Raw genomic sequence first — 115,343 nt, 5'->3', positions numbered from 1 at the left:
CGTACGTCGCGGCCTCGGCGAGGGACGCCCCCGCGCCCAGCCGGAACGCCAGCGCCGCCGTGAACGCGTCGCCCGCCCCCGTCGTATCGACCGCGTCCACCTTCACCGAAGGCACCCGCGTCACCTCCCGCCCGTCAGCCACCAGTGCCCCCTCCGCGCCCAGGGTGACCACGACCGAGCGCGGGCCCCTGGCGAGCAGCAGCCGGGCCCAGTCCTCGGGGCGCTCGGAGACGCACGCGTCGCCCAGCACGACCTTGGCCTCGTGCTCGTTCACGATCAGCGGGTCGCAGGCCGCCAGCACCTCCGGCGGCAGGGGCCGTGGCGGGGACGGGTTGAGGACGAAACGGCTGTCCGGGGTCAGACCGCGGACGACCTCCTCGACCGTCTCCAGCGGGATCTCCAGCTGCGTCGAGACGACACGCGAGGTCTGGAACAGACAGGCCGCGGCCTGGACGTCTGCCGGCGTGAGCTTCCCGTTCGCCCCCGGCGACACCACGATGCTGTTGTCCCCGGACGGGTCGACGGTGATCAGCGCCACCCCCGTCGGCGCCCCGCCGACCAGTACACCCCCCGTGTCGACGCCGGCGGTCCGCTGCGAGTCGAGCAGCAGCCTGCCGTACGAGTCGTCGCCGACCCGGGCCAGCAGAGCCGTACGGGCACCGAGGCGGGCGGCCGCGACCGCCTGGTTCGCGCCCTTGCCGCCCGGGTGGACGGCCAGGTCGGAACCGAGCACCGTCTCACCGGCGCCCGGCCGCCGCTCGACGCCGATCACCAGATCGGCGTTGGCCGACCCCACGACCAGCAGGTCGTAGTCGTACATCAAAAGGACTCCCCGTCGTACATCGAGCCGTGCTTCGAGACGCACATCGCCTCGCACATCGCGTCGTACATCGCGTCGTACATCGCGTCGTACGTCGACGCGACTCCTCTGAGCGATGACTTGAGGCGGGCGGTTGTCGTCACCATGAGACGACGACCGCCCGCCCGTTCCCGTCGTCAGCCGCTGAAGCCGGACACGTTCTCCTTCGTGACCACCTTCACCGGCACCTTCACCGTCTCCTCGACCGTCTTGCCCTGCAGGGCCTTCAGCGCGTTGTCCACGGCGATCCTGCCCAGCTGCGAGGGCTGTTGTGCCACGGAGGCGTACAGAGTGCCCGATTCGACCGCCTTCAGCCCGTCCGGGGTGCCGTCGAAGCCGACGACCTGGACCGACTTTCCGGCCTTCGAGCCGAGGGCCTTGATCGCGCCGAGGGCCATCTCGTCGTTGGCGGCGATGACGCCCTGGACGTCCGGGTGGGCCTGCAACAGGTTCGACATCACGTCGAGGCCCTTGGTGCGGTCGAAGTCGGCCGGCTGCTGGGCGACGACCTGGATGCCCGGGTAGGCCTTGAGCCCGGCCGCGAAGCCCGCGGCGCGCTCACGGGCCGCGGAGGTGCCCGCCTGGCCCTGAAGGATCACGATCTTGCCCTTGCCGCCCAGCTTCTCGCCGATCGTCCTGGCGGCGAGCTCACCGCCCTTGACGTTGTCGGAGGCCACCAGGGCGTCCACGGTCGCCTTGTTGACGCCGCGGTCGACCGCGATGACCGGGATCCTCGCCTTGTCGGCGGCCTTCACGGAGTTGCTCGCCGCGTCCGAGTCCACCGGGTTGACGATGATCGCGCCGAGGCCGGAACTGGTGAAGTTCTGCAGCTGGTTGGCCTGCTGGGAGGCGTCGTTCTGGGCGTCCGTGACGGTCAGGTCCACGCCCAGCTTCTTCGCCTCGGCCTGGGCGCCCGCCCTGATCTGCACGAAGAAGGGGTTGCCAACTGCTGGCAGCGGAGGGTTGTTGAGTGTGCGTAACCATGAGGGAGTGGTGGCGTTATCAGCATATGAACCTGACGGAGTGGGCGCGGGCGCAGGGGGTGAACCCGCATACGGCATATCGCTGGTTTCATGAGGGCGCCTTGCCGGTGCCCGCGCGCCGGGTGGGGCCGCGCACGATCCTGGTGAACATCGAAGCGAACACCTCACCCTCCGTGACCGGTGGTGTAGGTCTGTATGCCCGCGTCTCCTCGATGCCCGCGTCTCCTCGCACGATCGGAAGCCGGACCTGGAGCGGCAGACCGCTCGCCTGTCGGCATGGGCGGCGGAGGCGGGACAGAAGGTTGTGCGGATCGAGTCCGAGATCGCCTCGGGTATGAACGGCTGCCGCGCGAAGGTGAAGCGGCTGCCGGCCGATCCGGCGGTGACCACGGTCGTGGTCGAGCACAAGGACCGCCTCGGGCGGATGAACGTGGAGCTGATCGAGGCCGCCCTGTCCGCGACCGGCCGCCGACTGGTCGTCCTCGATGACGGCGAAGTCGAAGACGACCTGGTCCGGGACATGGTGGAGGTGCTGACGTCGTTCTGCGCCCGCCTGTACGGCCGTCGGTCGGCGAAGAACCGGGCGAGGAAGGCTCTCGAAGCGGCGGCCGGCGATGAGTGAGCCGAAGAAGAAGCAGCTCCGCACCATCGACGCACCGTTCGTCGCGCCCGGGCCGTCCGGGGTGGCGATACGCGACCGCCTCAAGCACCTCACCGACGTGGACGACAAGGTGTTGCGGCTGGTCGGTGAACACCTCGGACGCCTCGCCTCGCTGGACCTCAAGAACCGCTGCGCCGACGGCCTGGACCACGACAGCGACACGTGGGCCGCCCGCAAGCAGGGCCTGACGGCCGACTCCTCGTCCCGGTGGGCCGGTTCGATCACGAAGGCCACTCACGATCAGTGGGCGCTGTCCCGCCGCTGTCAGCTCGCCCACATCCAAGGGCTTGAGGCCGGTGTGCGGACGCTGATGCACCGACTGGCGCAGCCGATCGGGGAGAAAGGCACCAAGCGGGCACCCGGCGGATACCGCAGTCGGGGCGAGTGGTTCCACAAGTCCCGCCGTCTGACGATCCTGGAACACCGCCTCGATGTCGCCCGCGTGGAGCGTGAGGCCGGTGTCGTGCACGTCGTGCGCGGCGGTCGACGCCTGCTGGGCAACCGCAACAACCTCCAGGATGCGCAGCTCAGCGAGGCCCAGTGGCGCCGGCGCTGGGAAGCCGAACGCTGGTTCCTCGCTGCTGACGGCGAGTCCGGCAAGCGGTACGGGAACGAGACGATCCGCGTCACCCCCGATGGCGAGGTCTCCATCAAGCTGCCCGCACCACTGGCCCATCTGGCCAACGGCAAGTTCGGCCGGTACGTCCTCTCCTGCAGGGTCCAGTTCCAGCACCGGGGCGCGCAGTGGCGCGACCGCGTCGAAGCCAACCGTGCTGTCGCCTACCGCATCCACCTCGATGTGGAGCGCGGGCGCTGGTACATCACCGCCTCGTGGACGAAGCCCGTGGTGAAGACGGTCCCGTTGGAGACAGCCCGCGCCCAGGGCATGGTCGGCGTCGATACGAACGCTGACCACTTCGCCGCCTACCGGCTCGACCGCAACGGCAACCCGGTCGGCGACCCGAAGCGGTTCTTCTACGACCTGTCCGGCACCGCCGACCACCGCGACGCGCAGATCCGGCACGCCATCAGCCGGCTGCTGCACTGGGCCAACCGGTGCGGCGTCAAGGCGATCGGTATCGAGAACCTGGACTTCACCGCCGAGAAGACCCGCGAGAAGCACGGCCGCAAGAAGCGGTTCCGGCAGCTCATCTCCGGCATCCCGACAGGCAAGCTCAAGGCCCGTCTGGTGTCCATGGCCGCCGAGCACGGCCTGTCGATCGTCGCGGTCGACCCGGCGTACACGTCGATGTGGGGCGACCAGCATTGGCGTAAGCCCCTGGCCGGCAAGACTCGCAAGATGTCCCGACACGACGCCGCGAGCGTCGCGATCGGGCGACGCGCCCTCGGGCACCCGATCCGGCGACGGACGGCACCGCCCCCGCAGCACCAGAGCGATGCTGTGGGGCATCGGACCGCCCAGGCCGGACCAGGCGCACGAGGGCATGAGGGAACCCGCCCACCCGTCACGGAGCGTGCACACGATGCACGCAGCCGGACGGGGACACAGCGAACGCGGGAGACCAGCGCATCCAACACCGTTCGGGATGCGCGCAGTTCCAGGAGCTGGCAGCAAATGTCACTCCTGGACACTGTTTAGGAACGGTACGCCTACCTGCTGACCGCGATGAACCACCGTGGCGAGTCCCTGGAGCTCGCCCCCAGCAAGCTCGTCGACGTCGGCGTCCACGCGATCATTCTCGACACCGTGGCGTACGCCGAACTGTGCGCGCGTTTCAATGGCGGACACTTCCTGCACCACGTGCCCAAGGTCGAGATGAAGAACGACGGCTCGGTGATGAAGACGGCCACCGTCATCGCTGCCGACGGCTGGGAAGTCGACCTGTCGCTGTGGGCGGACGCCGCTGAGTGCGGCCCCTGCCACCCCGGCAACGACTCGCACTGATCGGTGGCGCCTCTGGCCCCTGCCGACTTCGGCGCGGGCCCGGGGCGCGCCGGGGTGAGATTTCACAGAACCGGCCCGGAGCCGGGTTCCGGCCATCAACATGGGGCGAGTGACAACCGGATCCTCAGACCTCTGGTACCACTACGGCCGCACCCGCGCCGGACGGGACCGTGCGGTCCCCGGGACTTTCCGCTGGATCTGGAGTCAGGACAGCGGCCCCGGCGCAGAGGTCCTGGGAGACCTCTCCGGGCGAACCGTCGGTGACCTCGGCGCGGGGGCCGCCCGCCACGCCGCCCACCTCGCCGCCCATCATGAGCCGGCCCGGGTCACCGCCATCGATGCCTCTCCAGCGCAGTACGAGTTGGCCATCGACCTGTTCGGTCATCTCGCGCCGCGCCTGCGCATCGAGCCGTCCGACGCCGTCTCGCATCTGAAGGCAGTGGCTGATAGGTACGACGTGCTGTACAGCGTCTTCGGGGCGCTCGACTTCACGGACCCTCGCGAGTTGCTGCCGGAGGCTGCCAACGCCCTCAAGCCAGGCGGACGGCTCGTGTTTTCCACCCTGGCGCACTACTTGAACGGCGCCCCCGCACAGCCGGACGTCGTGGCCGCCGACGTCCCCACCAAGACCGCGGAAGGAGAAGCAGCCACAATGCGCCGCTGGGTGCTCCAGGAACACGTCTGGGAGAAGGTCCTGGACGGAGCCGGATTCACCCAGATCAGCTGTGACGTACTGCCGTCGGCCATCGAGGGACCGCGTACCGCGGACACACTGCTCGTCACCGCGGTTCGGCGGCCGTGAACGAACCGAGCTGCTCCTGCTGAAGGGAGCGTGATCCGGCCGTCCGGAATCGCTGTCGAGGGCAGCCTGTACCGCGTTGGGCATACGGGGCGAGACCGGGCTGTCGGCGGACGTGTCGAGGGCACGGTGGTCGGCAGCGTGCCGCTCGGCTGCCGCCGCGGCACGCGTCTGCACCCCGTCCGACCGCCCAAGTACCTCTCCCGCTGTCACACCCGGCCGGTACCGTCGGATCATGGCTCAACAGGCGGGGAACCCCGCGGGTGAACGGCAGCTCGCCGTGCTCGAAGGCGTGCTGGAGCGCATCACGTACGCCAACGAGGACAACGGCTACACGGTCGCCCGTGTCGACACCGGCAGAGGCGCCGGCGATCTCCTCACGGTCGTCGGCGCGCTGCTCGGCGCCCAGGTGGGCGAGGCCCTGCGGATGGAGGGACGCTGGGGGTCCCACCCGCAGTACGGCAAGCAGTTCACGGTGGAGAACTACACGACCATGCTGCCGGCCACCGTCCAGGGCATCCGCCGCTACCTCGGCTCGGGGCTGGTCAAGGGCATCGGCCCCGTCTTCGCCGACCGCATCACCCAGCACTTCGGCCTGGACACCCTGCAGATCATCGAGGAGGAGCCCAAGCGGCTCATCGAGGTGCCCGGTCTCGGCCCCAAGCGCACCAAGAAGATCGCCGACGCCTGGGAGGAGCAGAAGGCGATCAAGGAGGTCATGCTCTTCCTCCAGACCGTCGAGGTGTCCACCTCCATCGCGGTGCGCATCTACAAGAAGTACGGCGACGCCTCGATCTCGGTCGTCAAGAACCAGCCGTACCGCCTCGCGTCCGACGTCTGGGGCATCGGCTTCCTCACCGCCGACAAGATCGCCCAGTCCGTCGGCATCCCGCACGACAGCCCGGAGCGCGTGAAGGCGGGCCTGCAGTACGCGCTGTCGCAGGCCACCGACCAGGGCAACTGCTATCTGCCCGAGGAACGGTTGATCGCCGACGCGGTGAAGCTGCTGCAGGTCGACACCGGGCTCGTCATCGAGTGCCTCGCCGAGCTGGCGGAGGCGCCCGAGGAGGGCGAGGACCCCGGTGTCGTACGGGAGAAGGTGCCCGGTCCGGACGGCGGCCCACCCGTCACCGCCGTCTACCTCGTGCCCTTCCACCGCGCCGAACTCTCCCTCTCCGCCCAGCTGTTGCGCCTCCTGCGCACGGACGAGGACCGGATGCCCGGCTTCCATGACGTGGCCTGGGACAAGGCGCTGACCTGGCTGAAGGGGCGTACGGGCGCGGACCTCGCGCCCGAGCAGGAGGCCGCGGTCAAGCTCGCGTTGACCAAGAAGGTCGCCGTGCTGACCGGCGGTCCCGGATGCGGCAAGTCGTTCACGGTCCGTTCGATCGTGGAGCTGGCCCGCGCCAGGAAGGCCAGAGTGGTCCTGGCGGCCCCGACGGGCCGCGCGGCCAAGCGCCTGGCCGAGCTCACCGGCGCCGAGGCCTCCACCGTCCACCGTCTGCTGGAGCTGAAGCCCGGCGGCGACGCGGCCTACGACAAGGACCGCCCCCTGGAGGCGGATCTGGTGGTCGTGGACGAGGCCTCCATGCTGGACCTGCTGCTCGCCAACAAGCTGGTGAAGGCGGTCCCGCCGGGCGCCCATCTGCTCTTCGTCGGCGACGTGGACCAGCTGCCCAGCGTCGGCGCGGGGGAGGTGCTCAGGGACCTCCTCGCGGACGGCAGCCCGATCCCCGCCGTGCGCCTGACGCGCGTGTTCCGGCAGGCCCAGCAGTCCGGCGTGGTCACCAACGCGCACCGGATCAACTCCGGGCACCAGCCGGTCACCGACGGCATGAAGGACTTCTTCCTCTTCGTCGAGGACGACACGGAGGAGGCCGGGCGGCTCACCGTGGACGTGGTGGCCCATCGGATTCCGGCCAAGTTCGGCCTCGATCCGCGCCGGGACGTCCAGGTTCTCGCCCCCATGCACCGTGGCCCGGCCGGCGCCGGCAACCTCAACGGCCTGCTCCAGCAGGCCATCACCCCCGGCCGCCCCGATGTGCCCGAGAAGCGGTTCGGCGGCCGGGTCTTCCGTGTGGGCGACAAGGTCACCCAGATTCGCAACAATTACGAGAAGGGCAAGAACGGTGTCTTCAACGGCACCGTCGGCGTCGTCACCTCGCTCGACCCGGTTGACCAGCGCCTGACGGTGCTGACCGACGAGGACGAGGAGGTCGTGTACGAATTCGACGAACTGGACGAACTGGCCCACGCGTACGCGGTGACCATCCACCGCTCGCAGGGAAGTGAATATCCGGCCGTGGTGATCCCGGTCACCACCAGCGCCTGGATGATGCTTCAGCGCAACCTGCTCTACACGGCGGTCACCCGGGCCAAGAAGCTGGTCGTCCTCGTCGGTTCACGCAAGGCGATCGGCCAGGCGGTGCGCACGGTGTCGGCGGGACGACGCTGCACGGCACTCGACTTCCGGCTCTCTCCCAGACCTCTGTGAGGCTTCTCGGGCCTCTGTGAGGCTCTCGGACCGCCGCGAGGCTCTCGCGACCCCCGTGAGGCCCTTTTGAGACAGGCATCACAAAAAATGATCGATCAAATGAGTCGCGAAGGTCACAGAGCACTTCCGGATGGGGAATCAAGGGGGCAGGATGAGCAAGTTGGCGGCACTCAGTGCCGCCAATAGGCCCGATGGTCGACCCCGAGTGCACTCTCCTGAGCCAATTGGGGGATGGTAGAGACAGTCAGGGCAACCTCGAAGATGAGGCACTACGTCGGTGAGGGAAGACGTGAGCGACAACTCTGTAGTACTGCGGTACGGCGACGGCGAGTACACCTACCCGGTGATCAACAGCACCGTCGGCGACAAGGGCTTCGACATCGGGAAGCTCCGCGCCCAGACCGGTCTGGTGACGCTGGACAGCGGTTACGGCAACACCGCCGCCTATAAATCCGCCGTCACCTACCTCGACGGCGAGGCGGGCATCCTCCGGTACCGCGGATACCCCATCGAACAGCTGGCGGAGCGCTCCACCTTCCTGGAGGTCGCCTACCTGCTGATCAACGGCGAGCTTCCGAGCGTCGACGAGCTCTCCGTGTTCAAGAACGACATCACGCAGCACACCCTGCTGCACGAGGACGTCAAGAACTTCTACAAGGGCTTCCCGCGCGACGCCCACCCGATGGCCATGCTGTCGTCGGTCGTCTCGGCGCTGTCCACGTTCTACCAGGACAGCCACAACCCCTTCGACGAGAAGCAGCGCAACCTCTCGACGATCCGCCTGCTCGCGAAGCTTCCGACGATCGCGGCGTACGCGTACAAGAAGTCGATCGGTCACCCGTTCGTCTATCCGCGCAACGACCTCGGTTACGTCGAGAACTTCCTGCGCATGACCTTCTCGGTCCCGGCGCAGGAGTACGACCTCGACCCGGTCGTGGTCGCCGCCCTCGACAAGCTGCTGATCCTGCACGCGGACCACGAGCAGAACTGTTCGACCTCCACGGTCCGTCTGGTCGGCTCCTCGCAGGCGAACATGTTCGCGTCGATCTCGGCCGGCATCAACGCCCTGTGGGGCCCGCTGCACGGCGGCGCCAACCAGTCCGTGCTGGAGATGCTGGAGGGCATCCAGGCCAACGGCGGCGACGTCGACTCCTTCATCCGCAAGGTGAAGAACAAGGAGGACGGCGTCCGCCTGATGGGCTTCGGCCACCGGGTGTACAAGTCCTTCGACCCGCGCGCCAAGATCATCAAGGCGGCGGCGCACGATGTCCTCTCGGCCCTCGGCAAGTCCGACGAGCTGCTGGACATCGCGCTCAAGCTGGAGGAGCACGCGCTCTCCGACGACTACTTCGTCTCGCGCAACCTCTACCCGAACGTGGACTTCTACACCGGCCTGATCTACCGCGCCATGGGCTTCCCGACCGAGATGTTCACGGTCCTGTTCGCCCTCGGCCGCCTCCCGGGCTGGATCGCCCAGTGGCACGAAATGATCAAGGAGCCCGGCTCCCGTATCGGCCGCCCGCGCCAGATCTACACGGGCGTCGTCGAGCGCGACTTCGTTCCGGTCGAGGAGCGCTGACGCCTCCGGTGGTTCGGCCGCGTCTGTCGTGAGCCTGAGTTCAGAGCCCTTCCGTCCCTTGGGCGGGAGGGCTTTGCGCCTCCGGGGGTGGGTGGTTCTCGTCCTGGGCGGGGTGCGGGCTCGTTGTGGTTGACCGCGCAGTTCCCCGCGCCCCTCAGGGGGTGCAGTCACCCGCGTTCGTGGCGTGGACGAAGGCGGACGGGCTCGGGAACACAGAAGAAGAAAGGCGCCCTGGCGGCGGTCCCCCCACGGGCCGACGTCCAGGGCGCCTTCCCATGTCCCGGTGCGGATTCCCCCCACGGGATCCGGCCGGGCGTCTGTGAGAACAGCGCCTGATCGCTGTCGAATACGGCGAGCGTTGAGCAGAATGAGCAAAACTCGCAGTACTCATGGGTGTGCGGTCTGCCGGGACAACGCACGCTCGGGAGGGCCGCTCAAGCTCCCCGGTGTACGTGCCCCGGCAACGCACCTCTGAGGAAGTCCCCCAAGACATCCTCAGATGCCAGGAAACGCCCCCCAAGACGCTGCCTGACATCGTCAACTTAGACCTTCGAACCCCTTCGATGGTTACGTTCACATCACTGTGATCTGCGTCTCTTGCATATGTCCGTTAGATGCGCAAGAGCCCGAATATGCCGATCGGGACCCAAGCGTAAGGATGATGCGCGAGCCTTGTGAAGAGCTTATGTGAGCCTGGCTCCGGACTCCAGGGGTGCTTTCACCTCGACTTCGCCTAACCGGCGGTAACTTCGCCGCGGTTCAGCGGAACGTCCGCAACCGAAGACTGTTCGTCACCACGAACACCGACGAGAAGGCCATCGCGGCCCCGGCGATCATAGGGTTCAGCAGTCCGGCGGCGGCCAGTGGCAGCGCGGCCACGTTGTATCCGAAGGCCCACACGAGGTTGCCCTTGATCGTGGACAGCGTCCTGCGGGAGAGCCGGATCGCGTCCGCGGCCACCCGCAGATCCCCGCGCACCAGCGTCAGATCGCCCGCCTCGATCGCCGCGTCGGTCCCGGTGCCCATCGCCAGCCCCAGATCGGCGGTGGCCAGCGCGGCCGCGTCGTTGACGCCGTCGCCGACCATGGCGACGCTGCGGCCCTCGCGCTGCAGCCGTCGTACGGCTTCGACCTTCTCCTCGGGCAGGACCTCCGCGATCACCTGCTCGATGCCGACGGCGTGTGCCACGGCCTCGGCGACCGCGCGGTTGTCCCCGGTCAGCAGCACCGGCGTGAGCCCCAGCGCGCGCAGCTCGCGCACGGCCTCCGCACTGGTCTGCTTGATCGCGTCGGCGACGGTGACGACACCGCGTGCCACCCCGTCCCAGCCGACCGCGACGGCCGTACGACCGCCCCTCTCGGCCTCGTCCTTCGCGCGGGCCAACTCCTCCGGCAGCCGCTCGAAGAGCCGTCCCACGGCGACCTCACGGCCCTCCACCCGCCCGCGTACGCCACGCCCGGGCACGTTCTCGAACGCCTCGACCTCCGGGAGCCGCCCGACCCGCTCCTCGGCGCCCAGGGCGAGCGCGCGGGCGACGGGATGCTCGGAGGCGTGCTCGACGGCGCCCGCGAGCCGCAGCACCTCCGTCTCGTCGGCGCCGACGGCGACGTACACCTCGTGAAGGGTCATCCGGCCGGTGGTGACCGTTCCGGTCTTGTCGAGTACGACGGTGTCGACGCGGCGCGTGGACTCCAGGACCTCCGGGCCCTTGATGAGGATGCCGAGCTGCGCGCCGCGCCCTGTGCCGACCATCAGCGCGGTCGGCGTGGCCAGGCCCAGCGCGCACGGGCAGGCGATGATCAGGACCGCGACGGCCGCGGTGAACGCGGCGACCGTGTCGCCCGTGACGCCGAGCCACACGCCGAACGTGGCGAGGGCGATCAGCATGACGACGGGCACGAAGACCGCCGAGATCCGGTCGGCGAGCCGCTGCACCTCCGCCTTGCCGTTCTGCGCGTCCTCCACCAGCTTCGCCATCCGCGCCAGCTGGGTGTCGGCGCCCACGCGCGTGGCCTCGACGACGAGCCGGCCCCCGGCGTTGACCGTGGCCCCGGCAACCGCGTCGCCGACGCCCACGTCCACCGGCACCGACTCGCCGGTCAGCATCGAGGCGTCCACGGCGGACGTGCCCTCGACGACGGTGCCGTCGGTCGCGATCTTCTCCCCGGGCCGGACGACGAAGTGGTCCCCGACGGCCAGCCGGGACACGGGGACACGGATCTCACGGCCCCCGCGGAGCACGGACACGTCCTTGGCGCCCAGCTCCATCAGCGCCCTGAGAGCCGCTCCCGCACGCCGCTTGGAGCGGGCCTCCAGATAGCGGCCCAGCAGGATGAAGGCGACGACACCGGCGGCGACCTCCAGATAGATCGTGGAGGCGCCGTCGGTGCGGGTGACGGTGAACCTGAACTCGTCGTGCATGCCGGGCACGCCCGCGTCGCCGAGGAACAGTGCCCACAGCGACCAGCCGAACGCGGCCAGCGTGCCGACCGAGACCAGCGTGTCCATGGTGGCCGCGCCGTGCCGGGCGTTCGTCAGGGCCGCCCGGTGGAAGGGCAGCCCGCCCCACACGACGACCGGAGCGGTGAGGGTGAGCGCCGGCCACTGCCAGTCGTCGAACTGCAGGGCCGGGATCATCGACAGCAGTACGACGGGGAGTGCGAGCAGGGCGGAGACGGTGAAGCGGCGGCGGTAGGAGGCCAGTTCGAGGTCTTCCGGCGTGTCCTGCCCGGCGGGCTCCGGCCGGGGCGGGGGTGGCTCCTCGGCCGTGTAGCCCGTCTTCACCACGGTGGCGATCAGGTCGGCGACCTGGATGTCCGAGGAGTGGGTGATCCTCGCCTTCTCCGTCGCGTAGTTCACCGTGGCCGTGACGCCGTCCATGCGGTTGAGCTTCTTCTCGACGCGCGCCGCGCAGGAGGCGCAGGTCATCCCGCCGATGAGCAGCTCGACCTCACAGGCGTCCGTTGCCGTGCGTATCGGTGCCGGTGTCTCTGTGGCGGTGCTGGTCATCTCGGGTACCCGGCTTCCGGTCAGGCCTGGCCGACGAGTTCGAAGCCCGCCTCGTCCACCGCCGCGCGCACGGCGGCCTCGTCGAGGGGGGCGGTGGAGACGACGGTGACCTCACCGGACGCGGCGACGGCCGTCACCGAGCTGACGCCGGGAAGCTCCAGGATCTCACCAGAGACGGAACCCTCGCAGTGTCCGCAGCTCATCCCGCTTACCTTGTAGACGGCGGTGACGGTACCCGGGGTGTCGGTCTGGGTGGTCATGTCGTTCTCCTCGTCGAGGTGCGTGGGGCTGAAGGGCCCACGGGGGCCTTCCACTCTCCAAGGCTATACCCCTAGGGGGTATTTTTCCATCACGCCCGGGGGTGTGGTGACGTCCGCGTCGCCGACGACGAACACCCCGGCATGGGCGCGCGGAACGGCGGGACCGGCCACGATGTCCCCGTAGCGACGAACGGCGATGGGAGCGCACATGCGGGCAGTGGTGTTCGAGCAGTACGGGGAGCCGGCCGAGGTACGTGACGTGACGGATCCTCGGCCCGCCGGACACGGGGTCGTCGTGAGGGTCGAGGCCACCGGCCTGTGCCGCAGCGACTGGCACGGCTGGCAGGGCCACGACCTGGACATCACCCTCCCGCACGTGCCCGGGCACGAACTCGCCGGTGTGGTGGAGGCGGTCGGCCCCGGCGTGGGCAACTGGCACCCCGGCGACCGTGTGACCGTGCCCTTCGTGTGCGCCTGCGGCAGCTGCGCGGCGTGTGCGGCCGGCGACCAGCAGGTGTGCGAGCGTCAGACGCAGCCCGGCTTCACGCACTGGGGTTCGTTCGCGCAGTACGTGGCGCTGGACCACGCCGACGTGAACCTCGTCGCCGTACCCGAGGAGCTGTCGTTCGCCACCGCCGCGGGGTTGGGCTGCCGGTTCGCCACCGCGTTCCGCGCGGTCGTCCAGCAGGGCCGGTTGGCGGCGGGGGAGTGGGTCGCGGTGCACGGCTGCGGAGGCGTGGGCCTGTCCGCGGTGATGATCGCGGCGGCCTCGGGGGCGCGGGTGATCGCCGTCGACGTATCGCCCGGAGCCCTGGACCTGGCGCGGAAGTTCGGCGCGGCTCAGTGCGTGGACGGGTCGGCCACGACGGACACGGCCGCGGCGGTCCGCGAGCTGACCGGGGGTGGCGCCCAGCTGTCCCTCGACGCCCTGGGCTCGCCCCTCACCTGCGCCGCCTCCGTGAACGGCCTGCGTCGCCGCGGCCGCCACGTCCAGGTGGGCCTGCTCCCCTCACCCACCGGCACGACCCCCGTCCCGATGGCCCGCGCGGTCGCCCTGGAGCTCGAACTCCTCGGCAGCCACGGCATGGCGGCGCACACCTACCCGCCGATGCTGGAGCTGGTGAGGGCCGGCGTGCTGCGCCCCGACCTCCTGGTGACCTCGCACCTCACCCTGGACGCCGCACCGGCGGCACTGGCGGCGATGGGGACGGCGCCGGGAGGCGGCGTGACGGTCATCGAGCCGTGGAGCTGAGGGCGGCCCAGTCACGGTCGAGGATGCCCATGATCACCTCGTCGACCCACTCGCCGTCGCGCAACTCGACGTCTCGCCGGATCCCCTCCACCACGAACCCGGCCTTCTCGTACACGTGCAGGGCCCGGTGGTTGTGGCCGTACGCCTCCAACTGGACCCGGTGCAGGCCGAGTTGTTCGAAGGCGTGGCCGACGACGAGCCGGGTGGCCTCGGTTCCGAGCCCGCGGTCCCGGCCGCGCGGGCCGATCAGGGTGCGGAACGTACAGCTGAGGGCCTGCGGGTCCCATTCGTGCAGGACGACCTCGCCGACGAGTTCGCCGGTGGCGCGGTCGGTGACGCCGAGGTCGAGGCGGTCGGGCTGAGCGGCCCGGGAGCCGTACCAGGACCGTAGGTGCTCCAAGGTGAGTTCACGCGAGGGTCCGCCGGTGAAGCGGAGGACGTCCGGGTCCTCCACGATCTCCCACATGACGTCGGCGTCGGCCTCGGTGAACGGCCGCAGTACGGTCCTGGCACCGCTGAGAACGGGCTTGACGGAGAAACTCATGGAACAACCGTGCCCCACGGGGACGGTGGGGCACAGGTGGTTTTCGAGAGGACGGTGCGGTGGGTCAGTCCTCTCCTCGGCCGCGGTTTCCGGGTCTGGAGGCGACCCATGCCCGGACCGTGTCCGCGTACCAGAAGGGCTTTCCGCCCTCGACGTGGTCGGGCGGCGGCAACAGCCCGTGCTTGCGGTAGGACCGCACGGTGTCCGGCTGCACCTTGATGTGCGCCGCGATCTCCTTGTACGACCAGAGCCTTCGGTCGGTCATGGGTAGCACCTCCCTGCGCGCACCGCGGGGGCGGCCGGGGGCGGCCGTCGAGGGAGCCGGGCGCTGCGCTGGCGATCACAGATCCTGTGCGTCCGTCAACGACGGAACGTGAGGGGAGGGCAGGGCCTGTGGGCGGGTTGTGACGCAAGTCCCGTGTACCCGGGACATGTGTGACACGCAGGGGGTGTTTGTGACACGAGTGCTGCAAAGGCGTGCGCGGGCTCGAAGGCGCGGCGCGTTGACACGGGGAGGTGGGCCGGGCCCTTGCCGGGCTCTCGACTGCGTTCGGGCCCGGGGCTCCCGCGGCGCCGGGCCCGGCCCACCGGTCCCCCGCTGCCCGCCTCACCCCGGAGGGCTACGCCCCGCAGGACCGGAGGAACGCCCGCGTCCGCTGCGCGATGGGCAGCGGAACGTCCGGCTCGCACGGGTACATGTCCTGCTCCACGATCGCGAAGAGATCCACGTCCAGCTTCTGCGCGGCCTCCAGCACCGGACCCAACGCGGGCACCCCGGCGGGCGGTTCACACATCACACCGCGCGCGACAGCCGGCCCGAACGGGGTCTGACTGGCCCGCACGTCCGCCAGGATCTCCGGATCCACCTGCTTGAGGTGCAGATACCCGATCCGCTCCCCGTAGGTCTCGATCAGCTTGACGCTGTCGCCGCCGCAGTACGCGTAGTGCCCCGTGTCCAGGCACAGCGACACCAGGTCGGAGTCCGTCCCGTCCAGGAACCGGACGACGTTCTCCTCGCTGTCGACGTGCGTGTCGGCATGCGGGTGGACGACGATCTGCAGCCCGTACCGCTCCCGCACCTCCCGCCCCAGCCGTTCCGTCAGCGAGGTCAGGTTGCGCCACTGCTCGGGCGTCAGCGTGTCCGGCTCCAGCACCTCGCCGGTCTTGTCGTCCCGCCAGAAGGACGGGATGACCACCAGGTGAGACGCACCCATGGCCTGTGCGAGTACCGCGTTGTCGGCCACGTGGGCCCAGGTCTTCTCCCACACCGCCTCGCCGTGGTGCAGACCCGTGAACACCGTGCCGGCCGACACCTTCAGGCCACGGCGGGCCGTCTCCTCGGCGAGCACGGCGGGGTCGGTCGGCAGGTACCCGTAAGGCCCCAGCTCGATCCACTCGTAGCCGGACTGCGCGACCTCGTCGAGGAAGCGCCGCCAGGGGACCTGCCGCGGGTCGTCCGGGAACCAGACGCCCCAGGAGTCGGGCGCCGATCCGACGCGGATGCGGGACAGTGAGGACTGAGGCGGCAAGGACGTCATGGCGGTCAGCTTCCGGGCGGCAGCAAGCGCTGTCAAGCGGTCGTCCGTATGTCTGGACAAAACATTGACAGGGCTCGGTCTGGGGGTCTAAAAACGCGGGGAGAGCTGTGACGAAGGGAAGTCGATGGCGTACGACCTGATCACCATGGGGCGGATCGGAGTGGACCTGTATCCGCTCCAGACCGGCGTCCCGCTGCCGCAGGTGACGAGCTTCGGCAAGTTCCTCGGCGGCTCGGCGACGAACGTGGCGGTCGCCGCGGCCCGCCTCGGACGCCGTACGGCGGTGATCACACGCACCGGCGACGACCCCTTCGGCACCTACCTCCACGAGGCCCTCCAGGGCTTCGGCGTCGACGACCGCTGGGTGACCCCGGTCCCGGGCCTGCCCACCCCGGTCACCTTCTGCGAGGTCTTCCCGCCGGACGACTTCCCGCTCTACTTCTACCGCCGGCCCAAGGCCCCCGACCTGGAGATCGACGCCCACGAGCTGGACCTCGACGCCATCCACGACGCCCGTGTCTTCTGGGTCACCGGCACCGGCCTGAGCGAGGAGCCCAGCCGTACGGCGACGCTCGCGGCCCTCGCCCACCGCGCCAAGGCCGGCACGACGGTCTTCGACCTCGACTGGCGCCCCATGTTCTGGAAGGACGCGGCGGGGCGCGACCTGGCCGCCTCCGCCCGCCCCTTCTACAAGGAGGCCCTGCGCCATACCACCGTCGCGGTCGGCAACCTCGACGAGGTGGAGGTGGCCACCGGAGTGCGTGAACCGCGGGCCGCCGCCGAGGCGTTGCTGGACGCGGGCGTCGAACTCGCCGTCGTCAAGCAGGGCCCCAAGGGCGTCCTCGCCGTCAACAGCAAGGGCGAGTCGGCCGAGGTCCCGCCGCTGCCGGTCAACGTCCTCAACGGTCTCGGCGCCGGTGACGCCTTCGGCGGCTCCCTCTGCCACGGACTGCTGGAGGGCCACGACCTGGAGACGATCATGCGGCACGCCAACGCGGCCGGCGCGATCGTCGCCTCCCGCCTGGAGTGCTCGTCCGCCATGCCGACCACCGGCGAGATCGAGGCCGCCATCGAGGCCGGAGCGGTGCTGTGAGGGCGGGCCGGGTCAGCGGGGCCGACGACGCGACGGGCGGCACGGGCTGCGAGGGCATGACCGTGACGCCGGCGCCCGCGACGAGAGCGGCCGCGTCCCCGACCGTCGACGTCGCCGGACTCGTCCGCACCCGCGCCCACCACCCCGAGGCGATCGCCGAGGCCGCCGCCCGCCGCATCCGCCGGCCTCTGCTGAACGAGGGCGGCCGGCTGATGATCGTCGCCGCCGACCACCCGGCCCGCGGCGCGCTCGGCGTCGGCGACCGCAGACTCGCCATGGCCAACCGTGCCGACCTGCTCGAACGCCTCTGTCTAGCCCTCTCCCGCCCCGGCGTCGACGGTGTCCTCGCCACCGCCGACATCCTCGACGACCTGCTCCTCCTCGGCGCCCTCGACGGCAAGGTCGTCATGGGCTCGATGAACCGCGGAGGTCTCCAGGGCGCCCGCTTCGAACTCGACGACCGCTTCACCGGCCACCGCCCCGAGGACATCCAGCGCCTCGGCTTCGACGCCGGCAAGCTGCTCCTGCGCATCGACTACGACGACCCCGGCTCCCTCACCACGCTGGAGTCGACCGCCCGCGCCGTCGACGACATGGCGGCGCGCCGCCTTCCCGTCTTCGTGGAGCCGTTCATCAGCCGCCGTACCGACGAGGGCAGGCTGCGGAACGACCTGTCCGCCGAGGCCGTCACCAGGTCCATCGCGATCGCCTCGGGCCTCGGCGGCACCTCCGCCTACACCTGGCTCAAGCTCCCGGTCACCGAGAACCCCGACGACATGGCCGAGGTCATGGCGACGTCGACGCTGCCCGCCGTGCTGCTGGGCGGCGAGGTCGGCGGCTCCATCGAGGAACAAGCCGGCGCGTACGAGAAGTGGCGGGGCGCCCTCCGGCTCCCCACCGTGCGGGGCCTGGTGGTCGGGCGCTCGCTGCTGTACCCGGCGGACGGCGATGTGGCCGCCGCCGTGGACACCGCCGTAGGACTGTTGTGAGGGCCTGATGAACGTGGGCGAGCTGCACGTCGAGCGCGGCACCACCGCGAACGGCAACTATGTGCTGGACATCGACCCCAAAAGGGCCGGCTGGGAGTACAGCAGCCTGCGGGTCGTGGAGCTGGAGCCGGGTGGCACACACACCTTCACCACCGGTGACAGCGAATGGATCGTGCTTCCGCTGCAGGGCGCATGTACCGTGCGGACAGCCGACGACAAGACGGACCAAGAGTTCCAACTCCTGGGCAGGGAAAGCGTGTTCGCGTCGGTCTCCGACTTCGCGTACGTGCCCCTGGACGCCCGGGTCCAGATCGCCTCCGGCGCGGGAGGCCGCTTCGCCCTGGCAGGAGCGAAGTGCGAGCGACGACTCCCCGCCCGCTACGGCCCCGCGCCGGAGGTCCCCGTCGAAGAGCGTGGCAGCGGTGCCCGGTTGCGGTATGTCCGCAACGTCGCCTCGGCCGAGGGTTTCGACTGCGACAGGCTCATCGCCGTCGAGGTGATCACCCCTGGCGGCAACTGGTCCTCGTACCCGCCGCACAAGCACGACGAGCACCGGCCCGGCGTGGAAGCGGAGCTGGAGGAGATCTACTACTTCGAGATCGACGGCCCGAACGGTTTCGGCTATCAGCGCGTATCTCCCTCCCGTGAGGGCGGATCCGACGTCCTCGCCGAGGTCCGCTCCGGCGACGCCGTCCTCGTCCCCGACGGATGGCACGGCCCGTCCATCGCCCAGCCCGGCCACGACATGTACTACCTCAATGTCATGGCGGGGCCGGGTAGGACACGGGAGTGGCGGATCTGCTTCCATCCGCGGCACGTCGAAAGCACGGAGGGTTACCGATGACGTCCTCAACGACGAGGCTCACGGTCGCGCAGGCACTCGTCCGCTTCCTGTCGGCCCAGTACACCGAGCGCGACGGCGTGCGGCAGCGCCTGATCGGTGCGACCTGGGGCATCTTCGGCCACGGCAACGTGGCGGGAATCGGCCAGGCGCTCGTCGAGTACTCCGCCGACATGCCCTACCACCAGGGCCGCAACGAACAGGCCATGGTGCACGCGGCGGTCGGCTACGCCCGCCAGTCGAACCGCCTGTCCACGCACGCCGTGACGACCTCCATCGGCCCCGGCGCCACCAACCTCGTCACGGGCGCCGCCCTCGCCACCGTCAACCACCTGCCCGTTCTGCTCCTGCCCGGCGACGTCTTCGCCACCCGCCCCGCCGACCCGGTCCTCCAGCAGCTCGAAGTCCCGTACGCCGGCGATGTGTCGGTCAACGACAGCCTGCGCCCGGTGTCGAAGTACTTCGACCGGATCACGCGCCCGGAAGCCCTGATCCCGTCCGCCCTCAACGCCGTGCGTGTGCTCACCGACCCCGTCGAGACCGGCGCCGTGACGCTCGCTCTCCCCCAGGACGTCCAGGCCGAGGCGTACGACTGGCCGGACGAGTTCTTCGCCGAGCGCACCTGGGCCGTACGGCGTCCGGGTGCCGATCCGGCCGAACTCGCCGAGGCCGTACGGGTGATCAGGGCCGCGCGCAGGCCGCTCGTCGTCGCGGGCGGTGGCATCCACCACAGCCGCGCCGAGGAGGCTCTCGCCGAGTTCGCGGAGAGCACCGGCATACCGGTCGCCTCCACCCAGGCCGGCAAGGGCTCCCTGCGTTACGACCACCCGCAGGACGTCGGCGGGATCGGCCACACCGGCACGGCGACCGCGAACGAACTCGCCCGCACCGCCGACCTGGTGATCGGCGTCGGCACCCGCTACACCGACTTCACCACCGCCTCCGGCACCCTCTTCGCCGGCCAGGGCGTGCGCTTCCTCAACCTCAACATCGCGCCCTTCGACGGCCACAAGCTCGCCGGTCTGCCGCTGATCGCGGACGCCCGCAGCGGCCTGCAGGAACTGACGGCGGCCCTGGACACGCACGCGTACCGGGTCGCGTCCCCCTATGTCACCGAGTACACCGAGGACAAGGAGCGCTGGGAGCAGCGCGTCGACGCCTGCTACGAGGCCGACGAGCCGGACGTACGGCCGACGCAGCCGCAGGTGCTCGGCGCGCTGGACGCGATCGTCGACGAGACGGACGTGATCATCAACGCGGCCGGCTCCCTCCCCGGCGACCTGCACAAACTGTGGCGGGCGCGCTCGCGGGACCAGTACCACCTGGAGTACGGCTACTCCTGCATGGGCTACGAGATCCCGGCCTCCATCGGCGTGAAGATGGCCGCCCCGGACCGGCCCGTGTGGGCGCTGGTCGGCGACGGCACGTACCTGATGATGCCGACGGAGATCGTGACCGCCGTACAGGAAGGCATCGCGATAAAGGTGCTGCTCGTGCAGAACCACGGGTACGCGTCCATCGGCGGCCTGTCCGAGTCGGTGGGCGGCGAGCGGTTCGGCACGGCGTACCGCCACCGGTCCCCTGCCGACGGTTCCTACACAGGGGCGCCGCTGCCCGTGGATCTCGCCGCGAACGCCGCCAGCCTGGGCATGCGCGTCCTGCGGGCGAAGACCGTGGCCGATCTTCGGGAGGCGCTCGCCGAGGCCCGCGCCGCCGACACGCCCACATGTGTCTACGTCGAGACCGAAACGGCCGACACTGTGTCGGGCCCGCCGCCGGCGCAGGCCTGGTGGGATGTACCTGTGGCCGAGACCGCGACCCGACCGTCGGCGGTGAAGGCCCGAGAGCTGTACGAACGGCACGTCTCCACCCGACGCCGCCATCTGTGAAGGAGAAACCGGGCATGACGAAGATCGTCAACCACTGGATCGGCGGCAAGACCGTCGAAGGCGCCTCGGGTACGTACGGGCCGGTCACCGACCCTGCGACCGGCGCGGTCACCACGAACGTCGCCTTCGCGTCGGTCGACGAGGTCGACGCGGCGGTCGCCGCCGCCAAGGACGCGTATGCCACCTGGGGCCAGTCCTCGCTGGCCAAGCGCACGGAGATCCTCTTCCGGTTCCGGGCGCTGCTGGACGCCAACCGGGACGCGATCGCCGAGCTGATCACCGCCGAGCACGGCAAGGTGCACTCCGACGCGCTCGGGGAGGTGGCCCGCGGTCTGGAGATCGTCGACCTCGCCTGCGGCATCAACGTGCAGCTCAAGGGCGAGCTGTCCACGCAGGTCGCCAGCCGCGTCGACGTCTCCTCCATCCGCCAGCCGCTGGGCGTCGTCGCGGGCATCACGCCGTTCAACTTCCCGGCGATGGTCCCGATGTGGATGTTCCCGATGGCCATCGCGACCGGCAACACCTTCGTCCTGAAGCCGTCCGAGAAGGACCCGTCGGCGTCGATCAAGATCGCCGAACTGCTGGCCGAGGCCGGTCTGCCCGACGGTGTCTTCAACGTCGTGCACGGCGACAAGGTGGCCGTCGACCGTCTGCTGGAGCACCCGGACGTCAAGGCCGTCTCCTTCGTCGGCTCGACCCCGATCGCCCGCTACATCCACACCACCGCCGCCGCGAACCACAAGCGCGTGCAGGCCCTGGGCGGCGCCAAGAACCACATGCTGGTCCTGCCCGACGCCGACCTGGACGCGGCCGCCGACGCCGCCGTCTCGGCCGCCTACGGCTCCGCGGGCGAGCGCTGCATGGCCATCTCCGCGGTCGTGGCGGTCGGCTCCGTCGGCGACGAACTGGTGGAGAAGATCCGCGAGCGCGCCGAGAAGATCAAGATCGGTCCCGGCAACGACCCCACCTCCGAGATGGGCCCGCTCATCACCAGGGTCCACCGCGACAAGGTGGCGTCGTACGTCTCGGGCGCGGCGGCCGAGGGCGCCGAGGTCGTGCTCGACGGCACCGGCTACACGGTCGAGGGCTTCGAGGACGGCCACTGGATCGGCATCTCGCTGCTCGACAAGGTGCCCACGTCCGCGAAGGCCTACCAGGACGAGATCTTCGGCCCGGTGCTGTGCGTGCTGCGCGTGGACACGTACGACGAGGGCGTGGCGCTGATCAACAGCTCGCCGTTCGGCAACGGCACCGCGATCTTCACCCGGGACGGCGGCGCCGCCCGCCGCTTCCAGCTGGAGATCGAGGCCGGCATGGTCGGCGTGAACGTCCCGATCCCGGTCCCCGTCGGCTACCACTCCTTCGGCGGCTGGAAGGACAGCCTCTTCGGCGACCACCACATCTACGGCAACGACGGCACGCACTTCTACACCCGCGGCAAGGTCGTCACCACCCGCTGGCCCGACCCCGCCGACGCCCCCTCCGGCGTCGACCTGGGCTTCCCGCGCAACCACTGAGGCACAGCCACTGAGCCGCAGCCACTGAGGCCGTACGGTGCCCCGCCTCCCGGGGAAATCGGGAGGCGGGGCACCGCCATGCCCGGGCTCAGCACCCTCGACGGGTCCGGATCCCGGACGCCCTTACGTTTTTTCGTCGCGCTCCCTGCGATTCCCGTACGACTCAATGGCACGGAAGAACCTGACCAGAACGCCGTATTCAAGCGTCCAGCAGTCTTTGATCTACGAATTTCGTAGCCAAGTACCCATTGACGCGATGGTTTTCGTCGGGGTTCCATGCAGCACCATCACAGCCGCCGGAGGCATCCGCACGAGTCGATCGGAACCGCTGCATGACCGACACGCTCCGCCCTCTCGACACCGCCGTCCCCGAGGCGACGGACACCGGCCCCACACAGCTCAAGCGCTCCATCGGGGTCGTCGGCGGCACTCTTCTCACCCTCTCCTGCGTGACCCCCGCCTCCACGCTCTTCGTGGTCGTCCCGGACCTGTTCGGCTCGCTCGGCACCGCAACCGCCCTGACGATCGCCATCGGCTCCCTGCTCTGTATCGCCGTGGCGTTCTGCTACTCGGAGCTGGGCACCCTCATCCCCAGCGCGGGCGGCGAGTACGCGATGGTCTCGACGCTGGCCGGACGGCTCGCGGGCTGGCTCGTCTTCGTCCTCTCGCTCCTGGTCGTGATGATCGTGCCGCCGGTGATCGCGATGGGCACGGCGGACTACCTGGCACCGGTCGTGCATCTCGACCCGTCGCTCGCCGGCGCCGGCGTCATGCTGCTCGCCACCCTGGCCGGCCTGCTCGACCTGCGCGCCAACGCCTGGATCACCGGCATCTTCCTGGTCCTGGAGGTCATCGCGGCGGCCGTGGTGGCGGTCCTGGGCTTCGCGCACAGCGAGCGGGGCGCGGGCAGCCTGGTGTCCATGCAGGTGGCCGGTACCGGCGGCCACACGGACACCGTGACGGCGATGCTGGTCGTCTCCGGCCTGGCGATCGCCCTCTTCGTCACCCAGGGCTTCTCGACCGCCGTCTACCTCTCCGAGGAGCTGGAGCACCCGCGCCGCAACGTCGCCCGCACGGTCCTCGCCACCCTCGCCATCTCGACGGTGATCATCCTGGTCCCGGTGGTGGCGATCACCATGGGCGCCTCGGACCTCTCCACGCTGACCGGCGGCGACATCAGCTCCATGGTCACCGCCTGGTCCAACTCGGCGGTCGGCACCTTCGTGAGCCTCTGCGTGGCCCTCGCGATCATCAACGCCGGCATCGTGATGGTCATCCAGAACTCCCGCATCCTGTTCGCCTCGGCGCGCGACAAGGCATGGCCCGATCCGGTCAGCAACGTCTTCGCCAAGCTCGGCCGCTTCGGTTCCCCCTGGGTCGCCACCCTCGCGGTCGGCATCCCCGGCGCGGTGCTCTGCTTCGTGAACCTCGACACCCTGTACGGCGTCACGGGCGTCTCGGTGACCGGCATGTACCTCCTCGTCGCGATCGCCGCCCTCCTCTCCCGCCGCGGCTCCCACAAGCACACCCCGGCCTGGCGCATGCCCCTGTGGCCCACGATGCCGGTCCTGCTGATCGCGGTACTGGCGTACATCCTCAGCCAGCAGGAGACGAGCTACCTGCTCTGGACGGGCGGCATCACGGCAGCGGCCACCTTGTACTGGGCCTTCTACCTCCGCCCCCGCAGGGACACGCGGTGGCTGGTGTCGATCCCGGAGGACGCGCAGGCCTGAAGCCCCGGAGGGGCGAAAGCCTCCAGGGGCGCCGGGCTGTGTCGATTTGCGGCTCCGCCGCGCGGGCGCGACCAGCCACAGCGAACCCGCCCCTTGATCGCCCCGCAGGGGCGCACCAGGGGCGCGGGGAACTGCGCGACAAGCCACGACGCAGCCGCACCCGGCAGATCACAAAAGCGACCGAGCTCGTAGCCGTACAACAACCGCGGTACACGCTGATCGCCCGGTACTCCCCCGGGAGGGCGCCCCCCTCACCCCCGAGGCTGCTCCAACTGTCAGAGACGCCCCGTACCGTTGAGGCATGGATCTTCGAATGCCCCGCCTGCGAGGGCTGCTTCGGAGGCCCCGGCGCCTGCTGGCCGCCGGGGCCGCCGTCGTCGTGCTCGCCGGTGCCGGGACATGGACGGCCGTCGCCTCCGACGACGCACCCGCGGTGCACCGGAGCAACCGGGTCATAGCCGTGGACGGCGTCCGTATCGACACCTCGTTCTTCACGTCCGGCTCCAGCGGCGCCCGCCGCCCCGCCGTTCTCCTGGCCCACGGCTTCGGCGGGAGCAAGGACGACGTACGGCAGCAGGCGCAGGACCTGGCCAAGGACGGCTACGCGGTCCTGACCTGGTCGGCACGCGGATTCGGCAGGTCCACCGGCAAGATCGGACTGAACGACCCCAAGGGCGAGGTCGCCGACGTCTCCCAGCTGATCGACTGGCTGGCGAAGCAGCCCCAGGTCCAGCTCGACAAGCCCGGCGACCCGCGCGTGGGCGTCGCGGGCGCCTCGTACGGCGGCGCGATCTCGCTGCTCGCGGCGGGATACGACCACCGCGTGGACGCCATCGCCCCGGCGATCACGTACTGGAACCTGGCGGACGCCCTCTTCCCGAACGGCGTCTTCAAGAAGCTGTGGGCGGGCATCTTCGTCAACTCCGGCGGCGGATGCGACAAGTTCCGGACCGAGCTGTGCCGGATGTACCAGCGGGTCGCGGAGTCGGGCAGGCCGGACGCGCAGGCGCGTGAGCTGCTGACCGCCCGTTCCCCGTCCGCCGTCGCCGACCGCATCAAGGTGCCCACCCTCCTGCTGCAGGGCCAGACGGACTCCCTGTTCCCGCTCGGCCAGGCGGACGCGGCGGCGAAGGCCGTCCGGGCGAACGGAGCCCCCGTGGACGTCGACTGGATCGCGGGCGGGCACGACGGCGGCGACATGGAGACGAGCCGCGTCCAGACACGCGTGCGTACCTGGTTCGACCGCTACCTCAAGGGCGAGAAGGCCACGGACACGGGCCCGGCCTTCCGCGTCAGCCGCACCGGAGGAGTCGACGCCACGACCGGCTCTGCCCTGCTGCGAGGAGCGAGCGACGACACCTACCCGGGCCTGGAGAGCGGGCAGCGCTCCGTGCCGCTGAGGGGCACGCGGCAGACCTTCGACAACCCGGCCGGCGCCACCCCGCCCGCCGTCTCCGCCCTGCCGGGCCTCGGCGGCTCCGGCGGGCTGGCCCAGCTGTCCTCGCTGGGCGTCGGGGTGTCCCTGGACTTCCCCGGCCAGTACGCGCGGTTCGAGTCGGCGCCGATGTCCGGCCATGTGCGGATCACCGGATCGCCGACGGCCACCGTCCACGTCAAGTCCACCAGCGACGACGCCGTGCTGTTCGGGAAGGTGTACGACGTCTCTCCCGGCGGCGGGACGCCCGTGCTGCCCTCGCAGCTGGTGACCCCCCTCCGCGTCGAGGGCGCGAAGGCGGGCAAGGACGTGACGATCACGCTGCCGGCCGTCGACCACGAGATCGAGCAGGGCCACCGCCTGCGCCTGGTCCTCGCCTCCACCGACCTGGGCTACGCCTCCCCGGCCACCCCGGCGGCGTACACCGTCTTCCTCAAGGGCGACCTGTTGGTGCCGACGGCACCCGGCGTGACCACCGCTGCCGCCCCGCTGCCGTCCTGGGTGTGGTGGCTCCCGCTGGCCGGAGCGGTGATCGCCCTGGCCCTGCTGCTCAGCGGCCGCCGCCGCACGACCGCGGTGCCACCGGACCCGACGCTCACCGAAGTCCCCCTCCAGATCACGGACTTGAGCAAGCGGTACGCCAGGTCGACGGACCGTTACGCGGTACGGGAGCTGTCCTTCCGCGTGGCCAAGGGCCAGGTCCTGGGCCTCCTCGGGCCGAACGGCGCGGGCAAGACCACCACCCTGCGCATGCTGATGGGCCTGATCAAGCCGGACGACGGCGAGATCCGCGTCTTCGGGCACGCCATCCGCCCCGGCGCCCCGGTGCTGTCCCGGGTCGGCGCGTTCGTGGAGGGTGCCGGCTTCCTCCCGCACCTCTCGGGCCGCGAGAACCTGGAGCTGTACTGGCAGGCGACGGGCCGCCCGCCCGAGGACGCCCACCTGGAGGAGGCTTTGGAGATCGCGGGCCTCGGCGACGCGCTCGCCCGGGCCGTGCGCACCTACTCCCAGGGCATGCGCCAGCGCCTCGCCATCGCCCAGGCCATGCTCGGCCTCCCGGACCTGCTCATCCTCGACGAACCGACCAACGGCCTCGACCCGCCGCAGATCCGCGAGATGCGCGAGGTGCTGATCCGGTACGCGGCGGCCGGCCGCACGGTGATCGTCTCCAGCCACCTCCTGGCAGAGGTCGAGCAGTCCTGCACCCACCTGGTCGTCATGGACCGCGGCCGCCTCGTCCAGGCGGGCCCGGTCGGCGAGATCATCGGCGCCGGCGACACCCTGCTCGTCGGCCTGGCGGCGGACATCGCGGACGCGCTGATCGAGAAGGTGGCCGCACTGCCCGACGTCGAGTCGGCGGTACGGACGGACGGCGGCCTCCTGGTACGCCTGGCGCCCCAAAGGGACGCGGGGCCGCATCCATCAGCGGCACCGCCGTGGGGTGCGACCAGCCACGATGGTGCTGCAGACGGACAACGGCACACCGCGGCACTCCCCACGCCGCTCGCCGGTGACGACGCCGAACCGGGCACCCTCGCGACGGCCACCCGCGAGACCGACGGCAAGGAACCGGCCGCAGCCCCTGCTACGGGCTCGGCCGCCCGTCTCCTGGTCGAGCTGGTGCGCCTCGAAGTCCCGGTCACCTCGCTCGGCCCCCACCGCCGCCTGGAAGACGCCTTCCTCACCCTGATCGGAGGTTCCGCATGAGCACGCCGGCCGAGCACACCGAGCCCGTCCAGGCAGCCTCCGGTTACCGGCCCGGCCGCACCTTGCCCGTGCGGGTGGAGCTGGCCCGGCAGTTGAAGCGGCGCCGCACGCTGGTCATGGGCGGCATTCTCGCCGCCCTGCCGTTCGTGCTGCTCATCGCGTTCGCGATCGGCGGCACTCCGGACGGCCGCAACAACACGGTGACGTTGATGGACACGGCCACCGCCTCCGGGGCGAACTTCGCCGCCGTCAACCTCTTCGTCTCCGCGGGCTTCCTGCTCGTCATCCCGGTCGCCCTGTTCTGCGGGGACACGGTCGCCTCGGAGGCCGGCTGGTCCTCCCTGCGCTATCTGCTGGCCGCCCCCGTGCCGAGGGCGCGCCTGCTGTGGTCCAAGCTCGTCGTCGGACTGGGGCTGAGCCTGGCCGCGATGATCCTGCTGCCGGTGGTGGCGCTCGCCGTCGGCACGGCGGCGTACGGCTGGGGCCCGCTGCAGATCCCCACCGGCGGGTCGCTGGACTCGGGGACGGCGGCCCAGCGCCTGCTGGTGGTCGTGGCGTTCATCTTCGTGTCCCAACTGGTCACCGCGGGCCTGGCGTTCTGGCTGTCGACGAAGACCGACGCGCCCCTGGGCGCGGTCGGCGGCGCGGTCGGCCTCACCATCGTCGGCAATGTCCTGGACGCCGTGACCGCCCTCGGACACTGGCGCGACTTCCTGCCCGCGCACTGGCAGTTCGCCTGGGCGGACGCCGTCCGGCCGAACCTCGAATGGTCCGGCATGATCCAGGGCACGGCGATTTCCATAACGTACGCGCTCGTGCTGTTTGCCCTGGCCTTCCGCGGTTTCGCCCGCAAGGACGTGGTGTCCTAGGTCAACGGAGGATCACCCACCGGTCTCGACCGGCCATGATCGTGGCCGTCTTGAGACCCATCCGCAACACCCCGTGCCGCACGTTCCGGCCCCCCGCGCCGTCACAGTCACAGACGTCGACGTCAACGCACCGAGGGGGCACGGAAGATGGAGTGGTACCGAACACCACGGCCGGGCACATCACAGCGCCGCACACGACGGCTGCGCGCCGGCCTTCTCGCACTCACGGCGGCGAGCGGCCTGCTGCTCACGGCCTGCGGCGCGGGCGGCGGCTCCGACAGCAGCAACAAGGCCTCGGACGGCTCAGCCAGGACCGGCTTCCCTGCGCCGGCCGCCCCGACGGCCGGTGAGAACAAGGGCGAGGAGTCGTTCGAGAGCCCGTCCCCGTCCCCCGACCACCTCTCCACCTTCGCCCTCGACGTGGACACGGCCTCGTACGGCTACGCCCGCCGCACCCTCGCCGAGGGTCGGCGCCCCGACCCCTCGACCATCCGCCCCGAGGAGTTCGTCAACAGCTTCCGCCAGGACTACGACCGCCCCGACGGCAACGGCTTCACGGTCACCGTCGACGGCGCCCGCACCGACCGCGAGAACTGGTCGCTGGTCCGCGTCGGCCTGGCGACCCGCCCCGCCCACCAGTCCGGCGAACGCCCGCCCGCCGCCCTCACCTTCGTCATCGACATCTCCGGCTCGATGTCCGAGCCCGGCCGTCTCGACCTCGCCCAGCAGTCCCTCGACACGATGACGGACCGGCTGCGCGACGACGACTCGGTCGCCATCGTCACCTTCAGCGACAAGGCCGAGACGGTCCTGCCGATGACCCGTCTGGGCAGCCACCGGGGCAGGATCCACGACGCGATCGACAGCCTGGAGCCGACCTACTCCACCAACCTCGGCGCGGGCGTCGAGACCGGCTACGCCACCGCCGTCGAGGGCCGCCGCGAGAACGCCACCAACCGTGTCGTCCTCATCTCGGACGCCCTCGCCAACGACGGTGACACGGACCCCGACTCCATCCTCGACCGCATCTCCACGGCCCGCCGCGAGTACGGCATCACCCTCTTCGGCGTCGGCGTCGGCAGCGACTACGGCGACGCCCTGATGGAGCGCCTCGCCGACAAGGGCGACGGCCACACCGTGTACGTGTCGCGGGAGGACGATGCCCGCAAGGTCTTCTGCGACCAGCTCCCGCAGAACATCGACCTGACCGCCCGTGACGCCAAGGCCCAGGTCGCCTTCGATCCCGGGACGGTCGCCGAGTTCCGTCTCGTCGGCTACGACGACCGCCGGGTCGCCGACGACGACTTCCGCAACGACCGCGTCGACGGCGGCGAGATCGGCCCCGGCCACACCGTCACCGCCCTGTACGCCGTGCGCACCAAGCCCGGCGCCGACGGCCACCTCGCCACGGCGACCGTCCGCTGGCTCGACCCCGACACCCGCGACCCGCACGAGCAGTCGGGTGAACTGGAGACCGGAGCCCTCCACGACTCCCTCTGGGGCGCGAGCCCCCGCTTCCAGGTCACCGCCGTGGCCGCCTACTTCGCCGACTCCCTGCGGCAGGGCGACCACCGCTGGCGCCGCCTCCCCGGCGACCCGGGCCTGGGTGAACTCGGCGACCGCGCCCACGAGTTGGCGCGGAAGACCGAGGACAAGGACGTGCGGCAGCTCGCCGACGCGATCGAACAGGCCGACCGCGGCCGGGACTAGAACACCGGTCCCGACATCGCCGGCCCCATTGGCCTTTCCTTGCCTGTGGGTAAGTCGACCTCCCGGCCAGAGCCGGCCGGGGAGCCGGCATGGGCGTGACGCAAGGATCCGCGAAGGGCGAAACGCCGTGCCGACCAGGCCGTTCGCGCCAGTGTCGAAGTCATCAGGGACGAGGTCGGCGTCGTGCGTGAGGCCCGCATGGCGCCCCTCGCCCCACGTCTCACGACCGGCAGCACCACCGACCTCCCGTACACCAACGCGGCCGAGGCTCCCGACGCCGTGGTCCTGCGCCGTACGGGAGCCCCGGGTGCGCGCCGACGTCCAGCGGGCCGTGGACCACGCCAACGGGGCGTTCTCCCGGGCCGGGTCGATCCGCCCCTTCACTCCTCTCGAAGAAGAGTCACGGAGGACAACGGACTGCTCACTCCGTCGTTGAAAATCAAGCGGCATGCGGTGACGACGGCGTACTCGAAGGAGATGGAGGCGCTGTGCGGCGGCGAGCCGCCTGTCCGGAATGATAGATTTAAGTGATATATGACTATATGTCACTTAGTGGAGCTGCGGTGAAGGAGGACGAGTGGCCCCTCATCGCCGCCGTTCCGCCCTCGTGCGACTGGCGCTCGTGACCGCGGGACTCCTCTCGGCGGCCCTGTTCGCCTGCTCGCCGACCCCCTCCCCGGTGGACGACGCACGGCATCCCGACCCGCCGCACCCGCCGCTCGTGCTGCCGACCGCACCGGGCCCCACCCCCTCGCCCCCGGACGGCGGCCCTCCCGCGGGAGCGGACGAACAGCGGGACGCCTTCGGTGCCTTCCTCGACTCCGAACCCGAAGGCCTCGCACTCCTGAAGAGGTTCAGCGGCTGGCTGGACGGCACCGAACTGCGCGTCGGGCACACGTATCTGCCGGGGGACGTGTGGAGCAACATCGAGGGCGGTAACGGCTTCCTCGACAGGTGGGCCGAGTGGCGGCGGGCCGAGAAGGACCGGATGTTCGTGCTCAACGTGCCCCTGATGGAACACAACGAGGCGGAGATCTCCGACACGGCCGTCAGAAGGCTCCTGCGACACGCCGCGGCAGGCGCGTTCGACGAGCACTTCCGGGTGCTGGCGCAGCGACTGGTCGACCTGGGCGCGACGGACACGGTCCTCGTGCTCGGCTGGGAGATGAACGGCACCACGTACACCCACCGCTGCGCCCCCGATCCGGAGGACTGGAAGGAGTACTGGAGGCGCATCGTCACCGTCATGCGCTCGGTCCCGGGCCAGAAGTTCCAGTTCGACTTCGCCCCGAACAGGGGCGCGGACGCGATTCCGTGGCCGGAGTGCTATCCCGGCGACGACGTCGTCGACATCGTCGGCATGGACTCCTACGACCAGCCGCACGGAATGTCGTTCGACGAGGAGGTGTCCGAGCCCTACGGACTGCAGTTCCACGTCGACTTCGCGCAGGCTCACGGCAAGCCGATCTCGTATCCCGAGTGGGGTCTGTTCCGCAACGGCGACAACCCCACGTACATGCTGCGCATGCTCGCCTGGATGGAGCAGCACAAGCCGCTGTACAACACGATCACGGACTACTGCCCGCACGGGGTATGGCAGTGCGCCACCAACCCCCGGTCCTCGGCCCTGTACCGCGAGGTGCTGTCCAGCGCCCCCGTGCCACTGCCGACACCGGAACCGTCGGTCCCGGCCCCGATGCCGATCCCGGCCGCGCCCACGCCGCCCGCCGTGCCGCCACTGCCGCCGAAGCAACCGACGCCGCCGGCCACGCCCGCCCGGCCGCCCGAGTGCACGCCGGCCGGCGCGGCGAACGGGGCGGCGCAACCGGCGGACACTCGCCACGCCGGCTGCGCACACTGAGGGGACCGCTGGACCGCTACCCGTGATCCTGTGCCGCGGCCTTCCTGCGCAGGACCTTCTTGGCCCCGTGCCGGGCCCCGGAGTGGCAGGCGCTGGCCGCCAGCAGCGGCACCGTGCGCCGGCCGGCCAGCAGGAAGCGCTGGTTGTGGACCGTCTCGGGGCACCAGCGGTACTTGTACGGCTCGTCGCCGCGCAGCAGGCTCAGGATGCCGCCCTCACGACCGGCCGCGACCTCGCTGGACGCGCGCAGCAGCATCGTCGCCACGTCCAGCTTGCTCTCCCGCAGCCGCGGGTGGAAACCGTACAGGTACTCGCCGGTCAGCCCTCCCGACAGCAGCAGCAGATTGACCGCGACCACCGTGTCCTCGTACAGGAACTCCGTCACCGCGGCCTGCCCGGAGCGGGCCATCGGGCCCACCGACCGCACCAGGTGCTCCAGAAACCGCGGCCGGATGTGCTCGGGCGTCACCTTCTTGTCCTGCCACTGCAGTTGGTGCAGTTCGAGCATCCGGCGCAGCGCGGTCTCGGTCTCGTCGTGGTTCACGACACGCCACTCGACACCGAGCCGGCCCAGCCTGTTGACCTTGTTGCGCACCCGCTGGGCGCGCGCCGTCGGCAGCCGTTTGACCAGCTCGGTCATGGGCAGCGCGGGCAGCTCCAGGCAGGTCGAGTCGCGCAGCCGGCAGCGCGGCCCCTGCCAGTGCCGGTAGATCTGTTCCACGGCGCTGCCCGGCCGGACGTCCCGGAAGTCGATCAGAGCGGTACGGGCCGCGTCGGACAGCGCGTCCGCCAGGACCAGGCTGCCCTCCTCGGTCACCTCCGCGTCGAGGAGCACGTCACGGAAGTCGGAGATGGCGCCGCCGATGGGCACCAGCTTGGGCAGTGGGCGCCGCACGCGCATCAGCGGTGCGGCGCCCACCAGTTCACCGCCCCGGCGGACCAGGAAGAGCCGCAGTCCGTCGGGCGTGCCGTACGACAGCCACCACGAGTGCAGCCAGGCATGGGTCTGGAACGGTGTCGCCGACGGGCAGGACGCGTGCAGCCGTCCCCACTCCTCGGCCAGCGCGGCGAAGGTCCGCTCGTCGGTGCACAGCTCCACCGCCAGGGCGCGGCCGGGCGCGGTCATCCGAGCGTCCCGTGGGCGTCCGCGGCGTGGGTCGGGGCGGGTACGGTCGCCTGGCCGGGACCGTCGTCGTCCTGTGTCGTCCGCCGCGGCCGTGCCAGCAGCGCGAGGCCGCCCAGCAGCCCGCCGGCGCTCCCGCCCACGAGCGAGGTCAGCTGCCACGACGGGGACGACGGCTCGGTGGGCCGCAGAGCCCGGGACAGCCGCTCCAGCCGGATGCCCGTGCCGGCCTTGGCATGGTCCGCCTGGGTGACCAGCGCGCCGGACACGGCGTTGGCGATGTCGACGGCCTGGGCAGGGCTCGACGAGGTCGCCGAGACCGCGACCATCGGCGCGTCCGGCGAGGTCGCGACCTGCACGCTCTCGCGCAGCCGCGCGACCGGCACGCCCGCCGTCACCTGCGCGTCCCCGAGCACCGCGAGCTGCGGGGCGACCCTCCCGTACGCCTGCGCGAAGCCGAGCGCGTCGGCGCAGTCGACGTCGGACCGGCCGGCCGCCACGGCGACGACGGAGCTGGTCGCCGTGTACTGCGGCGGCTTCACCACTCCGTACGCGCCGCCGGCCACGGCACCGAGCAGCGCGCCGGCCGGCAGCAGCCACCAGGAGGGCAGCCGCCTCACACGTCGGCGCGAACGGCCTGACAGCCGGTCACGCCGAGGGGGGGTGTCGGTCATGGAGAACTCACTTCCAGGGTCGAGCCGTTCAGAGCGGCCGTGTACACATCCATCAACTGCCGGGCGCTGCACGCGATGTCGTAGCGGCGCACGGCTTCCGGGGCGGTCCGCTCACCCGGTCCAGCGGTCCGCAGCCGCAGCAGCTCCCGTACGTACGCCCCGGCGCCGCCGGTGACGCGCAGGGCGCCGGGTGCCGCGTCCGGCGGCAGGTCGTCGACAGCGGGGCAGCTCGCGTACAGCACGGGCAGCCCGGCCGCCAGCGCCTCCACCACGGCCAGCCCGAAGGCCTCCTCCGCCGACGGTGAGACGAGCACGTCCATCGCGGACAGCAGGTCGGCCAGGCCGGGGGCGGCGTCGCCGGGCTCCGGCACGTACGGCCGCTCGCCCGTCAGCACCACCCGGTCCGCGATCCCCAGCCCCCGGACGGTCTGCCGCAGCGCCGCCTCCTCGGGCCCGCCGCCGACCAGCAGCAGCCGTACGTCGCCGGGCAGCCGGGACAGCGCGCGCAGCAGCAGGTCGAAGCGCTTGCCCGGGGCGAGGCGGCCCACCCCTCCGACGACGTACGCGTCCTCCGGCAGCCCGTAGTGGTTCCGGGCCTCCTTGCGGCCCACCTCGTCGAAACGGAAACGGTGCGCGTCGATGCCGTTCGGGATGACGCGGATACGCGGCCCGGGCACCCCCCAGTGCCGCAGCCGCTCGGCCACCGCCGGTGAGACGGCGACGGTGGCACGGCCGAGGCGCTCGCCGGCCAGGTACAGCGCGCGGACGCCCGCGGTCAGCGGCCGCCCCTCCAGCCGGGTCTCACCGATCGAGTGCTCCGTGGCCACGACCGCCCGCACGCCCGCGAGCCGCGCCGCGATCCGGCCGTAGAGACAGGCCCGGTACAGATGGGTGTGTACGACGTCGTAGCCGCCGGCGCCGATCAGCCGGGTCAGACGGGGCAGCGCGCCCAGGTCGCGGTTGCCGCCCATCCCGAGGTGGGTGACCCGGACGCCGTCGGCGGCCAGGCCCTCGGCGACCGGGCCGGGGTTGGTCAGGGCCACCACGTCGCACTGCGCGGGAAGGTGACGCAGCAACAGGCGCAGTTGCTGTTCCGCTCCACCGACGCCGAGGCCGGTGATGACGTGCAGGGCCCTCACGCGGCCCCCACAGCGCGGCCGTAGACCCGGGCCAGTCGTCTCTTCAGCTCAAGGCGGGGCGCGGTGTCGCTCTGCCCGACGTGGATGCGGGGCAGCGCGAAGTCGCCGCAGCCAGCCGGGCCGGGCCAGATGGAGCAGGCGTAGCGGTAGCCGGCCGAGCGCACCGCGGCGGCGGCGCGCTCGTCGATGTACCCGTACGGGTAGCAGAAGCCCTCGATGTCGACGCCGGTGATCCCGGCGAGCCGGTGCCGGCTGTCGTCGACCTCGGTGTGCAGCTCCTGGTCCGTGGCCTTGGTCAGATCGACATGGGTCAGTCCGTGCGAGGCGACCTCCATGCCCGCGGCCAGGACCCGGCGGATGCCGTCCACGTCGAGCAGCGGCTTGCGCGGCCCCTGCGGCTCCCAGCCGTTGTCGCCGCCGAGGCGCCCGGGCAGCACGAACACGGTCGCGGTGAATCCCCAGCGGTGCAGCACGGGCAGCGCGGTGCTCGCGAAGTCGGCGAACCCGTCGTCGAAGGTGAGCCCCACCAGGCCGCGCTCCGCGCCGCGGGCGCGGGCCGCGAGCAGCTCCCGCATGCTCACCCCGCGCAGGCCGCGCGCGGACATCCAGGCGAACTGCCGGTCGAGCCGTGCGGGAGTGACGGTGACGTTGTAGGGATCGTCCGGGCAGTCCGACACGGAGTGGTACATGGCGACCCAGGCGGCCGGGCCCCGCGCCGCGAGTCTTCGCGCGGGCGGTCCGGGGACGGGTTCGGCCGTAGGCGATGCAGCGGAGACGTCAGCGACCATGGTCCAGCTTTCGTGTGACGGAGTGACGGAGGAACTGCACGGCGGGAAGCACGAGGGACCGGGCGTTCGCTGCGTCGAGGATCCAGGCCAGCAGCAGGAAGACGACGGTCACGCCGGTGCAGCAGGCGGCCACGGAGGCCGCGGGCGAGGCGAACAGCCCCGCGCACAGGAGCCCGGCCGCGGTGGCGCACACGGCCGCGCACACCGGTCGGGCCAGTTCGGTGAGCACCCGGCGCACGCGCACGGGTACGCTGCCCGGCCCCAGGCCGTGCAGCAGGAGCAGAGCGGTGACGGTGATGCCGGCCGCGTTGGCGGCGGCGATGCCGCACGCCCCCCATGGGCCGACGGCCAGGGCACCGATGCTGACGGTGGCGAGAGCGCCCACGCCCATCGACCCCAGCGGGAACCAGGTGGCACGGCCGCCCGCGAAGTACGACCGTGCGAGCGCCCCGACCAGGGTCTGCCCGAGCAGCCCGGTCGCGTACACCCGCATCACGGCGGCGGTGGCGGCGGTGTCCTGCGCCGTGAACGCCCCGCGCTGGAAGAGGAGTTCGACGATCTGCGGCGCTCCGGCGACGACCACCGCGGTGCCGAGCAGCACGAGGCCGGCCATCAGCGCCACGTCCCGCTCGACCCGGTCCCGGGCCCGCCTCGTATCACCCTCGGCGACGGCCTGCGCCACCACCGGGAAGGTGACGACGCACACCATCGTGGACAGCGACATCGGCAACTGGGCGATCTTCTGGGCGTAGTTGAGGTGCGAGATGGCGCCGGCGGGCAGCGTGGAGGCGAGGTAGCGCTCGATGAGGACCTGCGACTGCCGGCACAGGGCGAACAGCAGGACCGCGCAGACGAGGGCGGGCGCGAGGGGACGGCCGCCGTCGCCGTCGTAGGCGAAGGCGTCGCGGCCGGGCCGCCGGGCGATGCGCCGGCCCAGGGACGGAGCCTGTACGGCGACCATGAGGCACCCCCCGAGGGCGACCCCGAGCGCGGCGGAGCGCACGCCCCAGTGCTCACCCAGGACGAACATCGTGGCGATGATCGCGACGTTGTAGGCGATGTAGATCGCGCCGGGGGCGAGATAGGAGCGGTGGGCCCGCAGCGCCGCGCTGCAGTACCCGGCCAGCCCGAAGCTCAGTACGCAGGTCGCGGTCAGCCGTGTGCAGGAGACGGCCAGGGACGGGTCGGACAGACCGGGCGCGAGGGCGGAGACCAGCAGCGGCGCCCCGGCCACCAGGACCGCGGCCGTGGCGGCGAAGGCGAGGCACAGCCGGGGCAACGAGGCGGCGACCAGGGCGCGCACCGGCTCGGAAGTGCCCTTCCCGAGCGCCCGCCGGGCCAGCGCCGCGCTGAACGCGGGCACGAGCACGAACGCCAGGCCGTCCTCGATCAGCAGGGTCGCCGCGAGTTCGGGCACCGTCCAGGCCACCAGGAACGCGTCGGTCTCCGCGCCGGCACCGAAAAGGTGCGCGAGCGCCTGGTCCCGTCCGAGGCCGAGGACCGCCCCGGCGATGGACAGCGCGGCGGAGAGCAGCGTCGCCCGGGCGAGGAAGCGGCGCGAGGGCGAGCCGCCCGCCGGCCGGCCGGCCGGTCGCGCCGCACTCGCCGGGCGGGCGCGGTGGATGCCGGTCGCGTGGCGAGTGGCGCCCGCCGTCCTCGCGGGGCCGGGCCTCACCGCGTGCCCGATTCGGCGCCCGGGCCGGTCGGTGCCCCGTCTGCCAGCGACCACCAGGCGACGAGGCCGAAGCAGACGGCCGTCAGCGTGGTGGAGGGTCCGCCGATGTCGGCGTAGAGGAAGTTCACGAGCTGCCACAGCAGCAGACCGAGGGCCGCGAGCGCGCAGTCCCGGGCGCGTCCCGCCCGCCGCAGCCCGCGCAGCGCGCAGACCAGCAGCGCCAGCCAGCTGCCCGCCACCGTGAGCAGACCCAGCAGGCCCTGCTCGCTGAGGAGCAGCAGGTACATGTTGTGCGGGGAGAGCAGCGGCTGGCGCCGGTAGGCCTGGCCCGCTCCTCCGGTGTCGCTGCCCGACGACAGCGCGAGCGAGGCATGGGCGTCTCGGTAGGCGGGGAAGGCTTTCAGGCCGACGCCCGTCACCGGATGCTCGTGCCACATGTCGGTGGCCGCCGCCCACATCGTGTAGCGGTCTACGACCGACTGGTCCGGGGTGTCGGTGACCTGGGTGATGCTGGTCAGCCGCTCCTGCAGCGCCGCGGCGCCCACGCCGAGCCCGCCCACCAGCACCACCGCGACCGCGACCGCCGCCGCGAACACCGTCACCGCCCGACGTACCCCGGCCAGCAGCAGCTGCGTCCCGCAGGCCACGGCCGTGGCGATCCAGGCACCCCGGCTGAAGGACAGCGCCAGCGGCACGAGCAGCGCCAGCGCACAGCCGGCCGCCACGAGCTGACGGCGCCGCGCACGCGCCCCGAGGGCGAGACCGGTCAGGGCCACCACTCCGCACGCGACGACACTCGCCATCCCCATCACGTCGGACGGCCCGAACGTGCCCACCGCCCGGATGTCCGCCCCCTGGTACGAGGCCCCGGTTCCGGTGAGGAACTGGTGCACCCCGACGGCCCCCTGCCACAGCGCGAGGCCGGCCAGCGACCACAGCACCAGCCGGGCGTCGCGCCGGTCGCGCACCAGCAGCACCACCGCGAGCGGGAACAGCACGAACACCTGCAGGTAGCGGGCAAGGCCGGTGATCCCGTCGCCGGGCGTCACCGCCCCGGTCGCGGCGACCGCGATGCCCACCACGGGCAGACCGAGCACGACCGCCGCCGTCCGCGTCAGCGGTCGCCGCACCTCTCGTACGGTGGTCACGGCGGCCCAGAGCACGACCAGCCCGCAGGCCAGGTCGGCGGGCGAGGCACCGCTGTCCGGCGCTCCCGGCAGTCCCAGCAGGGCGATCACCGCCACGACGGGCAGCACGGGAGCCGCCCGGCGCAGGGCCGACAGCGCCGCCGGCCGCGGTACGAGCGGTACGGAGGCCGCCGAGGGAGAGCTCACCCGCGCTCAGCTCCCCGTCGGGCGCACGAACAGCACCGCCGTACGCACCAGGATGCAGATGTCCTGCCACAGCGACCAGTTGTCGATGTAGGCGTTGTCGAAGCGGCACCGGTCCTCGATGGAGGTGTCGCCGCGCAGCCCGTGGATCTGGGCGAGCCCGGTGATCCCGGCCGGCATCCGGTGACGCTCGCGGTAGCCCGGATGGGTCTGGCTGAACACGGCCACGAAGTAGGGCCGTTCGGGTCGCGGACCGACCAGGCTCATGTCGCCGCGGCAGACGTTCCACAGCTGCGGCAGCTCGTCCAGCGAGGTGCGGCGCAGGAACTGGCAGAAGCGGCTCATCTCGTGCTCGTTCGCCACGCTCCAGCGGGTCGCCGCCTCGTGCGCGCTGGCGGGCCGGTGGGTGCGGAACTTCAGCAGGGTGAACGGCCGCCCGTCCTTGCCGATGCGCTCCTGCCGGAACATCACTCCGGGCCCTTCCATGACCCGCAGCACGACCGCGCACACGAGCAGCACCGGGCAGGCCAGCAGCAGCAGGGAGCCGGACAGCACCATGTCGAGCACCCGCTTGCCCGCGTTGACGCGCTGCCGTCCGCCGCCCGGGGACAGCAGTCGGCGCGGGTAGCCCGCCAGGTGCCCGGTTCCTTCACGCAGCCCGCCGGAGCCGTACGACGGCGGGTCGGTGTCCAGCTCCCAGACCAGGCAGCCGTACGCGGCGAGATCCCGCAGCAGCGCGGCCTTCTCCACCCGGGTGGCGGCGCCCACGACCAGGACCGTCTCCACACCGTTCTGGATGACGGCCCGATGCGTCTCCTGATCCGTGGTGAGCACCGGGCACCCGTGACCGTCACCGGAACCGGTGAGCATGTCCAGGGAGTCACTGACCAGGCCCACCGGCCGTACACCGCAGCCCGGTTGGCGCAGTAGCGCGGCCGCGACCGGCCGGGCCGCCGTGACCGGGCCGACCACCAGCGCGGGAGTGGGCCGACGCCGCCGCGCCCGGCGTCCGTGCACCGCCGCGCGACCCGCGCAGCCCGCCGCGCAGTGCACGGCGAACGCGGTGACCAGCACGGTCAGCGACAGCGGCCGCAGCGGGGAGAGCGCCGCCACGGCCGCCCAGCCGACGGCGATCCGGCCGCAGACGGCGGGGAGTTCGTCCAGCGAGCCGCGTGTGACGGAGGCGTCGTACAGGCCCGCGCGCCGGTTCAGCAGCATCACACCGAGGGCCAGCACAACGACGACCAACGGGTATGTGACGGCCCGGGGTACGACCAGGGCGCCCAGCACGGTGGCGCCGCCGTCGACGAGGGGCAAGAGCACCCGGGAGGCGCGCCGCGGACGGCGGTCTCTCCGTCCGGCGGGCAGTCGGCGTCCGGCTGCGGGGCGGCGAGGGGCGAGAACGGAGACAGCGCGCCCTGCCGCCCGCGGCTGCTGCCCCGCAGGAGGGGGAACGGTACTTTCCGCAGTCATCTGGTGATGCACTTCCTGCTCTAGTTGGGTACGACGACCGGCGCGACAACGACGCCGAGCAATTCGCGGTAGACGTCGATCACGGCGTCCGCCGCGTGCCGCAGATCGTGAGCGGCGAGCACATGCCTACGGCCCTGTGCGCCCAGCGCCGCGCGCAGCTGCTCGTCCCGCAACAGCGCCGACAGCGCCCGGGCCAGCGCGTCGGAGTCCTCCGGCGGCACCAGGCAGTGCGGCGGATGCTCCGGCGGCAGGCTCTCGCGCGCCCCGTCCACGTCGGTGACGACGACCGGCCGGGCGCATGCCATGGCCTCCAGCGGAGCGAGCGCCATGCCTTCCCAGCGGGAGGGCAGGACCATGACGTCGGCGGCCCTGTACCAGGGCGCGGCGTCGGGCGCGGCGCCGGTGAACTGCACCGAATCGGGTGCACCCGAGCGCAGCCGGTCCGCGTCCGGTCCGTCGCCGACCAGCGCCAACCGTGCGCCGGGCACCTGCCGTTCCACCGCGGGCCAGGCCCTGAGGAGCACGTCCTGCCCCTTCTGGCGGCACAGCCTGCCCACGCACACGACGAGGGGGCCCGAGCCGGACCCGTGGTCCTCCTCCGGGCCCTCCGGCCGGAACCTGAGCGTGTCGACGCCGTTGGGGACGACCCGCCACCGGGCACTGATTCCGCAGCGCTCCCCGGTGCGCCGCTCCGCCTCGCTCACGCACACGATGCGCGTCGCCCACCGGGCCCCTAACCGTTCCCAGCCCAGTGCCAGGCGCGCGACGACACCGTCCGCGGCCTCGAACGACCAGGCGTGCGGCTGGAAGACGGTGGGGATACGGCCGCGTACCGCGAGCCGGGCCACGAGTCCCGCCTTCGCACTGTGCGCGTGCACCAGGTGCGGCTCTACGTCGCTCACGATCCGTGCCAACTGCCGTACCTCGCGGGGAAGTCGACGCCCCGGCGAGCGGGTCGCGTCCCAGCGCAGCACCGTGCAGCCCTGCGCGCGCAGCGCGTCCGACAGCATGCCGTCCTGCGGACAGGCGACGGTGACCCGCAATCCCGCGGCGAGTTGGGCCGCCACCAGGTCCGTCACGACCCGCGCGACACCGCCCTCGACGGGCTGGGTGACATGCAGAATGTGCGGCACGCATGGGGAATTACGCATGAGCGACGCTGCCCTTCCGAACAAAAGAGTCCGAGCCGGGGGCCAGGACGTGCGGCTCGTGTTCTTGATATAAGATCCCGCACTCGTTCGAGAGCGTGAGGTCCGTTGTTCAAGCGGCATCGCTGGAATCACGAGGTGAGCCACTCTAGCTGCTCCGCCGTATTTATCTGCGGACCGGTGAACTGTGTCGGAATGGTGGCGTTTCCATGGGCTATTTGTCACCTTGAGTCACCCGTTTGGAGCATTGGCCGACCAGGGTCCTTTCGTATGAGTTCCCTGAACTGGCAGCAACAGGGTTTCCAGGAGGTCGCCCTCTCGTTAGGCCGGGAGAAGTCAGGCTTACAAAAGAAAGGCACACGATGAAGACTCTGAAGGCTGCCGTCGTCGTCGCTGGTTCCCTTGCCATCGCCGGCGTCGCCGTGCCCGCCGTCGCGGTGGACATGCCGGCGCAGGGCCTTGTGGACAGCGGAAAGACGGTCGCGGGCGGTGTCCCCACGGCAGCCAAGGCGTCGGCGGGCTACGTGGGCAACAACGTCGAGCAGGTGGCGCAGAGTGTGAACAACAGCGTGAAGGGCGGCGTGAAGAACACGGGAGTCGTGAAGACCCCGCTCGTCGGCGGCGCCCTGCCGAAGTCCGCGCTGCCGGGTTCCGTCGACGGCCGGCTCCTCGGCGGCCTCCCCGTCGGCAAGTAGGCAATGGCTCGACGATTCGGGTCGGCTCCGCATTCCTGGGAGCCGGCCCTTCGTCATATGCAGGGGGAGCGAAATCCACTGCAGGGGGAGCGCAATCCACGTGCGCTGGGCCAAACGAACGATTCAGGGTGACCGTCGGCGGCACGATGCCGTTGGTCCCATTGGAACAGCCCGGCGTCGCTCGCATTACGGCGCGCCGGCAGGAATGCCGTAGGCGGCGGAGCGCCTTTCCCTCCTTGTTGGCGCGCTCTGCTCGACCGGCGGTGTTCCTGCCGGCTTTCGTCGGTCATCTCCTCACCTCGGGGCCCGTCTGCATGGGACGCAGACGGGCCCGGAGGCTTTTTACGGCCTCATCGCCGCGCCCCTCTGTGAAGGCCGCAGAAGTGAAGACCGCGAACGCTGAGGATGTGAAAGCGATGGCTGTGGAAGCGAAGGCGTGGAAAAGCCGATGGCGGCCCGCCGGAGTTCCGGCGGACCGCCATCAGGTGAAAGTACCGCTCAGAAGAGCAGGCCACCCGCGGTCGGGGCGTTCTGCGACTGGTCGACCTTGTCGGTGTTGCACGCGGCGTAGTGCGAGTTCGGGGCGAGGATGACACCCAGAACGGCACCGTTGGACCACGGGGCGATGCAACGACCGTCGACGACCGTGCCGTTGACGACAGCGACACCCTGCTGGGGGGCGTTGACGACGACCGGGGACGACGAGAAGCCGCCACCGCCATTGACGGTGGTGTTGTTGTCGTCGGCCGCGGCGGCGCCGCCGGCCGCGAGAACGATGCCCGCGGCGATGGCGGAAATGGCCGTAACCTTGTTACGCATGTGATGCGCCTTTCGGTGGGGCGGTTGGGGATTTCCGTGCTCCGAATTGCTCGGAGCAGGTCAGAGGAGCAGGCCGCCCTTGTAGCCGGCGTTCTGCGACTGGTCGACCTTGTCGGTGTTGCACGCGGCGTAGTGCGAGTTCGTGGCGAGAACACCGCCGAGGACGGCACCGTTGGACCACGGCGCGACGCAACGGAGGTCGGCGACCGTGCCGTTGACGACAGCGACACCCTGCTGGGGGGCGTTCACGACGACCGGGGACGACGAGAAGCCGTCACCACCCTTGACGGTGGTGCAGTTGTCGGCAGCGGCGCTGCCGGCCGCCGCGAGAACGATGCCCGCGGCGAGGGCGGAGATGGCCGTAACCTTGTTACGCATGAGTTGCGCCTTTCGGGGCTGTAATGGGGTGGTGCACCTGCTCCGAGCTACTCGGGGCAAGGGGTCAGAAGAGCAGGCCGCCCTTGTAACCGGCGTTCTGCGACTGGTCGACGTCGTCGGTGTTGCACGCGGAGTAGTGCGAGTTCGGCGCGAGGACGCCGGCGAGGACTGCTCCGTTGGACCACGGTGCGATGCACCGGCCGTCGACGACCGTGCCGTTGACGATGAGAACGCCCTGCTGCGGGGCGTTCACCACGACCGGGGACGACGAGAAGCCGCCGCCACCCTTGATTTGGGTGTTGTTGTCACTCGCCGAGGCAATGCCGACACTGCTGACCACAGCGCCGAGGGTGAGGGCAGTGATGACCGCGAACTTCCTGGGCAACTCAGTTCCTTCCTCAATTCACGGTTGCGCACGCTTGCATACCAGGAAACCTTGATATGCGCGCATAAGTCACGGGAAGAGGGGCTAAACAGGGATTATTCCATCGGATGGCGCAATGTGATGCGCCCCGGCAGGCCGATCTGTAATGGGCGTGGAATCCTTGTGGCTCATATGAACGACAATCCGAAAGGCGGCGGCCGCCCGCAACTCGGAGAAAATTCCGCCGTGCCGACCCGCACCGGCCCGCACGGAACCGGGGTCGACGCGTGTCCGGCCCACCGGAAGGGAGAGGGCCGGTGGGCCGGAGAGATGCTTTGTGGGTCTCCGCGGTGTTCGGTGCGCCGAGACCGGGTGCGGGTCGGTACGGCCGACTCCTACGGCTTCCGTTGTGTCACTTGCCCAGCAGGCTGCCGAGGCCGACGGCGGTCGGCGCCTGCAGCGGGTGGACCTGAACGTCACCCCGGCCGGCCGGGTTCTTCACCGGGATCGTGGGCTTCTTGGCGGAGTTGGGGTCCATGCCGTCCAGGTATACGCCAGAGCCGCCCTCCGGGCGCTTCTGGTCGAACGCGCTGCCGTTCGCGATCTTGCCGTCGCGGGCCAGGTGCGTGACGACGTCGGCCGCGGGCACGACCGCCGGGGTCACCTTGGTCGGGGACATGACACCGAGCAGACCTGATGCGGGCGCCGGTGCCGGCGCCGGCGCGGCCGACGCGGCGGCGGCGGCGCCACCTACCAGACTCGCGCCGATGGCCAACGCCGCAGTGGTGAAAACTGCCTTCTTCATGAATCACCTCGGTTGAAAGTTAACTCTGATCCGACGGCTGGAGAACATAGCAGTCGATGCCCTATGCAAATGCGATGCGTTACGCCATACGTGTGAAATTAGGAGGGGTGAAACAATGCTTTGTGTGCGGAGGTCTCGGAGGGGTTCACATGGTCGGTGAATCAATTGATCGTATGGTGCACCCGGATTCGACCAAGTGGGTTGTCTGAAAGAGAATTCCGGCGGGCGGCCGGTACTTCGGCCGGGTCGGTTGCGGTGCGGCCCTACCCTCGCCGCCATGACCGCCGACAGCCCCAAGTTCACGCCGACCGCATCCGCCGCCCTCGCCATCGGTGCCACCCGATCGGCCCCCGGCAAATCACTCGTCTGGTCGGAGGAGTTCAACGCCCCGATCGCCTGGGGCGCCAAATGGGTCGGCGACAGAACCAGCGCCTACCGTTACGGCAACCACAACCCGGACGACAACAAGCTCGACTGGCTCGACCCGGGCTGTGTGACCGTCTCCGGCGGCGTGGCCACCTTCACCGCCACCCCGGCCGGCCACATCCTGCGGGGCGGCCGACAGGCCTGGCGCACCGGGCTGCTCACCACCGAGTACTCCGCCGAGGGCTTCCAGGTCAGGACCGGCGACTACATCGAGGCCCGCGTCAAACTGCCCTCCCGTCCCGGTGCCTGGCCGGCGCTGTGGACCTGGAAGGACGGCGGGAACGAGATCGACACCTTCGAGTACCACCCGGACAACCCGAACCTGCTGGAGCTGTCCAACCACGTCAACGACGCCTGCACTTACCACACCGATGCCGACGCGATCGTCCCGGACGGGTGGGTGACCATCGGCAGTTCCTGCGGCGAGGACTCCGTCGACTGGTACGTCGACGGCGAGCGGGTCTACCGCGACGGCACCGGCGTGGGTGCCGACTGGTCGGCGTACCTGATCCTGAACCTGTCACTGTGCGCGGGCGAGTACCACCCGGCCCCGTCCGGCCACGGGCCGGTCACCTTCGCCGCCCACCACCTCCGCGTCTACCGCTGAGCGGTCGGCCCAACGGCTGTTCCCCCTAACGGGGTGACCGTCCAGCACCGACGGGGCGTCAGGACAGGCACCTCACCAGGCACGATGGCACCCGCCCGGGAAACGGGTGGTGACGGGGAGGGCGCGAGCGGTTGCAGACGGCGACAGGCGATTTCACGGTGGGCTCAAGATCCGACGCATATCGAAAGGAACACCCATGCGTGGTCTGTCCGCACGGCGTATCGCGTCCACCGCTCTCTGCGCCGCCCTTCTCGTCGGCATCACCGGGCCGGCTGCCGTCGCGGCCGACTCGGCCCGAGACCGCACCCACGCTGCGTCCCGCGCACCCGTCCCCGGCGCGGACGCGCTGCTCGCCCAGGTCAAGAGCCTCGGCGATCTGGGCGGCGTACTTGCTCCGGTCACCGCCCTGCTCAACGCCGTGCTCAAGGCAGACAACGGCCAACTCTCGGCCGCCGAGGCGCAGACGCTCGTCACCGCCGTGAAAAACGCCATCGCCAACATCACCGCGGCGGCCCCGACCACGCCCGCGCTCACCCCCGGTGCCGTGACCGAGCCGGGTGCGTCGTCGGGCTCCACGGTGGTCTCGCCGGCCGCGCCGATCAAGCTGCCCTCGCCGGCGAAGCAGGCTGACAGCAGGACGCCTGCGCCCAAGGACCTCAAGGCCGATGCGCTCGCCGCCCTGCAGAAGGCGGTCGACGCCCTGCTCGCGGCCGTGACCTCCGGCGACGTGGGCCAGGTCGTCCCCGCGGTCACCGGCGTGCTGACCGCCCTGGTCAACTTCCTCGCCGCGACGCTGCTCGGCAGCGGACTGCCCGCGGCCAACCTGCCGGGCCTGCCCGCGCTGCCCACCCTGCCGCTGCCGTTGCCGGTGGGGTGAGCCTTGGGTGAGTCCGCGGTGACCTTGTGACGATCTGACGTGGACCGTGCACTCCGCCGTCGGACCGGCCGTCATGACCGGTCCGACGACGGAGTTTTCAGGTCCGGGGCCCTTCGTGGATCTCATATGTCTTCCGGACGCGGAGTTTCCGCCCCGGTCGGGGCTCGTTGAGCGGGGCGTGACCTCGACCTCAAGCGAAACGAGCCCCTTCCGCGTCGCCGAGCTCGGCACGCTCGTCGTGCTGCCCTGGAGCGGCGCGGCACCCGACGGCACCGACATGCCCTATCTGCTGGCCTATTCCCTCGGGGATGCCGAGGGCGGCCCGGAGATGACGTCCGCCGCGGTCGAGGCCCTGCTGGCGGGCAACGGGCTGACGGTCGGCGCGGATCTCGTCGACGGCACCACCGGGGCCGACCTGGCTCTCACCCTGCGCGTCGAGGCGGATCAGGCTGTCGTCGGCATGCCGCAGCTGGGGGCCCAGTGCACCGCGCCGCCGGCCTGGCTGACGGCGGTCGACGAACGCGGCTACGCCTACCTGGTGTTCACCACCCGTCCGTGGCCCGAGGGCAGGCCGGGGCAACCGATCGAGCCGGCCGCGCTGGCCGCCTTCGTCGGCGCCGAACAGACCCTGAGTGCCGCCGCGCACGTCGTCCTGCCGGCTCAGCGCCCGCGCGGCTGATGCGCCGGGCCGGGGGCGGCCCCGCGTTCGCCCTGCTGCTGGTGGTCACGGGCGCGGCCGGGCTGCTGGCCTCCTGGGTCATCACCATCGACGAGTTCAAGCTGCTCAAGGACCCCGGCTTCGTCCCGGGATGCAGCCTGAACCCGGTGGTGTCCTGCGGCAGCGTGATGAAGAGCGCCCAGGCCTCGGTCTTCGGCTTCCCCAACCCGATGCTGGGCCTGGTGGCCTACGGCGTCGTGGTCTGCGTCGGGATGAGCGTGCTGGCCGGGGCGGCGTTCCCCGGCTGGTACTGGCTCGTCTTCGAGGCGGGCTGTCTGTTCGGGATCGGGTTCGTGTCCTGGCTGCAGTACGAGTCGCTGTACCGGATCAACGCGCTGTGCCTGTGGTGCTGTCTGGCCTGGGTCGCGACGATCCTGCTGTTCTGGTACGTCACCTCCTTCAACGTACGGGGCGGCTTCCTGCCCGTGCCGGGCCCGGTGAAGTCCTTCTTCGCGGAGTTCACCTGGGTGCTGCCGCTGCTGCACATCGGCGTCGTGGGCATGCTGGTCCTGACGCGTTGGTGGGACTTCTGGACCCACTGACTCCCGGGCCGGCTCTCCCCGGCTGACTCTCCCGAGTGGGAACACAGGTCCGTATGGCCGAATCGGTCGTGACCGTACGGCGCGACCGGTGGTTGACGCTGCGGTCATACGAGTCTGTCCCCAGGGAGTGAAGCATGGTGATCAGTGCTGACGGGGCGCCGACGGTCGCGGAGCCGAATGCCGAGGGCCGGGCGGGAAGCGGGTCCGAGCGGCGGACCTGGCGGGTGATAAGGCGCGGGCTGCTCGCCTCCGCCGTGGGTCTGGCGCTGACCCCCCTGGTCGGGGCATCGCGCCCGCCGCGGGGCGGGGACGGCGCCGTGAGCCCTGCGGACACCAGGGAGCCGGCCTTCGACGAGATCTACCGCGGGCGCCGCATCCGGGGCACCCTGCTCCGCGCCGACGGCTGCAGCGATGACGGCTGTGCCTGGCAGGTCACCGTGGACGGCCACCCGCTGCATCTGATGCGCCGCGCCGACGGAACCTGGCTGACCATGGTCGACCACTACAGCTCGTACCGGACCTCGCTGGCGGCGACCCGGGCGGCGGTCGACGAACTCGGCCCCGGTCAGCGGCTGCGCGACCTGGCACCCGGCCCGCTCGGCGAGGGATACGCGCACATGGGGGAGCAGCATGGTGTACGTGCGTAAGGACGTCAGCAAGCTGACGCGCGACGAGCGGCGGCGGTTCGTCAACGCGCTGCTCGAGATCAAATGGCGTGGTGTGTACGACGAGTTCGTGCGGCTGCACATCGCGTACTACACCTCCGACGGCGAGACCGGTCTGCGGGCGGCCCACATGGGACCCTCCTTCCTGCCCTGGCACCGCCGCTTCCTGCTGGACCTGGAGTGGGCGCTGCAACGGGTCGACCCGTCGGTGACGGTGCCGTACTGGGACTGGACGCGGGACCGTTCGACGACGGCCGTGCCCTGGACCGACGACCTTCTCGGCGGCAACGGGCGCAGCTCGGACCGCCAGGTCGTCACCGGGCCGTTCGCCCACGCGCAGGGCTACTGGCCCATCAGGCAGGGCATCACCGACGGCGAGTTCCTCACCCGTGACCTCGGACGCGCCTCGAACCCCATGTCCCTGCCGACGAAGAAGGAGCTGGAGTCGGCGCTCGCCGATCCGGTCTACGACACCTCGCCCTGGGACTCCACCTGCGCCAAGGGGTTCCGCAACAGACTGGAGGGGTGGGGGACCGGGAAGGACAAGGTCGCCTGGCGCAATCACAACCGCGTCCACCGCTGGGTCGGCGGCGCCATGCTCGGCGGCGCCTCCGTCAACGACCCCGTCTTCTGGCTGCACCACGCCTTCGTCGACCTGCAGTGGACCCGATGGCAGCGCCGGCACAAGAAGAAGGGAGCCCGCTATCTGCCGGCGGGCCCGCCCGGCCCCGGCAACGAGCAGCGCGGGCGGATCATCGCCCGGCACGAGCCCATGCCGCCGTGGGGTGTGACGCCGGAGCAGATGGACGACGTGAGCGGGATCTACCGGTACGCCTGACCGGCTTCACGCAACGGCTCCTCAGCCCAGCCGCCGCACGGGCGTCCCGTCCAGGAACGCCCGGATGTCCTCCACCGCCTCCCGGTAGTACGTCTCGAAGTTCGACCGGGACACATAGCCGAGGTGGGGTGTGGCGAGCAGGCGGGGAGCCGTGCGCATCGGGTGGTCGGCAGGGAGGGGCTCGATGTCGAAGACGTCGACGCCGGCGCCGGCGATGCGGCCCTCGTGCAGCGCGGCGAGCAGGGCGTCCTGGTCGACGATCGCGGCGCGGGAGGTGTTGACCAGGTACGCGGTGGGCTTGAGCAGGGCGAGTTCGGCGGGGCCGAGCAGTCCGCGGGTGCGGTCGCCGAGGGCCAGGTGGACGGAGACGAAGTCGCTGGTGGACAGCAACTCCTCCTTGGAGGCGGCGAGTTCGACGCCCACCTCGTCCGCGTACTCCTTGGTGAGGTTCTGGCTCCAGGCGCTGACGTGCAGGCCGAACGCGAGGCCCACGTGTGCCACCCGGCTGCCGATCTTGCCGAGGCCGAGCAGCCCGAGGCGGCGGCCGTGCAGGTCGGCGCCGACCGTCTGCTGCCAAGGGCCGCCGGAACGCAGGGAGTTGCTCTCCTCGACGATGCCGCGGGCCAGTCCGAGCAGCAGGGCCCAGGTCAGTTCGACGGGCGGCGTCGAGGTGCTCGCCGTACCGCACACGGTGACGCCGTGGGCCTCGGCGGCGGCGTAGTCGATGACGCTGTTGCGCATACCGGAGGCGACGAGCAGCTTCAGCCGGGGGAGGCGGGCGAGCAGGGAGCCCGGGAAGGGCACGCGCTCGCGCAGGGTGACGACGATGTCGAAGCCGGAGAGGGCCGCGGCGAGTTCGTCCTCGCTGCCGAAGTGTTCGGAGAAGGTGACGGTCTCCACCCGGTCGGCCACGGGTGACCAGTCGGCGAGCTCCGTCGCCACCTGCTGGAAGTCGTCGAGCACAGCGCAGCGCAGCCGCACGGCGGGCCCCTTTCTTCGGTGTGTCCGGTCAGGTCGCTCGTGGTCACCGTACCGATCAGGCGATCTGGCTTGCCTTGGCCTGCATGTGGGCGACGTAGCGGACCGTGAAGACCATCGGGACCACGAAACCGGCGATCTGGATGAGGGTGGCAGGGGTGGAGTGGCCGTGTCCGGTGTGCGCTTCGTAGGTGAGCGCGAGGGCGGTGAGGGTGAAGGCGGCCGTCCATACGGCGGTGATGACGACGTTGACGCGGATGAACGGCTTGAGCTCCCACAGTTCACGGGGTGTGGTGCGCTTGGCGATGCCCAGCGTGAACGGCCGCCCGACGGCCAGGGAGGCGCCGGCGATGACCGCGAGGACTCCGGAGGACAGCGCCGCGGAGTAGTCGTGGATGCCGGAGTGCGGGTCGGCGAAGGCGATGGCCGCCAGCGCGGCGAAGAAAGCCGCCGAGCCCGTCTCGATGATGAGTGCGTCAAACCCGGCGCCGGACCGCTTCTGCTCGATGATGACCGCCACCGCCACCACCAGGGCTGCCAGGGCTCCCCACTGCCAGTCACCCGAGGGGATGACGGCGAAGACGATCCACGGCAGGAAGGTGCGCAGGTACGACATGGGGACCCCCGGGTCTTCGAACTCTCTAAGTTCCTCTTCTGACATGTCAACAGTAGAAGGTCACTCTGTGACATGTCAATAGTGGAAGGTACGCTGGGAGTCATGAGCCTTCGACACGCCCTGCTCGGGCTTCTCTCCGAACGCACCGCCAGCGGGTACGACCTGCTGAAACTCTTCGAGACGTCACTGGCCACGGTCTGGCCCGCGACGCAGAGCCAGATCTACACCGAGCTGACCAAGCTCGCGGACTCCGGCCACATCGCGGTCGCCGCGGAGGGGCCACGGGGCCGCAAGGAGTACGCCATCACCGGCGAGGGGCTGGCCGAACTGCGGCACTGGCTGACCGAGACCAAGCCTCAGCGGAACACCCGTAGCGACATCCTGCTGCGGGTCTTCTTCCTCGGCGTGCTGACGCCCGAGCAGGCGCGGGGTTATCTGGCCGAGCTGATGGAGATGTCCGAGCAGGGGGTCGAGAGCCTGAGCCGGCTGTCGGAGTCCATCGACTGGGACGACGGCGCTCTGTCGGTCTACGGAAGGATCGCGTTGGAGTACGGGCTGCGGTTCAACGCCATGCGGCGGGAGTGGGCGGAGTGGGCGGCCGAGCAGATCAAGTGAGCCGCTGAGGGCGGATGGGGGCGGATCATCGAGCCTTTAAAGATTGCGCAAGTCGAGAACCATTACACTCGCCACCCCATACGGCTTCATCCACAGACGGCTTCATCCATCGGGGGAGACACGTGCCGGATCCTCAGCAGGCCGCAGGTGCACGCCGGGGCGGCGGGTTCGTGTGCGCGCGGGCGCTTCTCCTCACGGGCGTGCCGGCCGTCGCCGCGGCCCTGTTCCTGGTCCTCGGTTTCGGCCTGAGCGCCTACGCCGGACGGCCCTACATCGGACAGGGGCTGATCACGGCGGGGCTGATCGCGGGGGCCGCGGCCGCCGGGGCGGCCGTCGGGGACCTCGGATGGTTTCTCCTGGCGGCCCGCGACCGGCCCGGTCCGGACGAGGAGTCGGCCGCGGGTGGGCACCTAGACTGAGGCGGCGCGAGTGCGGCGCGCGGACCAGGGCGGGACAGGAGAAGGACAGTGGCGGCAGACATCGGTGGCTTCGAGGATCCGTCCGCCGAGGTGCTCGCGGAGGCGGCCGCCTCGTTCGGACTGCTGGCGTCCTCGGCCCGGCTGCACCTCGTGTGGGCGCTGGCCCAGGGCGAGAGCGACGTCACCCACCTCGCGGACCGGGTCGGCGGGGCGCTGCCCGCGGTCAGCCAGCATCTGGCGAAGCTGAAGCTCGCGGGGCTCGTGCGGTCCCGCCGGGAGGGGCGGCGCCAGATCTACTTCGTCGACGACCCCGATGTCGTCACCGTGGTCCGGGTGATGGTGGGTCAGCTCGCCGCGCGCGCCGAGGGGACGTCCGTATCCGTGCGCAGCCTGCGCGGGGCCGGTGGCTGACAGCGCCGCGGCGTCGGCACCGGACCCCGGGCCAACCACCGGACGGCTCCCCGGCGCCGGTCCGGAGCCCGGCGCGGGTTCGGAGTTCGGAGATGGTTCGCAGGCCGATGCGGTGCCCGTGCCCGGATCGGGTCTCGCTGCGCTGACCGTGCTGCAGGCGCTGCGGCACCTGGACAGCGGTCCTCGCGGTCTGACGGAGGCGGAGGCGGAGGAGCGGCAGGCGCGGTTCGGGGCGAACACGCTGCCGAGCCGGCGGGATCCCTCCTGGCCGGCGGCGTTGCTGAGCAGCCTGCGCGACCCCTTCACCGCCGTACTGCTCTGCCTCGGGCTGGTGTCGGCGGCCGTCGCCTCCTGGGGCACCGCCTGCGTGATCCTCCTGCTGGTCGTGGTGAGCTGCGTGCTGCGCGCGTCCGGGGAGCACCGGGCGAACCGGTCCATGGCCGCTCTGCGCGGCCTGGTCGCCAGCACGGCCACCGTCCTGCGCCGCACCGAGGAGGACCTGCCCCCGGACGTCCGGGAGATCCCGGTGGAGGAGCTGGTGCCGGGCGATGTGATCCGGCTCGGGCCGGGCGATCTCGTCGCGGCGGACGTACGGCTGCTGCGGGCGCAGGGGCTGACCGTGCATCAGGCGGTGCTCACGGGCGAGTCGGCGCCCGTGGCCAAGGACGCCGCTGACGGGGCGGAGGCGGTAGGCGGCGACTTCGACCGGTCCCAGCTGTGCTTCCAGGGCAGCAGCGTCGCGTCCGGCAGCGCCACCGCGGTCGTCGTGGCGACCGGCGCGCGGACGCGGTTCGCGGCGGCGCACGGCCCGGGGGAGAGCGCCCGGCCCGAGGCCAGCGCCTTCGACCGGTCCGTGCACGGCATCTCCTGGATCCTCATCCGGTTCATGCTGCTGACCCCGCCGCTGGTCCTCATGGCGGGCGCCGCCCTGCGCGACCGGGGTCTGGAGACGCTGCCGTTCGCCGTGGCGGTGGCGGTCGGGCTGACGCCGGAGATGCTGCCGGTCATCGTCACCATGTGCCTCGCGCGCGGCGCCTCGCTGCTGGCCCGCGGCCACGGGGTGATCGTCAAACGGCTGCCCTCGCTGCACGACCTCGGCGCCGTGGACGTCCTGTGCCTCGACAAGACCGGCACCCTCACCCAGGACCGGCCGGTCCTCGACCGCGCCCTCGCCCCGGGCGGGCACGACGATCCCGAGGTGCTGCACTGGGCCGCGGTCAACGCCTGGTGGACCCTCCAGCTCGCCGACCTGCCCGCCCCGGACGCCCTCGACGACGCGGTCCTGGACGCGGCCGACGAGGACGACGTCATGGCCTACGACGGGGTGGCGGCCCTTCCGTTCGATCCGCTGCGGCGTCTCGTGACCGCCGTCGTGCGCACGCCGGGCCGGCTCGGCACGCACACCCTGGTCGTCAAGGGAGCCGCCGAGGCCGTACTCGAACGCTGCGTCCTGGCGGACCAGGAGCGCGCGGAGCTGCTCGCGCTCGCGGCACGGCAGGCGGACGAGGGGCTGCGGGTGCTGGCCGTCGCCACCGCCGAGCGTCCCGCGCGTACCCGCGACTACACGCCCGCCGACGAACGCGGCCTGGACTTCAGGGGTTTCGTCACCTTCAAGGACGCCCTCGCCCCCACCGCCGCCGAAGCGCTGAGGGCGCTCGCCGAGCGGGGCGTCACCGTCCGGATCCTCACCGGCGACCACCCGGGCACCGCCGTGCGCGCCTGCCGCGACCTGGGCGTCCCCGTGCCCGCGGACGCCGTCCTCGTCGCAGACCGCATCGACGGCCTCACCGATCCCGAACTCGCCGAGGCCGCCGCCCGCACCGTCGTCTTCGCCCGCTGCGCCCCCGAGCACAAGGCCCGCATCGCCACCGCCCTGCGCACGAGCGGGCACACCGTCGGCTACCTGGGCGACGGGGTCAACGACCTGGCCGCCCTGCGCGCCGTCGACGTCGGTATCGCACCCCGGGACGCCGTCGCCGTCGCCCGGGAGAGCGCGGACGTGGTCCTTGCCGAGAAGGACCTCACCGCGATCGACCACAGCATCGCGGCCGGACGGTACTCGGGCGGCAACATCGCCACGTATCTGCGCGTCAGCCTCTCCTCGAACCTCGGCAACGTCATCGCGATGCTCGCGGCGGGCCTGCTGCTGCCCTTCCTGCCGATGCTCCCGGCCCAGGTGCTGGTGCAGAACCTGTGCTTCGACGCCGCCCAGCTCGCCTTCGCCCATGACCGGCCGCATCCGTCCGTGCTGCGCCGCCCGATCGTCCTCCGCCCGCGCGACATGCTGCGCTTCATCACCGGCTTCGGCGTCCTCAACGCGGTCGCCGACCTCGCCACCTTCGGCGTGCTGGCGCTCGCCCTGCACGGTTCCGACGGTCTGGACGACGCGGCCGTGTTCCACTCCGGCTGGTTCACCGAGAACCTGCTCACCCAGGGCCTGGTGATGCTGTTGCTGCGCGCCGGGAGCGCTGGGGCCGGGCGCGGGCGCGGGCCGGGGCCGATCGGCTGGGCGGCGGCCGCGCTGGCCGCCGTGGGACTGCTGCTGCCGGTCTCCCCGTTCGGCTCGCTGCTCGGCTTCACGCCGTTGCCGCCCCTGTACTACCTGCTGCTGGGCGCCGTGCTCGTCATGTACACGATCGGACTGCTTGCAGTCAGAAGGTGCTCTCGGTTATACAGTTGCGCAATGTAGCAACCATCAAGGTGGCAACCATCAGGACGGTGTCCCGCGCTCCCCGCGCATCAGGCCGTCATGCGAACAAGAAGGGGTGGGCGGGATGCTCCGCAACGGGCTGGAACCCTGGCATCTGCTGATCGTGGCGATCGTCATCATCGTGCTGTTCGGATCGAAGAAGCTCCCGGACACGGCGCGTGCGCTGGGCAAGTCGATGCGCATCCTCAAGAGCGAGACGAAGGCGATGAAGGACGAGGGTGGCGGCACGCAGGGGCCGGCGCAGCAGACGCGGTCGGCGCAGGCGACTCAGCCGACCGGGCAGACGCAGACGCAGACGCGGACCGAGATCTGAGGCCGGGGCGGGCGCGGAGTTCTGTCCGCCACGCGTCGCCGGGAGTCCTTGGCGAGGGCGGTGACATGCCGCCGGGCGTCCGGGGGTGGGGCGCGGCCCAGCAGCCGCGCGCCCAGTAACACTTGCTATATTGCGCAATCAACCAACCCGAGGGGTGCGCCGTCGCGCCGTCGGTTGGCGTCGGCCACAGCGTAGGGAGTGGGAGTTGAGCGATCCCTGGGGCGAGGGCAGAACCCGCGGCCATTCCGTCACACGTGATCGCTCGACGAGCGTTCCCCGCCAGCGCGAGACCTACGAAGGAGCGCCTGGACCGTCGCACGGCGGCCGGGCGGCCGCCCGGCAGGCGGCACGCTCCAAGGGACGCGGGTCGGGCCGCCGGGCCAAGCTCGTCACCCGGCGCAAACGAATAGCCCGCACAGCCCTGTTCACGGTGTCGGTGCTGATCCTGGTCACCGCCGGAGCCGGCGCCTGGCTGTACGAGCACCTGAACGGCAACATCAAGAGCGTCGCCATCGACGACGGCGCCGACGGCAAGGAGAAGGCGGACGCCTTCGGCCGGACCCCGATCAACCTCCTGGTGATCGGCTCGGACGGCAGGAACAACGTGGCTGACTGCAAACTGGGCGGCGGCTGCGGCTCCGCGAGTGCGACCGCCGGGCACAACGCGGACGTGGAGATGGTGGTCCACGTCTCGGCCGACCGCTCCAACGCCACTGTGATGAGCGTGCCGCGCGACACCATGACCAACGTCCCGGCCTGCAAGGACCCGGGCAGCGGCCAGTCGACGGGCGGCTACTACGGGCAGATCAACAGCGCCCTCCAGTACGGCGCGGCCTGCCAGGTCAAGACCGTTCACCGGCTCACCGGCATCCCCATCGACCACTTCGTGATGCTCGACTTCTCCGGCGTGGTGAAGATGTCCGACGCGGTGGGCGGTGTGTCGGTGTGCGTCAGCGACAACGTCTACGACACCTACTCGCATCTGAAGCTCGCCAAGGGCACGCACACCCTCAAGGGCGAGGCGGCGCTCGAATTCGTCCGCTCCCGGCACGGCTTCGGGGACGGCAGCGACCTGGGCCGTACGGTCTCCCAGCATCTCTTCCTCAGCGCCATGATCCGCAAGTTCAAGAGCGCGGGCACGCTGGCGAACCCGGCCAAGGTCTACTCGCTGGCCGACGCGGCCACCAACGCGCTGACCGTGGACACCGGTCTGGGCAGCGTCGGCAAACTCGTCGATCTGGCGACGGACCTGAACAAGGTGCCCTCGCAGCGGATGACGTTCACCACGATGCAGACCGGGGCCGACCCGGCCAACAAGGAGCGTGTCGTGCCCGCGGCCGCCGCGAAGGCACTGTTCGCGACCATCGCCGACGACCAGTCGCTGACGTCGGGCAGCGGCAAGAAGGCGAGCGCGAGCGGCGCCAAGAAGGCCTCCCCGTCCGCGTCTGTGTCGGCGACCGTGCCGGCCTCCGAGGTGGCCGTACAGGTCGAGAACGGCACCACCACCGGCGGACGCGCCTCGGTGATCGCCGACGCCCTCCTCACCAAGGGCTTCGGCTCGGGCACCACCTCGGGCAACGCCTCCGAGCAGTCGTCGAGGACGACGATCACCTACGGCCCCGGGCAGCAGGCCGAGGCCCGGACGGCGGCCTCCGCCCTCGGACTGCCCGCCTCGCACCTCACCCGGGGGAGCGCGAGCGGGGTCGTCCTCGTCATCGGCAGCGACTGGCCGAGCGGCACGTCGTACGGCTCCGCCGTCGCCCCCGCCGACACCCACGCCGCCGTCGCCGACGCCCACGCCCAGACCGCCGACAAGGCCAAGAGCTGCGCGAAGGTCAGCCCCTTCAAGACGGTCCAGATCAACGGGGTGGCGATGACACCGACTCAGGCGTACGCGGCGGCAGCGGGGAAGAGGGACTCGGCGCCGTAGAGCCGTAGAGCCGGCCCGGCCTCGGCCTTGTCGTACTCGATCCGCCCATGGTGTCGAGCGGACCTGCCGGCTGCCGCGGCGTTCGCCGTGGCAGCCGGCAGCCGCCGACCGAGTATTCGGCACCCTGGCGATGGCTTCGCCACTCGTGGGCCGCGGTGGCCACGGGGCGGGCAGGACCACACCCCAAACGCCGTACAGGTACGCCGACTTCCCGGGCCCACGCCGCCTGCGAAGGAAGTCATGCCCTCGGGCATTCGGTCCCCGTCACGTTGCAGCTACTCGGCCGAGCCGTCGAACCAGCCGCGGCGCTGCGCCTCTGACCCTGCGGCGAAACGGGTTTCGGCCGAGAGCTCGTCCATGAACTCGCTGATGCGTCGGCGCACGGTGCGCGGGGTGAGCCCCAGCCTCCGGGCGATGGCTTCGTCCTTGAATCCCTGCCGCATCAGCGCGACGATCTCGTGTCGCTGCCGCTCACGGTCACTGTCACTGGGCGGGGGAGCGCCGGTCAGCGGACGCGCCTCGCGCCACAGGAGTTCGAAATAGTGGCGCAACGCCTCCACGGCGACGGGCGATGTGAGATGGAGCGCCACGCTGGAACCGGTCGGTGTGAGAGCCAACAGCGCCTGCGAGCCGTCCGTGATCTTCAACTTCATCGGCAGCTGCGGCAGGAGCCGTATCACCTCGCCGACAGCGGCACAGCGTTCGACGATCTCGGCGCCCACGGGATCGCTCAGAAACGCCGTTTCGTAGATGCTCCGGTGCCGTACGCCCCGTGCGATCGACGCGGCCGTGGGAGGCTGCGCCGAACTCGCCTTCAGGGGAAGGTCGTACTGGAAGGTCTCCAGCGTCAGATGCTCGTGGACGGCCGCCGTACCGATCGTGTTGGACAAGGCGGTGATGTCGTCGGAGTCGGTGAGCACATGCGCGAGCCTGTGCGAGGAGGCGTCCTGCGCCTGCCGGTCGGCCAGTTGGCGGATTCGCAGCACCTCTCGCTGGGCGCGGGCGACGATGTCGTACTGGGCGTCGAGCTCGTGCCGTTTGTGGACCAGTGCGGCCTCCACGGCCGGGACCGGCGCCGCGGCCTGCAGAATCGGCGGATCGTGGGGCAGCACGTGGGCCAGGCCCAGGGCCAGAAGAGGGTCGGCATGTCCGCCGGCCCCCAGGTGCGCGTCGGCCTCCTCCAGCGGCATGGGCCTGCCCGCCTCCGCAAGGACGCGATAGCTTCCGGCGATCTCGGCACTCGTGAGCTCCGCGAGCGTGTCGACGGCCAGGGCCAGCAACTCGGGTGGTGCGCCCCCGCGAGTGGCGGATATGTCAATGGGCGGCGCGTCTACCGGTGGCCTGTTGTCCACAATCTTCCTCCCCGTTTTGGGCCTTGAGCGGGCCCACTCCGCCCATCCTTCGTCACAACTCCCTTGAACCGACCGGGTTTTGTGCGGAACATTGCTGTCATGGAGCTTTGACGCAGGTCAGGACGGTGCATGAGAGGGTGCCGTGCACGCAGTGTGCCGACGAGACGGGAAGAGGCCGCACCGAGGGCCCGGGGCCCGGCGGGGGCGGTCGGCTGAGGACGGTGGCCACTGGTGTCCAGTCGGCCACAACTGACTCTGGCGATCGGACCTGGCGCCCAGTGAACTCGCCTGTGTAGTCACTGCAGAGAGCTACCTGCGGTTTCACGACGGGGGATGTCGGAGCATGAGCAGCAGCATGACCGTGGCCGGAAGTGAACCAAGGCGACTGACGCATCGGCCGGCACACAATGTCGCCCGGTGTCCTGGGTGTTGTTCCGCACCCATGTGACGTCATGGCCACGAGTGGCCCCGCCCCTCGCGTGATATCTCATCCCGGTTCTGCCCAGTCGTGGATCACCGGCGCTCCACGACTGTCCCGTACCAGTTGCCCACGGTGTGGATGTCCACGGAGACACAGCTCATGAACAGCAGTTCTTCGCTCATTCCTGCTCGGAAGCCGACCGACTTGCCGCTGCCCGACTTTGGCGCGATCCGTACGGCAGCTATCTCCCCGGCAGGGGAGGAGGGCCTTCAGGCCCCCCTGCGCGCCCTCCGAAAGACCGTCGGTGCCGTCGACTTCGACGGCACCCTCCCTCCGATCCTCGGCGATCCCGCCGCCGCCCGCCCGCTTCCGCGGGCCCTGGCGGCGCTCACCGCGCCGGCCGTTCGCGGGCTGCGCGTCGTTGCCCTGACCGGGCGCCCGGCCGAACACGTGGTGCGTACGGCCATGTACAGCGACCCCACGTTCGAGAACGAGGCAGTACCGGACCTTGCGAGCCGCCGCGATCTGCGGGTACCCGGGCCGGACGGATGCGCGGCGCTCCCGGCCGCCGTCGGGAGAGTTCTTGCGGGCAGACACTCATGACAGAACTCGCCTCTCGCACAGAGAACGACCCCGTACTCGCCTCGCGCACACAGAAGAGCCCCATCGGCCCGCGGTCGCAGTCGGTGGCGATCGCGGCGCTGGTGCCCGCCGACTCTCCGCGGTCCGGGGAGGTCGATGTCGCCTACGCCAGGTCACTGATACAGGTGCGGAGGCTGCCGCCGATCCTGGTGTGCCGAGTCACGATGCGCGTCATCGACGGCATGCACCGGCTCACGGCGGCCACCCTGGCCGGCCGTGCCGACATCGACGTCCGTTATTTCGACGGGGATGAGAAGGAGGCGTTCGTCCAGGCCGTGCAGGCCAATCTCCACCACGGCAAGCGGCTGAGCCAACAGGAGCGAGCGGCGGCTGCCCGGCGCATCGTGGCCGCCTACCCTCAGTGGTCCAACCGTGCGATCGCGCAGGCCGCGGGCCTGTCCACGAAGACGGTGGCGGCCATCAGACGGCGTTCAACCGGGAACGAGCCCCAGTTGAACACCCGGGTGGGGCGGGACGGCCGGGCCCGCCCCGTGGATCCCTCCGCCGGCCGGGAACGTGCCGCTGCCCATCTGTGTGAGCACCCGGATGCCTCCCTGCGCCAGATCGCCGAGGCCGCCGGGATCTCCATAGGGACCGCGCGGGACGTCCGGGCCCGCGTGGAGCGGGGCGAGGACCCTGTCGGGCGCCGAGCCGCCGTCCGGGCCGAGCCCGTGCCGCTGACCGCCGTCGAACGGAACAAGCGCCTCCGGGCGCCGACCCCGCGGCATACCGCGGCACCGGTCAGGGATCCCCTCGCCGTCCTGGCCCGTGACCCGTCCCTGCGGTTCACGGAACCAGGCCGACAGTTGCTGCGCCTGCTCGACAACCGCGCTCTCCTGGATGCCGGAGGAGATGCCCTGCTGGCGGCCGTTCCGCCGCACCACCGGGCGGCCCTGACCGCCGCGGTGCATCAGCACATCGACACCTGGCTGGCGTTCCTCAGCGTGCTCGACCGAGCGGGCTGACCTGCACCTCCGCGGGGGCGGTCGGCGTCTTCAAGACGCCGACCGCCCCTCTTCGCATGCCCTGGGCCGTCTCCTCTTCCCGACGTAATACATCGGTCAAGAGGCCCCCATGCCCGCCGGATTCCGGTCTTGAACACGCCTTCCCGCCGCCTACCTTCCCAGCGACATCAGGAGGTGGGTATGGCTCAGAACCACGGAAACGAAGAGCGCCTCGCGCTGATCGACAACAAACCCGTGTCGTCGGAGACCGCGGACTGGCTCGGCCGTGTCGACGGGATCGCCCCCGTCATCGAGAAATGGCGCGAGGAAGGTGAGCGGCAGCGGTTCTCCCCGGTGCCGGTGTTCGAGGCGCTACGGGACGCCGGGTTCCCCCGGATGCTGGTGTCCCGTCACCTCGGCGGCTCCCAGGTGACGCTGGAGACCGGCTCCCAGGCGCTTCAGGCGCTGTCCCGTCTCGACCCGGCGGTCGCCTGGCAGATGGGTGTACAGGCCGCCATCGGCCGGCTGTCGGACTACCTGCCCGAGTCGGCTGCGCGTGAACTGTTCCGGGAGCAGGACGCGTTGGTGGTCGGCTCGGTCAACCCGACCGGAGTGGCCGAGGCGGTCGACGGCGGCTACCGCCTCTCCGGGCGCTGGGGCTTCGCCAGCGGTTCGGCGCACGCCGCCTGGCTGGTGTGCGCGGCTCGGATCACCGTCGACGGCATGCCACGGCACACGGAGCACGGTCCGGAGATCCGGATGCTGTTCGTCCCCAAGCAGGCCGTGCGGATGCTGGACAACTGGCGCACCCTTGGGCTGCGCGGCACGGGCAGCGAGGACTACGAAGTCGACGACGTGTTCGTAGCCGACGCGTACACGGTGGCCCAGCGGGACATGTTCCTCGCCCCGCCCGCCCGTCCGTCGCGCGGCTACGGGATCAGCTACTACGACTTCGGGCTGTTCGGGTCGTCGTCGACCGTCCTGGGTGCGGCCCGCGGCGCGCTGCAGGAGTTCCAGCGGCTGGCCGTGGCCAAGAAGCCGATGGCCGGCACGACCACCCTGGCCGCCGCTCACACCGTGCAGGAGCGGTTCGCCCGGGCAGAGGCGCAGGTCCGGGCGTCCCGGCTGCTGCTGGCGGACGCCGCCTGGCACGCCGAACAGTTCGGCGAGGTGGGCGGGGACTCGCTGAGCGCGACCGTGCGGCTGGCCGCGGCGACCGTGGCGGAGCAGTGCTGTGCCGCCATCGACAGCCTGTTCACCGTCGCGGGCACCTCCTCGCTGTACGCGAGCAGCATGCTCGAACGCTACTTCCGTGACGCGCACTCGGCCGCGAAGCACATCACCCTGTCACCGACGAACGTCGAGATGGCGGGCCAGTACCTCCTCGGCGGCGGCCTGAGCATGCGCCGCTGAGCACCGTCCCGTCCCTCCTCTTCAGGGAACGGCCACCTCGTAACCGCAATCTGCCCGGAAGGACAACCATGCCGACCATGAAGGCTCTCCAGCTCCTCGCCCCGCGCCAGACCGTCATCGCGGAGGTGCCGCGCCCCACGGCCCCGGCCGACGGCCTGCTGCTCCGCACCCGCTGCGTGTCGATCTGCTCGACGGACATCTCCTTCTTCGAAGGGCACCTCTTCCCCTCCGAGTACCCGGTTGTCCTGGGACACGAGTACCTCGGAGAAGTCGTCGAGAAGGGGCCGGAGTTCACCCGCTCCGACATAGAGACAGGCGACCGGATCGTGTACTGGGGCCAGACCGACTTCGACGGCTTCGCCGAGTACCGGACGTTGCGCCCGATCTTCTCCGGGGAGGTCAAGGAGGACGTGTTCTGGGCCGACCGGAACTTCTCCGACGACCTGAGGGCCGCCGCCGTCAAGGTCCCCGAGGCCCTCGACGACCTGCAGGCGTCCTTCATCGAACCCACCACCGGCGCGCTGCGCTCGATCCTCGCCAACCCCCCGAAGATCGGCGACAGGGTCCTCATCATGGGCACCGGCCCGATCGGCATCATCGCCGGCAGCGTCATCAAGCGCCTGCTCGCCCCGAACCAGGTGGTGTCCGTGGACGCGAACCCGGTGCGCAACCGGCACGCCGAGGAGCACTTCTCCGAGCGGGCGTACCTGCCGGAGGAGCTCATCGCCGAGGTCGCGGAGAACAGCTTCGACTACGTCTTCGACGCCCTGCCCACCGTCAAGGTCGACGACGAGGAGAAGGACCCCCGACGGGTGGCGATGCGCCGGCTGAAGCCCAAGGGCCGCTACGTGCTGTACGGGGCCTCGCAGGAGATGCAGAAGTTCGACACCTGGCTGATGCTCGCCAAGGGCATCAACATCACCGCTTCCCCGTTCGACGTCACCGCGTTCCCGATGCACCACTCCGCGAACGTGATCCAGGCGGCGATGCAGATGCTGGTGTCGGGCATCGTCGACGGCAAGCGCCTGCTGTCCACCGTGCACAGCTTCGACGACTACGACGGCCTCGTCGAGATCTTCAAGAACTACCGCAGCACGACCGATCTCAAGACGATCGTCGACTTCCGCGCCGCCTGAGCGCTCCGCTGGTCGTGCCGCGGTGTGCCGTCGATCGTCTGCGGCGCCGATGTGGCTGGTCGCGTAGTTCCCCGCGCCCCTTCAGGGCGCTTGCGCCCGACCTGCTTGGAACCTCCCCCGCACACGCTGCCGAACCCGGTGGGCGCCCCGCGCCCCGCCGCGTCCCCGGGTTCGGCCCCTGGAGAAGGGAACAGGACGTGGACACACCCAGGATCCGCCATCCCGCGCAGCCGGACGCCGAGTTCGTCGTCGTCGCCAATCGTCTCCCGGTCCACCTGGTGTCGAGGGGCACGGACTCCCCGGGCTGGCGGCGCAGCCCCGGAGGGCTGGTCAGTGCTCTGGAGCCCATCCTGCGCGTCCGTCGGGGCGCCTGGGTGGGGTGGGCCGGCACCACCGAGAACACCCCCGCCGTCTTCCCCGACCAGGACCTGCGCCTGCACCCTGTGCCCCTCGATGCCGACGAGCACAGGGACTACTACGAGGGATTCTCGAACGCCACACTGTGGCCGCTGTTCCACGACGTGGTGGTGCCACCCGACTTCGACCGGACATGGTGGCGCAGCTACCACCGGGTCAACCAGCGATTCGCGGAGCATGCGGCGGCCATCGCCGGTCCGGGAGCCACCGTCTGGATCCAGGACTACCAACTGATGCTGGTCCCGGCGCTGCTGCGCGCCCTGCGCCCCGACGTGCGGATCGGCTTCTTTCTGCACATCCCCTTTCCGCCCCCCGAGCTCTTCCTGCAGCTTCCCTGGCGCACTCAGATGGTGGAGGGGCTGCTCGGCGCGGACCTGGTCGGTTTCCAACTGCCGGGTGACGCACAGAACTTCCTGCAGTTGGTGCGCCGCCTGCGCGGCGGTGAGAGCGTGAGCCGCCCGCACGGTACGCCCGTGCTGGGAGCGGTGCGGCTGCCGGGCCGGGAGGTCTGCGTCGGCGCGTTCCCGATCTCGATCGACGCGGCCGGCCTGGAGGAACTGGCTCGCAGCGAAGCCGTACAGGAGCGGGCCCGGCGGATCCGCCGTCAACTGGGCGACGGCAGAAGGATCATGCTGAGCGTCGACCGGCTCGACTACACCAAGGGCATCGACCAACGACTGCGGGCCTTCGAGGAACTCCTGGCCGACGGCCGGGTCAGCGCGCGGGACACCGTCCTGGTGCAGATCGCCACGCCCAGCCGGGAGCGCGTCGAGCACTACCGGCGGCAGCGTACGCGGATCGAGGCGCAGGTCGGGCGCATCAACGGGACGTTCGGGCAGGTCGGCCAGGTGCCGGTCCACTACCTGCACACCACTGTCGACCGCACCGAACTCGCTGCGTTCTACCGGGCCGCCGACGTGATGCTCGTGACGCCGCTGCGCGACGGTATGAACCTGGTCGCGAAGGAGTTCGTCGCCGCCCGCCCCGACCTGGGTGGCTCCCTGGTGCTCAGTGAGTTCGCCGGCGCGGCCCACGAACTCACCCAGGCGCTCCTGGTGAACCCGCATCACCTCGCCGAACTCCAGGACGTCATGGCCACCGCCCTGCACCTGGACGAGGCGGAGCGCAGGCTCCGTATGCGGGAGCTGCGCCGTCACGTCCGCGAACGGGACGTCCACCACTGGGCCCGTTCGTTCCTCACGGTGCTTGCCGGTGCCGGCCCCGGATCGCTGCCCGCGGACTCCGACGAAGCGCCACCGCACGCGAGCGTCGCCTGACACCCCGGCCACGACGCCCCGACGACAAGGACGCAGACACCATGACCGCTCCGCCCCCGCGTGTCCGCAAGGCCGTCATCCCGGCAACCCGTTTGTCCCAGACTTCGTTCGAGGAGGCGCCGTATCCCATGCCCGCCGACACCCGAGAGCTCGACTTCACCCGCGCCATGGCCCGTGTCCCGGGGCCCGTGGTTGTCACCACCACGGTCGACGAGACCGGCCGCCGCTGGGGATTCACCGCGAGTTCCTTTGTCTCCCTGTCCCTGACCCCGCCCCTGGTGACGGTCAGCCTGGACAAGAAGGCCAGTACGCACGCCGCCTTCGCCGCCGCCGATCACTTCATGGTCAACGTATTGGCCCATGACCAGTCCGACATCGCCCGGCGCTTCGCGACGCGGGGCGTCGACCGGTTCGCCTCCGGCGACACCGTCCCGCTCGAACGGGGGCTGCCCGGCATTCCCGAGGCGGTGGTCCGGCTCGTGTGCCTCATGCACGATGTGGTGGACGGCGGTGACCACAGCATGCTCATCGGCCGTGTGCTGCACTGCGTCACCCCCGTCGACCGGGACGCGCTGGTGTACGTCGACCGCGGCTTCCTCCGCCCGGCCGGCTCAGCGCACGAAGAGGCCCGTGTCCCCTGAAGCCGGGTCGGGTGAGGGAGCACCGAGGCCGAGGATCGCGATCCTCGGGACGGCGCTTCCCCACCTGCCCGACCACCTCCGCGCGCTCGCCGGGCGTGCGCACGCGTGCTGGAAGCGGTCGCCGAGGCTGCCGCATGACGATGGTTCAGGCGCTCTTCCCCGCCGCGTGCTTGGTCCGCCACGCCGTCTTCTTGGCCTGGTTCCCGCAGGTGTCCATGGAGCACCAGCGCCGGTTGCCCGGGCGGGACGTGTCAAGGAACCAGGCGGCGCAGGTCGGCCCGGCGCAGGCGCGGACCCGCTCCAGCACGGGGGACGTCGCCAGGGTCAGCGCATCGCGGGCGATGCCGGCGAGAACCGCGCCGACAGGGTCGGCCGCGGTGTAGGTCAGCGTGCCGTGTTCATCGAGCACCGGCACCGGCGGTGGCGCGGTGGCCGCCCGGTTCAGCAGTGCGCGGTCGTCCACAGGGCATCCGGCGGGTCCGCTGTCGCCGCGGGCCGCCGTCAGGAGCGCATGTACGGCCTCCCGTACCTCCCGCGCCCGGTGCAGCACCGCCTCCGACGGGACCGGCACGACGGTGCCGTCGGGATACGGGCCCAGCTGGGCGACCCAGGCGGACAGGGCCTCGGGGGCGTCCAGTTCCTCGGTGGCACCGTCCAGGCCGCGCAGCCGCAGGGTGCGCATGAAGTCCAGGCAGAGCCGTCCGGAGCCACTGCGGAAGCGGGGGACCGGCGGTGCGGGAGAGACAGCCATGCGAAACAGCCTACTGCGGAACCGGTTTTACTGGTACGTTGAAGGAACCGGTTAAACCGGTTCCTGGTGGCGAGTCGTCACCTCCCCCTTCCGTTCTCTCCTTCTTCCTGGTCGAGGTGTGTCGTGGCTCCTGGCGTTTCCTCCACTGCGCCACCGGCGTTGAGCCGGCCCCTGATACTGCTCCTCTCCGTCGCCTGCGGCATCGCGGTGGCCAACATCTACTTCCCCCAGGCGATCAGCCCGTTGATCGCCGACGACCTGCACGTGCGCCCCGCCTCCGCGGCCGTGGTCGTCACCTGCGCCCAGCTCGGCTACGCCGCGGGCATCTTCCTGCTGGTGCCCCTCGGTGACCGGCTCCGCCATCGCGGACTGATCACCACCCTGCTGCTGGTGACCTGCGCGGGGCTCGTGCTGGCCGGGACGGCCTCCTCCCTGCCCGTCCTCGCCGTCGCCAGCGCCCTGGTCGGCCTGACCACGGTCGTGCCGCAGATCCTCATCCCCATGGCGGCCGGCCTGACCGACCCGGAGCGCCGCGGCGCGGTCACCGGCACCCTGCTCTCCGGCCTGATCGGCGGGATCCTGCTGGCCCGCACGTTCTCCGGCACCCTCGGCGAATGGCTGGGCTGGCGCGCCCCCTACCTCGTCGCCGCGGTCATGGTCCTGATCCTCACCGTCGCGCTCGCCGCCGCCCTCCCGCACACGACGCCCAGCACCGACCAGCGCTACCCGGCGCTCCTGGCCGCCTCCCTGCACCTTTTGCGCAGCGAACCACTGCTGCGCCGCTCGTGCCAGTACCAGATCCTGGTGTTCGCCGCGTTCAGCGCCGCCTGGACCGCGCTCGCCCTGTTCATCACCGGCCCGCACTACGACCTGGGCACCCCGGCCGTCGGCGTGCTCGCCCTGGTCGGCGCGGCCAGCATGTTCGCCACGCCCATCGCCGGTCGGCGCACCGACCGGCGCGGCCCCGACGCCGTGAACCTGGTGTGCATGCTGGGCGCCATCGCAGCGGGGGCGCTGCTGCTCACCGGTGGCCTGGGTGGCGCCGTCGGGCTGGTGGGCCTGGGCGCGGGGATGCTGCTGCTCGACGTGGCCATGCAGTCCGGCCAGGTCGCCAACCAGGCCCGCATCTTCGCCCTGCGGCCGGAGGCCCGCGCCCGGCTCAACACCGCGTACATGACCTGCGCCTTCCTGGGCGGCAGCGCCGGTTCGTGGCTCGGCGTCCGCGCCTATTCCGCCTTCGGCTGGAACGGTGTGTGCGGCCTGGTCGCACTCCTGGCCGGTCTGGCCCTGCTCCGCCACCTCCTGCGGAGCCGGGAGGTCACGGCCGCCGCAGACGCACGAGTGCCGGCGCCCGCCGGGAAGGACGGCGTGCCCGCCGGACGCTGAAGCACGCCCTCCTGCACCACTCACCGGGCCGACCGCGAAGGCCGCAACGGCCGGGTGTCCGTCCCAACGCCGGCGCGGACGCACGGCAGCGTAGGGCTGCCGTCGCACATCGAAACGTCACTGCACACGGTAAGGAGTTGCCATGGCCGAGAACCTCTGCCGGAAGAGCACGACCTGGGGTGTGACCACGACCACGGGTGCCGACGCCCATGCCCGAGAGGCGGTGGCGAAGTGAGTCGGTGGGACTACGTGATCGTCGGGGCCGGCTCGGCGGGATGCGTGCTCGCCGACCGGCTCAGCGCGGACGGCACAGCGCGGGTGCTCCTGATCGAGGCCGGTACGGGGACTCCGGAGACCCGCCCCGAAGTTCAGGTGCCGATCCTCTTCCCGCGCCTCTTCGGCGGAGACCTGGACTGGAACTTCGCGACGGTGCCGCAACGCGGTCTCGCCGACCGCGCCATTCCGATTCCGCGCGGGAAGGCGGTCGGCGGCTCCTCGGTGATCAACGCGCAGCTGTGGACCCGCGGGCATCGTGCGGACTACGACGCCTGGGCCGAGACGGGGCTGGAGGGCTGGAGCCACGATGACCTCCAGCCCTACTTCGAACGGGCCGAGCAGCGGATCAGCCTGACCGGCCTGCGCCATCCCCTGCCGGTGACCCCGGCATTCGTCAACGCCTGCGCGCGCCTGGGGCACGCCCCGGCGGCCGAGGTCCAGGAAGGCTACGCCCTGGCTCGCGCAACACACCGCGACGGCCTGCGGCACAGTTCGGCGGATGCCTATCTCGCTCCGGCGCGGGAACGGCCGAACCTCACGGTGCGGGCGGACACGCTCGTGCGCCGCGTGCTGTTCGAGGGCACGCGCGCGGTCGGGGTCGAGGTCGAAGGGGAGTCCGGGACCGAGACCGTCCGCGCGGAGCACGAGGTGATCCTCGCAGCCGGAGCCGTGGGGAGCCCGCATCTGTTGCTGCTGTCAGGCGTGGGCCCCGCCGAGGAACTGTCCCGGCACGGTGTCCCGCTCGTACGGGACCTCCCCTCCGTGGGTCACGATCTGACGGACCATCTGCTCGTCCCCCTCGCCTTCGAGGCGCAGGGCTTCTGGTCGCCCGGTGCGAACGCTTCGTCCGAGCAGATCGCCCAGTACCTGCGGGACCGCCATGGCACCCTGGACTCGATCATCTCCGAGGCGCTGCTGTTCCTGCGCACCCGCGAGGAACTCGAGGCTCCGGACATCGAGGTCGTCCACCTGGTGGTGCCTCTGGGCGAGCACCAGCGGCCTGCGGCTCACGGGCTGGCGCTGGGCGTGATCCTCATGCGACCGCGCAGCCGTGGCGCGATCACCCTGCGCAGCGCCGATCCGCACGACGCCCCCCTGATCGATCCCCGCTACCTGTCCGACGAGGCGGGAGACGACATGGCAACGCTGGTGGCGGGCATACGCGCGGCACAACAGATCCTGCAGCAGCCGGACTTCGCGCAATGGACGGGCAAGCCTCTTACGGATGGGGCGTTGTCCGAGGAGATCGACGACATCATCGCCTACATCCGAACGACGGGAGGCAGCATCCACCACCTCGTGAGCACCTGCCGGATGGGTGCGGACGAGCACTCCGTCGTCGACCCCACGTTCGCGGTCAGGGGCCTGACGGGCCTGCGCGTGGTGGACGCCTCCACGATGCCGAGCATCGTACGGGCCCACACGCACGCTCCCGTGACCATGCTGGCCGAACGGGCCGCGGACGTACTCCTGCAGCAGCGCTGAACAGGCGAAACACCCGCAGCCCCGGCTGGGCTCCACGCAGGGCCGGGGCCGCTCCTCTGTGCCGTGGCAGCGAACCAACAAGCGGGAAGCACCTCTGCCGGCGGGCACCACGTCGGCGCGTCCGGCCGCACCGCCGGAGAGCTCAACCCAACCTGGCTGCGGCCCAGAGGCCGACCCTCATGTCCCTCCCTGCCGGTCCCTCGGGCCTCCACCCGTGAGCCCAGGCACCCGAGGGCTGTCTCCGCCCGCATGAGCTGCCCCGACCAGCAATCCCCCGGCTGGTCGGGGCTTCCCACGCAGGTCGATATCGCCCCTCGCCGAACTGGAGCATCACGCGCAGGCAGCGCACCAGGGTGGCCGTGAGGAGAGCGGTGACAAGCCGAAGCCGGCCTCGCCGAAGTCGACTCTGCGGCCCTTTGAGGCCGTTCAGCAGGCTGAGCCCAAGAACAAATAGACGACGAGCTATTGTGCGCCGCCCACTGGCCGGCGTCACCGAACTCGAGGCCCGCGTCGGCCGCGAGACCCACCGCCGTAGAACTCCTCGGTGCCGACGAGTCCCGGCCCGGCGTACACAGATCGATGTTCCCGAAGAGAATGCCAGCCCGGAATGGGCCGACGCGGCCAAGAGGGATCCCAACGGGCTGACCGCGCTCATAGCCGGGCAGTACATGGAGTTGCACCGTCGAACAGCGGAGTCACGCGACGGAATCACGTTCCTGAACGGCATGGACCCCGCGGTTCGCGCGGACCTGAGCCATGGGGCTCTGAGTTCGCCTTCCTCGGCCGCTCTGCGCACGGCGCAGGTGCCCCTGGCGGCCCTCCATGAGGCCATCCGGCAGGGCATCAGATCGGGACAGTGGAGCCTGGGACGACCGGGTTCCCCCGGGACGCTCCCGCCGCAACTCGAAGAGGCGTTCCGCGAGACGGCGGCGGACTGGCAGCAGGCCCTGGCGGACGCCAACTCCTCGTTCGAGGAATCGGTGCGGCGAGCGCAGACCGCCTTCGACGACTACCAGCCGTACGCCGACGCCATGCGCCCGGGCGAGAACTCCTGGCTGGCACCGTTGGCGTTCCCCCAGGACACCTACGTCGGGGCGGATCCGGCCGGGGACCCGGACCGTTCCTCCGGGGGACGCGCGTCCTCCCGGTGGCTCATGCGACGCCAGGTGCTGCCGCACCGCTCGTGGGCCGGCCTGCCCTGGATCGACCTGGGCACCACCAACTTCGTCTTCGTACCGGACGGGCCGAGTCTGTCCTACGCCGAGGCGATGGCGGCGGCGCGGGGAATCGTCGCCGACCAGATGTCGAGAGCGGCACCGGACTGCCTCAAGATCACGTGGATCGACGCGCTGCACAGCGGCCGTGACGCCGGAGCCTTCCTCCACCTGGCGGAGAGCGGCTCGCGCATCATCGACGGTCAGGTGTGGACGGATCCGGCCGGTATCGAGTCTGCCCTGCTGCGCGTGGCCGACCGGATGGCCGTCATCGAGCGCACCTGCCTGAAGAACGAGTTCGGCGACCTGGACGCCTACAACGCCCAGTCCGGACTCCCCCCGGAGGCACATCACGTCGTGGTGGTGTCGGGATATCCGGCGGGTCTCCGGGAGTCCTCGGCCCAGCTGCTGCGGCAGATCACCGGCAACGGTGACCGGGCCGGGATCTGCGTGATCATCGTCATGGACACGTCGATGGCGCCGATGCTCGGGACGACCGACGCGATCGCGCCGTCGTACGTCCAGCTCACCGACGGACCGGGCCCGGTCAACGCTCCCGACTGGTGGTCGCCGGCCGTCCTGCCGCTCGGCGAGTTCATCCTGGGCCACTCCGACCGACCGTACGCCCGCGTGGTGACCGCTCCGCAGCGTGAGTCCCTCTGGGTCCCCTGCGAGCTGCGATCCGTCGACGAGGCCGTCCAGACCGCGATCATCAGGGGCTACGCCCGGGCGTCGCACCGGCTCGCCGAATCCGGCATGAGCCCGCGCGAGTTGGACATCAAGCGGATCGATCCCGTCGCTCGGACCGTGTCCCTGCGCAGCGCGATGATCGGCTGGCTGCACGAGCGGGAGGCGGCGGACCGGCACCCGGAGGGCTGGGACGACTTCGTCCAGTCCGACGCACCGCGGCGCACCGGTATCACCTACACCTTCGCCGAGGTCGCGAAACAGGCCGCGTATCTCTGCGACCAGGGCTACGCGGTCGCCGGACCGGACCACGCTCCGGACCCGACCGGCCTCTCGTTCCCCCGCCTCACTTCGAAGGGTGGAGACATGGCCCTGTCGGACAGCATCGGTGCCGACGATTTCGCGGCGAATTCCGGCAAGAGCGGCACCGCAACCACCAACCACTACAACGGCCCCGTCTTCCAGGGCGACATGAGTCGGGCTCAGATCGCCTGGAACAACCGGGACGTGACCCAGTCCCGAAGCTCCGTGGAACAGGTCACCCCCGGATTCGAGGAGCTGGCGGAGGCGGTGACGCGCGCACTCGCGCAGCTTCCCCTCATCGGCCTGCCCGCCGAAGACGCCGAAGACGCTGCCGCGAGCGCCAACGAGATCCTCGGCGAGGTGGTGTCCCCCACGCCGGACCGGGGCAGGATCCGCCGCTCGCTGGCGGCCCTGCGGAGCTATCTCCAGCCCGTCGCCGCCCAGGCCACGATCGGCGCCGGTGAGGGGGCCCACGACCTCGCGAAGGCAGCTCTCGACCACCTCCAGAGTGCCGTCTTCTGACCGCCGTCCTGCCGGAACGCTCTTTGCGGCGCCTCGGCGCTTCGCGCCAAGAATTTCGACACGCATTCGACAGGGCCACCCGCGAAAACCCGGTGACAGCCGGGCAGCCCCGGAACCTCCCCACGATCGTCGGGGGAGTGGCCGGGGCTTCGGCGTGTCGAGTGAAACGTGCTCTGACCAGTAAAAATGCCCTCCCAAAGGGAGGGCGGAGACGTGCGCCCCCGGCCGGACTCGAACCTGCGGCCAAGCGCTTAGAAGGTGCTCGGGCCTGAGCGATGTGCTCACCTGCGTGTTCGCAGGTCGTCCACGAACGGAAATCGTCAAAGCGCTTGCTGTCGATTCCGGGATCCCTGCTCGATGGGCGTCTCGGGTAGCGAGGGCACGTGCTGTCGGCCGGAGCCGGGCGCGTTCGACAGTGGTGACGCCGGAACAACTACACCATGAGGTATTTAGGTACTATGGCGGCGGAGGTGTGTTTAACGATGACGACGGCGGCGAAGCCGGTACGCCAGTCCCCGCTGAAGGTGGACCCGGCGACGGACAAGTTGATCAGCCAGGGCGCTCACTTCCTGGGGCTGACGAAGAAGGACCTGGTGGCCGAGGCGGTCCGGGCGTATTTGGAGCAGCGCCGTGAGGATCTGCGGTCCGGCATGGTGGAGGCGCTCAGCGTGCTGGATGGGTCGCTGACATCGGATGTGATGCTGCTGACCGGGCTGACCGCGGAGGAGATCGACGCGGTCGGGGGAATCGAGGAATGAGCGAACCCGGCCCGCTGCGCCCGGCCCGCCCGACGCTGCGCTGCTTACGCGAGGATTTGTGCCTCGCGGTGCCGCCGGTCACGGCGCCGCTGGACGAGATCGACCACCTGGTGCTGGCCAAAGCGTCCGAGCAGTTCGCGGACGAGGACGGCAAGTACGAACGCATCCGGTCCGTGGATGACCAGGTGCTGTTCAAGGTCAAGGTGCAGCGGTGGCGCGGCGCGGTATGGCTGGACGCCGACCTGCCGTGGCTGGTCGCGGCGGGTCGGCGCGAGGACGGCTCGGGCGATGACTTCTATGCAGCCCTTGAGGCCGATGGCCGCGCCGCCCGGGCGCGCTACAACGCGGAACATTCCGACGGCCTGAAGACCACGACGCACACCGCTTGCCTCCTGCCCGCGCGCGAGGACCACGTCCGGTACCGTGCCGAGGCAGGTGTCCGCTTCGTGCGCCGCCTGCGGGCGACTCTGCTGGACCTGGCGCACGCCACGCTGCGCGACGGCCGTGAGCACACGCGCGAGTTCGACACGTTCACCCTTGGCCTCCAAGTGCGGGCGGACGACGGCCACGAGACCTACCTCGCCGTCCGGATCACCGGCTCCGTTCCGCCGAACCTGACCGTGCTGATCCTGCGTAACGTCCCCGGCTGCGAGGCTGAGGGCTGGTATCCGGAGTACACCCTGCCTGAGCGGGACCTGCTCCCGGCCGAACAGGCGTGGTCCAACCTCATGGACCCACGCGCGGCCGCCCAGGTGCTGGACGAGGAGGGGTAGCCAGGCGCCCGTCGGCGCGAACTGCAACGCCGATGGCGGGGTTGTCCACGATCGTGGGCAGTCAAGGCGCTTGGTCTCACAGCGATGTGCATCCGGACATCGAAGAACCCCTCACGCGTTTCCGCAGGGAGAGGGTGTGTGCGCCCCCGGCAGGACTCGAACCTGCGGCCAAGCGCTTAGAAGGCGCCTGCTCTATCCACTGAGCTACGGGGGCCGGGTGTGTGGCCTCTGTCGTGGGTGGCCGGGTGTGGGCCGAACCGTGACGTTGCCGGGGACAAGGATAGGGCTCCTGCGTCCATGTCCCTGTTGCTTCGCCTCCGTGGCTCGATGTGGAGGTTCGGTGAAGCGGTCCTGATAATCGCAGGCAGGTACGAATCGTGCATCGCTTTTGGGCTCTCACGCACCGGGTGTTGTGCACTCGTTATGCCTGGACTGTGCCTGCGTCCCAGTCATCCCTTCCGTCCCTTGTGTCCTATCGGCGCGCAGACATGCTCATATGCTTCAGAATTCCCCTAAAATTGGGCATTCTTCGCATGTGGTGACCTTGGACGTACGGCCTCAGCTGCTCGACGCACTATCCGCCCTGCGCGACCGTGTCGCCGCCGCACGCTTCCCGCTGCCCCTGGCGGGGGCTCCACGCGCGCGTGCCAACCGCGACGAACTGCTCGCGCAGCTCGACGACTATTTGGTGCCCCGGTTGAAGGAGCCCGAAGCGCCCCTGCTGGCCGTCGTGGGCGGATCGACGGGGGCCGGCAAGTCGACCCTCGTCAACTCCCTTGTCGGGCGGCGGGTCAGCGAGGCGGGCGTGCTGCGGCCGACCACGCGGACGCCGGTACTGGTGTGCCATCCGGAGGACCATCACTGGTTCAGCGGGATGAGGGTGCTGCCCGATCTCACCCGCGTGTGGGTTCCCCATCAGGAAGGCGGGGACGACCTGTTGCTCCCGGGAGAGGACCCCGCGCGCGTGGTGCGCGTCGAGACCGCCGACACGATGCCGCGCGGCCTCGCTCTCCTGGACGCCCCCGACATCGACTCCCTGGTGGCAGACAATCGCGTCCTGGCCGCCGAACTCGTCTGCGCGGCCGACATCTGGGTCATGGTGACCACGGCCGCCCGGTACGCCGACGCCGTCCCCTGGCATCTGCTGCGTACCGCCAAGGAGTACGACGCCACGCTCGTGACGGTGCTCGACCGCGTGCCGCACCAGGTCGTGTCCGAGGTGTCCCGGCAGTACGGCGCGCTGCTCACCAAGGCGGGTCTCGGCGACGTACCGCGCTTCACCGTGCCCGAACTGCCCGAGTCCGCCTGGGGAAGCGGGCTGTTGCCGGCCAGCGCCGTGGCCTCGCTGCGCACCTGGCTGGTGCACCTGGCGCAGGACCCGGCCGCCCGCCAGCACGCCATGGTCCGTACCGCACACGGGGTGCTCAACTCCCTCAAGGCCCGCATGCCCGAACTCGCAAGCGCCGCCGCCGCCCAGTACGCGGCCGCTCTCCGGCTCACCTCTGCCGTCGACTCGGCGTACGACAGTGAGCACGCGCGCGTGCGAGGGCGGTTGCAGGCCGGTGCCGTGCTCGCCGGGGACGCGCTGAAGCGGTGGCGCGCGTTTCCGCTCGACTGCGCCGCCGGTGAGCTCCTGGAGGCGCTCGTGGAGAGCCTGGCCTCCCTCCTGCTGTGCGCCGTCACGGCCGCCGACGAGCGCGTCGAGGAGGCCTGGCGGCGCGAACCCGCGGCGCTCGCCCCGGAGCTGACGGACCGCGATCCGTCCCTGGAGAGCGCCGAGCACCGCATCGGGATGGCGGTGCGGCGGTGGCGGCGCGAGCTCGAGGAGTTCGCCGAGGAGGAGGTCCGTGACCTCGACCGCAACGTCGCGCCGGACCCGGAGGTCGTTGCCGTCCTTGTCGCCACCGTGCTGCTCGGCGGCCGCCGGGCGCGCTCGGCCGGTGAGGGACTCGCCGAGCGGATCGGTGCCCACGGAGCGCTGCGGCTGCGGGACAGGGGCGGACGGCTGCTCGCCGAACACGTCGACCGAGTGATGCACACCGAACGAGAGCGCCGTCTCGCGCCGCTCGACGCCCTCGACGTCCACCCCGAACCCCAGGCCGAACTCATCGCCGCCCTGTCCGTACTGCAGAAGGAGAGGTGACCGGTGACTGCCGTCACTGACCAGGACCACACGGACCATACGGATCGCAAGGACCCTACGGATCGCACGGAGCACGCCGATCATGCGGAACACGCCGATCAGGCCGGTGAACAGGGCGCCGGGGGCGGGCGTTCCGAAGAGCGCCTCCCCGAAGGTGGCGCCTCCGGAAAGGGCGGGAAGGGGCGTAAGGGCGGGAACGGCGGGAAGGGGCTGCCCGCAGAGGGTGAGGCTGTGGGCAGCGCGCCCGAGGCTGGTGGCGGTTCCGGCACGGCTGACGCACACGTGAACGACGGCCACGCGCGCGTGGAGGGCGGTGACGCCGGCAGTGCTGCGGACAGGCGCTCGGACGGTCGTACGGACAACCACTCGGACGGTCGTACGGACGACCGTGCGGGCAGTCGTACGGACCCCGCGGGTGCCTGGGACGACGGGCTGATCGCGCGACGGGTGACCGAAGAGGGCGCGGGCGCCGAGCACGTCGCCGTGGTGGAGACCCGCGCGCACAGTGCCCAGAGCGTGGGCCCGCTCGCGTACGACGCCCCCCTGCGGTCGCGGCTGGAGGCGCTGCGGGAACTCGTCGGGCTCTCGCGCGCTCGGCTGGACAGCCGGACGCTCGCCGAGGCCGGCCGGGTGCTCGACGAGGCCGCGGCGCGGCGCAGGCTCTCCGGACAGCACACCGTCGTCGCCATCGCGGGTGCGACGGGCAGTGGCAAGTCGCAGCTGTTCAACACGCTGGCCGGGGTGCCCATTTCGGAGACCGGCGTGCGGCGGCCCACCACGGCGACGCCCATCGCGTGCAGTTGGAGCGACGGCGCGGCCAGCCTCATCGAGCGGCTGGGCATTCCGCCCCGGCTGCGGCGGCGCCCGTTGCAGAACCCGGAGGCCGAGGCGCAGTTGCGCGGGCTCGTCCTGGTCGACCTGCCCGACCACGACTCGGCGGCCGTACAGCACCGCGAACAGGTGGACCGCGTCCTGGCTCTCGTCGACGCCGTCATCTGGGTCGTCGATCCCGAGAAGTACGCGGATGCCATGCTCCACGAGCGCTATCTGCGGCCCATGGCGGGGCACGCGGAGGTCATGTTCGTCGTGCTGAACCAGATCGACCGGCTGCCCGGCGAGGCCACCCACCAGGTCCTCGACGACCTTCGGCGGCTGCTCGACGAGGACGGGATCGCCCTGGGCGAGTACGGCGAACCCGGTGCGACCGTGCTCGCACTGTCCGCGCTCACCGGAGACGGCGTCGGTGAACTGCGCGAGGCACTCGGCCAGTTCGTGACGGAGCGCGGGGCTCCCGCGCGACGGATCTCGGCCGACCTGGACAGCGCGGCGGCGGGGCTCAGGCCCGTGTACGCCACGCGGCGGCGGACAGGTCTGAGCGAGGAGGCGCGCGACGAGTTCGCCGCCCGGCTCGCGGACGCGGTGGGGGCCTCCGCCGCGGGCGAGGCGGCCGAACGCGCGTGGCTGCGCAACGCCAACCGCGCGTGCGGGACCCCCTGGCTGAGGCTGTGGCGGTGGTACCAGGACCGGTACGAACCGGCCACGGGGCGGCTGCCGTTGCGTTCCCAGACGGATGAGGAGGCCACGGCGCGCCAGCGCGTCGAGCAGGCGGTACGGACGCTGGCCGACCGGGCCTCCACCGGGCTGCCCGCACCGTGGGCGCAGGCGGTGCGCGAGGCGGCCGCACGCGGCTCCCAAGGGCTGCCCGAGGCGCTCGACGACCTGGCGGCGCGGGCGGGTCTGCCGCCGGGCCGGCCGCCGCGACCTGGCTGGTGGCCCGTGGCAGTGCTGGCCCAGGCCGCCATGACGCTCCTTCAAATCGTGGGCGGGCTGTGGCTGTTGGGGCAGATCATCGGGTTCATGGTGCCGAACCTGGGGGTGCCGGTGCTGCTGATGCTGACCGGCATCGTCGGCGGCCCGCTCGTCGAGTGGAGCTGCCGGATGGCCGCACGCGGGCCGGCCCGACGCTACGGCACCGACGCGGAGCGGCGATTGCGGGAGGCGGCCGCCGGGTGCGGGAGGGCCCGGGTGCTGGATCCGGTGGCGGCGGAGCTGCTGCGGTACCGGGAGGTTCGGGAGCAGTACGGGCGGGTTACGGGAGCGGGGGCCGTGGCCCGGTGACTCGGGGCCTGTGGGGGGAGGGCGCCCGACGGCCCGAAGGGGGCGTTGGTTTCCGAAGGGGACGGTGAACCCCCGGGGCGGGGAGTGGGGCCTGGGACGCGGCGGTGTTTTCTCGGGGTGTGACGTTGGGGCGTGGGGCCCTCGGTGGGTGATCACTCGTCAGGGGCAACCTGGAGCCACTCGTCCGGGTGACGGAGTTTTCCACAGGCGGGGGGCGGTCCACAGGGCTCAGCGGGCTCGGCCCGGCGGAGGCAGTCTGGTTGTGCGGCGATCGCGAGGGACGCGGTCGCGGCGGCAGACGCAGCCGTACGGGACGGGCCCGTCGGCATGTCCGTCCGGCCTCGGCGGCCGGGCGAGGGAGGGGTTCGTGATGAACGAGACGACCATCTGTGCCGTGGGGAACGTGGCGACGCAGCCGGTGTTCCGGGAGTTGGCGTCGGGGCCTTCGGCGCGGTTCCGGCTGGCGGTGACCACGCGCTATCTGGACCGGGAGAAGAACGAGTGGACCGACGGTCACACCAACTTCTTCACGGTGTGGGCGAACCGCCATCTGGCCCTGAACGTGTCGTCGTCGCTCAACGTGGGCGACCCCGTCATCGTGCAGGGCAGGCTCAAGATCCGTTCGGAGACGCGCGAGGGGCAGAACCGGACCTCGGCGGATCTCGACGCGGTGTCGATCGGCCACGATCTGTCGCGGGGGACGTCGGCCTTCCGGCGCACTGGCAGGCCGGAGACAGGGATGGGGACGGGGATGGGGACAGGGATGGGGACGGGGGCGTCCGCCTCGGCACAGCATCAGCCCGAGCCCAACTGGGAGACACAGCCTGGGGACTCCGGGTCCGTACCGGCCCAACACGAGGCGGTGCCCGCCGCGGTGACGTGATGTCACATATCAGACGGGCAGATGTCGGATGTCGGATATCAGAGGGTGTCCCGAGCTGACCGTACTGCGGCTTATCGGCGAATGCGTTCTGCACGACCCGGTGGATTTGTCGATGAGCCCTGCTCACCGGCCGTCTCGGCGATAACAATTCCGAGTCGGATCGCTTGTCCGACAGTATGACCGGCAAGCGTGGGTGCGCAGCGTCCTTAGGATGCCGGGCATAGCTCTCGGGGCTTCTGATTCTGCTGGTGGGACCACACCCCCACATCAATGGGTCCTGCTCGAAGGGAATTTGGTGTTTTCTTCTTTCTCTGCGCTGTCCGTACGCAAGCGAGGCGCCGCCCGCCTCGCCGCTGCGACGTTGGTGTCCGGTCTCGTGGCGTTGGGCGTGCTCGCCGGAGCCGGTGCGGCCACCGCAGAGGAGACCACACAGAGCCAGGGCGGGGCGACCGCAACCATAGGCGGCCTCAAGACCTACGGCGCCGCCGTGATCCACGAAGACACCGGCGACCAGCAGGTCTCGGCAGGCCTGTTCGAGATGTCCGTCGACGGCGGTGGCACCCTGCAGACGTACTGCGTCGACATTCACCACCCCACACAGCGGGACGCCAAGTACCAAGAGACCGCCTGGAGCGGGACCTCGCTGGGTGCGAACAAGGGCGCCGGCAAGATCCGTTGGATCCTGCAGAACTCCTACCCGCAGGTCAACGACCTCGCGGCGCTCGCAGCGAAGGCCGGCGCCCAGGGCCTGACCGAACAGGACGCGGCGGCCGGCACCCAGGTGGCCATCTGGCGCTACTCGGACGCGGCCGACGTCGACGCCGTCGACCCGCAGGCCGAGAAGCTCGCGGACTATCTCCAGAAGAGCGCCGTCGACCTGGCGGAGCCCCAGGCGTCGCTGACGCTCGACCCGCCCGCGGTCTCCGGCCGTCCCGGCGAGCTGCTCGGGCCGGTGACCGTGCACACCAACGCGGCGGGCGTGGCCGTCACACCGCCGGCGGACGCGGCGACCAGTGGGGTGCGGATTGTCGGAAAGGACGGCAAGCCCCTCACCTCCGCGGTGAACGGCAGCCAGATCTTCTTCGACGTTCCCGAGGCTGCCGCCGGCGGCACCGCCTCGGCGTCGAGCAGTGGGGCAGGTTCGGCCGAGATCACCGTGCAGGCCTCGACGACCGTGCCGGTGGGCCGAGCCTTCGCCTCCGAGACCCGCAGCCAGACGCAGATCCTGGCGGGGTCCAGCGAGTCGACGGTCTCGGCGCAGGCCGGCGCGACCTGGGCCGAGAAGGGGCCGATACCAGCACTGTCCGCGGCGAAGAACTGCGCCAAGGGCGGCGTGGACATCGCCGCTGCCAATCGCGGCGACGAGGCCTACACCTTCGAGCTGATGGGGACCGAGTACAGCATCCCCGCGGGCCAGTCCCGCACGGTGACGATCCCGCTGCAGGAAGACCAGGCGTACGACTTCACGATCAAGGCGCCGGGCGGACTCGAGAAGCGGTTCACCGGCATCCTCGACTGCAGGACACAGGGCAGCGCGAGCGGCGACGCGACCCAGATCCTCAGTGAACCGAGCCCCGCGACCGTGGGCGGCACGGCGGACGACACCAACCTCGCAGCGACCGGCGGCTCCAGCGCGACCCCGCTGATCGTGGGCGTTGCCATTGCGCTGGTCGTGATCGGAGGCGCGGCTCTGGTGCTCGTAGGAAAGAAGGAGACACCGACGCAGCAGTGAGCCTGCGGCGACGTCTACCGCCCTGTCCACCGCGACGACTGCGGCGACGAGGATCCGGGGGAGCGGTGTCCCGCGACGACGAAGAGAGGCCCCTGGCAGGAGGACGCATCACAGAGGGAGTCGTGCGGGTCGGGGACACCGTGCGCCGGCCCTCGACAGCGTCCTCCGCCTTCGTGGGCGCCCTTCTCACCCATCTTGAGCGGTACGGGTTCGAGGGCGCACCCCGCTACCTCGGCACCGACGAGAAGGGGCGGGACATTTTCACGTACATCTCCGGATGGGTGCCGCCCACGTTCCGGCACTGGACGGATCCGCAGGTCGGGGCGGCCGGCGCGCTGCTGCGGGAGTTGCACGAGGCCACCCGCACCAGCGGCCTCACTCGCACCAGCGATCTCGCCGGCATCAGCGACGTCGCCGGCACGGCCCCCGTCGTCTGCCACCACGACCCCGGCCCCAACAACGTCGTCTTCCGCGACGACCTGCCCGTCGCATTCATCGACTTCGACACGGCGGCACCCGGTGACCCGCTCGAAGACCTCGGATACATGGCCTGGACGTGGTGCGTCTCGTCCCGGCCCGACAGAGGACCCGTTACCGTCCAAGCGAGCCAGGTCCGGCTGCTGGCCGACGCCTACGGTCTGGCTCCGCACCGGCGCCTGGACCTGATCGACGCGATGGTGGACCGTCAGGCCCGCAACGCCCGCTGGTGGCACGGACACCTCGGCCGCCCTGGACCGCACGGTACGGGCGAGGACGAGATCCTCGCTCGTATCGCCTGGTCCGGGCGCGAACACGACCACACCGCCGCGCACCGCGCCGAGTTCGCCGCGGCCCTGCGCTGACTCGTCTCGGGGAACTGCCATGCGAGCCGCCCATCCGCTGGGCAGGATGGGCTCATGACCAAGTCACCCGCACCGCCCACACCTCACGCCCCCTCGGGCTCCTTGCTGTCCCTGTGGTCGCAGGACTCGGTGCTGTCGATCGGCTCGGTGGGGTCGGTGCTGTCCCTCGGCTCCGTCGGCTCGGCTCTGTCCGTCGGGTCGATCGGGAGCGCTCTGTCCGTCGGATCAATCGGTTCGGCGCTCTCACTGTTCTCGGCCGGATCCTGGTTGAGCAAGGGATCGGTGTTGTCCGCGCAGTCCCAGTGGTCGGTTCTGTCCTGGCGCTCCTCCCGCGCCTTCCGGTCCACGGGGGCCGTGGGCGCTGTGGGTGCCGCCGCCGGGGCCGTGGGGGTGACAGCGGTAGCAGCCCTGCTGCTGGCCCGGCGGCTTCCCGGGGCGGCCGATGGCCACTGACAGTCACGGTGCCGCTACCGCGGGGCTCTCCCGGGTCCATCTCATGGCTTCCGCTCGACGGTGCGGCTCGGTTCCTCCTGCTCAGCGAAGCTGCTCAGCGCAGTTGCCCAGCACGGTGGCTCAGCGCAGTTGCTCGGCGAGGCCGACGATGATTCCGTCAGGGCCGCGGAGGTAGCAGAGCAGATAGATGTCCTCGAACCGGGCGATCTCGCCGACGAGTTCGGCGCCGTGTGGGCGCAGGCGGGCAACGGTGTCCTCGATGTCGTCGACGGCGAACATGACGCGGTGCGTGCCGAGAATGTTGTGCGGCCGGTTGCGCGGCCCGGCGCTGATCACCTCGGGGCTGCGGTACTTCGCCAGCTCCAGCCGGCTGTGGCCGTCCGGTGTCCGGACCATCGCGATGTCACAGCGGACGCCGTCGAGTCCGGTGCACCGGTCGGCGAAGAGGCCCTCGACCTCCCCCCTGCCCTCCAGCTCCATACCGAGTTCCACGAAGAACGCGATGGCGGCATCCATGTCCTCGACGACGATGCCGACGTTGTCCATCCGCTGAATCGCCATGCTGGCTTCTCCTTCGTCCTCGTGCGGCCGGTGGCGGCCGCTGATGTCCCTGGGACGGAGCCGGTGGCGCGTTCTCGACATCCGCAGACCGCCGGACTCCGAAATCTGGTGGTGATTGCCTTCGGGCCGTGCCCGGGCCGTACGAGGGTGTCCGAGGCCGACCGGCGGCGACGAACAGTGACATTCGAGCCACCGCCGCCAGTCGTGAACCCCCAGCTCAGAGCCCCTCCGCCAAACGGGTTTCCCCCGGAGGGTGGCGGTCAGGCAAGATGGGGTGTATCTGCCCACTGCCAGAATTCAAGCTGCCGGACGGTTTCTCTTGGCTGAGTACATCTACACCATGCGCAAGACGCGTAAGGCGCACGGCGACAAGGTGATCCTTGACGACGTGACGCTGAGCTTCCTGCCCGGCGCGAAGATCGGTGTGGTCGGTCCGAACGGTGCCGGTAAGTCCACCGTTCTCAAGATCATGGCCGGGCTGGAGCAGCCGTCCAACGGTGACGCCTTCCTGTCGCCCGGCTACTCCGTCGGCATGCTCCTCCAGGAGCCGCCGCTGGACGAGTCCAAGACGGTGCTGGAGAACGTGCAGGACGGCGCCGCCGAGATCATGGGCAAGCTCAAGCGCTTCAACGAGGTCGCCGAGCTCATGGCGACCGACTACTCGGACGCGCTCATGGAGGAGATGGGCAAGCTCCAGGACGACCTGGACCACGCCAACGCGTGGGACCTGGACACCCAGCTGGAGCAGGCCATGGACGCCCTGGGCTGCCCGCCCGGCGACTGGGCCGTCACCAACCTCTCCGGTGGTGAGCGGCGTCGCGTCGCGCTCTGCAAGCTGCTCCTGGAAGCCCCCGACCTGCTGCTGCTCGACGAGCCCACCAACCACCTGGACGCCGAGTCCGTGCAGTGGCTGGAGCAGCACCTGGCGAAGTACGCGGGCACCGTCGTCGCCGTCACCCACGACAGGTACTTCCTGGACAACGTCGCCGAGTGGATCCTCGAGCTGGACCGCGGCCGCGCCCACCCCTACGAGGGCAACTACTCCACGTACCTCGACAAGAAGGCCTCCCGCCTCAAGGTCGAGGGGCAGAAGGACGCCAAGCGCGCCAAGAGGCTCAAGGAAGAACTCGACTGGGTTCGCTCCAACGCCAAGGGCCGGCAGGCCAAGTCGAAGGCGCGTCTGTCCCGCTACGAGGAGATGGCCGCCGAGGCGGACAAGATGCGGAAGCTGGACTTCGAGGAGATCCAGATCCCGCCGGGCCCGCGGCTGGGCAGCGTGGTCGTCGAGGTCAACAACCTCAGCAAGGCCTTCGGGGACAAGGTCCTCATCGATGACCTGAGCTTCACGCTGCCGCGTAACGGCATCGTCGGTGTCATCGGCCCGAACGGCGCCGGCAAGACCACCCTCTTCAAGATGATCCAGGGGCTGGAGACGCCCGACTCCGGTTCGATCAAGGTCGGCGAGACCGTCAAGATCTCGTACGTCGACCAGAGCCGCGAGAACATCGACCCGAAGAAGTCGCTGTGGGCCGTCGTGAGTGACGAGCTCGACTACATCAACGTGGGCCAGGTCGAGATGCCGAGCCGCGCGTATGTGTCGGCCTTCGGGTTCAAGGGTCCCGACCAGCAGAAGCCGGCCGGCGTCCTCTCCGGTGGTGAGCGCAACCGCCTCAACCTGGCGCTCACCCTCAAGCAGGGCGGCAACCTGCTGCTCCTCGACGAGCCGACGAACGACCTCGACGTCGAGACCCTGTCCTCGCTGGAGAACGCGCTGCTCGAGTTCCCGGGCGCGGCTGTGGTCGTCTCCCACGACCGGTGGTTCCTGGACCGCGTCGCCACGCACATCCTCGCCTACGAGGGTGACTCCAAGTGGTTCTGGTTCGAGGGCAACTTCGAGTCGTACGAGAAGAACAAGGTCGAGCGGCTGGGGCCGGACGCCGCGCGTCCGCACCGTGCCACGTACAAGAAGCTGACCCGGGGCTGATCGATCTTGCGCCACATCTACCGCTGCCCCCTGCGTTGGTCGGACATGGACGCGTACGGCCACGTCAACAACGCGGTCTTCGTCCGCTACCTGGAAGAAGCCCGTATCGACTTCCTGTTCCGCCCGGAGAAGGACTTCAAGCAGGGGTCCGTGGTGGCGCGCCACGAGATCGACTACAAGCGGCAGCTGGTCCACCGGCACCACCCCGTGGACATCGAGCTGTGGATCACCGAGATCAGGGCGGCGTCCTTCACCATCACCTACGAGGTGAAGGACGACGACCTGGTCTATGTACGGGCGTGCACCGTGGTCGTGCCGTTCGACTTCGAGACACAGCGGCCACGCAGGATCACCTCCGAGGAGCGGGAGTTCCTGGAGGGGTACCGGGACGAGGACGAGGAGGAGGCCGTCGCCGCATGACGGTGCTCCACCTCACCGACGCAGGGGAGGCGGCGGATCTCGCGGCCTTCCTCTCCCGGCTGATCCACTACGACCGTTCGGCGGCGGTGCGGCTGCAGGCGGCCGGTACCGCGCTCGCCGTCTTCGGGCGGCCGCCGTCCTTCGAGGTGCTGGCGATCCGGGCGGTCCGGCTCGCCAAGCCGTACGAGCACGGGCTGGACGTCACGCTCGATGTGACCGTGTCCGCCGGTGAACTCCTGGAGTCGGTCGACGAGCCGGCCGCCACGGCCGCCGTGCCGGCCGCGGTGACCGGTCCGCCGTGGGCCGGGGTGCTGCCTCCGCGTGGTGGCTGGCGTGCCGAGCCGGGGCTCCCGGCGCCGGACGCCCTGCGGGCGATGGTCGGCGCGGCGGTCGCCGAATTCCGGTCCCGTACGCAGGAGTTGGCGCCGGAGCAGCGTACCCGGGCCGAACTCGACCGTATCGGAGGGGAGATCTGGTCCCGGACCGTCGGCGACACCCGTCTCCCGGTGCGGGCCGCGCACGCGGCACAGTCGCTCGGCTTCCTGCGGCCCCCTCACAATGAGGGGAGCCAGGCGTTGTTCTCGTCGGGCGCGTGGCTGCGGCTGCGCACGCCGTTCGGGTCGATCGCCGTACGGCGGGCGGGACTTGGGGCACTGGCCGTCAGCGTCCGCTGAACTTCAGCGTCCCCTCCCTTGAGCATCCCCTGAACTCCCGCAGCCGTCACTCGTGTTCGCTGTCGTCCGGTCGTACGGCGATGTGGTCCGGGGCCAGTTCCAGGGCCACGCGGTCGCGCATGCCGAGGGCCTCGGTGTACTCGGCGGGGAGCTGGAGACGGCCGGCGCGGTCGAGCATGGCGTACTCGCGGGCGACCACCCTCTCGTCGCCGGTCGTCTCGTCGACCTCGTTGCGGCGCAGGACCTCCGTGGAGGTGCGGCCGTCGCGGATGGCGACCGTACGGCGGACCTCGCCGGCGACCGCCTGGTCGTGGGTGACGATGACGATGGTGGTGCCGAGGCGCTCGTTCGCGGTGCGGAAGGCGGCGAAGACCTGCTCGGCGGTGTGCGAGTCGAGTTCGCCGGTGGGTTCGTCGGCGAGCAGGACCGCGGGGTTGTTGGCGAGGGCCACGGCGATGGCGACGCGCTGCTGCTGACCGCCGGACATCTGGTGCGGGCGGCGGTCCCGGCAGTCGGCCACGTCCAGCAACTCCAGTAGCTCCAGGGCGCGTTCGGACTGCGACCGGCGCCTGCGGACGCCCGTCATCTGCAGGGGGAGGGCGATGTTCTGGGCGGCGGTGAGGTAGGGGAGGAGATTTCGGGAGGTCTGCTGCCAGACGAAGCCGACGGTGGTGCGGCGGTAGGCCAGACGGTCCTTCGCGGTCATCGTGAGCAGGTCGCGGCCGGCCACGCGGGCGGCGCCGGCCGTAGGGGTGTCCAGGCCCGCGAGGATGTTCATCAGCGTGGACTTGCCGCTGCCCGACGCGCCCACCAGGGCCATGAGTTCGCCCTCGCGGACCAGGAGATCGAGTCCCAGCAGGGCTTGGACCTCGATGCCGTCCGTGGCGAAGATGCGGACCAGCCGGTCGCAGGTGATCAGGGCGTCATGGCCGTAGGCGGGGCGGTCGCGGTGTTCCGTCGCACGCTGGGCGAGATCGGCGAGGGTCGGGTTCGTCGTCGTCATCGAAACTCTCCTCGGCACATGTCCACAGCCGGCCCCCGGGCGGTCGCCGCATGATTCATCGCGCATCCCCCGCCCGCAACTCCGGGACGGCTCCGCGCCGTCCCGTCCACCACGCCTGTACGCCCGCGACGGCGACCGTCACCAGCACGATCGCCACCGCCGGTACCACCAGCGACAGCGCGTCCGTGCGCAACACCGCTTCGCCCGCGGGAGCCTGCCTCGACGCCAGCGCGATCGTCGTCAGGTCGATCCCCGGCGACAGCAGCCGAATCGTCGCCCAGCCCGTCAACGCACCTCCTGCCGCGGCCAGTCCGGCCTGCGGCAGCGACTCCAGGACCAGCAGCCGGCGGCCCTGCGCGCGGGTCAGGCCCATCGTGCGCAGACGGGCGAGGAGCGCGGTGCGTTCGGGTGCCGCGCGCAGGAGGGACAGCAGCAGGGCCAGTACGGCGTAGCCCGCGCCCGCCGCGCCCGCCGCCGCATAGACACGCTCGGCGCCGGTCTGGAGAGGCGAGTCGGCGTAGAGGGCGCGTGCCTCCGAACGCAGTTGTACGTCCGCCGAGTGGGGCGCGGCTGTGCGCAGCGCCGCCCGGTCCATCCGGGTGCCGGTCAGCAGCAGTGCGGTGGGGCGGGCCGCGGACGCGCTCAGGCCGGCGCGGTCCACGACCAGGAAGTTGTCGCCCGCGACGGCGGGCGTACGGTCCCGGACGACGGTGATGCGGACGGTGATCGTGGTGCCGTCCTCCAGGAGCACGGGGAAGGGCCGGGTGCCGTAGGTCCTGGCGGCCGTCGGGGAGGCGAGCGCCGGGAGGGGGCCGTGAGCGGTCCGTGTCTTCAACTCGCGTGCGTCGAAGGGGCCGATGCCGGTGCGGCCCGCCAACTCCGCGTAGTCCTGCGGCTCCACGCCCGCCACTGGTACCGACTGGGTGAGATCGGTCGGCCTGGCCTGGTACATGATGCTCACCGCCGTCACGTCCCGCACGCCGGGCGTCCGGCGGATCCGGTCCGGCAGACCCGACGGCAGCGGGGCCGTCGCCTCGACACGGGCGTCGGCGCCGACGGTGAGGAGGGCCGCCTGGTCGCGTGCCTCGCGCACACCGGCCAGGACCGAGCCGCCGAAGGCCGCCGTGGTGAGGGCGGTCAGCAGCGCCAGCAGGGGCAGGACCGCGGAAGCGGACGTACGGCCCGCTCGGGCCAGCGAGAGATGACCCACCGCACCGCGCAGGCGGGCGGCAGGACGGCTCAGGCCGCGCAGAGGGAGGGGGTAGAGGCGGACCAGGAGCAGAGCCGCGGTCACCCCCACCAACACCGGTGCCAGCGAGGTCAGTTGATCGCCCGACGCGCCCCGTCTGCGCAGGGTCTCGACCGCGCCCAGCGCCACCACGACCAGGGTCAGCTCCGCGACCGTACGGCGCCGGGACGGACGTACGGACGCCACGTCCCCGCGGCCGCCGTGGATCCGGACGATCCGGTGTGCGAGGGCTGCCCGCAGGGGCAGGGCCGCGCAGGCGACCGCCGTGACCGTCGCCGCCGCCGTGATCGCGTAGAACGCGCGGCCGCCGGGGAGCGCGAACAGCGCGATCCCCAGGCCCAGTGCTCCCGCGGGCAGCGCGATGACCGTGGTCTCGGCGAGCAGACGGCCCGCCAGACCGCGCAAGGAGGCGCCACGTGCGCGCAGCAGGGCGAGTTCGGCGCGGCGGCGGTCGGCGGTGAGGCCGCCCGCCATCAGCAGGACGACGCCGGCGACCGTGCCGGTACCGAAGGCGGCGACGGCCGTGAGCGGGCGGACGCCACCGCGCAGCTCCGTGAAGCCGCCCAGTACGTCGTCCAGGTCGGTGTCGACGACCGTGGATGGGTCGGTCAGTGTGCGGACCGTCCGCAGGGCCGGGCCGGCCTCCAGGGAGGCGACGGCGGACTTCAGACCGTCCGCCTCGTAGGCGTGGAGGGCGGCCATCGAAGGAGCCAACTGCCAGTAGCGCCAAGGGTTTCCGGGGGTACCCAGCATGGCCGGGGCCGCCTCGGGAGCAAGCAGCAGGGCGGCACGCCAGTACTTGTCGCCGTCGGCGCCCGAACCCGGCGTCAGGACCAGGCTGGGGCTGCGCAGAAGGGGCTGGGTGGCCCAGTAGGCGCCGTCGGGGTCGCGCGGGTCGACGACGCCGGTGACGCGGACGGCGAGCGGGGCACGTTCCACGCCGGGCAGATGGACGACCGAACCGACCTTGATGTGCAGGCTCTTGGCGGTCTCCGCGGTCACGGCGGCCTCCACCTCGGGTGTGGCGGCGGTGACCCGGCCGTCGGCGCGGGGCAGGCGTCCCTCGCGTACCGTCGCGTGGCCGGCCAGCCCGGCTTGCGTGGCAAGGGTGAGCTGCGGCGGCAGACCGCTCGGCCGGGGCAGCCAACGCTCCGGTGCCGCCAGGGACATGGCGGTACGCACCCCGTACGTCGACTGACCGGGGTCGGCGACGAGCGGCCTCGGTACGGCGGCGAGGACCTTCGCGTTCTGCGCGCCGAGCGTGCCGGGGCGCAGCGCCTCCTCGCGCTCCTCCTGCGACATGAGGAGGCCGGTCCGCTGGGCCCACACGTTCACGCTGGTGCTCGCGGGCCGCGTCCGCTCCACGGCCCGGCGCAGCCCGGCGTCCTCGTACCGGTCGACCGCCCGCGGGAACGCGCCCGCCAGGCAGGCGGTCAGCGCCACGAGCAGCGCCAGCGCCCAGGCGGCACCGGGGGCGGCGCGCAGGCGGGTGCGGATCCATGGGGCCGGTATCGGGTTCATGCCACTCGTCCCCTGTCTCCCGAAGGAACGCCACCGGAGGGGCGTAGGCGCGCACGGGTCCGGAGGCGCGCACGGGTCCGGGGAGCCGGCACCTGGTTCACGTCACTCACCCCCGTGCTCCCGCAGCGACGCCACCGCGTCCCCGCGCCGTACCGCCAGAGCCGCCGTCACGAGCAACGGTGTCAGGGCCACCGCCGCCAGGAGTACGGCCACGTGCGGGACCGGCAGTTCGACCAGCACCCGCGGGACCGGACGTGTGGCCTGTGCGGTCAGCACGATCAGTGGGATCACCGCAGGGGTCAGCACCGTCCCCAGAGCCGCGCCCACCACCAGCGCGAGCGCCACCAGCACACCCTGCTCGACGGCGATCATGCGGGCCAGGCGGCGGCGCGGGGCGCCCAGGGCCCGTAGCACCGCCAGTTCGGCGCCCCGCTCCCGCAGAGACCCCGTGGCGCTCACCGCGAAGCCGACCGCGGCCAGCGCCGCGGCCACCCCGGCCGCCGCCGCGAACGCCGCCTCCGGGCCCGCCCCGAACGGGTCGTCCCGCAACTGCGCGGCCGTCTCGTCCCGCACCACGACCTGCGCCGGATCGAGATCCGGCAACGCCCGCAGGTCCGCCGCGACCTCGGCCGAATCGCCGGGGCCGGTCCGCAGCCACCATTCCGTGGGCGTGACGCCCTCCCCGTACCGGGCCTCCAGCGCCCGGTTCACGGACCGCAGATCGACCAGCACAGCGCCCCCGTCCGCGTCCCCCGTGGTCGGCAACTCCCGTACCGCACCCACGATCCGCACCGGCACGCTCCGCCCGCCGACCGTCACGTCCACCCGCTGCCCGGTGCGCGCGCCCGCCGACGTGAGGTACCGGTCGGTCGCCACCGCCGTGATCTCCGGCGGCCGGTGCTGCGCGACCTGCAGCCGCACCGTGAGCGACGCGCTGACCCAGGTGTCCTCGACCGGCACATAGCCCGTGCCGTACGCGACCGTGGGCGGCCCCGACGAACTCGTGACCGGCTCCGTCGGGTCGGTCCTCCCGTCCGGCGACGAGACCTGCCCGTCACTGCTCACCGACGCCTTCCAGGTGGCCGGCAAGGGGACCTTCCGCGCGGTCCCGTCTGCTCCGGTTGCCGTCAACTCACCCAGTCCCAGCCGGTGTTGCTCGCGCTTGCCGATCGGCTGAGGCATCACCAACTGCACACCGGTGAGCGTCAGCGGTCCCTCGGAGACGGGCAGGTCCAGGGTGTGCGTCCGCCCGTCGGAGGGGAGTTCGCCCGCCGGCACCGCGTACGGTGTCCCGTACCCGTCCTCCAGGGTGGCCGTCACGTCCGCCGTCGTCCCCGGGCCCGACGAACTGAGCAGGCTCGCCGTCAGCCGCAGCCGGGCGGTGTGCGCGGGCACCTTCGCCCCGGCCGCCGGCCCCTTCGGGCCCAGCGCCGCGAGCAGCGGCCGTACCGGCTGCGGGGCCAGGTCCCGGCGCATCAGCACCGTGTCCGGCGCGTGCGCGGTGTCCACCGCCAGCAGCGCCGCCGTACGGTCGCCGGACAGCGGCAGTTCCGTACGGAGGACCGGGGCGGCCTCCCGTACGTGCGCAACGTCCGCGTATCTGTCCGTGCTCCCGAGGCCGCCGCCGCCCTCGGCGAGGACGCGAACCGGCGCGCCCGCGGCGAAGTCCGCCTGGTCGTTCTGCGAGCGGCTCCAGGAGGCGCCCTGTCCGATGGCCAGCATGCCTAGTGCGACGGCTAGGACCAGCAGCAGCACCGGTCCCGCCCCGCGCATCGGGCGACGGCTCAGCTGCCAGCCCGCCAGCGCCGCCGTCAGCCCGCGCCCACCGGCCGCCCGGCGCTCGGCGAGCCGCGCCACCAGGGGCAGCAGCCGCAGGGTCAGCACCGTGCCCGCGAGCAGCGCGAGCGCGGGCGCCGCGACCAGGAGGGGGTCGATGCCGAGGGTGCCCGACCGGTTGCCGGTCACCGCGCCGGACGTCTGCCGACCGAGCTGCCAGTACGCGACGGCGGCCACCGCCAGCAGGCCCAGGTCCGCGCCCGCGCGCACCGAAGCGGGCAGGGCACGGGGCCGGACCGGGCCGAACCCCTCGACCGTGAGCGCGGGCAGCGTCACCGCCAGCGCGCACCCCAGCGCCACGCCCGCCGCCACCAGCCACACCCCGAGCCGCGCGCCGGCCGGCACGTCCGGTCGCAGCCCGATCCGGGCCAGCGGCCCCTGCCCGGCCAGCAGCCGGGTGAGCGGTCCCGACAGGAGGGGCGCGCAGACCGCGGCGGGCACCGCCAGGAACAGCGCCTCCAGGGCCGCGAGCGCCGCGACCCGGGCACGGGAGGCCCCGCGCGCCCGCAGCAGCCGGACCTCGCCCGCCCGTTCCGCGCTCAGCAGCCGGGCCACCAGCAGCAGCGCACAGCCGGCCAGCAGAGCGAGCTGCGACGCGACGATCAGCAGCGTCGAGCGGGAGACGAGCAGCGAGCGTTCGACGCGTTCCAGGACCTCGGGCAGGGAGGTGCCCGCGGCCGTCGTGCCGCTCAGCTCGGTCCGCTTGCGCAGGGCCGCGCCGCCGGAGGCGGCCGCCTCGCGCAGCTCGCCGATCCGACCGGTCGTCAGCGTCGAGAAGTCGGCCGTCGCCAGCCATCCGGACGGGCCGGCGCTCACTTTGCCACCGGCCAGGACCCCGGGGGCGGCGAGCAGCGGGCCGTACGTCGTGAAGTCGACCGTCCTGACGCCCCGGCCACCCAGGTCGTCCAGCCGCCAGTAGGGCGAGTCCGCCCGCGCGGGCCGGTACACGCCGGTGAGCGTGACGTATACCTTCGGGCCGCCGAGCCGGTCGGTGAGGGTGAGGCGGGCGCCGGGTCTCAGGCCGAGGCGCTGCGCGGCGGTCTGCGGGAGGGCCGCCTCGACGGACGCTCCCGAGCCCTCGCGGGGCGCTCGCCCCGAGACGATCCGCACCTGCGTCGGATCCAGCGCCGCGACATACGTCAGATCAGGGTCCCCGGATCGCTCGGCCGGCGGCTGCAGCGAACGAGGCAGACCGTACGGGCCCGAGCGCACCAGGGTCCGCACGGTCACCGGCAGGCCGACGAACGTCCGCCGCGCACCCTCCCGTACGGCCGTGCCGGCGGCCGCGCGCCGGTCCGCCGGCACGTCCGCCTTGACGATCAGCGCGGCGTCGGCGGCGTTCTGCGGGCTGCGCAGGGAGTGGCGCACGGACGCGTCGCCGATCGCGCCGGAGTAGGCGGCGAACGTGGCCAGGACGGCGGTGGTCAGCAGGACGGTGAGCAGCGCCGCGGCGAGCAGGAGGCGGTGCGCGCGAGCACGTAACAGGACGAACCGTGCCACCGCACCGAACGCCGTCACGCCAACCCCCCGTGGTTGTCCAGACCTCCGGGCGATGTTGTCAGAGGGGGCGGCTCAGGGGTAAGCGCTTGTACCCACGGCTTGACCGGATCGTGACCGGATTCCGGCGTCGTACGACCGGAATCCGCACGTCATGCGGTCAGGGCCGGCGGTCAGTCCGGGGTGTTCACCATCGAGGCGGCCGCGTAGGTCAGGTAGTTCCACAGCTGCTGCTCGTGCTCCGCGGTGAGGCCGAGCTCGTCGACGGCGACCCGCATGTGCTTCAGCCAGGCGTCGTGCGCCTCGCGGTTCACGGTGAAGGGGACGTGGCGCATGCGCAGACGGGGGTGGCCGCGGTTGTCGCTGTACGTCGTCGGGCCGCCCCAGTACTGGATCAGGAACAGCGTGAGGCGCTCCTCGGCCGGACCGAGGTCCTCCTCGGGGTACATGGGCTTGAGGATCGGGTCCTCGGCCACACCCTCGTAGAAGCGGTGGACGAGGCGGCGGAAGGTCTCCTCCCCGCCGACCTGCTCGTAGAAGGTCTGCTCCTGAAGCGTGCCGCGCCGAATCTCCTTCACGTGGGTCTGCCTCACCAATCTCGTGCCGGTCCGCCCCGAGGCTGTTCGGCCGGGGGTCCGGGGGTTGTTCCCCGGGAATTGCAGTACCCGTCCATGCTCTCAGACCGGGCGGACCAGGACTCCAGGCTTGGGACCACCCACGTCCCGCCCGCCGAGGAGGGGCGATTCCGGATCGGCCGGCTCCGGTGCTCGCCTCGCGCTCCGTCGCGCAGCACAGTGGACGTATGGGCGCGCATGCACTCGACAGGAACGGCCGGGACCTCGCCGATCTCGCGGTATCGGCGCGGGCGGCGCTCGTGCGGGAGATCGACGCGAGCGGGGCCTGGGACGACGACCCGGTGTGGCGGGCGGCGTTCGAGGCGGTCCCGCGCCATCTGTTCGTGCCGTACTACTACGTCGGCGTCACCGGCGGCTATGAGCGGCGCTGGGGCGAGAGTCCCGATCCGCGGGCGCGCGAGCGGTGGGTGCGCGGTGCCTACGCCGACGTTCCGCTGGCCACGCGGCTGCGCGACGGCGAGCTGGTCTCCTCCAGCAGCCAGCCGTCGCTGATGGCGAAGATGCTGGCCGAGCTGAGGGTCGAGGACGGCGACAGGGTGCTGGAGGTCGGCGCCGGCACCGGCTACAACGCGGCCCTGCTCGCGCACCGGCTCGGTGACGACGACCTGGTCACCACCGTCGATCTGGAGCCGGAGATCACCGAGTCGGCGCGCCGGCACCTGGCCGCCGCCGGACACAGTCCGGCCGTCGTCACCGGCGACGGCGCCCGTGGAGTACCCGCACGTGCCCCCTTCGACCGGATCATCGCGACGTGCACCCTGGCCTCGGTCCCGCCCGCCTGGCTCGCCCAGTGCACCCCCGGCGCCCGCATCCTGGCGCCCCTGGCCACCGGCCTGATCGCCCTGACGGTCCGTGACCCCGGACACGGGGAGGGCCGCTTCCTCCACACGTCCGCCTACTTCGTGCCGCTGCGCGGCGAGAGCCGACCCGAACCGGAACCTTCACACCTCGATGCGATTCCGCGCCGGGCCAGGGAGCACGAACTGTTCCGCTTCCTGCTCTCCCTGACCCGCGACAGCCTCGACCCTCAGGAGGCGTTCGCCCTGTGGGAGCGCGAGAATCAGCCGCAACGCGAGCGCTACGGCATCACGGTCGCCGGGGACCGTGAGTGGGCGTGGCTGGACGATCCGGAGGGACCGTATGTCTGGCCCCTCCGGTGAGTCCGGCGGTTCGTCGGCGCCCTGAAGGGGTGCGGGGCCGCATCGATGTGCGGCTGTGCCGCGGGGTGCGACCGGCTGCGACGCTGCGGACCGTGATCGTCGTCCAGGCGCCCACGTGCACCCGGTCGCCGTCCTGCAGCGGCACCGGCACGAAGGGCTGGATGGGCTCCTCGGAGCCGTTGACCGTGGTGCCGTTCGTCGAGTTCTGGTCGACGACCGCCCAGCTGCCGTCCGGCTGCTGGACCAGCACCGCGTGCTGGTGCGAGACACCCGGGTCCTCCGGCGGCACCGCCAGATCGATGTCGGGGGACTCGCCGGTGGAGTGCCGGCGGCGGCCGATGGTGATCTGGTTGCCGCTGAGGGTGCGCTGCTGCTCGGGCGAGTACGCGGGCAGGTTGAGACCCGCGGCCTCGGGGCCGGAGCGCTGCATCATCGCCATGAAGTACTCGCGGTCAGGACCGATGGTCGCGATCCAGGTCGCGGGCCCGGCGGGCTGCTGCGGGTAGCCCTGGCCGGGCGGGGGCGGGGCCTGGGTGGAGCCGGGCTGCGGATAGCCGTAGCCACCGCCCTGACCGGGACCGCCCGGGCCACCGGACGGCGGGGAGATCACCCAGTCGTCGTCACCGCCGAAGGACGGACCGCCGGGCTGCGGCGGCCGTCCCGTCTCCTGCGGGTAGGCGGGCGGGGCCGGCGGACCGGGCTGCTGGAACGCCTGCGGGGCACCACCGGGGCCGGGACCGCCGGGCCCCCGGGGTTCGCCGTACCCTCCGGGACCGCCAGGGCCCTGGGGTTCGCCGTACCCTCCGGGGCCGCCGTATCCTCCCGGGCCACCGGGGGCGGTGGTCGGTGTCGGGCCGGGCGGCGGCGGGACCGGGCGGGACGGGTCGCCGCCGAAGCCGGAGGGGCCGCCGGGGCGCGGGTCGTTGCCGTACGGGCCGCCGGGACGTGGGTCGTTGCCGTACGGGCCGCCGGGGCGCGGGTCGTTGCCGAACCCGGCGGGGCCGGACGGCTCGCTGCCGAAGGGCGGGATCGGCTCGGCGGGACGGTTCATCTGGGACGGGCGCGAGCCCTGGTACTCGTACGAGTCACCGCCGCCGTACGACGGTCCCGCAGGCGGCTGCTGCTGGAAGTGCACGGCAGGGCCGGGCGCCGGCGGGCGCGGGGCGGCCGGGGTGTACGAGGTCGCCGTGTTCGTCAGGAAGTTCCACCGGCACTCCTCGCAGAACGGCGCGCCGCCCTCACGGGGCGTACGGCACTGCGGGCAGAGCTCCGGCTCGGGGTCGGGCACGGCGGACAGGTGCGGGCGGCCGCCGGGCTGACCGGGTTGGCCAGGGCCGGGCGGCGGGAAGCCGTAGCCACCGCCGGGCGGGGGCGGCGGAGGGGGCGGGGGTACGGCACCGGCCATGCGGTGACCGCAGACCTCGCACCAGTCGTCGGAACCCGACTGGTGTCCGTTCGGGCAGGTCGGCATGTCGGCGCTTCCCCCTCTCCTGTTCCGGCCCGTGGGCCGGGATTCTCCAACCCCAGGGGGCCGGGCTCGCGTGCTTGCTATGTCACTTCTTTACACGAACAGTCTTTGTGGACCGGGTCTCGAGGGTCATCTCATCGGCCTCCTCGACCTTCGCCTTCAGTCGCACAGTACCTGTCGCGGCATCGACCACGTCCACCACCTTCGCAAGCAGTTTCGCAGTATCCGCGTTTCCGGAGGCGCTCGCGAGTTGAACGGCCCGGCCCAGTTTGGCCGTTGCTCCGTCGAAATCGCCCGCTTTGCGAAGATCCAGCCCCTGTTGGATGGCCTGTGCCAGTTCGGCCTGGCCCGTGTAGTGGGCGACCTGGGGGTTGATCGACGTCGACGCCGCCATGTCGTCGGTCCACACGGCCCTCACCAGGCCCTGGGCGCCCAGGTTCTGGGCGCTGCCGTCGGGGTGCGGGACGACGAGCGAGACCCGGGCGGCGAGCATCTCCTGGCCGAGGCCCGCGGCCGGGACCTCGACGCAGACGTGGTAGTCACGGGACTCGTCTCCCCAGGAGCCGGTGGGATAGTCCCCGGCGCGCGGGCCGGCCTCCGTGCGGCGGTCGGTCAACTCCTCGACGGTGGGCGCGACTTGCTTGACGAACTTGATGGCGGTGCCGACCGGTGTCCACAGCCTGAGCGCGACGTCGGCGACCTCCTTGCCCATGGCCGCCTCCATCATCTGCGTGAAGTCGGCGGCGAGGCCGGCCGGGTCGGCGACGATGTCGGCGGTGCCGAGGAGGGCGGAGGCGACTCCTGTGACTTCTTTCACTTCCCAGTCGGTACCCACGCCCCGTGCGTCACAGGTGAACCGTCCGGCACAGGAGCCCAGGGCGGCCTTGAGGTCCTCGGGCGACTCGTGCTCGTTGCGGCCGTCGGTGAGCAGGATGCCGTGCCGGATGGCGACGTCGGCGGAGGAGAGCAGACGGTCGGCGAGGCGCAGCCAGGTGCCGATGGCCGTACCGCCGCCCGCGCTGAGCTTGCGCAGGGCCTGCTTGGCCTGGTCGCGGGTGGTGGCGTCGGCGACCGCCAGGCGCCCGCCGCCCGGGTAGACCTCCTTGGCGACGTGCGTGCCGCCGATCACCGCGAAGTGCACTCCGTCGCGCAGGGTGTCGACGGCGGCGGCCGTCGCGTCGCGGGCGTTGCGCATCTTGGTCGGCGGGTAGTCCATCGAGCCGGAGCAGTCGACCATGATCGCCACCGCCGCCGACGGGCCCCGCCCCGGAGCGTAGAGGTGGGGCGCGGCGACCGCGCTGCCGACCGTGCCGCCCCCCGTGGCGGTCACCGTGACGATCGCGCTGACCTCGCGGCCGGCCTCCGGCAGGTACTCGTTCTGGTACACGTCCATCGAGAACTGCGGCACGTTGGACTTCGAGAAATTGGCCATCCCTACTCAAATCCCCCTTGAAACCTCACAGGTGCGAGGCGATACCTGGATGCGGACCGGTCCCCTCCGGTCCGCCGGGACCCCGTCGTGCTCGATGGGCCCGCCTCAGTCCGATCCTGCCCCCTGAGACACGGCGGGGAACGGCACGACGGCCACTGTTACGTTGTCGTGGCCCCCGCCGTCCAGGGCGTGACCGACCAGCACGCGGGCGCTGTGCAGCGGACGTACCGCGGCATCCAGCGGCACGACCTCGGCCATCTCCTCGGCCGCCTCCGCGTAGTTCCACAGCCCGTCCGAGCACACCACCACCACACCGGGCCGGTCCGGCTTGAAGGAAGCGGTGTGCGGCTCCAGCTCATAGGCGTCAGCACCCAGCCAGCCCGTGATCGCGTGGGCGCGCTCGTCGGCGTACGCCTCGGCCTCGTTCATCAGCCCCGCGGAGACCATCTGCGCGGCCCACGAGTCGTCCTCGGTGAGCCGGGCCGGGGACGAGGCGCGGTCCACCGGGATCCAGTAGACGCGGCTGTCGCCGACCCAGCCGACGACCAGCAGCCCCGACGTGACGACCGCACCGACGATCGTGCACGCGGGCGCGTTCTGGTGCGGGCTGTGCTCACGGGCGGTCGCGGGCTCGTCGGCCAGGACGTTCACCGCGTGCGCGGCCGCGACGATCGCGTCGTGCATGGCCTGCTGCGGGTGCGTGCCGCGGGGCAGCGCGGCCGACAGGGACTCGCTCGCGGCCCGGGCGGCGGCGAGCGAGGCGTCGTCGGGGCGGGTCGCCGAGGAGACGCCGTCACAGACGACGGCCAGGGACACGGGGGAGCCGTCGGGCAGCGCGGTGTGGCCGAGGCCGAACGCGTCCTCGTTGCGGTGGTGGCGCAGGCCGCGGTCACTGACGGCGGCCAGCGGGCCGCACTCCTGCTCCATGTGATCGCGCTCCCGGGGCTGGGCGTGCCCGCAGTTCTCGCAGTAGCCGTCGCTGTCGACGCGGCCGGCGCGGCAGGCCACACACATCTTGGCCTCCTCGGCGGACGCCGCGAGGTCGGCGACGCGCGGATCCGGTGCCTGCAGCGGGTACTCGTCGGGCTCCGGCGGCCGGTCGAAGCGCACGCCGGAGGCCGGGGACACCGGCGATCCGGTCGGCGGTGACTGCTCCGGCTGCAACGGGGAGCCGCCCGAGTCCTGCCCGGGCAGATGGGCCGGCACCGGGGTGCCCGAGCCGCCCGGCCCGGCGGCGAGCGGCCAGGCGCCGCCACCGTCGCCCGCGGGCGGGACCGAGCCGTTCAAAGCGACCGTCGGATGGTCGTCCGGCGGTACGGGCACCACGGACAGGTCGTATCCGCACGCACCGCAGAAACGGTCACCCGACTCGAGCGGCCACTCGCAGCTCGGGCAGTTCGACAGGGCGGCCTGCTGGGGCATCTGCGACATCAACTACACCCACGTCCGGGGGCGGTAACGGTTGGCACGTTCCACCAGGTCGATCCTCTCCTCGCCGCCCCGCGCCAGCCGGGCCAGCGTGCGGTACGAGCGCTCCAGGCCGAAGCGGAGTCCCCGCTCGTCCAGGTCACTGCCGAGCAGCGCCTGCTGTCCCGCGGATGCGGAACCCCGGCCACCGGAGAGTATCCAGTCCAGCGCACAGCCGAGGACCTCGGCCGACAACTGCTCCCGGCGCGCCGGATCCAGACCGTACGCGTCCAGCGCCTCGACCTGCCCGGCGGCGGCGGTCAGATCGCCCAGGAACGGTACGTCGGCGGCGGTCGCCGTGCGCCCGCGCAGCCGCGCCCGGACGGCGGCCACCCGCGCGGCCGTGTAGTGGATGGACGACTCCGGCACCGACTCCAGCGTCCGTACGGCACCGGTGCGGTCCCCGGCCGCGAGCTGGACGCGGGCCAGACCGAACGCGGCGCTCACAAAGCTCGGGTCGGTCGACCAGACCAGGCGGTAGTACTCGGCCGCGTTGTCCAGCTGGTCCAGCACCTCCGCGCACAGGCCGAGCGCCAGCTTGGGCGCGGGCTCGCCCGGGAACGCGTCGTAGATCGCGTCGAAGGCGAGTGCGGCGCCCTCGTGGTCGCCGGTCGCCAGTGCGGCAACGCCCCGGTACCAGACGACCCGCCAGTCGTCGGGACGCTCCTCCTCCAGGTTCCGCAGGGCCTCCAGCGCGGTGTACGCGTCGCCGTTCTCCAGCCAGGCGCGGATCTGCCTCAGGCGCGTCTCGACCGACGCCGCCGGAGCCCCGGCGAGCGCACCGAGCAGCTCGGCCGGCGCGGTCGTCATCAGGCCCGCGAGGAAACCGGCGTTCGGGTCGGAGGGGTCGACACGGGGGACGGGCAGGGCGAGGGCGGCGACGGGGGAGTTGACCGGCTTGACGATCGCCGGGGTGCCGTTCACGGAGGCGGGAAGCGAGGACTGCTGCTGCTTGCCCTTCTCCGTGTTCCCCTTGTGCTGCTTGTTCTGCCTGCTCGTCACCCGTGCTCCGAGCAGCGACACGTCCCCCTCCAGCTTCGGGAACAACTCCGGGTCCGTGACCTTCAGTTCGGGCCCCAGCAGCGTCGACAGCGCCGGCCTGGCCCGCCCCGTCTGCAGCGACACGACCTCGCGCAGCACGCCCGTGAGCTGCTCCGCCATCTCCTGCGCGGAGGCGAACCGGCGGGCCCGGTCCGGGTCGGTGGCCCGGACCAGGAAGCGGTAGAAGGACTCGTACTGCCGGAAGACCTCGATGTTGTCCGGGTCGGGCAGCGAGTCCACGAAGACGTTCGTGTAGCCCTGGAAGTCGAAGGCCAGGACGGCCAGCGTGCGGGCGACCGTGTACAGGTCGGACGCCACCGACGGGCCGACCTCCGCGACCTCCGGCGCCTGGTAGCCCACCGTGCCGTAGATGGCAGACTCCTCGTCGTCCATCCTGCGCACCGCGCCCATGTCGATCAGCTTGAGCTGGTCCTCGGTCTGGATCGCGTTGTCGACCTTGAAGTCGCAGTACAGCAGGTTGCGGCTGTGCAGATGGCCGAGCGCATCCAGGGCCTCGATGCCGTACGCGCACGCCTGCTCCACCGGCAGCGGATCCCGCTTGCCCGCGGACGTACGGCGCGAATTGGCGATCTCCTTCAGCGACTTGCCTCCGACGTACTCCATGACGATGTAGCCGTCGAGCGAACCGGTGCGCTGGTCGAGGTGCTCCACGAAGTTGTAGATCCGCACGATGTTGGAGTGCTCGATCTCGGCCAGGAAGCGCCGTTCGGAGATCGCCGCCGCCATCGCGTCCTGGTCGCCGGTGTCGAGCAGGCCCTTGAGGACCACCCACCGGTCGGAGACCGCCTTGTCCACGGCGAGGTAGACCCAGCCGAGCCCGCCGTGCGCCAGACAGCCCACCACCTCGTACTGGCCGTGCACCACGTCGGAGGCCTTCAGCTTCGGCACGAAGGAGTACGGGTGGCCGCACTTGGTGCAGAAGCCCTCCATACGGCCCGGCCGCTCACCGCGCGCCCGGCCGACCGGCGCCCCGCAGTCGGAGCGCGAGCAGAACCGCTTGCGCTCGGGCACCTCCGGGTTGTCGAGCACCATCGCGCGCGGGTCGGGCCGCGGCACGTCCGGCACCTGCACCAGGCCGACGCCCAGCCGGCCGCGGGCACTGGTGTTCGTGGAGGAACCGGAACTCCTGACCGACACCGAACGGCCCGTGGAACGGCCCGAAAGGGAACGGGACAGGCGTCCCGACACCGAGCGCCGGGACTTCGACGACTGCGAGGACGTACGCGAGCTGCTGCGGCTGCTGCGGCCGCTGGACCGCGAACTGCCGCTGCCCTGCGACCCCTTGCCACCGCCCGTGATGCCCGTGGCCGGTGAAATCACCATGCCGTTCGCCGACACGACCGGCGCGAGGCCGCAGGTGTCGCAGTACAGCTCGCCGCCGCCCACGTCCTCGTAGGCGCCCTCGCACCCCGGCCGCTGGCAGTTCTGCTGCGCCTGACTCATGACGTCACAGCACCCCCTCTGTCACTCACGCTCCGGGCCCCCTGCGGTCCTCGGGCCCGCTCTGCCCCGGAACGCGCGGGCCGCCCAGCACTTCGGCGGCCGCGTGCTGGAAGCGCAGCACGGCCTGCTCGGCGACGCGCAGATCGCACGGGGCGCTCCACAGCATGCGGCGCGCCGCGTCGTACCGCTCGATCAGGAACGGGTCCTCGGCGTACCCGTGCCGGGCGACCTTCGCCTTGTACGCGTCGAGGCGGCCGCGCAACTCGGCGCGGACCGCCAGCGGCGCGGTGACCGCGGTCAACGACTCGCGGGCGCGCAGCAGTTCGTCCTCCGCCTTCTCCTCCAGGGACTCCAGGAGCGGGGACAGGCGGTGCCACTGGGCGTGTCTGCGGTACTCGGCGGCCGTCGCCAGCTGCTCCTGCAGCACGGTCGGCGGACCGCTGACCACCGGCACCTCCGTCGCGGCGATCTTCGCGAGGACCTCCCCGCGTGCGTTGCGTGCCTCGGCGAGGGTGCGGTCCGCGCGGCTGAGCACGTCCCGCAGCCGCACCAGCCGCTGCTCCGCGTCCTGCCGGACGGTGAGCACGGCGTCGATCTCCCGGCGCACCTCCTCCAGGGCGCGCGCCTCCCGGTCGTACACCGTGGTGTCCGGCCGGCCACCACCGGGCGCCGAACTCCCCTGCGCGGGAAGCCAGTACGCGAGCGGGTCGGACACCACCTGCTCGCGCAGGGACGTCAGGGTGCGCGTGATCAGCTCCAGGTCGTCGCCGGAGGGGTGCTCGCCGGGGCGCACGCCGACCGAGTGGGCGAGCTTGCGGGTGCGCTGGAGCTCCGCGGCCAGTAAATCGATCCGCGCGGGCAGCGCCGACCAGACCGCGTCGGCGGTGACGACCATGTCCAGGCTCGTCGCGTACAGGTCGTTCATCAGGTCGACCAGGCCGGCCAGCGAGAACTGCCGGCTGAGCTTGCCCGGACCGCCGGTCAGCGTCGGCGCGTTCGCCGTGGCCGTCGTCGAGCCCGCGAGCGTCACGGACTCGCCGCGCAGCAGCTCCGTCAGCTCCACCAGGTCCTCACGGCTGGACCAGCGGCGGCGGGAGCGGATCTCCCGGGCCGAGCGCAGCGCGTCGGTGTACGCGTCGAAGTACGCCCACAGCAGCGTGATCGACGCCTCCGCGGCAGCCCAGCGCTCCTTGGTGACGCCGGTGAGCTCCGCGCCCTCCAGGAGTCTGCGGCCCGCGTGGTCCTGAAGGGCGAGGAGCGAGGTCTCGATCGCCTCGTGCTCGGCGCCGAGCCGCGCCAGCGCACGGTCCACCTCGTCCCGGTCCATCACCGGCCCGGCGGGGTCCGTGACGCCCATCGATCACCTCTCGCTGCTGTCGTGGTCCGTGGTGTGGTCTCGTACGTCCGATGGTCGGTCACTTGTAGTGGGCGGCGGGAGGGGTCGCGGACGTCGACTTCTTGTCGCCCTGGTCCATGGTGGGGTGCAGCCACTTGTTGTACGAGTCCGCCCAGCCACCGTCCTTGATGTAGTTCTGCAGGGTCCGGTTGACCTGGCGTACCAGATCGTCGGAGTGCAGTTTCATCGCCACGCCGTAGTACTCGTCGGTGAACAGGCCGCCCTTGAGCTCCACCGTCGGGTCCTGCGCGGCCTGGCTCGCGGCGAGCGCGCCGTCCGTGACCACCGCGTCGACCGCGCCGAGCTGCAACTTCACCAGGCAGTCCAGCTGGTTGGGGACCACCGTCCCGATGTCGGTTCCGGCCGGGAGCCTGCCGGCCTTCCGGTCCGCCCGCAGACGGTCCAGCGCCGTCGAACTGTCGGCCGAGCAGACCTTCTTGTGGGCGAGCGTGCCGTTGTACCCGGTGATCGTCGAGGTGCGGGGGGCGAGGACCTGCTGGCCGGTCCTGAAGTAGGGCGCGGAGAACGCGACCTGGCTCAGCCGGTCGCAGTTGATCGTCATGGTGCGGACCACCATGTCGACCTCGCCGTTCTGGATCGCGTCGATACGGCGGCTGGTGGGGATCGCCTTGAACGAGACCGCGTCCGCGTCGCCGAGGATGTCCTTGGCGATCCGGTGGACGAGGTCGATGTCGAAGCCCTCCAGCGCACCGGAGGCGCTGTTCGGGTTGAGGTAGCCCCAGCGGTAGCCGTTGGTGTCGACGCCGACGATCAGACGCCGGTCCTTGCGGGCCTTGATCCTGTCGAGGGTCTGTGTGCTGCCGTCGCCGCCCGACGGGGACAGGCTCCGGTCCTGCGGGTCGTTCAGCGTCTTGCAGTCGTCGGCCTTGATCTGGCTGCCCTGGGCGATGCCCTGACCGCCGCTGCCCGCGGCGCCGGCCGCCCCGCTCGACTGCGTCAGGGGCAGCAGCAGCGCGAAGGCCAGCGCGAGGGCGCACACGGCCGCCATCGCGCCGACGCCGCCCCAGCCCCGGAGGCCGGCCCGCAGACGTCGCGCCAGACGGTGTGCATCCATCTCCACGCCCCCTCTCACCGGTACTCCGAAAGCCTGCGCCCGATGCCCAGCACCGCGCCGGCCGCGCCCAGGACGGCGAGGACCGCCGCCCCGTACGGCAGGCCCGTCAGCGCGTCCTTGCCGTCGCCCGCCGCCTGCTGGAACTCGGTCTGCTCGTGGGTGAGTGCCTTCTCCAGGGCAGCGTCCACATTGTCGAAGCACACGCTCGTCGGATCCTTGCCGACGCCGATGACCTTGTCACGGGCCTGCTGGTACTCACCCTTGTCGTTCAGGCCCTGGGCGACGACGTGCCGGTCCTTCCACGCTTTCATGAAGCTGTTCGCGTCCTGTACGGGCTTCTTGCCCGCGGAGTCGTCGGCGAGACCGTCGGCCCTGGTGAGCGACGCGGCCAGCTCGCCGATCTGCCGGTCGTACCCCACGGCGTAGGCGTCCACGGGCTTGTCGCCCACCTTCTCGGTGTCCGCGCCGCGGCGGATGAGGCTGAGGTTCTCGTCGCTGCGGGCGGTCAGGGACGCGATGCGGGCGTCGTGCAGGACGTTCAGTGAGCGGACGCCGTGGTCGTAGGAGTCGCTCAGCCCGGCGCGGGCGACGGTGTGACCGACGACGAGCCAGAGCAGGACCACCACGGAGGCGGCGGAGGCGGTGACCAGACCGTGGTTCAACACCCGGTTGGTGCGCAGGTAGTTGCGGTGCTGGGCCCAGCCGAGGCCGCCGAGCGCGAGGAGGCCGAGGCCGACCGCGGCCCACGGGAACGACTTCGCGTCGGCGTAGTCCGAGCTCAGCCGTTGGTTCTCCTTCTGGTACAGGGCCTCGGCCTTCGGCAGCATCTGTTGCTGCATCTGCTCGTTCGCCGCCCGCAGGTAGGCGCTGCCCACCGGGTAGCCCTGCCGGTTGTTGGCCCGGGCCGTCTCGATCAGGCCCTTGTACTGCGGCAGCAGCTTGTTGAGATCGGCGATGGTCTTCGCGGACTCCGACCCGGGGTCGGAGTTGGAGGCGGCCTTGACGAGCTTGTCCGCGGCCGTGCCGATGTCGCCCTCGTACCGCTGCCGCATCTCGGGCTTCTCCTGCGGGCCCGCGAGATAGCCGCTGGCCGCCGCCGTGTTGGCGTCGGCGAGCGATCTGTAGATGTCGGCCGCGTCGGAACTCAGCGGCTGGCTGCGGGTGAGCACCTGGTCGGCGGCGGACGCGCGGTCGGTCATCTGCCAGGCGGTGACCGAGCCGAACGCGACGACGAGGAGCGCGACGAGCGCGCCGATGATGCGCAGCCGCCCCGGCTCGGTCGTCGCCGCCTCACGCAGGCGCTCGACGCCCTCCGCGAAGGCGGTACGGCGCGCCGAAACGGGCGCGGACACGGCCGTGGGACCCGGTGGCGGCGGGGGAACGGGCCGTCCCGGCTGCGGCGGCACGGCCGGCATCGTGGGCATGCCGGATCCCGGTGGCGCCGTGCTGCTCTTCGGCGGGTGTGTCACCTTGACCTCCCCCATGGTCATCCGTCGCCGCAAGTATCCCTGCCGGATGCCTCCGGCGGGAGGGCAGGGGCTCGCATCACCCCCTGCCCATCAATACGTCGTGGGAATCGGATCGGTTCCGCCCTGGGGGCTGCCCTCGAAGTGGGCGCGCACCCTGTCATGCACCCCCTGTCCCGCGTGGACCCGGTCGAGCCCCAGCAGCGCGGCCCCCAGCACCGGGCTCGCCGTCACCACCCGGGCCACCGCCTTCGGGGCGCGCGCCGACAGCAACTCGTTGATTCCGTCGTTGAGTTGGTGGTGCTGGGCGGCCAGTACGCCGCCGCCGAGCAGCACCGGGGTCTCCTCCTCCAGCAGATCGAGGCGGGTCAGTGCCACCGTCGCCATCGCCACCACCTCGTCCGCGAGCCGGTCGACGATCGCGCGGGCGATCGGGTCGCCGTCCGCGGCCGTGGCGAAGAGGACCGGTGTCAGCTCGTGGCGGCGGGCGGGCGCCACCTCTTCGAGGTGCAGCGCCTCGATGAGCGCGAGCATCGTGTCGTGGCCGAAGTGGGCGGGCAGGACGCGGGCGAGAGCCGTCGGTGCGCCGCGGCCGTCCTCCGCGCGGGCCGCGTGCCACAGCGCTTCCTCCGCCAGCCCCCAGCCGCCGCCCCAGTCGCCGGAGATACGGCCGAGTGCGGGGAAGCGGGCGGTGCGGCCGTCGGGGCGCATGCCGACGCAGTTGATCCCGGCGCCGCAGACGACGGCGACCCCCCGGGGCTCGGTGATGCCGGCGCGCAGGATGGCGAAGGTGTCGTTGCGGACCTCCACCTGCGCGCCCCACGCGCGCGCGTGCAGCGCGGCCGCCAGCTGCTCCTCCTCCACGGGGAAGTCGGCGTTGGCGAGGCAGGCGGACACATGGTCGACCGACTCCACCCCGGCGGCGGCGAAGGCACTGCCCACCGCGGCGGCGAGGGCGTCCACCGCCGCGTCCACGCCCACCACCGGCGGCCGGAACCCGCCGCCGCGGGCCGTGGCGAGAACGGTGCCGTCGGCCGCCACGACCGCGACATCGGTCTTGCTGTTGCCCGCGTCGACGGCGAGGACACGTGCGGTCATGCCCACGCGAGATGCTCCCGGTTGTGTGCGATCAGTCGGTCGGTCAGGCCTTCGGCGTACTCGTACTGGCCGATGAGGGGGTGGGAGAGCAGGGCCCGGAAGACCCGGTCGCGGCCGCCCCGCAGTGCCGCCTCCAGAGCCAGGTCCTCGTACGCCGTCACGTTCGCCATGAGGCCCGCGTACAGCGGGTCCACGGACGGCACGGCGAGCGGGAGCGGCCCCTTGGGGCCGACCGCCGCCTGCACCTCGATCACCGCGTCGTCCGGCAGGAACGGCAGCGTGCCCCTGTTGTAGGCGTTCACCACCTGGTACGGGTTGCCGCCCGCGCCGAGCAGCGAGGCCGCCAGATCCACGGCCGCCTCCGAGTAGTAGGCGCCGCCGCGCCGGGCGAGCAGGGCCGGCTTCTCGTCCAGGGCCGGATCGGCGTACATCTTCAGCAGGCGCCGCTCCATCTCGGCGACCTCGGCGGCCCGGGAGGGCTTGGTGCGCAGCTCCCGTACGACCTCGTCGTGGGCGTAGAAGTAGCGCAGGTAGTACGACGGGACCACGCCCAGGCGGTCGAGCACGGCCCGGGGCAGCCGCAGGTCGGCGGCGATCGAGTCGCCGTGTTCGGCCAGCAGCTTGGGCAGGACGTTCTCGCCCTCGGGGCCGCCGAGACGTACGCCGGTCTCCCAGGTGAGGTGGTTGAGGCCCACGTGGTCGAGGTGGACGTCGGACGGTGAGACGCCGAGCCGGTCCGCGAACTTCCGCTGGAAGCCGATCGCGACGTTGCACAGGCCGACCGCCTTGTGGCCCGCCTGCAGCAGGGCACGGGTGACGATGCCGACCGGGTTGGTGAAGTCGATGATCCAGGCGTCCGGGTTGGTACGACGGACCCGTTCAGCGATGTCCAGGACGACCGGGACCGTGCGCAGCGCCTTGGCCAGGCCGCCCGCGCCGGTCGTCTCCTGGCCGACGCAGCCGCACTCCAGGGGCCATGTCTCGTCCTGTTCGCGGGCCGCCTGACCGCCGACGCGCAGCTGCAGCAGCACGGCGTCCGCGCCGTCCACGCCGGCGTCCAGGTCGTCGGTCGTCACGATCCGGCCGTCGTGCCCCTGCCTGGCGAAGATACGGCGGGCCAGACCGCCCACCAGCTCCAGACGTTCGGGCGCCGGGTCGACGAGGACCAGTTCCTCGACGGGCAGGGTGTCACGCAACCGGGCGAAGCCGTCGATGAGTTCGGGTGTGTAGGTCGAGCCTCCGCCGACCACGGTGAGTTTCACTGGAGGTTCCCTCGCTTCCGGGCGCCGGGGGCGGTCTTCATCGGCCGGGGGTCCGGGGGTTGTCCCCCGGGGATACACAGCATGTGGGGTTAACCCTTCACTCCGGTGAGCGTGACGCCCTCGACGAACGCCTTCTGCGCGAAGAAGAAGACGAGGATCACGGGGGCCATGACCAGCACGGTCGCGGCCATGGTGAGGTTCCAGTCGGTGTGGTGGGCGCCCTTGAAGGACTCCAGGCCGTAGGAGAGGGTCCAGGCGCCCGGGTTCTCCGAGGCGTAGATCTGCGGGCCGAAGTAGTCGTTCCAGGCGTAGAAGAACTGGAAGAGGCCCACTGCCGCGATGCCCGGCCTGGCCATCGGCAGGACGATCTTCAGGAGGGTCCTGAAGTCGCCGCAGCCGTCCACCTTCGCCGCGTCCAGGTACTCGTTCGGGATGGTCATCAGGAACTGGCGCAGCAGGAAGATGGAGAACGCGTCACCGAACGCCATCGGGATGATCAGCGGCCACAGCGTGCCCGACAGGTCCAGCTGCTTCGCCCAGAACAGGTACATCGGGATGATGATCACCTGCGGTGGCAGCATCATCATCGAGATCACCAGCATGAGCGACAGACTGCGGCCCCGGAAGCGGAACTTGGCGAGCGCGTACGCCACCGGGATCGACGACACCACGGTGAGGACCGTGCCCAGTCCCGCGTAGATCAGCGTGTTCTTCCACCAGGTCAGAAAGCCCGGGGTGTCGAAGACCTTCTTGTAGTTGGACCACTCCCAGGTGTGCGGGATCAGGTCCCGGCTGAGGGCCTGGGTGTCGCTCATCAGCGAGGTCAGGAACACGAACACGAAGGGCAGCACGAAGAAGAGCGCCACCGCCACGCCGAGGGAGTGGATCGCGACCCACTCCAGGAGCGACCGGCGGCGGGCCGTGCGCTCGGCGGGGGAGACGGGTGCCTTCAACTGCACGGGTTTGTCCAGTACTTGGGCCATGGTCAGTCACCTGCCAGGTTGAGACCGCCCCGGCGCCGCATCAGGAACGCGGTGAACACCATGGACAGGGCGAACAGGACCAGGGCGACGACACACGCGGAGCCGTAGTCGAAGCGCTGGAAGCCGAGGTTGTAGACGAGCTGGGGGAGGGTGAGGGTCGACTTCTCCGGGTAGCCGGGCTCGAACTGGGTGCCCGCGCCCTGGATCACGCCCGAGGCGACCTTTCCGGCGATGAGCGGCTGTGTGTAGTACTGCATCGTCTGGATCACGCCGGTGACGACGGCGAACATGACGATCGGCGAGATGTTCGGCAGCGTCACGTACCGGAACCGCTGCCACGCCGACGCGCCGTCCAGCTCCGCGGCCTCGTACTGCTCCTGGGGCACGTCGAGCAGCGCGGCCATGAAGATGACCATCAGGTCGCCGATGCCCCACAGGGCGAGCAGGGTGAGGGCGGGCTTGGACCAGGTGGGGTCGTTGAACCAGCCCGGGGCCGGGATGCCGACCTTTTCGAGGAGCGAATTGACCGGGCCCGTACCGGGGTTGAGCAGGAACGCGAAGGCCATCGTGGCGGCCACCGGCGGGGCGAGATAGGGCAGATAGAAGAGGGTGCGGAAGACTCCCGTACCCGTCTTTATCTTGGTGATCAGAAGGCCGACCCCGAGGCCGAAGAGGACCCTCAGGGTCACCATGACCAGGACCAGCCACAGGGTGTTGCGCAGGGCCGGCCAGAAGAAGGGATAGTGCTCGAAGACGTACGTCCAGTTCTTCGTCCCGCTCCACGTCGGCGGTTCGAAGCCGTCGTAGTGCATGAAGGAGAAATAGACGGTCGACATCAGCGGATACGCGAAGAAGACCGCGAAGCCGATCAACCAGGGCGACATGAAGGCGGCCGTGCGCAGGGCCTGCTTCCTGCGCTTCGACGCCAGAGTGACGGTGCTCATCGTCGGCCTACTTCGCCTGCGCGATGTCCGTGTCGATCTGCGCGGCCGTCTTCTTCAGGCCGGCCTTCAGGTCGGAGACCTTTCCGCTCTCGTAGTCGTAGCCGAAGTTCTGGATCGTCGCGAGGTACACGCCGCCGTTGATGGATGCCGGTGACGTGGTCGAGTTCGGGTTCGCGGCGATGTCCAGGAACGTCTTGAAGCGCGGGTCGTACTTCAGTTTCGGGGACTTGAGGGCGGCCAGCGTCGAAGGCACGTTGTGGATGGCGTTGGAGAAGTTCACCACCGCGTCCGTGTCCGTGGTCATGTACTTCACCAGCTCCCAGGCCGCGTTCTGCTTGTGGCTCGCGGCGGAGACGCCGGTGATGGTGCCGGTGATGTAGCCCTTGCCGTACTGGTCGGCCCGGTCGTCGGGGACGGGCAGCGGGGCCACGCCGATGTCGAACTTCGGCTTTGCGCCGACGGCCATTCCCAGGCGCCATTCACCGTCCAGCTGCATGGCCACCTGGCCGGTGTGGAAGGGGTGCTTGACGCCCCATTCGTCGCCGAGCTTCGAGCGGTAGGTCTCCAGTTTCCTGAAACCGCCGAGTTCGTCGACCAGCTTCTTCTGGAGCTTGAATCCGGCCTCGAAAGCCGGGTCGGCGGCGAGCTGCGACGTGCCGGCCTTGTCGAAGTACGTCGGGGAGAACTGCCCGAAGTAGTGCTCGGTCGTCGTCTCCCAGCCGTGGTAGTCCGGCATGAAACCGAGCTGCTTGTAGCTGTCGCCCTGGGCGATCGTCAGCTTCTTGGCGTCGGCCTCGAATTCGGACCAGGTCTTCGGCGGGTTCTTGATGCCGGCCTTCGCGAAGGCCGTCTTGTTGTAGTAGAGCCCGTACGCGTCACCCAGCAACGGCGCCGTGCAGCGGTTTCCGTCGAACTGGGTGTATTCGTTCATCGCCTTCGGGAACGTCGTCTCCGGGTCGATCCCCGCCTTCTTGTAGAAGGGGCCCAGGTCGACCAGCGCACCCGACGAGCAGAACTTGCCGACATTGTTGGTGGTGAAGGAGGAGATGACGTCCGGAGCCTTGTCACCGCCCGTCCGCAGCGCCTGGTTGATCTTGTCGTCGGTCATGTTGGCGACGACGTTCACATGGATGTTGGGGTGCGCCTTCTCGAAGCCGGAGATCAGGGAGTTGACGGCCTTCACTTCATTGGGCGCGCTCCACGCGTGCCAGAAGTTGATGGTCGTGTCCTTCGAGGCGTCGTCGTCGGCGCCGGAGGAGGACTGGCCGGTACAGGCGGTGGCGAGGAGGGCGAGTGAGGCGGAGGCGGCGACAGCGAGCGCCGCTTTCCGGGGCATTCCGGGCATGGCGAGGTCTCCCAGGGGCGGGACGGGGTGAGTGAGGGAAGGCGGGGGGTGAGTTCAGTGGGTGTGCGAGAAGGTGTACGGGCTGCTCAGCGGGAGGTGTCGAAGACCTCGTCGCGGGTGGCCACCAGGGCGCTTTCCAACGCGCCCCGCAGCACGGGGTGTTCACGGACGTCGCCGACCACGAGCCGGGGCCGGGAGGCGGCCAGTTCCTCCAGCTCGGCCTGGACCAGGGCGCGGAGCACCTCGCCGCCCGCGGTGAGCGAGCTGCCGCTGAGGACGACGAGTTCCGGGTCGAGTACGGAGACGAGGGACGCGAGACCGGTGGCGAGGTGCGTCGCGTAGGTCTCCAGTAGCTGCCGGTGCGGGTCGGCGGCGCTCCCGTGGGCTTCGTGGGCTTCGGCGGCGCGGGCGACGAGAGCCGCGGCGGCCTCGGCGTACGGGCCGGCCGGGATCTCCTCGATGCCCAGCCGGCGGGCCAGCTTGGGGATGGCCTGCGAACCGGCCAGCTCCTGGTAGCCACCGCTGTTGGCCTTGGTCACCTGCCGGACCAGGGGTGCGCCCGGCACGGGCAGGAAGCCGACCTCGCCCGCGCCGCCGGTCCAGCCGCGGTGCAGCCGCCCGCCGAGGACGAGGGCGGCACCGAGGCCGCCCTCGTTCCACAGCAGCACGAAGTCCTCGTGCCCGCGGGCCGCGCCCAGCCGTTGTTCGGCGACGGCGGCGAGGTTGACGTCGTTCTCGTACTCGACCGGCATCGGCAGTGCGGCGGCGAGTTCGTCGAGCAGGGCCGGGGTGTGCCAGCCCGGGAGGTGGGAGGCGTAGCGCAGCCGGCCGGTGTTGGGGTCGAAGGCGCCCGGGGTGCCGATGACGAGCCGGTGGACGTCGTCACGGCCGAGCCCCGCGGCCTTCACGGCGCCGTCGAGGGCGTCGGTCACCTGTTGGACGACGGGCTGGGTGGGCCGCCTTCCCGGGGTGGGCAGTTCGTACGAGCCCACCCTGCGGCCGGTGATGTCGGCGACGGCGGCGAGGACGCGCTCGGGGGTGACGTCGAGTCCGGCGGCGTACGCGGCGGCCGGATTGACCTCGTAGAGCTGGGCGTTGGGGCCGGGGCGTCCCTCCGTGGTGCCGGTGGCGAGGACGAGGCCGGCCGCCTCCAGGCGGGCGAGCAGCTGGGAGGCGGTCGGCTTGGAGAGGCCGGTGAGCTTGCCGATCCGGGTGCGGGACAGGGGCCCGTGCTCCAGGAGGAGGTCCAGGGCGGCGCGGTCGTTCATGGCGCGCAGGACGCGCGGGGTGCCCGGCGTACCGGCTGTTCCTGCCATGTGGTCGACACCTGCCTTTCGACTGCCCAGCTCGACTGCCCAGCTTCTCACTGATCACTGTGCGGGTGGCCGTTGATCACTGTTAGGAAAGTTTCCTATTGACTGGGAGGAACGTAAGCCCAGGGCGAAGGAGGCGTCAATAGGAACCGCCCCCGAGGCAACAGAGTCGTTACCTCGGGGGCGGTGGGAGTGGGTGGTGCGGCCGGCCGGCCCCTACTTCGGCGTCGCCGAGCGTTGCTGGGCGAGCGGCGATGCGGCCGCCGCCTGCGGGGAGTCGGGGTTGGAGAGCGCGGAGGGGGCCGAGACCGCTGCCGTCGGGTCGACGGGCTCCTCGTCCAGCGGGGCCGTCGCGCCGCCCACGATGCGGATGTTCGCGGCGTCGAAGGCGCGCTTGACGCGCCAGCGCAGTTCGCGTTCCACGGTCAGGGACTTGCCGGGCATGGTCTTCGCGGAGATTCGGACCACCATCGAGTCGAGGAGCACGCTGTCCAGGCCGAGGACCTCGATCGGGCTCCACAGGAGCTCGTTCCAGGGCTCCTCCGCGCTCATCTTCTCGGCGACCTCGTCGAGGGTGGACTTCACCCGGTCCAGGTCCTCGTTCGCCTTCACGGTCACGTCGACGCCCGCCGTGGCCCAGCCCTGGGAGAGGTTGCCGATGCGCTTGACCTCGCCGTTGCGGACGTACCAGATCTCGCCGCTGTCGCCGCGCAGCTTGGTCACGCGCAGGCCGACCTCGATCACCTCGCCGGAGGCGATGCCGGCGTCGATCGTGTCCCCGACCCCGTACTGGTCCTCCAGGATCATGAAGACGCCGGAGAGGAAGTCCGTGACCAGGTTGCGGGCGCCGAAACCGATCGCCACGCCCGCGACACCGGCGGAGGCCAGCAGCGGCGCCAGGTTGATCTGGAACGCCGCCAGGATCATCAGCGCCGCGGTGCCCATGATCGCGAAGGACGCGACCGAGCGCAGTACCGAGCCGATCGCCTGGGAGCGCTGGCGCCGGCGCTCGGTGTTCACCAGCAGCCCGCCGAGCGCCGTGCCGTCCACGGCCTGGGCGGTGCGGGTCATGCGGTCTATCAGCTTGGTGATCGCCCGCTGCACGACCGCTCTCAGCACCCCGGCGATCACCAGGATCAGCACGACCCTGAGGCTGATCGCGAGCCAGGTGGACCAGTTCTGCTCGACCCAGCTGGCGGCGTTGTTCGCGCTCTGCTGGGCGTCCTGGAGCGTGGGGACCGCCGGGGTCGTCGACTCCGAGGGGGTCGGCGACGGCGACGAACCGGCGGCCAGTAGGACGGCGGGCAAGGACACGGCAGGTACCTCCAGGCGCTGCGGTCCGCCGTCCGGTTCCGGATTGGTCAAGGTCACGGAAGGGTCACCGGGCAGGCGGGTCCACCACACTATCGGGGCATCGTGTGCGAATCCTTGCAGTCTTCGAGGGAGAGACGGTGCCCATCGGGGGATGAGCAGGTGGGATAAACCATCGCCCCTCCGGGGGATGAATCAGATGTGGTCGAAAACACTCCCAGCCCGTTACCGGGACATGGTGGCGCTTCCAGCAGGCCAGAGGGGAGACTGGCTACAGATCGTCCCGGCGCGAGCCACGCGCCGCCGACGCACAAGGAGGCATCCGTGCCGCACGTCCTGGTCCTCAACGCGTCGTACGAGCCACTCGGCGTCGTACCGCTCCGCCGCGCGCTCGTCCTCGTCCTGGAGAACAAGGCTGTCTCCCTGGAGGAATCCGGCGCCTTCATGCACAGCGCAACCGTCACAGTCCCCGCACCCAGCGTGGTCCGGCTCAAGCGATTCGTCCGGGTTCCCTATCGGGGGCCCGTTCCTCTTACCCGGCGGGCGCTCTTCGCGCGCGACGGGGGCCGGTGCATGTACTGCGGTGGCGTCGCAACCAGCGTCGACCACGTCATCCCGCGCAGCCGCGGGGGCAAACACGTCTGGGACAACGTGGTGGCGTCCTGCCGCCGCTGCAACCACGTGAAGGCCGACCGACATCTTTTCGAGATCGGCTGGCGGCTGCGCCACAAACCCGCTCCACCCACCGGACTGGCCTGGCGCATCATCGGCACCGGCCATAGGGACCCGCGCTGGCTGCCGTACTTGCAGCCATACGGCGCGGAGGCCGCCATGGCCCGGATCGACGGCATTTCCGCCTGACGATCCGGGCTTTCGCATAGCCCCGGTGCCGGGGCGTGCCGCACGCGGTCCGGTCCGGGAGCCCCCCGTACTCCCGGACCGGACAGTCATCCGCTCATGCGTAGCGCAGCTCGGCCGGGCGGACCGAGCGGCGCAGCAGAGGGAGTGAGGTGGCCGCCGCCAGCAGGCAGCACGCGTACACGGCGAAGGGCACCAGGAGCATGCCCCACGGCACCGGCGCCACGACGTAGTCCGTGCTGAGCGAGGCGTACCAGGCGCCGATCCCCAGGCCGCCGATGCCCGCCACCGCGACCGCGGGCGCCAGCGGCAGCGCGGTCTCCAGGAGCAGTGCCCGGGCCAGCACGCCGTGCGGCACTCCGGCGGCGGACTGCGCGGCCAGACCCCGGCGCCGGGTGGCGAGGGACTCGGCGGTGCCGACGGCGAGGCCGGTGAGGATGAGTGCGAGGGCGACGAGGATCGCTGCGGCCGTCAGGTCGATGCCCGTCGTGTAGTAGGTCATGCCCGCGGCCAGCTGTCCTTCACGGCGTATGGCGTGCAGCTCGGTGAGCAGCACCTGCCGTACGCCGACGAAGCCCGAGGCCACGACCGTCACCAGCAGCACCGCCGCATGCGTACGGGCCGCCGCCCACGGGTCCTCGCACATCCGTTCCGCCGCGATCAGCACCGCCGGGCGCCGGGTGCGGGCGGCCAGGCCCGCGCCCAGCTGCCGGGACGACGATCCGGACAGCCACACCGCCGTGCAGCTGATCAGCAGCGTCAGGACGATCAGCGTCGGCGGCCCGGGGGTGAAGGTGGAGGAGTCGCGGAAGAGCGGGGTCCCGACGATGATCAGCAGCGTCGCCGCCAGCAGCCAGGTCGCCGACTTGAACAGGCGTCCAGGGCCCCGCGTGGCCCGCACCCGGCGTACCCACCCGAGCGGCGAGGCCACCACCCGGCGCAGCGACAGGGCGCTCACGGCCGCGCCCAGCACGGGTACGGCCGCGGCCACCAGGACGATTGCCGCCCAGGCCGAGGCCGAGGGGCGCGACCACAGAGCCAGCAGCAGCGGCACGAAGGCGACCGTGGCCACCACCGAACCGGCCAGACAGGCCGGCCCCGACTCCAGCGCCGCGATCCGCCGCACCTGCCCGGGGGAGGCTCCCGCGAGCCGCAGCGCGGCCAGCCGCCGGTCGCGGTGCACCGCTCCGATGCGCGCGCACTGGCCGAGGAACCCGAGCACCGGGATCAGCAGCAGCCCCAACGCGAAGATCACTCCGCGCCGGTCGCTGTCGGAGTCGAGCAGCCCCGACCCGACGGACACGGAGTAGTACCCGTCCAGCGAGGCGAGCGAGACGACCGCGAGCCCGATGCCTGTCGCCATCGCCGCGCCGAGGGCCGTCAGCCCGATCCGCCACCACTCGCGCCGGTCGGAGCCCCGGGTCAGCAGCCAGGCCAGCCGAAGATCGGTCCTCATGCCGCCACCCCCGCGGGCGCCACAGCACCGTCGCTCAGCCGCACCTCGCGGTCCGCGTACGCGGCCACCTGGGCGTCGTGCGTGATCAGCAGCACCGACGTGCCCGCGTCCCGGGCCGTGTGCACCAGGGCCGCCATCACCTGCTCGCTCGCCAGGGAATCCAGCGCTCCCGTCGGCTCGTCCGCGAAGACGACCCTCGGGCCGGTGACCAACGCCCGCGCCAGCGCCGTCCGCTGGGCCTGGCCGCCGC

At 71.2% G+C, this 115,343-nt stretch carries 95 protein-coding genes, 1 tRNA gene and 4 pseudogenes (2 of these 100 cut by a window edge); 53 read left to right on the top strand and 47 right to left on the bottom strand.

The features are described 5' to 3' along the window. The 3 genes and pseudogenes from ACYUED_RS15530 to ACYUED_RS15520 form a co-directional block, all read right to left on the bottom strand. On the bottom strand, positions 1 to 820 hold the 5' portion of the coding sequence (locus tag ACYUED_RS15530) for a ribokinase (protein ID WP_491292878.1). It extends 83 nt beyond the left edge of the window; 820 of the gene's 903 nt are visible here — the first part of the coding sequence; its start codon is at positions 818 to 820; its stop codon lies off the left edge, out of view. After that, a complete protein-coding gene (locus ACYUED_RS15525) occupies positions 820 to 966 on the bottom strand; it encodes a hypothetical protein (RefSeq protein WP_491292877.1) in 147 nt (48 codons plus the stop codon). The genes ACYUED_RS15530 and ACYUED_RS15525 overlap by 1 nt, the downstream gene beginning before the upstream one ends. 30 nt (positions 967 to 996) lie before the next feature. Continuing rightward, positions 997 to 1,806, bottom strand: a pseudogene (locus tag ACYUED_RS15520) (substrate-binding domain-containing protein); the annotation flags it as partial. A 62-nt stretch (positions 1,807 to 1,868) separates the two neighbouring features. Between ACYUED_RS15520 and ACYUED_RS15515 the strand changes: the two are divergent. From ACYUED_RS15515 to ACYUED_RS15490, 6 genes and pseudogenes are all read left to right on the top strand, one after another. Continuing rightward, positions 1,869 to 2,464 (top strand): annotated as a pseudogene (locus tag ACYUED_RS15515) (IS607 family transposase). After that, complete coding sequence (locus ACYUED_RS15510) at positions 2,457 to 4,103, top strand: nuclease/transposase family protein (protein WP_491292876.1); 1,647 nt, start codon at positions 2,457 to 2,459, stop codon at positions 4,101 to 4,103. The pseudogene ACYUED_RS15515 and the gene ACYUED_RS15510 overlap by 8 nt, the downstream one beginning before the upstream one ends. A gap of 6 nt (positions 4,104 to 4,109) precedes the next feature. Further along, a pseudogene (locus tag ACYUED_RS15505) lies at positions 4,110 to 4,409 on the top strand (glycine-rich domain-containing protein); the annotation flags it as partial. A gap of 100 nt (positions 4,410 to 4,509) precedes the next feature. After that, positions 4,510 to 5,211, top strand: coding sequence for a class I SAM-dependent methyltransferase (locus ACYUED_RS15500; protein ID WP_491292875.1), 702 nt, complete (start codon positions 4,510 to 4,512; stop codon positions 5,209 to 5,211). Positions 5,212 to 5,443: 232 nt separating this feature from the next. After that, positions 5,444 to 7,702: an SF1B family DNA helicase RecD2 gene (gene recD2, locus ACYUED_RS15495; protein WP_491292874.1), complete on the top strand. Its 2,259-nt coding sequence runs from the start codon at positions 5,444 to 5,446 to the stop codon at positions 7,700 to 7,702. 289 nt (positions 7,703 to 7,991) lie between these two features. Then, complete coding sequence (locus ACYUED_RS15490) at positions 7,992 to 9,281, top strand: citrate synthase (RefSeq protein WP_491292873.1); 1,290 nt, start codon at positions 7,992 to 7,994, stop codon at positions 9,279 to 9,281. Between the two features lie 759 nt (positions 9,282 to 10,040). Here the strand turns inward: ACYUED_RS15490 and ACYUED_RS15485 are convergent. The 3 genes from ACYUED_RS15485 to ACYUED_RS15475 all read right to left on the bottom strand — a co-directional run bounded on the left by ACYUED_RS15485 (position 10,041) and on the right by ACYUED_RS15475 (position 12,760). Beyond that, positions 10,041 to 12,290 carry a heavy metal translocating P-type ATPase gene (locus tag ACYUED_RS15485; RefSeq protein ID WP_491292872.1) on the bottom strand — a complete coding sequence of 750 codons (2,250 nt, stop codon included), beginning with the start codon at positions 12,288 to 12,290 and terminating at the stop codon, positions 10,041 to 10,043. 20 nt (positions 12,291 to 12,310) lie between these two features. Further along, positions 12,311 to 12,550, bottom strand: a complete 240-nt coding sequence (locus ACYUED_RS15480; protein WP_491292871.1) for a heavy-metal-associated domain-containing protein — start codon at positions 12,548 to 12,550, stop codon at positions 12,311 to 12,313. Between the two features lie 63 nt (positions 12,551 to 12,613). Continuing rightward, positions 12,614 to 12,760: a hypothetical protein gene (locus ACYUED_RS15475; RefSeq protein WP_491292870.1), complete on the bottom strand. Its 147-nt coding sequence runs from the start codon at positions 12,758 to 12,760 to the stop codon at positions 12,614 to 12,616. Here ACYUED_RS15475 and ACYUED_RS15470 point away from each other — a divergent pair. After that, positions 12,759 to 13,802, top strand: a complete 1,044-nt coding sequence (locus ACYUED_RS15470; RefSeq protein ID WP_491292869.1) for a zinc-dependent alcohol dehydrogenase family protein — start codon at positions 12,759 to 12,761, stop codon at positions 13,800 to 13,802. The two genes, ACYUED_RS15475 and ACYUED_RS15470, sit on opposite strands and share 2 nt — an antisense overlap. Here ACYUED_RS15470 and ACYUED_RS15465 read toward each other — a convergent pair. The 3 genes from ACYUED_RS15465 to ACYUED_RS15455 form a co-directional block, all read right to left on the bottom strand. Further along, positions 13,783 to 14,346, bottom strand: a complete 564-nt coding sequence (locus ACYUED_RS15465) for a GNAT family N-acetyltransferase (protein ID WP_491292868.1) — start codon at positions 14,344 to 14,346, stop codon at positions 13,783 to 13,785. The two genes, ACYUED_RS15470 and ACYUED_RS15465, sit on opposite strands and share 20 nt — an antisense overlap. Positions 14,347 to 14,410: 64 nt before the next feature. Continuing rightward, positions 14,411 to 14,611, bottom strand: coding sequence for a helix-turn-helix transcriptional regulator (locus tag ACYUED_RS15460; RefSeq protein ID WP_491292867.1), 201 nt, complete (start codon positions 14,609 to 14,611; stop codon positions 14,411 to 14,413). 355 nt (positions 14,612 to 14,966) lie between these two features. Next, positions 14,967 to 15,884, bottom strand: coding sequence for a sugar phosphate isomerase/epimerase family protein (locus ACYUED_RS15455; protein ID WP_491292866.1), 918 nt, complete (start codon positions 15,882 to 15,884; stop codon positions 14,967 to 14,969). Between the two features lie 124 nt (positions 15,885 to 16,008). Here ACYUED_RS15455 and iolC point away from each other — a divergent pair, with 124 nt between their 5' ends. The 11 genes and pseudogenes from iolC to ACYUED_RS15400 all read left to right on the top strand — a co-directional run bounded on the left by iolC (position 16,009) and on the right by ACYUED_RS15400 (position 31,528). Continuing rightward, positions 16,009 to 16,977: a 5-dehydro-2-deoxygluconokinase gene (gene iolC / locus ACYUED_RS15450; protein ID WP_491292865.1), complete on the top strand. Its 969-nt coding sequence runs from the start codon at positions 16,009 to 16,011 to the stop codon at positions 16,975 to 16,977. Positions 16,978 to 17,033: 56 nt separating this feature from the next. Further along, on the top strand, positions 17,034 to 17,966 hold the full coding sequence (locus ACYUED_RS15445) for a Cgl0159 family (beta/alpha)8-fold protein (protein ID WP_491294268.1): 933 nt from the start codon (positions 17,034 to 17,036) through the stop codon (positions 17,964 to 17,966). Between the two features lie 7 nt (positions 17,967 to 17,973). After that, on the top strand, positions 17,974 to 18,810 hold the full coding sequence (gene iolB / locus ACYUED_RS15440; RefSeq protein WP_491292864.1) for a 5-deoxy-glucuronate isomerase: 837 nt from the start codon (positions 17,974 to 17,976) through the stop codon (positions 18,808 to 18,810). Further along, on the top strand, positions 18,807 to 20,696 hold the full coding sequence (gene iolD, locus ACYUED_RS15435; RefSeq protein ID WP_491292863.1) for a 3D-(3,5/4)-trihydroxycyclohexane-1,2-dione acylhydrolase (decyclizing): 1,890 nt from the start codon (positions 18,807 to 18,809) through the stop codon (positions 20,694 to 20,696). The genes iolB and iolD overlap by 4 nt, the downstream gene beginning before the upstream one ends. Before the next feature lie 14 nt (positions 20,697 to 20,710). Then, on the top strand, positions 20,711 to 22,213 hold the full coding sequence (mmsA, locus tag ACYUED_RS15430; protein WP_491292862.1) for a CoA-acylating methylmalonate-semialdehyde dehydrogenase: 1,503 nt from the start codon (positions 20,711 to 20,713) through the stop codon (positions 22,211 to 22,213). 332 nt (positions 22,214 to 22,545) lie between these two features. Next, entirely contained in the window at positions 22,546 to 23,946 is a 1,401-nt protein-coding gene (locus ACYUED_RS15425; RefSeq protein WP_491292861.1) for an APC family permease, read from the top strand. A 301-nt stretch (positions 23,947 to 24,247) separates the two neighbouring features. Beyond that, entirely contained in the window at positions 24,248 to 27,088 is a 2,841-nt protein-coding gene (locus ACYUED_RS15420) for a CocE/NonD family hydrolase (protein WP_491292860.1), read from the top strand. Beyond that, positions 27,085 to 27,957, top strand: coding sequence for an ABC transporter permease (locus ACYUED_RS15415; RefSeq protein WP_491292859.1), 873 nt, complete (start codon positions 27,085 to 27,087; stop codon positions 27,955 to 27,957). The genes ACYUED_RS15420 and ACYUED_RS15415 overlap by 4 nt, the downstream gene beginning before the upstream one ends. Positions 27,958 to 28,104: 147 nt before the next feature. Then, positions 28,105 to 29,667 (top strand): vWA domain-containing protein, encoded by a 1,563-nt coding sequence (locus ACYUED_RS15410; RefSeq protein WP_491292858.1) that lies wholly within the window; start codon positions 28,105 to 28,107, stop codon positions 29,665 to 29,667. 99 nt (positions 29,668 to 29,766) lie between these two features. Then, positions 29,767 to 29,982 (top strand): annotated as a pseudogene (locus ACYUED_RS15405) (long-chain fatty acid--CoA ligase); the annotation flags it as partial. Between the two features lie 262 nt (positions 29,983 to 30,244). Next, positions 30,245 to 31,528, top strand: a complete 1,284-nt coding sequence (locus tag ACYUED_RS15400) for a glycoside hydrolase family 26 protein (RefSeq protein ID WP_491292857.1) — start codon at positions 30,245 to 30,247, stop codon at positions 31,526 to 31,528. 16 nt (positions 31,529 to 31,544) lie between these two features. Here ACYUED_RS15400 and ACYUED_RS15395 read toward each other — a convergent pair whose 3' ends face one another. Genes ACYUED_RS15395 through ACYUED_RS15360 form a run of 8 tightly spaced genes read right to left on the bottom strand, consistent with a single transcriptional unit; the run spans position 31,545 to position 40,882 of the window. Continuing rightward, positions 31,545 to 32,654 carry a GNAT family N-acetyltransferase gene (locus ACYUED_RS15395; RefSeq protein WP_491292856.1) on the bottom strand — a complete coding sequence of 370 codons (1,110 nt, stop codon included), beginning with the start codon at positions 32,652 to 32,654 and terminating at the stop codon, positions 31,545 to 31,547. Then, a complete protein-coding gene (locus ACYUED_RS15390; protein ID WP_491292854.1) occupies positions 32,651 to 33,325 on the bottom strand; it encodes a YveK family protein in 675 nt (224 codons plus the stop codon). Before ACYUED_RS15390 ends, ACYUED_RS15395 begins: the two co-directional genes overlap by 4 nt. Beyond that, entirely contained in the window at positions 33,322 to 34,464 is a 1,143-nt protein-coding gene (locus ACYUED_RS15385; RefSeq protein ID WP_491292853.1) for a glycosyltransferase, read from the bottom strand. The genes ACYUED_RS15390 and ACYUED_RS15385 overlap by 4 nt, the downstream gene beginning before the upstream one ends. Then, positions 34,461 to 35,252, bottom strand: coding sequence for a polysaccharide deacetylase family protein (locus ACYUED_RS15380; RefSeq protein ID WP_491292852.1), 792 nt, complete (start codon positions 35,250 to 35,252; stop codon positions 34,461 to 34,463). The genes ACYUED_RS15385 and ACYUED_RS15380 overlap by 4 nt, the downstream gene beginning before the upstream one ends. Next, complete coding sequence (gene murJ, locus ACYUED_RS15375; RefSeq protein ID WP_491292851.1) at positions 35,242 to 36,927, bottom strand: murein biosynthesis integral membrane protein MurJ; 1,686 nt, start codon at positions 36,925 to 36,927, stop codon at positions 35,242 to 35,244. Before murJ ends, ACYUED_RS15380 begins: the two co-directional genes overlap by 11 nt. Further along, positions 36,924 to 38,261: an O-antigen ligase family protein gene (locus tag ACYUED_RS15370; protein WP_491292850.1), complete on the bottom strand. Its 1,338-nt coding sequence runs from the start codon at positions 38,259 to 38,261 to the stop codon at positions 36,924 to 36,926. Before ACYUED_RS15370 ends, murJ begins: the two co-directional genes overlap by 4 nt. Before the next feature lie 6 nt (positions 38,262 to 38,267). Continuing rightward, a complete protein-coding gene (locus tag ACYUED_RS15365; RefSeq protein WP_491292849.1) occupies positions 38,268 to 39,731 on the bottom strand; it encodes an exopolysaccharide biosynthesis polyprenyl glycosylphosphotransferase in 1,464 nt (487 codons plus the stop codon). Positions 39,732 to 39,751: 20 nt separating this feature from the next. Then, a complete protein-coding gene (locus tag ACYUED_RS15360; protein WP_491292848.1) occupies positions 39,752 to 40,882 on the bottom strand; it encodes a glycosyltransferase family 4 protein in 1,131 nt (376 codons plus the stop codon). 359 nt (positions 40,883 to 41,241) lie between these two features. Here ACYUED_RS15360 and ACYUED_RS15355 point away from each other — a divergent pair, with 359 nt between their 5' ends. Continuing rightward, a complete protein-coding gene (locus ACYUED_RS15355) occupies positions 41,242 to 41,574 on the top strand; it encodes a hypothetical protein (RefSeq protein ID WP_491292847.1) in 333 nt (110 codons plus the stop codon). A 498-nt stretch (positions 41,575 to 42,072) separates the two neighbouring features. Here the strand turns inward: ACYUED_RS15355 and ACYUED_RS15350 are convergent, their stop codons facing one another. From ACYUED_RS15350 to ACYUED_RS15335, 4 genes are all read right to left on the bottom strand, one after another. Continuing rightward, a complete protein-coding gene (locus ACYUED_RS15350; RefSeq protein ID WP_491292846.1) occupies positions 42,073 to 42,393 on the bottom strand; it encodes a hypothetical protein in 321 nt (106 codons plus the stop codon). 60 nt (positions 42,394 to 42,453) lie between these two features. Next, positions 42,454 to 42,771, bottom strand: coding sequence for a hypothetical protein (locus tag ACYUED_RS15345; RefSeq protein WP_491292845.1), 318 nt, complete (start codon positions 42,769 to 42,771; stop codon positions 42,454 to 42,456). A 64-nt stretch (positions 42,772 to 42,835) separates the two neighbouring features. Then, a complete protein-coding gene (locus ACYUED_RS15340) occupies positions 42,836 to 43,156 on the bottom strand; it encodes a hypothetical protein (RefSeq protein ID WP_491292844.1) in 321 nt (106 codons plus the stop codon). 391 nt (positions 43,157 to 43,547) lie between these two features. Further along, a complete protein-coding gene (locus ACYUED_RS15335) occupies positions 43,548 to 43,940 on the bottom strand; it encodes an RNA-binding protein (RefSeq protein WP_491292843.1) in 393 nt (130 codons plus the stop codon). A 277-nt stretch (positions 43,941 to 44,217) separates the two neighbouring features. Between ACYUED_RS15335 and ACYUED_RS15330 the strand changes: the two genes are divergently transcribed. The 6 genes from ACYUED_RS15330 to ACYUED_RS15305 all read left to right on the top strand — a co-directional run bounded on the left by ACYUED_RS15330 (position 44,218) and on the right by ACYUED_RS15305 (position 48,613). Continuing rightward, positions 44,218 to 44,973: a glycoside hydrolase family 16 protein gene (locus tag ACYUED_RS15330; protein ID WP_491292842.1), complete on the top strand. Its 756-nt coding sequence runs from the start codon at positions 44,218 to 44,220 to the stop codon at positions 44,971 to 44,973. Between the two features lie 196 nt (positions 44,974 to 45,169). Beyond that, positions 45,170 to 45,850, top strand: coding sequence for a hypothetical protein (locus ACYUED_RS15325; protein WP_491292841.1), 681 nt, complete (start codon positions 45,170 to 45,172; stop codon positions 45,848 to 45,850). Between the two features lie 178 nt (positions 45,851 to 46,028). After that, positions 46,029 to 46,529 carry a DUF5949 family protein gene (locus tag ACYUED_RS15320; RefSeq protein ID WP_491292840.1) on the top strand — a complete coding sequence of 167 codons (501 nt, stop codon included), beginning with the start codon at positions 46,029 to 46,031 and terminating at the stop codon, positions 46,527 to 46,529. Beyond that, positions 46,529 to 47,110 carry a vitamin K epoxide reductase family protein gene (locus tag ACYUED_RS15315; RefSeq protein ID WP_491292839.1) on the top strand — a complete coding sequence of 194 codons (582 nt, stop codon included), beginning with the start codon at positions 46,529 to 46,531 and terminating at the stop codon, positions 47,108 to 47,110. Before ACYUED_RS15320 ends, ACYUED_RS15315 begins: the two co-directional genes overlap by 1 nt. A 134-nt stretch (positions 47,111 to 47,244) precedes the next feature. After that, positions 47,245 to 47,757, top strand: a complete 513-nt coding sequence (locus tag ACYUED_RS15310) for a tyrosinase family oxidase copper chaperone (protein WP_491292838.1) — start codon at positions 47,245 to 47,247, stop codon at positions 47,755 to 47,757. After that, the gene (locus tag ACYUED_RS15305; RefSeq protein WP_491292837.1) at positions 47,741 to 48,613 is read left to right on the top strand and encodes a tyrosinase family protein; all 873 of its coding nucleotides are present in this window, start codon (positions 47,741 to 47,743) and stop codon (positions 48,611 to 48,613) included. Before ACYUED_RS15310 ends, ACYUED_RS15305 begins: the two co-directional genes overlap by 17 nt. Before the next feature lie 21 nt (positions 48,614 to 48,634). On the opposite strand, the gene ACYUED_RS15300 is transcribed toward ACYUED_RS15305, so the two are convergent. Continuing rightward, positions 48,635 to 49,594: a D-2-hydroxyacid dehydrogenase family protein gene (locus tag ACYUED_RS15300; protein WP_491292836.1), complete on the bottom strand. Its 960-nt coding sequence runs from the start codon at positions 49,592 to 49,594 to the stop codon at positions 48,635 to 48,637. A gap of 55 nt (positions 49,595 to 49,649) precedes the next feature. Continuing rightward, the gene (locus ACYUED_RS15295; protein WP_491292835.1) at positions 49,650 to 50,207 is read right to left on the bottom strand and encodes a hypothetical protein; all 558 of its coding nucleotides are present in this window, start codon (positions 50,205 to 50,207) and stop codon (positions 49,650 to 49,652) included. A gap of 102 nt (positions 50,208 to 50,309) precedes the next feature. Between ACYUED_RS15295 and ACYUED_RS15290 the strand changes: the two genes are divergently transcribed. The 6 genes from ACYUED_RS15290 (at position 50,310) to ACYUED_RS15265 (ending at position 56,605) form a co-directional block, all read left to right on the top strand. Next, positions 50,310 to 50,822 carry a PadR family transcriptional regulator gene (locus ACYUED_RS15290; protein ID WP_491292834.1) on the top strand — a complete coding sequence of 171 codons (513 nt, stop codon included), beginning with the start codon at positions 50,310 to 50,312 and terminating at the stop codon, positions 50,820 to 50,822. 122 nt (positions 50,823 to 50,944) lie between these two features. Beyond that, complete coding sequence (locus ACYUED_RS15285) at positions 50,945 to 51,241, top strand: hypothetical protein (protein ID WP_491292833.1); 297 nt, start codon at positions 50,945 to 50,947, stop codon at positions 51,239 to 51,241. Positions 51,242 to 51,289: 48 nt separating this feature from the next. Further along, positions 51,290 to 51,652, top strand: a complete 363-nt coding sequence (locus ACYUED_RS15280; RefSeq protein WP_266514702.1) for an ArsR/SmtB family transcription factor — start codon at positions 51,290 to 51,292, stop codon at positions 51,650 to 51,652. Further along, the gene (gene mgtA, locus ACYUED_RS15275) at positions 51,645 to 54,341 is read left to right on the top strand and encodes a magnesium-translocating P-type ATPase (RefSeq protein WP_491292832.1); all 2,697 of its coding nucleotides are present in this window, start codon (positions 51,645 to 51,647) and stop codon (positions 54,339 to 54,341) included. The genes ACYUED_RS15280 and mgtA overlap by 8 nt, the downstream gene beginning before the upstream one ends. Positions 54,342 to 54,426: 85 nt before the next feature. After that, a complete protein-coding gene (gene tatA / locus ACYUED_RS15270; protein WP_491292831.1) occupies positions 54,427 to 54,675 on the top strand; it encodes a Sec-independent protein translocase subunit TatA in 249 nt (82 codons plus the stop codon). 205 nt (positions 54,676 to 54,880) lie between these two features. Continuing rightward, the gene (locus ACYUED_RS15265) at positions 54,881 to 56,605 is read left to right on the top strand and encodes an LCP family protein (RefSeq protein ID WP_491292830.1); all 1,725 of its coding nucleotides are present in this window, start codon (positions 54,881 to 54,883) and stop codon (positions 56,603 to 56,605) included. Positions 56,606 to 56,880: 275 nt separating this feature from the next. Here the strand turns inward: ACYUED_RS15265 and ACYUED_RS15260 are convergent, their stop codons facing one another. After that, positions 56,881 to 57,957: a helix-turn-helix domain-containing protein gene (locus ACYUED_RS15260; protein WP_491292829.1), complete on the bottom strand. Its 1,077-nt coding sequence runs from the start codon at positions 57,955 to 57,957 to the stop codon at positions 56,881 to 56,883. A gap of 625 nt (positions 57,958 to 58,582) precedes the next feature. Between ACYUED_RS15260 and ACYUED_RS15255 the strand changes: the two genes are divergently transcribed. The 6 genes from ACYUED_RS15255 to ACYUED_RS15230 all read left to right on the top strand — a co-directional run bounded on the left by ACYUED_RS15255 (position 58,583) and on the right by ACYUED_RS15230 (position 64,848). After that, a complete protein-coding gene (locus ACYUED_RS15255; RefSeq protein WP_491292828.1) occupies positions 58,583 to 58,981 on the top strand; it encodes a hypothetical protein in 399 nt (132 codons plus the stop codon). After that, positions 58,978 to 59,985: a ParB/RepB/Spo0J family partition protein gene (locus ACYUED_RS15250; protein WP_491292827.1), complete on the top strand. Its 1,008-nt coding sequence runs from the start codon at positions 58,978 to 58,980 to the stop codon at positions 59,983 to 59,985. Before ACYUED_RS15255 ends, ACYUED_RS15250 begins: the two co-directional genes overlap by 4 nt. A gap of 180 nt (positions 59,986 to 60,165) precedes the next feature. Then, complete coding sequence (locus ACYUED_RS15245) at positions 60,166 to 61,377, top strand: acyl-CoA dehydrogenase family protein (protein WP_491292826.1); 1,212 nt, start codon at positions 60,166 to 60,168, stop codon at positions 61,375 to 61,377. 68 nt (positions 61,378 to 61,445) lie between these two features. After that, entirely contained in the window at positions 61,446 to 62,513 is a 1,068-nt protein-coding gene (locus ACYUED_RS15240) for a zinc-dependent alcohol dehydrogenase (RefSeq protein ID WP_491292825.1), read from the top strand. A 197-nt stretch (positions 62,514 to 62,710) separates the two neighbouring features. Then, positions 62,711 to 64,207, top strand: coding sequence for an alpha,alpha-trehalose-phosphate synthase (UDP-forming) (locus ACYUED_RS15235; RefSeq protein WP_491292824.1), 1,497 nt, complete (start codon positions 62,711 to 62,713; stop codon positions 64,205 to 64,207). Positions 64,208 to 64,248: 41 nt separating this feature from the next. Continuing rightward, complete coding sequence (locus ACYUED_RS15230; protein ID WP_491292823.1) at positions 64,249 to 64,848, top strand: flavin reductase family protein; 600 nt, start codon at positions 64,249 to 64,251, stop codon at positions 64,846 to 64,848. 145 nt (positions 64,849 to 64,993) lie between these two features. On the opposite strand, the gene ACYUED_RS15225 is transcribed toward ACYUED_RS15230, so the two are convergent. Further along, positions 64,994 to 65,599, bottom strand: a complete 606-nt coding sequence (locus ACYUED_RS15225; protein WP_491292822.1) for a CGNR zinc finger domain-containing protein — start codon at positions 65,597 to 65,599, stop codon at positions 64,994 to 64,996. 159 nt (positions 65,600 to 65,758) lie between these two features. On the opposite strand from ACYUED_RS15225, the gene ACYUED_RS15220 reads away from it, so the two are divergent. From ACYUED_RS15220 to ACYUED_RS15200, 5 genes are all read left to right on the top strand, one after another. Beyond that, positions 65,759 to 66,985: an MFS transporter gene (locus ACYUED_RS15220; protein ID WP_491292821.1), complete on the top strand. Its 1,227-nt coding sequence runs from the start codon at positions 65,759 to 65,761 to the stop codon at positions 66,983 to 66,985. A 231-nt stretch (positions 66,986 to 67,216) separates the two neighbouring features. Further along, complete coding sequence (locus ACYUED_RS15215) at positions 67,217 to 68,746, top strand: GMC family oxidoreductase (RefSeq protein WP_491292820.1); 1,530 nt, start codon at positions 67,217 to 67,219, stop codon at positions 68,744 to 68,746. 725 nt (positions 68,747 to 69,471) lie between these two features. Continuing rightward, on the top strand, positions 69,472 to 71,472 hold the full coding sequence (locus ACYUED_RS15210; RefSeq protein WP_491292819.1) for a hypothetical protein: 2,001 nt from the start codon (positions 69,472 to 69,474) through the stop codon (positions 71,470 to 71,472). A 482-nt stretch (positions 71,473 to 71,954) separates the two neighbouring features. Further along, positions 71,955 to 72,230, top strand: coding sequence for a hypothetical protein (locus ACYUED_RS15205; RefSeq protein ID WP_491292818.1), 276 nt, complete (start codon positions 71,955 to 71,957; stop codon positions 72,228 to 72,230). Then, positions 72,227 to 73,003 (top strand): hypothetical protein, encoded by a 777-nt coding sequence (locus ACYUED_RS15200; RefSeq protein ID WP_491292817.1) that lies wholly within the window; start codon positions 72,227 to 72,229, stop codon positions 73,001 to 73,003. The genes ACYUED_RS15205 and ACYUED_RS15200 overlap by 4 nt, the downstream gene beginning before the upstream one ends. A 141-nt stretch (positions 73,004 to 73,144) precedes the next feature. Here ACYUED_RS15200 and ACYUED_RS15195 read toward each other — a convergent pair. Then, a tRNA-Arg gene (locus tag ACYUED_RS15195) sits at positions 73,145 to 73,217 on the bottom strand. A 321-nt stretch (positions 73,218 to 73,538) separates the two neighbouring features. Here ACYUED_RS15195 and ACYUED_RS15190 point away from each other — a divergent pair. The 6 genes from ACYUED_RS15190 to ACYUED_RS15165 all read left to right on the top strand — a co-directional run bounded on the left by ACYUED_RS15190 (position 73,539) and on the right by ACYUED_RS15165 (position 81,174). Then, positions 73,539 to 75,146: a dynamin family protein gene (locus tag ACYUED_RS15190; RefSeq protein ID WP_491292816.1), complete on the top strand. Its 1,608-nt coding sequence runs from the start codon at positions 73,539 to 73,541 to the stop codon at positions 75,144 to 75,146. 3 nt (positions 75,147 to 75,149) lie between these two features. Then, positions 75,150 to 77,264, top strand: a complete 2,115-nt coding sequence (locus ACYUED_RS15185) for a YfjP family GTPase (protein WP_491292815.1) — start codon at positions 75,150 to 75,152, stop codon at positions 77,262 to 77,264. Between the two features lie 370 nt (positions 77,265 to 77,634). After that, positions 77,635 to 78,147: a single-stranded DNA-binding protein gene (locus ACYUED_RS15180; protein ID WP_491292814.1), complete on the top strand. Its 513-nt coding sequence runs from the start codon at positions 77,635 to 77,637 to the stop codon at positions 78,145 to 78,147. Positions 78,148 to 78,442: 295 nt separating this feature from the next. Beyond that, positions 78,443 to 79,879 carry a Cys-Gln thioester bond-forming surface protein gene (locus tag ACYUED_RS15175; RefSeq protein WP_491292813.1) on the top strand — a complete coding sequence of 479 codons (1,437 nt, stop codon included), beginning with the start codon at positions 78,443 to 78,445 and terminating at the stop codon, positions 79,877 to 79,879. Between the two features lie 122 nt (positions 79,880 to 80,001). Further along, positions 80,002 to 80,721, top strand: a complete 720-nt coding sequence (locus ACYUED_RS15170; protein WP_491292812.1) for a phosphotransferase — start codon at positions 80,002 to 80,004, stop codon at positions 80,719 to 80,721. Positions 80,722 to 80,775: 54 nt separating this feature from the next. Beyond that, positions 80,776 to 81,174, top strand: coding sequence for a hypothetical protein (locus tag ACYUED_RS15165; RefSeq protein WP_491292811.1), 399 nt, complete (start codon positions 80,776 to 80,778; stop codon positions 81,172 to 81,174). A gap of 120 nt (positions 81,175 to 81,294) precedes the next feature. Here the strand turns inward: ACYUED_RS15165 and ACYUED_RS15160 are convergent, their stop codons facing one another. Further along, positions 81,295 to 81,735, bottom strand: coding sequence for a VOC family protein (locus ACYUED_RS15160; RefSeq protein ID WP_491292810.1), 441 nt, complete (start codon positions 81,733 to 81,735; stop codon positions 81,295 to 81,297). Positions 81,736 to 82,054: 319 nt separating this feature from the next. On the opposite strand from ACYUED_RS15160, the gene ettA reads away from it, so the two are divergent. The 3 genes from ettA to ACYUED_RS15145 are packed head-to-tail and all read left to right on the top strand — an operon-like array spanning position 82,055 to position 84,813. Beyond that, complete coding sequence (gene ettA / locus ACYUED_RS15155) at positions 82,055 to 83,719, top strand: energy-dependent translational throttle protein EttA (RefSeq protein ID WP_491292809.1); 1,665 nt, start codon at positions 82,055 to 82,057, stop codon at positions 83,717 to 83,719. A gap of 6 nt (positions 83,720 to 83,725) precedes the next feature. Further along, positions 83,726 to 84,139, top strand: a complete 414-nt coding sequence (locus tag ACYUED_RS15150; protein WP_491292808.1) for an acyl-CoA thioesterase — start codon at positions 83,726 to 83,728, stop codon at positions 84,137 to 84,139. Then, positions 84,136 to 84,813, top strand: a complete 678-nt coding sequence (locus ACYUED_RS15145) for a DUF8185 domain-containing protein (protein WP_491292807.1) — start codon at positions 84,136 to 84,138, stop codon at positions 84,811 to 84,813. The genes ACYUED_RS15150 and ACYUED_RS15145 overlap by 4 nt, the downstream gene beginning before the upstream one ends. 46 nt (positions 84,814 to 84,859) lie before the next feature. Here ACYUED_RS15145 and ACYUED_RS15140 read toward each other — a convergent pair whose 3' ends face one another. The 4 genes from ACYUED_RS15140 to ACYUED_RS15125 all read right to left on the bottom strand — a co-directional run bounded on the left by ACYUED_RS15140 (position 84,860) and on the right by ACYUED_RS15125 (position 92,497). Next, positions 84,860 to 85,816, bottom strand: coding sequence for an ABC transporter ATP-binding protein (locus tag ACYUED_RS15140; RefSeq protein WP_491292806.1), 957 nt, complete (start codon positions 85,814 to 85,816; stop codon positions 84,860 to 84,862). A 55-nt stretch (positions 85,817 to 85,871) separates the two neighbouring features. Next, positions 85,872 to 88,586 (bottom strand): ABC transporter permease, encoded by a 2,715-nt coding sequence (locus tag ACYUED_RS15135; protein ID WP_491292805.1) that lies wholly within the window; start codon positions 88,584 to 88,586, stop codon positions 85,872 to 85,874. A 102-nt stretch (positions 88,587 to 88,688) separates the two neighbouring features. Further along, positions 88,689 to 91,940, bottom strand: coding sequence for an FtsX-like permease family protein (locus ACYUED_RS15130; protein WP_491292804.1), 3,252 nt, complete (start codon positions 91,938 to 91,940; stop codon positions 88,689 to 88,691). Between the two features lie 152 nt (positions 91,941 to 92,092). Continuing rightward, positions 92,093 to 92,497, bottom strand: a complete 405-nt coding sequence (locus ACYUED_RS15125; protein ID WP_491292803.1) for a globin — start codon at positions 92,495 to 92,497, stop codon at positions 92,093 to 92,095. Between the two features lie 224 nt (positions 92,498 to 92,721). Between ACYUED_RS15125 and ACYUED_RS15120 the strand changes: the two genes are divergently transcribed. Then, positions 92,722 to 93,714, top strand: coding sequence for a methyltransferase domain-containing protein (locus tag ACYUED_RS15120; RefSeq protein ID WP_491292802.1), 993 nt, complete (start codon positions 92,722 to 92,724; stop codon positions 93,712 to 93,714). Here the strand turns inward: ACYUED_RS15120 and ACYUED_RS15115 are convergent. From ACYUED_RS15115 to ACYUED_RS15050, 14 genes are all read right to left on the bottom strand, one after another. Continuing rightward, positions 93,641 to 95,185: an FHA domain-containing protein gene (locus ACYUED_RS15115; RefSeq protein ID WP_491292801.1), complete on the bottom strand. Its 1,545-nt coding sequence runs from the start codon at positions 95,183 to 95,185 to the stop codon at positions 93,641 to 93,643. The genes ACYUED_RS15120 and ACYUED_RS15115 overlap by 74 nt on opposite strands. A gap of 82 nt (positions 95,186 to 95,267) precedes the next feature. Further along, positions 95,268 to 96,614 (bottom strand): vWA domain-containing protein, encoded by a 1,347-nt coding sequence (locus ACYUED_RS15110; protein WP_491292800.1) that lies wholly within the window; start codon positions 96,612 to 96,614, stop codon positions 95,268 to 95,270. 105 nt (positions 96,615 to 96,719) lie between these two features. Beyond that, complete coding sequence (locus ACYUED_RS15105) at positions 96,720 to 98,045, bottom strand: PP2C family protein-serine/threonine phosphatase (protein ID WP_491292799.1); 1,326 nt, start codon at positions 98,043 to 98,045, stop codon at positions 96,720 to 96,722. A gap of 3 nt (positions 98,046 to 98,048) precedes the next feature. Then, positions 98,049 to 100,586: a serine/threonine-protein kinase gene (locus ACYUED_RS15100; protein ID WP_491292798.1), complete on the bottom strand. Its 2,538-nt coding sequence runs from the start codon at positions 100,584 to 100,586 to the stop codon at positions 98,049 to 98,051. Between the two features lie 25 nt (positions 100,587 to 100,611). Then, entirely contained in the window at positions 100,612 to 101,943 is a 1,332-nt protein-coding gene (locus ACYUED_RS15095; RefSeq protein WP_491292797.1) for a hypothetical protein, read from the bottom strand. Positions 101,944 to 102,001: 58 nt separating this feature from the next. Next, positions 102,002 to 103,057, bottom strand: coding sequence for a glutamate ABC transporter substrate-binding protein (locus ACYUED_RS15090; RefSeq protein WP_491292796.1), 1,056 nt, complete (start codon positions 103,055 to 103,057; stop codon positions 102,002 to 102,004). Between the two features lie 14 nt (positions 103,058 to 103,071). Continuing rightward, a complete protein-coding gene (locus ACYUED_RS15085; RefSeq protein WP_491292795.1) occupies positions 103,072 to 104,526 on the bottom strand; it encodes a GlnX family signal transduction membrane protein in 1,455 nt (484 codons plus the stop codon). 90 nt (positions 104,527 to 104,616) lie between these two features. Further along, positions 104,617 to 105,627 carry an N-acetylglucosamine kinase gene (locus tag ACYUED_RS15080; RefSeq protein WP_491292794.1) on the bottom strand — a complete coding sequence of 337 codons (1,011 nt, stop codon included), beginning with the start codon at positions 105,625 to 105,627 and terminating at the stop codon, positions 104,617 to 104,619. Further along, the gene (locus ACYUED_RS15075) at positions 105,618 to 106,883 is read right to left on the bottom strand and encodes a 6-phospho-beta-glucosidase (RefSeq protein WP_491292793.1); all 1,266 of its coding nucleotides are present in this window, start codon (positions 106,881 to 106,883) and stop codon (positions 105,618 to 105,620) included. Before ACYUED_RS15075 ends, ACYUED_RS15080 begins: the two co-directional genes overlap by 10 nt. 89 nt (positions 106,884 to 106,972) lie before the next feature. Continuing rightward, positions 106,973 to 107,866 carry a carbohydrate ABC transporter permease gene (locus tag ACYUED_RS15070; protein WP_491292792.1) on the bottom strand — a complete coding sequence of 298 codons (894 nt, stop codon included), beginning with the start codon at positions 107,864 to 107,866 and terminating at the stop codon, positions 106,973 to 106,975. 2 nt (positions 107,867 to 107,868) lie between these two features. Next, a complete protein-coding gene (locus tag ACYUED_RS15065) occupies positions 107,869 to 108,810 on the bottom strand; it encodes a carbohydrate ABC transporter permease (protein ID WP_491292791.1) in 942 nt (313 codons plus the stop codon). Between the two features lie 7 nt (positions 108,811 to 108,817). Next, the gene (locus tag ACYUED_RS15060; RefSeq protein WP_491292790.1) at positions 108,818 to 110,155 is read right to left on the bottom strand and encodes an ABC transporter substrate-binding protein; all 1,338 of its coding nucleotides are present in this window, start codon (positions 110,153 to 110,155) and stop codon (positions 108,818 to 108,820) included. 86 nt (positions 110,156 to 110,241) lie between these two features. After that, complete coding sequence (locus ACYUED_RS15055) at positions 110,242 to 111,471, bottom strand: ROK family transcriptional regulator (protein ID WP_491292789.1); 1,230 nt, start codon at positions 111,469 to 111,471, stop codon at positions 110,242 to 110,244. Positions 111,472 to 111,684: 213 nt separating this feature from the next. Further along, positions 111,685 to 112,782, bottom strand: a complete 1,098-nt coding sequence (locus tag ACYUED_RS15050) for a mechanosensitive ion channel family protein (protein WP_491292788.1) — start codon at positions 112,780 to 112,782, stop codon at positions 111,685 to 111,687. 321 nt (positions 112,783 to 113,103) lie between these two features. Between ACYUED_RS15050 and ACYUED_RS15045 the strand changes: the two genes are divergently transcribed. After that, positions 113,104 to 113,640, top strand: coding sequence for an HNH endonuclease (locus tag ACYUED_RS15045; RefSeq protein WP_266514508.1), 537 nt, complete (start codon positions 113,104 to 113,106; stop codon positions 113,638 to 113,640). 94 nt (positions 113,641 to 113,734) lie between these two features. On the opposite strand, the gene ACYUED_RS15040 is transcribed toward ACYUED_RS15045, so the two are convergent. Continuing rightward, positions 113,735 to 115,093, bottom strand: coding sequence for an FtsX-like permease family protein (locus tag ACYUED_RS15040; RefSeq protein WP_491292787.1), 1,359 nt, complete (start codon positions 115,091 to 115,093; stop codon positions 113,735 to 113,737). Further along, positions 115,090 to 115,343 carry the end of an ABC transporter ATP-binding protein gene (locus tag ACYUED_RS15035; protein WP_491292786.1) on the bottom strand. 457 nt of this gene lie beyond the right edge of the window, so 254 of the gene's 711 nt are visible here — the last part of the coding sequence; its start codon lies beyond the right edge, outside the window; the stop codon is at positions 115,090 to 115,092. Before ACYUED_RS15035 ends, ACYUED_RS15040 begins: the two co-directional genes overlap by 4 nt.

It is taken from the genome of Streptomyces sp. DF42, assembly GCF_058267695.1.
Note: the sequence above shows the minus strand (reverse complement) of the source record. Positions and strands in the feature narration are given on the sequence as shown.

Bases quoted from the DNA above. Each gene is read 5' to 3' on its own strand.
- iolC (WP_491292865.1), top strand. From the start codon at position 16,009: ATGGCGTACGACCTGATCACCATGGGGCGGATCGGAGTGGACCTGTAT.
- ACYUED_RS15095 (WP_491292797.1), bottom strand. From the start codon at position 101,943: ATGGGCGTCACGGACCCCGCCGGGCCGGTGATGGACCGGGACGAGGTG.
- ACYUED_RS15415 (WP_491292859.1), top strand. From the start codon at position 27,085: ATGAGCACGCCGGCCGAGCACACCGAGCCCGTCCAGGCAGCCTCCGGT.
- ACYUED_RS15325 (WP_491292841.1), top strand. From the start codon at position 45,170: ATGCGTGGTCTGTCCGCACGGCGTATCGCGTCCACCGCTCTCTGCGCC.
- ACYUED_RS15315 (WP_491292839.1), top strand. From the start codon at position 46,529: ATGCGCCGGGCCGGGGGCGGCCCCGCGTTCGCCCTGCTGCTGGTGGTC.
- ACYUED_RS15395 (WP_491292856.1), bottom strand. From the start codon at position 32,654: ATGACCGCGCCCGGCCGCGCCCTGGCGGTGGAGCTGTGCACCGACGAG.
- ACYUED_RS15145 (WP_491292807.1), top strand. From the start codon at position 84,136: ATGACGGTGCTCCACCTCACCGACGCAGGGGAGGCGGCGGATCTCGCG.
- ACYUED_RS15510 (WP_491292876.1), top strand. From the start codon at position 2,457: ATGAGTGAGCCGAAGAAGAAGCAGCTCCGCACCATCGACGCACCGTTC.
- ACYUED_RS15110 (WP_491292800.1), bottom strand. From the start codon at position 96,614: ATGGCCAATTTCTCGAAGTCCAACGTGCCGCAGTTCTCGATGGACGTG.
- ACYUED_RS15345 (WP_491292845.1), bottom strand. From the start codon at position 42,771: ATGCGTAACAAGGTTACGGCCATCTCCGCCCTCGCCGCGGGCATCGTT.
- ACYUED_RS15100 (WP_491292798.1), bottom strand. From the start codon at position 100,586: ATGAGTCAGGCGCAGCAGAACTGCCAGCGGCCGGGGTGCGAGGGCGCC.
- ACYUED_RS15475 (WP_491292870.1), bottom strand. From the start codon at position 12,760: ATGTGCGCTCCCATCGCCGTTCGTCGCTACGGGGACATCGTGGCCGGT.
- ACYUED_RS15230 (WP_491292823.1), top strand. From the start codon at position 64,249: ATGACCGCTCCGCCCCCGCGTGTCCGCAAGGCCGTCATCCCGGCAACC.
- ACYUED_RS15470 (WP_491292869.1), top strand. From the start codon at position 12,759: ATGCGGGCAGTGGTGTTCGAGCAGTACGGGGAGCCGGCCGAGGTACGT.
- iolB (WP_491292864.1), top strand. From the start codon at position 17,974: ATGAACGTGGGCGAGCTGCACGTCGAGCGCGGCACCACCGCGAACGGC.
- ACYUED_RS15390 (WP_491292854.1), bottom strand. From the start codon at position 33,325: ATGACCGACACCCCCCCTCGGCGTGACCGGCTGTCAGGCCGTTCGCGC.
- ACYUED_RS15115 (WP_491292801.1), bottom strand. From the start codon at position 95,185: ATGCCGACCTGCCCGAACGGACACCAGTCGGGTTCCGACGACTGGTGC.
- ACYUED_RS15365 (WP_491292849.1), bottom strand. From the start codon at position 39,731: ATGACTGCGGAAAGTACCGTTCCCCCTCCTGCGGGGCAGCAGCCGCGG.
- ACYUED_RS15250 (WP_491292827.1), top strand. From the start codon at position 58,978: ATGACAGAACTCGCCTCTCGCACAGAGAACGACCCCGTACTCGCCTCG.
- mmsA (WP_491292862.1), top strand. From the start codon at position 20,711: ATGACGAAGATCGTCAACCACTGGATCGGCGGCAAGACCGTCGAAGGC.
- ACYUED_RS15500 (WP_491292875.1), top strand. From the start codon at position 4,510: ATGGGGCGAGTGACAACCGGATCCTCAGACCTCTGGTACCACTACGGC.
- ACYUED_RS15485 (WP_491292872.1), bottom strand. From the start codon at position 12,290: ATGACCAGCACCGCCACAGAGACACCGGCACCGATACGCACGGCAACG.
- ACYUED_RS15065 (WP_491292791.1), bottom strand. From the start codon at position 108,810: ATGAGCACCGTCACTCTGGCGTCGAAGCGCAGGAAGCAGGCCCTGCGC.
- recD2 (WP_491292874.1), top strand. From the start codon at position 5,444: ATGGCTCAACAGGCGGGGAACCCCGCGGGTGAACGGCAGCTCGCCGTG.
- ACYUED_RS15460 (WP_491292867.1), bottom strand. From the start codon at position 14,611: ATGACCGACCGAAGGCTCTGGTCGTACAAGGAGATCGCGGCGCACATC.
- ACYUED_RS15350 (WP_491292846.1), bottom strand. From the start codon at position 42,393: ATGCGTAACAAGGTTACGGCCATTTCCGCCATCGCCGCGGGCATCGTT.
- ACYUED_RS15200 (WP_491292817.1), top strand. From the start codon at position 72,227: ATGAGCGAACCCGGCCCGCTGCGCCCGGCCCGCCCGACGCTGCGCTGC.
- ACYUED_RS15140 (WP_491292806.1), bottom strand. From the start codon at position 85,816: ATGACGACGACGAACCCGACCCTCGCCGATCTCGCCCAGCGTGCGACG.
- ACYUED_RS15205 (WP_491292818.1), top strand. From the start codon at position 71,955: ATGACGACGGCGGCGAAGCCGGTACGCCAGTCCCCGCTGAAGGTGGAC.
- ACYUED_RS15420 (WP_491292860.1), top strand. From the start codon at position 24,248: ATGGATCTTCGAATGCCCCGCCTGCGAGGGCTGCTTCGGAGGCCCCGG.
- ACYUED_RS15060 (WP_491292790.1), bottom strand. From the start codon at position 110,155: ATGCCCGGAATGCCCCGGAAAGCGGCGCTCGCTGTCGCCGCCTCCGCC.
- ACYUED_RS15330 (WP_491292842.1), top strand. From the start codon at position 44,218: ATGACCGCCGACAGCCCCAAGTTCACGCCGACCGCATCCGCCGCCCTC.
- ACYUED_RS15295 (WP_491292835.1), bottom strand. From the start codon at position 50,207: ATGTCGTACCTGCGCACCTTCCTGCCGTGGATCGTCTTCGCCGTCATC.
- ACYUED_RS15465 (WP_491292868.1), bottom strand. From the start codon at position 14,346: ATGAGTTTCTCCGTCAAGCCCGTTCTCAGCGGTGCCAGGACCGTACTG.
- ACYUED_RS15180 (WP_491292814.1), top strand. From the start codon at position 77,635: ATGAACGAGACGACCATCTGTGCCGTGGGGAACGTGGCGACGCAGCCG.
- ACYUED_RS15090 (WP_491292796.1), bottom strand. From the start codon at position 103,057: ATGGATGCACACCGTCTGGCGCGACGTCTGCGGGCCGGCCTCCGGGGC.
- ACYUED_RS15480 (WP_491292871.1), bottom strand. From the start codon at position 12,550: ATGACCACCCAGACCGACACCCCGGGTACCGTCACCGCCGTCTACAAG.
- ACYUED_RS15335 (WP_491292843.1), bottom strand. From the start codon at position 43,940: ATGAAGAAGGCAGTTTTCACCACTGCGGCGTTGGCCATCGGCGCGAGT.
- ACYUED_RS15410 (WP_491292858.1), top strand. From the start codon at position 28,105: ATGGAGTGGTACCGAACACCACGGCCGGGCACATCACAGCGCCGCACA.
- ACYUED_RS15445 (WP_491294268.1), top strand. From the start codon at position 17,034: ATGACCGTGACGCCGGCGCCCGCGACGAGAGCGGCCGCGTCCCCGACC.
- ACYUED_RS15105 (WP_491292799.1), bottom strand. From the start codon at position 98,045: ATGTCGCAGATGCCCCAGCAGGCCGCCCTGTCGAACTGCCCGAGCTGC.
- ACYUED_RS15380 (WP_491292852.1), bottom strand. From the start codon at position 35,252: ATGGTCGCTGACGTCTCCGCTGCATCGCCTACGGCCGAACCCGTCCCC.
- ACYUED_RS15245 (WP_491292826.1), top strand. From the start codon at position 60,166: ATGGCTCAGAACCACGGAAACGAAGAGCGCCTCGCGCTGATCGACAAC.
- ACYUED_RS15290 (WP_491292834.1), top strand. From the start codon at position 50,310: ATGAGCCTTCGACACGCCCTGCTCGGGCTTCTCTCCGAACGCACCGCC.
- ACYUED_RS15455 (WP_491292866.1), bottom strand. From the start codon at position 15,884: ATGACGTCCTTGCCGCCTCAGTCCTCACTGTCCCGCATCCGCGTCGGA.
- ACYUED_RS15305 (WP_491292837.1), top strand. From the start codon at position 47,741: ATGGTGTACGTGCGTAAGGACGTCAGCAAGCTGACGCGCGACGAGCGG.
- ACYUED_RS15525 (WP_491292877.1), bottom strand. From the start codon at position 966: ATGGTGACGACAACCGCCCGCCTCAAGTCATCGCTCAGAGGAGTCGCG.
- ACYUED_RS15040 (WP_491292787.1), bottom strand. From the start codon at position 115,093: ATGAGGACCGATCTTCGGCTGGCCTGGCTGCTGACCCGGGGCTCCGAC.
- ACYUED_RS15310 (WP_491292838.1), top strand. From the start codon at position 47,245: ATGGTGATCAGTGCTGACGGGGCGCCGACGGTCGCGGAGCCGAATGCC.
- ACYUED_RS15165 (WP_491292811.1), top strand. From the start codon at position 80,776: ATGACCAAGTCACCCGCACCGCCCACACCTCACGCCCCCTCGGGCTCC.
- ACYUED_RS15240 (WP_491292825.1), top strand. From the start codon at position 61,446: ATGCCGACCATGAAGGCTCTCCAGCTCCTCGCCCCGCGCCAGACCGTC.
- ACYUED_RS15225 (WP_491292822.1), bottom strand. From the start codon at position 65,599: ATGGCTGTCTCTCCCGCACCGCCGGTCCCCCGCTTCCGCAGTGGCTCC.
- ACYUED_RS15355 (WP_491292847.1), top strand. From the start codon at position 41,242: ATGAAGACTCTGAAGGCTGCCGTCGTCGTCGCTGGTTCCCTTGCCATC.
- ACYUED_RS15055 (WP_491292789.1), bottom strand. From the start codon at position 111,471: ATGGCAGGAACAGCCGGTACGCCGGGCACCCCGCGCGTCCTGCGCGCC.
- tatA (WP_491292831.1), top strand. From the start codon at position 54,427: ATGCTCCGCAACGGGCTGGAACCCTGGCATCTGCTGATCGTGGCGATC.
- ACYUED_RS15425 (WP_491292861.1), top strand. From the start codon at position 22,546: ATGACCGACACGCTCCGCCCTCTCGACACCGCCGTCCCCGAGGCGACG.
- ACYUED_RS15070 (WP_491292792.1), bottom strand. From the start codon at position 107,866: ATGGCCCAAGTACTGGACAAACCCGTGCAGTTGAAGGCACCCGTCTCC.
- ACYUED_RS15210 (WP_491292819.1), top strand. From the start codon at position 69,472: ATGGACCCCGCGGTTCGCGCGGACCTGAGCCATGGGGCTCTGAGTTCG.
- ACYUED_RS15160 (WP_491292810.1), bottom strand. From the start codon at position 81,735: ATGGCGATTCAGCGGATGGACAACGTCGGCATCGTCGTCGAGGACATG.
- ACYUED_RS15135 (WP_491292805.1), bottom strand. From the start codon at position 88,586: ATGAACCCGATACCGGCCCCATGGATCCGCACCCGCCTGCGCGCCGCC.
- iolD (WP_491292863.1), top strand. From the start codon at position 18,807: ATGACGTCCTCAACGACGAGGCTCACGGTCGCGCAGGCACTCGTCCGC.
- ACYUED_RS15360 (WP_491292848.1), bottom strand. From the start codon at position 40,882: ATGCGTAATTCCCCATGCGTGCCGCACATTCTGCATGTCACCCAGCCC.
- ACYUED_RS15120 (WP_491292802.1), top strand. From the start codon at position 92,722: ATGGGCGCGCATGCACTCGACAGGAACGGCCGGGACCTCGCCGATCTC.